Origin of the sequence: Flintibacter porci (assembly GCF_041925195.1) — a bacterium.
In the GTDB taxonomy this organism is placed as follows: domain Bacteria; phylum Bacillota; class Clostridia; order Oscillospirales; family Oscillospiraceae; genus Lawsonibacter; species Lawsonibacter porci.
This window is the reverse complement of sequence record NZ_JBHEVB010000010.1, coordinates 1-108,040: the sequence shown is the minus strand read 5'-3', so window position 1 is coordinate 108,040 and position 108,040 is coordinate 1. Positions and strand designations below refer to the sequence as shown.

General features: G+C 54.6%; 110 protein-coding genes, 2 tRNA genes, 2 pseudogenes and 1 riboswitch. Of the genes and pseudogenes, 54 read left to right on the top strand and 60 right to left on the bottom strand.

Features of this window, described 5'->3' with window-relative positions; translation table 11 throughout:
• Positions 1–152 precede the first annotated feature (152 nt).
• Positions 153–1,235 carry a putative glycoside hydrolase gene (locus ACEVJL_RS11980; RefSeq protein ID WP_325207749.1) on the bottom strand — a complete coding sequence of 361 codons (1,083 nt, stop codon included), beginning with the start codon at positions 1,233–1,235 and terminating at the stop codon, positions 153–155.
• A gap of 164 nt (positions 1,236–1,399) precedes the next feature.
• Positions 1,400–2,149, bottom strand: coding sequence for an elongation factor P 5-aminopentanone reductase (ymfI, locus tag ACEVJL_RS11975; protein ID WP_110441268.1), 750 nt, complete (start codon positions 2,147–2,149; stop codon positions 1,400–1,402).
• 224 nt (positions 2,150–2,373) lie between these two features.
• Between ymfI and ACEVJL_RS11970 the strand changes: the two genes are divergently transcribed.
• Positions 2,374–3,294, top strand: a complete 921-nt coding sequence (locus ACEVJL_RS11970) for a diacylglycerol/lipid kinase family protein (protein WP_235398427.1) — start codon at positions 2,374–2,376, stop codon at positions 3,292–3,294.
• A 101-nt stretch (positions 3,295–3,395) separates the two neighbouring features.
• The gene (locus ACEVJL_RS11965) at positions 3,396–4,232 is read left to right on the top strand and encodes a TrmH family RNA methyltransferase (protein ID WP_302668464.1); all 837 of its coding nucleotides are present in this window, start codon (positions 3,396–3,398) and stop codon (positions 4,230–4,232) included.
• 48 nt (positions 4,233–4,280) lie between these two features.
• Here ACEVJL_RS11965 and ACEVJL_RS11960 read toward each other — a convergent pair whose 3' ends face one another.
• The 9 genes from ACEVJL_RS11960 to ACEVJL_RS11920 all read right to left on the bottom strand — a co-directional run bounded on the left by ACEVJL_RS11960 (position 4,281) and on the right by ACEVJL_RS11920 (position 14,499).
• Entirely contained in the window at positions 4,281–5,102 is an 822-nt protein-coding gene (locus ACEVJL_RS11960) for a putative hydro-lyase (RefSeq protein WP_008979910.1), read from the bottom strand.
• A gap of 25 nt (positions 5,103–5,127) precedes the next feature.
• Positions 5,128–6,069 carry a 5-oxoprolinase subunit C family protein gene (locus ACEVJL_RS11955; RefSeq protein WP_374738002.1) on the bottom strand — a complete coding sequence of 314 codons (942 nt, stop codon included), beginning with the start codon at positions 6,067–6,069 and terminating at the stop codon, positions 5,128–5,130.
• Positions 6,066–6,803: a 5-oxoprolinase subunit PxpB gene (pxpB, locus tag ACEVJL_RS11950; protein ID WP_325207752.1), complete on the bottom strand. Its 738-nt coding sequence runs from the start codon at positions 6,801–6,803 to the stop codon at positions 6,066–6,068. Before pxpB ends, ACEVJL_RS11955 begins: the two co-directional genes overlap by 4 nt.
• Positions 6,804–6,864: 61 nt before the next feature.
• Positions 6,865–8,130 carry an NRAMP family divalent metal transporter gene (locus ACEVJL_RS11945; RefSeq protein ID WP_374738001.1) on the bottom strand — a complete coding sequence of 422 codons (1,266 nt, stop codon included), beginning with the start codon at positions 8,128–8,130 and terminating at the stop codon, positions 6,865–6,867.
• Between the two features lie 52 nt (positions 8,131–8,182).
• A complete protein-coding gene (locus ACEVJL_RS11940) occupies positions 8,183–8,950 on the bottom strand; it encodes a LamB/YcsF family protein (RefSeq protein ID WP_008979908.1) in 768 nt (255 codons plus the stop codon).
• 212 nt (positions 8,951–9,162) lie between these two features.
• On the bottom strand, positions 9,163–10,554 hold the full coding sequence (locus ACEVJL_RS11935; RefSeq protein WP_374738000.1) for a sigma-54-dependent transcriptional regulator: 1,392 nt from the start codon (positions 10,552–10,554) through the stop codon (positions 9,163–9,165).
• Entirely contained in the window at positions 10,551–12,209 is a 1,659-nt protein-coding gene (locus ACEVJL_RS11930) for a sensor histidine kinase (RefSeq protein ID WP_374737999.1), read from the bottom strand. The genes ACEVJL_RS11935 and ACEVJL_RS11930 overlap by 4 nt, the downstream gene beginning before the upstream one ends.
• Positions 12,206–13,663, bottom strand: a complete 1,458-nt coding sequence (locus ACEVJL_RS11925; protein ID WP_235398420.1) for a sodium:solute symporter family protein — start codon at positions 13,661–13,663, stop codon at positions 12,206–12,208. The genes ACEVJL_RS11930 and ACEVJL_RS11925 overlap by 4 nt, the downstream gene beginning before the upstream one ends.
• 92 nt (positions 13,664–13,755) lie before the next feature.
• Positions 13,756–14,499: a TMEM164 family acyltransferase gene (locus ACEVJL_RS11920; RefSeq protein WP_008979904.1), complete on the bottom strand. Its 744-nt coding sequence runs from the start codon at positions 14,497–14,499 to the stop codon at positions 13,756–13,758.
• 169 nt (positions 14,500–14,668) lie between these two features.
• On the opposite strand from ACEVJL_RS11920, the gene ACEVJL_RS11915 reads away from it, so the two are divergent.
• The 4 genes from ACEVJL_RS11915 to ACEVJL_RS11900 all read left to right on the top strand — a co-directional run bounded on the left by ACEVJL_RS11915 (position 14,669) and on the right by ACEVJL_RS11900 (position 19,203).
• Positions 14,669–15,343, top strand: coding sequence for a response regulator transcription factor (locus ACEVJL_RS11915; RefSeq protein ID WP_302668469.1), 675 nt, complete (start codon positions 14,669–14,671; stop codon positions 15,341–15,343).
• Positions 15,333–16,943: a HAMP domain-containing sensor histidine kinase gene (locus ACEVJL_RS11910; protein WP_374737998.1), complete on the top strand. Its 1,611-nt coding sequence runs from the start codon at positions 15,333–15,335 to the stop codon at positions 16,941–16,943. The genes ACEVJL_RS11915 and ACEVJL_RS11910 overlap by 11 nt, the downstream gene beginning before the upstream one ends.
• A 121-nt stretch (positions 16,944–17,064) precedes the next feature.
• On the top strand, positions 17,065–17,871 hold the full coding sequence (locus ACEVJL_RS11905; protein ID WP_374737997.1) for an ABC transporter ATP-binding protein: 807 nt from the start codon (positions 17,065–17,067) through the stop codon (positions 17,869–17,871).
• 3 nt (positions 17,872–17,874) lie between these two features.
• Positions 17,875–19,203 (top strand): ABC transporter permease, encoded by a 1,329-nt coding sequence (locus tag ACEVJL_RS11900; RefSeq protein WP_374737996.1) that lies wholly within the window; start codon positions 17,875–17,877, stop codon positions 19,201–19,203.
• 78 nt (positions 19,204–19,281) lie between these two features.
• Here ACEVJL_RS11900 and ACEVJL_RS11895 read toward each other — a convergent pair whose 3' ends face one another.
• Positions 19,282–19,485 (bottom strand): DUF378 domain-containing protein, encoded by a 204-nt coding sequence (locus ACEVJL_RS11895; protein WP_008979899.1) that lies wholly within the window; start codon positions 19,483–19,485, stop codon positions 19,282–19,284.
• A gap of 80 nt (positions 19,486–19,565) precedes the next feature.
• A complete protein-coding gene (gene cdd, locus ACEVJL_RS11890; protein WP_008979898.1) occupies positions 19,566–19,961 on the bottom strand; it encodes a cytidine deaminase in 396 nt (131 codons plus the stop codon).
• Between the two features lie 129 nt (positions 19,962–20,090).
• Positions 20,091–20,195: riboswitch (TPP riboswitch) on the top strand.
• Positions 20,196–20,255: 60 nt separating this feature from the next.
• On the opposite strand from cdd, the gene ACEVJL_RS11885 reads away from it, so the two are divergent.
• The 4 genes from ACEVJL_RS11885 (at position 20,256) to ACEVJL_RS11870 (ending at position 23,103) form a co-directional block, all read left to right on the top strand.
• Positions 20,256–20,918 (top strand): HAD family hydrolase, encoded by a 663-nt coding sequence (locus ACEVJL_RS11885; protein WP_374737995.1) that lies wholly within the window; start codon positions 20,256–20,258, stop codon positions 20,916–20,918.
• Between the two features lie 115 nt (positions 20,919–21,033).
• Positions 21,034–21,834, top strand: coding sequence for a bifunctional hydroxymethylpyrimidine kinase/phosphomethylpyrimidine kinase (thiD, locus tag ACEVJL_RS11880; protein ID WP_374737994.1), 801 nt, complete (start codon positions 21,034–21,036; stop codon positions 21,832–21,834).
• Complete coding sequence (locus tag ACEVJL_RS11875; RefSeq protein ID WP_374737993.1) at positions 21,827–22,435, top strand: energy-coupled thiamine transporter ThiT; 609 nt, start codon at positions 21,827–21,829, stop codon at positions 22,433–22,435. Before thiD ends, ACEVJL_RS11875 begins: the two co-directional genes overlap by 8 nt.
• Positions 22,432–23,103, top strand: coding sequence for a TenA family protein (locus ACEVJL_RS11870; RefSeq protein ID WP_374737992.1), 672 nt, complete (start codon positions 22,432–22,434; stop codon positions 23,101–23,103). Before ACEVJL_RS11875 ends, ACEVJL_RS11870 begins: the two co-directional genes overlap by 4 nt.
• Positions 23,104–23,154: 51 nt before the next feature.
• On the opposite strand, the gene ACEVJL_RS11865 is transcribed toward ACEVJL_RS11870, so the two are convergent.
• The gene (locus ACEVJL_RS11865) at positions 23,155–24,405 is read right to left on the bottom strand and encodes a hypothetical protein (protein ID WP_374737991.1); all 1,251 of its coding nucleotides are present in this window, start codon (positions 24,403–24,405) and stop codon (positions 23,155–23,157) included.
• An 11-nt stretch (positions 24,406–24,416) separates the two neighbouring features.
• Positions 24,417–25,265 carry a YwqG family protein gene (locus ACEVJL_RS11860; RefSeq protein ID WP_325207602.1) on the bottom strand — a complete coding sequence of 283 codons (849 nt, stop codon included), beginning with the start codon at positions 25,263–25,265 and terminating at the stop codon, positions 24,417–24,419.
• A 484-nt stretch (positions 25,266–25,749) separates the two neighbouring features.
• Here ACEVJL_RS11860 and ACEVJL_RS11855 point away from each other — a divergent pair, with 484 nt between their 5' ends.
• The 3 genes from ACEVJL_RS11855 to ACEVJL_RS11845 are packed head-to-tail and all read left to right on the top strand — an operon-like array spanning position 25,750 to position 29,826.
• Positions 25,750–26,244, top strand: a complete 495-nt coding sequence (locus tag ACEVJL_RS11855; protein ID WP_008979891.1) for an NADH-quinone oxidoreductase subunit NuoE family protein — start codon at positions 25,750–25,752, stop codon at positions 26,242–26,244.
• Complete coding sequence (locus ACEVJL_RS11850) at positions 26,231–28,126, top strand: NADH-ubiquinone oxidoreductase-F iron-sulfur binding region domain-containing protein (protein WP_374737990.1); 1,896 nt, start codon at positions 26,231–26,233, stop codon at positions 28,124–28,126. The genes ACEVJL_RS11855 and ACEVJL_RS11850 overlap by 14 nt, the downstream gene beginning before the upstream one ends.
• A 5-nt stretch (positions 28,127–28,131) precedes the next feature.
• Positions 28,132–29,826 (top strand): [FeFe] hydrogenase, group A, encoded by a 1,695-nt coding sequence (locus ACEVJL_RS11845; protein ID WP_008979889.1) that lies wholly within the window; start codon positions 28,132–28,134, stop codon positions 29,824–29,826.
• A gap of 59 nt (positions 29,827–29,885) precedes the next feature.
• Here ACEVJL_RS11845 and ACEVJL_RS11840 read toward each other — a convergent pair whose 3' ends face one another.
• From ACEVJL_RS11840 to ACEVJL_RS11830, 3 genes are all read right to left on the bottom strand, one after another.
• Positions 29,886–30,734: a sensor histidine kinase gene (locus tag ACEVJL_RS11840; protein ID WP_374737989.1), complete on the bottom strand. Its 849-nt coding sequence runs from the start codon at positions 30,732–30,734 to the stop codon at positions 29,886–29,888.
• A gap of 12 nt (positions 30,735–30,746) precedes the next feature.
• Entirely contained in the window at positions 30,747–31,424 is a 678-nt protein-coding gene (locus ACEVJL_RS11835) for a response regulator transcription factor (protein ID WP_374737988.1), read from the bottom strand.
• Positions 31,425–31,562: 138 nt separating this feature from the next.
• Positions 31,563–32,981, bottom strand: coding sequence for a sodium-dependent transporter (locus tag ACEVJL_RS11830; protein WP_008979886.1), 1,419 nt, complete (start codon positions 32,979–32,981; stop codon positions 31,563–31,565).
• Between the two features lie 278 nt (positions 32,982–33,259).
• On the opposite strand from ACEVJL_RS11830, the gene ACEVJL_RS11825 reads away from it, so the two are divergent.
• Positions 33,260–33,336, top strand: a tRNA-Arg gene (locus ACEVJL_RS11825).
• Positions 33,337–33,453: 117 nt separating this feature from the next.
• Here the strand turns inward: ACEVJL_RS11825 and rsfS are convergent.
• The 15 genes from rsfS to ACEVJL_RS16835 all read right to left on the bottom strand — a co-directional run bounded on the left by rsfS (position 33,454) and on the right by ACEVJL_RS16835 (position 45,680).
• Positions 33,454–33,813, bottom strand: a complete 360-nt coding sequence (gene rsfS, locus ACEVJL_RS11820; protein ID WP_020990045.1) for a ribosome silencing factor — start codon at positions 33,811–33,813, stop codon at positions 33,454–33,456.
• A 27-nt stretch (positions 33,814–33,840) separates the two neighbouring features.
• Entirely contained in the window at positions 33,841–35,460 is a 1,620-nt protein-coding gene (locus ACEVJL_RS11815; protein WP_374737987.1) for an LCP family protein, read from the bottom strand.
• A gap of 6 nt (positions 35,461–35,466) precedes the next feature.
• Positions 35,467–36,675 (bottom strand): nicotinate (nicotinamide) nucleotide adenylyltransferase, encoded by a 1,209-nt coding sequence (gene nadD / locus ACEVJL_RS11810; protein WP_020990044.1) that lies wholly within the window; start codon positions 36,673–36,675, stop codon positions 35,467–35,469.
• Between the two features lie 50 nt (positions 36,676–36,725).
• Positions 36,726–37,052, bottom strand: a complete 327-nt coding sequence (locus ACEVJL_RS11805; RefSeq protein ID WP_008982760.1) for a YhbY family RNA-binding protein — start codon at positions 37,050–37,052, stop codon at positions 36,726–36,728.
• A gap of 23 nt (positions 37,053–37,075) precedes the next feature.
• Positions 37,076–37,669 (bottom strand): XTP/dITP diphosphatase, encoded by a 594-nt coding sequence (locus ACEVJL_RS11800; protein ID WP_235398700.1) that lies wholly within the window; start codon positions 37,667–37,669, stop codon positions 37,076–37,078.
• Positions 37,666–37,959: a hypothetical protein gene (locus ACEVJL_RS11795; RefSeq protein WP_207706685.1), complete on the bottom strand. Its 294-nt coding sequence runs from the start codon at positions 37,957–37,959 to the stop codon at positions 37,666–37,668. Before ACEVJL_RS11795 ends, ACEVJL_RS11800 begins: the two co-directional genes overlap by 4 nt.
• A gap of 17 nt (positions 37,960–37,976) precedes the next feature.
• A complete protein-coding gene (gene rph / locus ACEVJL_RS11790; RefSeq protein ID WP_374737986.1) occupies positions 37,977–38,690 on the bottom strand; it encodes a ribonuclease PH in 714 nt (237 codons plus the stop codon).
• A gap of 158 nt (positions 38,691–38,848) precedes the next feature.
• Positions 38,849–39,718 carry a signal recognition particle-docking protein FtsY gene (gene ftsY, locus ACEVJL_RS11785; RefSeq protein ID WP_020990041.1) on the bottom strand — a complete coding sequence of 290 codons (870 nt, stop codon included), beginning with the start codon at positions 39,716–39,718 and terminating at the stop codon, positions 38,849–38,851.
• 1 nt (position 39,719) lies between these two features.
• Positions 39,720–39,968: a hypothetical protein gene (locus ACEVJL_RS11780; protein WP_235398699.1), complete on the bottom strand. Its 249-nt coding sequence runs from the start codon at positions 39,966–39,968 to the stop codon at positions 39,720–39,722.
• A gap of 12 nt (positions 39,969–39,980) precedes the next feature.
• Positions 39,981–40,205 carry a zinc ribbon domain-containing protein gene (locus tag ACEVJL_RS11775; protein WP_374737985.1) on the bottom strand — a complete coding sequence of 75 codons (225 nt, stop codon included), beginning with the start codon at positions 40,203–40,205 and terminating at the stop codon, positions 39,981–39,983.
• A gap of 605 nt (positions 40,206–40,810) precedes the next feature.
• A complete protein-coding gene (locus tag ACEVJL_RS11770; protein ID WP_001255868.1) occupies positions 40,811–41,677 on the bottom strand; it encodes an aminoglycoside 6-adenylyltransferase AadE in 867 nt (288 codons plus the stop codon).
• A 165-nt stretch (positions 41,678–41,842) separates the two neighbouring features.
• Positions 41,843–42,376, bottom strand: coding sequence for a GNAT family N-acetyltransferase (locus ACEVJL_RS11765; RefSeq protein ID WP_022616447.1), 534 nt, complete (start codon positions 42,374–42,376; stop codon positions 41,843–41,845).
• A 120-nt stretch (positions 42,377–42,496) separates the two neighbouring features.
• The gene (locus tag ACEVJL_RS11760; RefSeq protein ID WP_024739815.1) at positions 42,497–43,297 is read right to left on the bottom strand and encodes a helix-turn-helix domain-containing protein; all 801 of its coding nucleotides are present in this window, start codon (positions 43,295–43,297) and stop codon (positions 42,497–42,499) included.
• Between the two features lie 217 nt (positions 43,298–43,514).
• Entirely contained in the window at positions 43,515–44,954 is a 1,440-nt protein-coding gene (locus tag ACEVJL_RS11755) for a bifunctional aminoglycoside N-acetyltransferase AAC(6')-Ie/aminoglycoside O-phosphotransferase APH(2'')-Ia (protein WP_001028144.1), read from the bottom strand.
• The gene (locus tag ACEVJL_RS16835; protein ID WP_425475194.1) at positions 44,955–45,680 is read right to left on the bottom strand and encodes a GNAT family N-acetyltransferase; all 726 of its coding nucleotides are present in this window, start codon (positions 45,678–45,680) and stop codon (positions 44,955–44,957) included.
• 311 nt (positions 45,681–45,991) lie between these two features.
• Here ACEVJL_RS16835 and ACEVJL_RS11745 point away from each other — a divergent pair, with 311 nt between their 5' ends.
• From ACEVJL_RS11745 to ACEVJL_RS11725, 5 genes are all read left to right on the top strand, one after another.
• A complete protein-coding gene (locus tag ACEVJL_RS11745) occupies positions 45,992–46,405 on the top strand; it encodes a cysteine-rich VLP domain-containing protein (protein WP_002584985.1) in 414 nt (137 codons plus the stop codon).
• Between the two features lie 111 nt (positions 46,406–46,516).
• Complete coding sequence (locus ACEVJL_RS11740; RefSeq protein WP_002584984.1) at positions 46,517–46,912, top strand: replication initiator protein A; 396 nt, start codon at positions 46,517–46,519, stop codon at positions 46,910–46,912.
• A gap of 184 nt (positions 46,913–47,096) precedes the next feature.
• Positions 47,097–48,041, top strand: coding sequence for a MobV family relaxase (mobV, locus tag ACEVJL_RS11735; RefSeq protein WP_002584983.1), 945 nt, complete (start codon positions 47,097–47,099; stop codon positions 48,039–48,041).
• 72 nt (positions 48,042–48,113) lie between these two features.
• Positions 48,114–48,308, top strand: a complete 195-nt coding sequence (locus ACEVJL_RS11730) for a hypothetical protein (RefSeq protein ID WP_002334813.1) — start codon at positions 48,114–48,116, stop codon at positions 48,306–48,308.
• Positions 48,309–48,453: 145 nt separating this feature from the next.
• Positions 48,454–50,031: a recombinase family protein gene (locus tag ACEVJL_RS11725; protein WP_071599205.1), complete on the top strand. Its 1,578-nt coding sequence runs from the start codon at positions 48,454–48,456 to the stop codon at positions 50,029–50,031.
• Positions 50,032–50,146: 115 nt separating this feature from the next.
• Here ACEVJL_RS11725 and ACEVJL_RS11720 read toward each other — a convergent pair whose 3' ends face one another.
• From ACEVJL_RS11720 to ACEVJL_RS11665, 12 genes are all read right to left on the bottom strand, one after another.
• Positions 50,147–50,701, bottom strand: coding sequence for a hypothetical protein (locus ACEVJL_RS11720; RefSeq protein WP_325208177.1), 555 nt, complete (start codon positions 50,699–50,701; stop codon positions 50,147–50,149).
• A gap of 162 nt (positions 50,702–50,863) precedes the next feature.
• The gene (gene smc, locus ACEVJL_RS11715) at positions 50,864–54,445 is read right to left on the bottom strand and encodes a chromosome segregation protein SMC (RefSeq protein WP_374737973.1); all 3,582 of its coding nucleotides are present in this window, start codon (positions 54,443–54,445) and stop codon (positions 50,864–50,866) included.
• An 83-nt stretch (positions 54,446–54,528) separates the two neighbouring features.
• Positions 54,529–55,590 (bottom strand): transglutaminase domain-containing protein, encoded by a 1,062-nt coding sequence (locus ACEVJL_RS11710; protein WP_374737971.1) that lies wholly within the window; start codon positions 55,588–55,590, stop codon positions 54,529–54,531.
• A gap of 81 nt (positions 55,591–55,671) precedes the next feature.
• On the bottom strand, positions 55,672–56,841 hold the full coding sequence (locus tag ACEVJL_RS11705) for a sodium ion-translocating decarboxylase subunit beta (protein ID WP_374737969.1): 1,170 nt from the start codon (positions 56,839–56,841) through the stop codon (positions 55,672–55,674).
• 14 nt (positions 56,842–56,855) lie between these two features.
• Entirely contained in the window at positions 56,856–57,533 is a 678-nt protein-coding gene (locus tag ACEVJL_RS11700) for an OadG family transporter subunit (protein WP_110441286.1), read from the bottom strand.
• 15 nt (positions 57,534–57,548) lie between these two features.
• On the bottom strand, positions 57,549–57,977 hold the full coding sequence (locus ACEVJL_RS11695; RefSeq protein WP_374737967.1) for a biotin/lipoyl-containing protein: 429 nt from the start codon (positions 57,975–57,977) through the stop codon (positions 57,549–57,551).
• A gap of 179 nt (positions 57,978–58,156) precedes the next feature.
• Entirely contained in the window at positions 58,157–59,293 is a 1,137-nt protein-coding gene (gene hgdB / locus ACEVJL_RS11690; RefSeq protein ID WP_325208171.1) for a (R)-2-hydroxyglutaryl-CoA dehydratase subunit beta, read from the bottom strand.
• On the bottom strand, positions 59,290–60,753 hold the full coding sequence (gene hgdA / locus ACEVJL_RS11685) for a (R)-2-hydroxyglutaryl-CoA dehydratase subunit alpha (protein ID WP_008982774.1): 1,464 nt from the start codon (positions 60,751–60,753) through the stop codon (positions 59,290–59,292). The genes hgdB and hgdA overlap by 4 nt, the downstream gene beginning before the upstream one ends.
• Positions 60,754–60,808: 55 nt before the next feature.
• Positions 60,809–61,606, bottom strand: coding sequence for a (R)-2-hydroxyglutaryl-CoA dehydratase activase HgdC (gene hgdC / locus ACEVJL_RS11680; protein WP_151075426.1), 798 nt, complete (start codon positions 61,604–61,606; stop codon positions 60,809–60,811).
• Positions 61,607–61,714: 108 nt separating this feature from the next.
• The gene (locus ACEVJL_RS11675; RefSeq protein ID WP_374738003.1) at positions 61,715–63,451 is read right to left on the bottom strand and encodes an acyl-CoA carboxylase subunit beta; all 1,737 of its coding nucleotides are present in this window, start codon (positions 63,449–63,451) and stop codon (positions 61,715–61,717) included.
• A 190-nt stretch (positions 63,452–63,641) separates the two neighbouring features.
• Entirely contained in the window at positions 63,642–64,445 is an 804-nt protein-coding gene (gene gctB / locus ACEVJL_RS11670; RefSeq protein ID WP_008982777.1) for a glutaconate CoA-transferase subunit B, read from the bottom strand.
• Between the two features lie 21 nt (positions 64,446–64,466).
• A complete protein-coding gene (locus ACEVJL_RS11665; RefSeq protein WP_008982778.1) occupies positions 64,467–65,564 on the bottom strand; it encodes a CoA transferase subunit A in 1,098 nt (365 codons plus the stop codon).
• A gap of 263 nt (positions 65,565–65,827) precedes the next feature.
• Here ACEVJL_RS11665 and ACEVJL_RS11660 point away from each other — a divergent pair, with 263 nt between their 5' ends.
• The gene (locus tag ACEVJL_RS11660; RefSeq protein ID WP_151075424.1) at positions 65,828–66,679 is read left to right on the top strand and encodes a helix-turn-helix transcriptional regulator; all 852 of its coding nucleotides are present in this window, start codon (positions 65,828–65,830) and stop codon (positions 66,677–66,679) included.
• Between the two features lie 54 nt (positions 66,680–66,733).
• Here the strand turns inward: ACEVJL_RS11660 and ACEVJL_RS11655 are convergent, their stop codons facing one another.
• The 12 genes from ACEVJL_RS11655 to ACEVJL_RS11600 all read right to left on the bottom strand — a co-directional run bounded on the left by ACEVJL_RS11655 (position 66,734) and on the right by ACEVJL_RS11600 (position 80,394).
• Positions 66,734–67,612 carry a YitT family protein gene (locus tag ACEVJL_RS11655; protein WP_008982786.1) on the bottom strand — a complete coding sequence of 293 codons (879 nt, stop codon included), beginning with the start codon at positions 67,610–67,612 and terminating at the stop codon, positions 66,734–66,736.
• A gap of 13 nt (positions 67,613–67,625) precedes the next feature.
• On the bottom strand, positions 67,626–68,153 hold the full coding sequence (gene pgsA / locus ACEVJL_RS11650; protein ID WP_008982787.1) for a CDP-diacylglycerol--glycerol-3-phosphate 3-phosphatidyltransferase: 528 nt from the start codon (positions 68,151–68,153) through the stop codon (positions 67,626–67,628).
• A 31-nt stretch (positions 68,154–68,184) separates the two neighbouring features.
• On the bottom strand, positions 68,185–69,510 hold the full coding sequence (gene rimO / locus ACEVJL_RS11645) for a 30S ribosomal protein S12 methylthiotransferase RimO (RefSeq protein WP_325208169.1): 1,326 nt from the start codon (positions 69,508–69,510) through the stop codon (positions 68,185–68,187).
• Between the two features lie 26 nt (positions 69,511–69,536).
• A complete protein-coding gene (locus ACEVJL_RS11640) occupies positions 69,537–70,154 on the bottom strand; it encodes a regulatory protein RecX (protein WP_374737966.1) in 618 nt (205 codons plus the stop codon).
• A complete protein-coding gene (gene recA, locus ACEVJL_RS11635; protein ID WP_008982790.1) occupies positions 70,155–71,264 on the bottom strand; it encodes a recombinase RecA in 1,110 nt (369 codons plus the stop codon). It lies immediately after the preceding gene.
• A 68-nt stretch (positions 71,265–71,332) separates the two neighbouring features.
• Positions 71,333–72,223 carry a peptide chain release factor N(5)-glutamine methyltransferase gene (gene prmC, locus ACEVJL_RS11630; protein ID WP_374737965.1) on the bottom strand — a complete coding sequence of 297 codons (891 nt, stop codon included), beginning with the start codon at positions 72,221–72,223 and terminating at the stop codon, positions 71,333–71,335.
• Positions 72,224–72,717: 494 nt separating this feature from the next.
• Entirely contained in the window at positions 72,718–73,701 is a 984-nt protein-coding gene (locus ACEVJL_RS11625; RefSeq protein ID WP_235398327.1) for a DUF1385 domain-containing protein, read from the bottom strand.
• Between the two features lie 88 nt (positions 73,702–73,789).
• Positions 73,790–75,217: a sensor histidine kinase gene (locus tag ACEVJL_RS11620; protein ID WP_235398326.1), complete on the bottom strand. Its 1,428-nt coding sequence runs from the start codon at positions 75,215–75,217 to the stop codon at positions 73,790–73,792.
• Positions 75,218–75,428: 211 nt separating this feature from the next.
• Positions 75,429–76,118 (bottom strand): response regulator transcription factor, encoded by a 690-nt coding sequence (locus tag ACEVJL_RS11615; RefSeq protein ID WP_008982794.1) that lies wholly within the window; start codon positions 76,116–76,118, stop codon positions 75,429–75,431.
• Positions 76,119–76,144: 26 nt separating this feature from the next.
• Positions 76,145–77,590, bottom strand: a complete 1,446-nt coding sequence (locus tag ACEVJL_RS11610) for a hypothetical protein (RefSeq protein WP_151075420.1) — start codon at positions 77,588–77,590, stop codon at positions 76,145–76,147.
• 185 nt (positions 77,591–77,775) lie between these two features.
• A complete protein-coding gene (locus tag ACEVJL_RS11605) occupies positions 77,776–79,698 on the bottom strand; it encodes a sensor histidine kinase (protein WP_374737964.1) in 1,923 nt (640 codons plus the stop codon).
• Entirely contained in the window at positions 79,699–80,394 is a 696-nt protein-coding gene (locus ACEVJL_RS11600) for a response regulator transcription factor (RefSeq protein ID WP_020990034.1), read from the bottom strand.
• Positions 80,395–80,759: 365 nt separating this feature from the next.
• Between ACEVJL_RS11600 and ACEVJL_RS11595 the strand changes: the two genes are divergently transcribed.
• The 19 genes and pseudogenes from ACEVJL_RS11595 to ACEVJL_RS11505 all read left to right on the top strand — a co-directional run.
• A tRNA-Leu gene (locus tag ACEVJL_RS11595) sits at positions 80,760–80,844 on the top strand.
• A 344-nt stretch (positions 80,845–81,188) separates the two neighbouring features.
• Positions 81,189–81,863, top strand: coding sequence for a hypothetical protein (locus tag ACEVJL_RS11590; protein ID WP_374737962.1), 675 nt, complete (start codon positions 81,189–81,191; stop codon positions 81,861–81,863).
• A gap of 73 nt (positions 81,864–81,936) precedes the next feature.
• The gene (locus tag ACEVJL_RS11585; RefSeq protein ID WP_374737961.1) at positions 81,937–82,626 is read left to right on the top strand and encodes a hypothetical protein; all 690 of its coding nucleotides are present in this window, start codon (positions 81,937–81,939) and stop codon (positions 82,624–82,626) included.
• Between the two features lie 51 nt (positions 82,627–82,677).
• A complete protein-coding gene (locus ACEVJL_RS11580) occupies positions 82,678–83,826 on the top strand; it encodes an antirestriction protein ArdA (protein WP_374737960.1) in 1,149 nt (382 codons plus the stop codon).
• 160 nt (positions 83,827–83,986) lie between these two features.
• Positions 83,987–84,625, top strand: a complete 639-nt coding sequence (locus tag ACEVJL_RS11575) for a hypothetical protein (RefSeq protein WP_374737959.1) — start codon at positions 83,987–83,989, stop codon at positions 84,623–84,625.
• The gene (locus ACEVJL_RS11570; RefSeq protein WP_374737958.1) at positions 84,567–85,427 is read left to right on the top strand and encodes a hypothetical protein; all 861 of its coding nucleotides are present in this window, start codon (positions 84,567–84,569) and stop codon (positions 85,425–85,427) included. The genes ACEVJL_RS11575 and ACEVJL_RS11570 overlap by 59 nt, the downstream gene beginning before the upstream one ends.
• A complete protein-coding gene (locus ACEVJL_RS11565) occupies positions 85,427–86,461 on the top strand; it encodes a hypothetical protein (RefSeq protein ID WP_374737957.1) in 1,035 nt (344 codons plus the stop codon). Before ACEVJL_RS11570 ends, ACEVJL_RS11565 begins: the two co-directional genes overlap by 1 nt.
• Positions 86,462–86,617: 156 nt before the next feature.
• On the top strand, positions 86,618–86,962 hold the full coding sequence (locus ACEVJL_RS11560) for a hypothetical protein (RefSeq protein WP_374737956.1): 345 nt from the start codon (positions 86,618–86,620) through the stop codon (positions 86,960–86,962).
• Positions 86,959–87,945: a DNA adenine methylase gene (locus tag ACEVJL_RS11555; RefSeq protein WP_374737955.1), complete on the top strand. Its 987-nt coding sequence runs from the start codon at positions 86,959–86,961 to the stop codon at positions 87,943–87,945. The genes ACEVJL_RS11560 and ACEVJL_RS11555 overlap by 4 nt, the downstream gene beginning before the upstream one ends.
• Before the next feature lie 2 nt (positions 87,946–87,947).
• The gene (locus ACEVJL_RS11550; protein ID WP_374737954.1) at positions 87,948–88,391 is read left to right on the top strand and encodes a hypothetical protein; all 444 of its coding nucleotides are present in this window, start codon (positions 87,948–87,950) and stop codon (positions 88,389–88,391) included.
• Positions 88,384–89,109: a DUF3849 domain-containing protein gene (locus ACEVJL_RS11545; protein ID WP_374737953.1), complete on the top strand. Its 726-nt coding sequence runs from the start codon at positions 88,384–88,386 to the stop codon at positions 89,107–89,109. The genes ACEVJL_RS11550 and ACEVJL_RS11545 overlap by 8 nt, the downstream gene beginning before the upstream one ends.
• A gap of 19 nt (positions 89,110–89,128) precedes the next feature.
• The gene (locus ACEVJL_RS11540; RefSeq protein ID WP_374737952.1) at positions 89,129–89,497 is read left to right on the top strand and encodes a SpoVG family protein; all 369 of its coding nucleotides are present in this window, start codon (positions 89,129–89,131) and stop codon (positions 89,495–89,497) included.
• Positions 89,498–89,577: 80 nt separating this feature from the next.
• The gene (locus ACEVJL_RS11535; protein ID WP_374737951.1) at positions 89,578–90,084 is read left to right on the top strand and encodes a YodL domain-containing protein; all 507 of its coding nucleotides are present in this window, start codon (positions 89,578–89,580) and stop codon (positions 90,082–90,084) included.
• Positions 90,085–90,230: 146 nt separating this feature from the next.
• Positions 90,231–90,485 (top strand): DUF6133 family protein, encoded by a 255-nt coding sequence (locus tag ACEVJL_RS11530; RefSeq protein ID WP_374737950.1) that lies wholly within the window; start codon positions 90,231–90,233, stop codon positions 90,483–90,485.
• Positions 90,486–90,493: 8 nt separating this feature from the next.
• Positions 90,494–90,889: a prepilin peptidase gene (locus ACEVJL_RS11525; protein ID WP_374737949.1), complete on the top strand. Its 396-nt coding sequence runs from the start codon at positions 90,494–90,496 to the stop codon at positions 90,887–90,889.
• Positions 90,890–90,899: 10 nt separating this feature from the next.
• Positions 90,900–91,772 (top strand): Flp pilus assembly protein CpaB, encoded by an 873-nt coding sequence (gene cpaB / locus ACEVJL_RS11520; RefSeq protein ID WP_374737948.1) that lies wholly within the window; start codon positions 90,900–90,902, stop codon positions 91,770–91,772.
• Positions 91,769–92,575 (top strand): AAA family ATPase, encoded by an 807-nt coding sequence (locus ACEVJL_RS11515; protein ID WP_374737947.1) that lies wholly within the window; start codon positions 91,769–91,771, stop codon positions 92,573–92,575. Before cpaB ends, ACEVJL_RS11515 begins: the two co-directional genes overlap by 4 nt.
• Before the next feature lie 53 nt (positions 92,576–92,628).
• Positions 92,629–93,678 (top strand): annotated as a pseudogene (locus ACEVJL_RS11510) (ATPase, T2SS/T4P/T4SS family); the annotation flags it as partial.
• Positions 93,678–97,286: pseudogene (locus tag ACEVJL_RS11505) on the top strand (SNF2-related protein); the annotation flags it as partial. The pseudogenes ACEVJL_RS11510 and ACEVJL_RS11505, both read left to right, overlap by 1 nt.
• 71 nt (positions 97,287–97,357) lie before the next feature.
• On the opposite strand, the gene ACEVJL_RS11500 reads toward ACEVJL_RS11505, so the two are convergent.
• Positions 97,358–97,591 (bottom strand): hypothetical protein, encoded by a 234-nt coding sequence (locus ACEVJL_RS11500; RefSeq protein ID WP_083870444.1) that lies wholly within the window; start codon positions 97,589–97,591, stop codon positions 97,358–97,360.
• A 174-nt stretch (positions 97,592–97,765) separates the two neighbouring features.
• Here ACEVJL_RS11500 and ACEVJL_RS11495 point away from each other — a divergent pair, with 174 nt between their 5' ends.
• The 7 genes from ACEVJL_RS11495 (at position 97,766) to ACEVJL_RS11465 (ending at position 100,885) form a co-directional block, all read left to right on the top strand.
• Positions 97,766–98,572: a DUF3848 domain-containing protein gene (locus tag ACEVJL_RS11495; RefSeq protein ID WP_340041968.1), complete on the top strand. Its 807-nt coding sequence runs from the start codon at positions 97,766–97,768 to the stop codon at positions 98,570–98,572.
• On the top strand, positions 98,569–98,913 hold the full coding sequence (locus tag ACEVJL_RS11490) for a plasmid mobilization protein (protein ID WP_340041967.1): 345 nt from the start codon (positions 98,569–98,571) through the stop codon (positions 98,911–98,913). Before ACEVJL_RS11495 ends, ACEVJL_RS11490 begins: the two co-directional genes overlap by 4 nt.
• 162 nt (positions 98,914–99,075) lie before the next feature.
• Positions 99,076–99,387: a hypothetical protein gene (locus ACEVJL_RS11485; protein WP_044946414.1), complete on the top strand. Its 312-nt coding sequence runs from the start codon at positions 99,076–99,078 to the stop codon at positions 99,385–99,387.
• The gene (locus ACEVJL_RS11480; RefSeq protein ID WP_340041966.1) at positions 99,384–99,683 is read left to right on the top strand and encodes a CD1845 family protein; all 300 of its coding nucleotides are present in this window, start codon (positions 99,384–99,386) and stop codon (positions 99,681–99,683) included. The genes ACEVJL_RS11485 and ACEVJL_RS11480 overlap by 4 nt, the downstream gene beginning before the upstream one ends.
• Positions 99,684–99,913: 230 nt before the next feature.
• Positions 99,914–100,117: a hypothetical protein gene (locus ACEVJL_RS11475; RefSeq protein WP_340041978.1), complete on the top strand. Its 204-nt coding sequence runs from the start codon at positions 99,914–99,916 to the stop codon at positions 100,115–100,117.
• 138 nt (positions 100,118–100,255) lie between these two features.
• On the top strand, positions 100,256–100,438 hold the full coding sequence (locus ACEVJL_RS11470; protein ID WP_340041965.1) for a hypothetical protein: 183 nt from the start codon (positions 100,256–100,258) through the stop codon (positions 100,436–100,438).
• Positions 100,439–100,498: 60 nt separating this feature from the next.
• Entirely contained in the window at positions 100,499–100,885 is a 387-nt protein-coding gene (locus ACEVJL_RS11465; RefSeq protein WP_340041964.1) for a hypothetical protein, read from the top strand.
• A gap of 442 nt (positions 100,886–101,327) precedes the next feature.
• Here ACEVJL_RS11465 and ACEVJL_RS11460 read toward each other — a convergent pair whose 3' ends face one another.
• Positions 101,328–101,567 (bottom strand): helix-turn-helix domain-containing protein, encoded by a 240-nt coding sequence (locus ACEVJL_RS11460; RefSeq protein WP_125116840.1) that lies wholly within the window; start codon positions 101,565–101,567, stop codon positions 101,328–101,330.
• A 120-nt stretch (positions 101,568–101,687) separates the two neighbouring features.
• Here ACEVJL_RS11460 and ACEVJL_RS11455 point away from each other — a divergent pair, with 120 nt between their 5' ends.
• The 5 genes from ACEVJL_RS11455 (at position 101,688) to ACEVJL_RS11435 (ending at position 105,060) form a co-directional block, all read left to right on the top strand.
• On the top strand, positions 101,688–102,125 hold the full coding sequence (locus tag ACEVJL_RS11455) for a hypothetical protein (RefSeq protein ID WP_340041963.1): 438 nt from the start codon (positions 101,688–101,690) through the stop codon (positions 102,123–102,125).
• Between the two features lie 32 nt (positions 102,126–102,157).
• Entirely contained in the window at positions 102,158–103,567 is a 1,410-nt protein-coding gene (locus tag ACEVJL_RS11450) for a relaxase/mobilization nuclease domain-containing protein (RefSeq protein WP_374737945.1), read from the top strand.
• A gap of 156 nt (positions 103,568–103,723) precedes the next feature.
• Complete coding sequence (locus ACEVJL_RS11445) at positions 103,724–104,068, top strand: hypothetical protein (RefSeq protein ID WP_340041961.1); 345 nt, start codon at positions 103,724–103,726, stop codon at positions 104,066–104,068.
• A gap of 48 nt (positions 104,069–104,116) precedes the next feature.
• Positions 104,117–104,566 carry a hypothetical protein gene (locus tag ACEVJL_RS11440; protein WP_340041960.1) on the top strand — a complete coding sequence of 150 codons (450 nt, stop codon included), beginning with the start codon at positions 104,117–104,119 and terminating at the stop codon, positions 104,564–104,566.
• Positions 104,567–104,637: 71 nt separating this feature from the next.
• Positions 104,638–105,060 carry an HTH domain-containing protein gene (locus tag ACEVJL_RS11435; RefSeq protein WP_340041959.1) on the top strand — a complete coding sequence of 141 codons (423 nt, stop codon included), beginning with the start codon at positions 104,638–104,640 and terminating at the stop codon, positions 105,058–105,060.
• Positions 105,061–105,450: 390 nt separating this feature from the next.
• On the opposite strand, the gene ACEVJL_RS11430 is transcribed toward ACEVJL_RS11435, so the two are convergent.
• The gene (locus ACEVJL_RS11430; RefSeq protein WP_191540467.1) at positions 105,451–105,807 is read right to left on the bottom strand and encodes a helix-turn-helix transcriptional regulator; all 357 of its coding nucleotides are present in this window, start codon (positions 105,805–105,807) and stop codon (positions 105,451–105,453) included.
• 169 nt (positions 105,808–105,976) lie between these two features.
• Here ACEVJL_RS11430 and ACEVJL_RS11425 point away from each other — a divergent pair, with 169 nt between their 5' ends.
• From ACEVJL_RS11425 to ACEVJL_RS11415, 3 genes are read left to right on the top strand one after another with little or no spacing between them, the layout of a single operon-like run.
• A complete protein-coding gene (locus tag ACEVJL_RS11425) occupies positions 105,977–106,171 on the top strand; it encodes a DNA-binding protein (RefSeq protein ID WP_374737944.1) in 195 nt (64 codons plus the stop codon).
• Positions 106,168–106,875 (top strand): response regulator transcription factor, encoded by a 708-nt coding sequence (locus ACEVJL_RS11420; RefSeq protein WP_374737943.1) that lies wholly within the window; start codon positions 106,168–106,170, stop codon positions 106,873–106,875. The genes ACEVJL_RS11425 and ACEVJL_RS11420 overlap by 4 nt, the downstream gene beginning before the upstream one ends.
• Complete coding sequence (locus ACEVJL_RS11415; RefSeq protein ID WP_374737942.1) at positions 106,872–107,909, top strand: sensor histidine kinase; 1,038 nt, start codon at positions 106,872–106,874, stop codon at positions 107,907–107,909. The genes ACEVJL_RS11420 and ACEVJL_RS11415 overlap by 4 nt, the downstream gene beginning before the upstream one ends.
• Positions 107,910–108,040 lie beyond the last annotated feature (131 nt).

The window sequence follows — 108,040 nt, the reverse complement described above, 5'->3', positions numbered from 1 at the left end:
GCGCATCCAGTTAAAAACTGGAGTGGCACCGCTCATGCTGCGCCACTCCGCTTAAAACTTCAATATTTTCCTACCAAGGGGCTTTTTTGTGCTGTCCGTACAATCTGGGGCACTCCATAGAAATGGGCGGTTTTTATTTCGCATGTGACATTTTAGGACAGGAGCGCCTGGCTGACTGTACTGTCTTGGCCGAATTGTTCCACATACAGTACCAGCCGCTGCTGGGGCGTCTCGATGCCCGCCGCAGTCAGGGTGGACAGCACCGCCTGCTCCTCGCCGGCGATCCAGATACGCTGTCCATACTGGTTGATATTCTGGGCTGTCAGGCCGGAGCTGGTATCCTGGCCGCTGACCTGCTCCTGGCTGACTGCCAGAGACAGAGTCGTCCCGTAGGGCTCCAGAGCCTGAGCTGCCTTTGCCAGAAAATCATCCATCACCTGGGAGGCCGACTGGTCCCCATACTGGATATTGCTCAGCAGGCCGTCCGCCTGGGAGGGATAGCCGCAGTGATCCAGCACGATCTCGTCAAAGCCCATCTGGGCCAGTTCCGTCATCAGTCCAATGAGATAATCCTGAACCTGTTGGTTGGAGGGGTCAGCCCAGTGCATCTCATCTCCATCCTTCCAGCGGTATCCGCTGGTGGTCTGGAGGGTATAGGCCATCTGGCCTCCAATCGCCTCGTCCCGGAAGCAGGACATCCGTGCCACAGTGTACACATCGCCCTCATTCCAGCTTTTCAGCTTCTCATTGACCTGATCATCCTGGGCCTCGGACTGTACGGCAGAAGCCAGACTCTGCTGGCTCTTCCACCCCAACTGTCCCTGGTCGTTTTTCATGTCCACCACGACGCTGTCTCCGCCCTGCTGCTGAACCTGCTGGGCGGCGCTTCCATCCAGAATGGAGGCCAGAGAAACATTCACCGCGTTGGCAGAAGTTTTCTCCTGAGGCTCCTGTTCCTGGGGCTGAGAGGTATCTCCCTGGTCAGAGGAGTCGCTGCCGGGATCCTGATCGATCACATCAAGATCGCTTACATCAGGCTGCTTGGGCTCACTCTGGAAAAAGGGCAGGTCCACCCGAAGCCCATCATCGGTATAAGAGATATACTTCTGTCCCCACAGCAGGAACGCCACTGCCAGCACAACCAGGATTGCCAGCACAAGGGCGATCCATTTCAGCCAAAAGCTGGCCGATTTACGCCCGCGATAGGAATGATAATCAAATTGAGACCGCCGCACGGCACTGCCTCCTTCCACATTCTGTTGTCGGGACCAAGCCCGATGCTGTAATTACGATGTGAATATTATAGCAACCTTTTTATTCCATGACAACCGGACAATTCTCATGATTTTCTTAAGTTTTTTCGCTCTTTTTCCCCATTCTCCCAAAATGTCCTCTTTTTTCAAATCACCATTCCGCCATCCACTGCCAGCACCTGTCCGGTAATGAAGTCGGCTGCGGCACTGGCCAGGAAGAAGACTCCCTCCGCTACATCCTCCGGCCGGCCGATCCGCCCCAGCGGAGTCTCTTCTGCCAGAGCCTGCATATCCTGGGACGAGAGGTGGGCGTTCATATCGGTATCGATCACACCCGGCGCCACACAGTTGACCCGAATATGAGAGGGGCCAAGTTCCTTGGCCATGGCTCGGGTCAGGCCGATCACTCCTGCCTTGGCAGCGGAATATGCCGCCTCACAGGAGCCGCCGGTAAGGCCCCACATAGACGATATGGTAACAATGCTCCCCTTCTGACGGCGCACCATCCCGGGGATGGCCGCACGCATGGTATACACCACGCCGTCCAGATTGGTCCCTGCAGTCCAGCGCCACTGCTCATCGGTCAAGTCGGTCAGCAGAGCCTGGACTCCGGCCACCCCGGCGTTACAAACCAGTGCATCCAGAGCTCCAAACTCCCGCTGGGCCTCTTCCACCAGCGCAGCGGCCTGCTGCGACTGGGACACATCCCCCTGCAGCGCTGCGGCCCGGACACCCAGTTTCTCCAACTCCTCTACCAGCTCCAAGGCCTGCTGCCTGGAACGGCAGTAATTGACTCCTACATTCCAGCCCGCCTGAGCAAACCGCCGGGCGCAGGCCGCACCAATTCCCCGGGACGCTCCGGTGATCAGCACAGCCGGCCTTCTCTCCTGCTCCATACATCCAGCTCCTTTTCCTTTTCTGCCCACATTTTAATCATTTTACCCCTGCCATGCAACCCTTTTCTGCCGATTCCGCTCTTTCTCCCGCTGTATATATATTTCATAAAGATTTTACATTTCATCCTTGCTTTTTTCCGCCCGCCATCTATAATATTCTCTATTGAACTAAATTTTTTCGGGCTTTTTTCCCGTTTTATCTCTTTCTTCGAGGTATGTATCCTATGAATCACCTTCTGTTTCTCTATAATCCCACCTCCGGCAAGGGAGGCGCGGCAGGCCACCTGTCCCCCATCCTGGACACCCTCACCAAAGAGGGCTGGCTGGTCACCGCCTACCCCACCCAGCAGCCCGGAGATGCCACCCGTATCGTCCGGGAACTGGGCTCTCAGTTTGACCGGGTCGTCTGCTGCGGAGGCGACGGCACCCTGAGTGAAACGGCCGCCGGGCTGATGGCACTGGAGTCCCCGCCCGTTCTGGGCTATATTCCTGCCGGCTCCACCAATGACTGCGCCACCACCCTCCACATCCCTCGGGTCTATAAAAAGGCAGCCGCCCTGGCCGGCAGCGACATCCCGCCTCTGGCCTGGGACATCGGCACCTTGAACGAGCGCCCCTTTGTCTATGTCGCCGCCTTTGGCGCCTTTACTGAGGTGGCCTATGATACGCCCCAGGATCTGAAAAACACGTTCGGACATCTGGCCTATGTCATGGCAGGCATCGCCTCCATCCCCTCCATCGCCCCCTACCACATCAAGGTGGAGTATGACGGCAACACCCTGGAGGACGACTTCTTCTACGGCATGGTGTGCAACACCTATTCCGTGGGCGGCATGAAAAACCTGCCCACCGACCGGGTGGAACTGGACGACGGACTCTTCGAGGTCATTTTGGTGAAAAAGCCGGTGAACATTTTTGAAGTGGGTGCCGCTCTTCAGTCTCTGCTGGGGCAGGCTCCTGCCACCACCGGCAGCGCATTGATCTCCTTCCACGCCTCAGACCTGAAATTCACCTGCGATAAGCCCATCCCCTGGACCATCGACGGAGAATACGGAGGCAGCCAGGAGGTCAACGTGGTACGCAACCACCGCCAGGCCCTTCACATCATTCAGGGCCCTTCCCACGACAAAACGGTCAACGAATAAGGTTTTCTTCTCAAAGACGGCGGATATCCCGCCGTCTTTTTTTGCCTGCTCTGTGCCGTTGTGTTATAATAAGAACATCTTGAACCACTCAGGAGGCCCATATGGCTCATATCATAGAAATCAGCGACCTCTCCGCCCCGGAGCTGGCCCCCTATACCCAGCTCACTCACGCCCAGCTGCGCAGTCAGCGGGATCCCGAGAAGGGGATCTTCATCGCTGAGAGCGGCAAGGTCATCTCCTGTGCCCTCAAAGCAGGTTGCCAGCCTCTCTCCTGCTTGACGGAATCCAGACACCTCCCCGCATTGACACAGCTCCTCCCCCCTCCGTGGGACAACATCCCCATCTATACTGCCCCGCGGGATGTATTGGCCCGTCTGACCGGCTATGAGCTGACCCGGGGAATGTTATGCGCCATGCGCCGTCCTCCCCTTCCCAGCCCTGAAGAGATCTGCCGCAGTGCCCGACGGCTGGTGATATTGGAGAACATTACCGACTCCACCAACATCGGCGCTATCTTTCGCTCTGCCGCCGCTCTGGGGATGGACGGAGTCCTGGTTTCTTCCTCCTGCTGCGACCCTCTCTACCGCCGCTCGGTGCGGGTGAGCATGGGCACTGTCTTCCAGATCCCCTGGACCTGGCTGCATGGGGATACCTTTCAGTGGCCCCAGCCCGGGATCGCCACCCTGCGCTCCCTGGGCTTTTCCACCGCAGCCATGGCGCTGACGAACAACTCCATCTCCATTGAAGACCCGGTCCTGGCCGATGCGGAAAAGCTGGCCATTGTGCTGGGCTCGGAGGGAAACGGCCTGTGTGAGGAAACCATTGCCCACTGTGATTACACCGCCCGGATTCCTATGTACCACGGCGTGGATTCCCTCAATGTGGCCGCTGCCGGAGCGGTCATCTTCTGGCAGCTGCGTGCCAGAGAGAAAAGCTAAACGGACAACAAAAATGCCCGCGGCGTCTGCCGCGGGCATTTTCTGTGCTTACTTATTCTTCTGGGCTTCCAGATAGTCGTTGAGCTCGGTGTTCAGGATATCGGTGATAAACATATGGCCGGGGGCGTGGGTAATGACAATGGGGGGCTTGGCATTCTCCACCGCCGCCTGGGGCGTGACACCGCAGGGCCAGAACACAGGCACCTCGCCCTCCCGGATCTCCACAGGATCACCGTAGTCAGGCTTCATCACGTCCTTGACGCCCACCTTCTCCGGATCGCCGATCTGGACAGGAGCACCGTGGACGTTGGGCATCTTCACGGTGATGTCGTAGGCCTTCTGAGCCTGCTCCGGAGTCATGGGACGCATGGAGCACACCATGGGGCCTTCGAAGGGACCAGCCTTGACGGTCTGGATGTTGGTCTTGAACATGGGCACGTTGCAGCCCTGCTCAATGTGGCGCACGGGGATTCCGGCAGCCATCAGCGCCTCCTCAAAGGAGAAGGAACAGCCGATGAGGAAGCCCACATAGCCCTCCTTCCAATACTCAGAGGCATCGGTGATCTCCTTGGTAAACACACCGTTTTCATAGATGCGGTAGCGGGGGATATCGGAGCAGATGTTGCCTCCCTCGCCCATGGCGTGGGTCTCGGGAGTACCCTTGATGATCTCCAGTACCGGACAGGGGAAGGGGTTCTTCTTGGTAAACTCCTCAAAGTCGGCGGCGTACTCCGGAGGGAGGATCACCAGATTGGCCTGGGCATAGCCCCGGCACATACCGGCAGTGGGGAAGTCGATGACGCCCTGGCGGATCAGGCCGCGGACCTCAGCGGGGGACTTGTCGATATAGGGGGTAATATCAAAAGCCATGGGAACTCCTCCTTATTTACAGGTATCAGCCGTCCAGAGCGTGACGCAGGGTCTTCAGAGCGGCCCGCTGATTGAGCAGAGCATCCTGGGCCTGGCCGATGGATACCTTTTCAAATTTTACCTTGTCGCCTGCCTTCAGCTGGCCCAGCAGCCGGAAGTCGGCAGAGATGACATTGGCGATCTTAGTGTAGCCGCCGGTGGTCTGACGGTCGCCCAGCATGATGATGGGCTTGCCCTCAGAGGGAACCTGGATGGCACCAAAGGCGATGCCGTCGGAGATAATGTTGCCGTCGGTGACGTGCTGGATGACGGGGCCATCCAGACGGCAGCCCATGCGGTCAAACTCGTTGGTCACCGAGTAGGTCTCGCTCAGGAAAGTGTCCAGGCCCTGCTGGGTAAAGGCATCGTCCTGAGGACCCATCACCACCCGCAGGGTGTACACCGGGCGGGGGATAAACTCAGGGCTCATGCAGCGGATATTCAAGTTCTTGGGTGCACCGGGAGCCCGGAAGCCGATCACGTCGTCCTTCTGGAGCTTGCGGCCCTGATATCCGCCGATCTTGGCCTTCATGTAAGTAGAGCGGCTGCCCATTACCTCGGGGATATCCAATCCGCCGGTGAAGGCGATAAAGCAGCGGCAGCCCGTCTTAGGGGCCTGGAACCGCAGCACCTGACCAGCCTGAACGGTGACCGCCCGGTAGGTGGGCATGGGCTGACCGTCCAGGGTGGGCATCAGATCGCCGCCGGTGATGGCGATGGTCTCCGCCTGGTTAAAGAGGAGCTGGGGGCCCATCATGGTGCACTCCAGCACCGCCTCATCCTCGGGGTTACCCACCAGGATGTTGGCAATGGCGGCAGAGCGGGGATCCATGACGCCGGACACCGACACGCCAAACTGCTGATAACCCACACGGCCCATATCCTGTACCGTGGTCAGCAGACCGGGGTTCAATACGGTAATGCTCATTTCGCCCCCTCCTTTCTGGGATGACGCTTGCACACATAGGTGCCGACGGCTTCCTGGGCGGCGATCTTGTCAAACTCCGCCTTGGTAATGGAATAGAACTTGATATACTCGCCGGCCTTAGGCAGGATGGGCTCGGCCCGGTCGGGATCGTACATCCGCACCGGAGTCAGACCGATGAGCTGCCAGCCGCCCGGGGAGTCGATGGGATACACGCCGGTCTGAGAGCCGGCAATGCCCACGGAGCCGGCGGGGATCTTTACCCGGGGCTGCTTGAGGCGGGGAGTGGCAATGGACTCGTCCATGCCGCCCAGATAGGTAAAGCCGGGGGTGAAGCCCAGCATATAGATGAGGTACTCGGTGGAGGTGTGGATCTTGATGACCTCCTCCGGTGTCTTGCCTGCGTGCTCGGCCACAAAGTCCAAGTCAGGACCGGCCTCGCCGCCGTAGAGCACGGGGATCTCCAGCACGTCGCTGGGGGGAATCTGGATCTTGTCCAGCTGACCCAGCAGGCCCTTCATACGCTTCACCAGAGGCTCATAGCGGATAACGCTGGGATCATAGTGGACCATAAGAGAGCGGTAGGTAGGTACCGTCTCCACGATGCCGGGGATCTTGCTGTTCTCCAAGGCGATGTTGAAGGCACGGATCTTCGCGTTGATTTCAGTGCTGATCTCGTTGCCGAACTCCACCGACAGGGAGGTGTCCCCGGTAAGGAGGAATTTTACGTCTGCCATAGCAGGCTCCTTTCTGTGTGATTGGCACGCCCGCCTAAGCGGGCGTGCCAAGTGTCGTCAATCAAGCAAACAGCTTCAGGATGCCGGGGACAGCCTGGATGCCGGAGTACAGAGCGATGACCACCACGATGGCGCCCAGGACGGTCAGCCACATGGGGTGCTTGTACTCGGTACCCACGATGCGGGTCTTGTGACCGGCCAAGAGCATCACGCCCAGAGTCACAGGCAGGATCAGGCCGTTGAAGGCGCCGGCGATGATGAGCAGGGCAGCAGCGTTGCCCACGATGACCATCATCAGGGTGGAGAAGGCGATGAAGCCCACCACGAACTGACGCTCATACTTGGCAATGAAGGGGTGCAGGGTCTTCAGGAAGGACACGGAGGTGTAAGCCGCGCCCACCACGGAAGAGACACCCGCGGAGAACAGGCACAGACCGAACAGACGATAGCCCAGATTGCCGGCAGCCAGGCGGAAGGCCTCAGCAGCGGGGTTGCCGCCGCTGGCAGCGTCGGTGATGATCTTGGCATTCTCAGCCAGCCACTGGGTGCCGCTCATGCAGGTGCCCAGCACGGCCAGGAACAGCAGGATACGCACCGCGCCGGAGGTGCCGCAGCCCTGGAGCACGCTCTTACGCACATGGCCGATGTTCTCGGGGCCGGAGATGCCAGCGTCCAGAAGACGGTGCGCACCGGAGAAGGCGATGTAGCCGCCGCAGGAGCCGCCCAGCAGGGTAGTCAGAGCGGTGAACATATTGGTCTTCGGATCCAGCAGGTACTGGAAGTCCACCAGGCCCTTGCCGACCTCGCCCAGAGGGGGCTCGGAGATGATGGCAACCACCAGAACGGTAACCAGAATAACAGCAGCCAGAATGGTGGCCACCTTGTCCATGATGGTCTTGGCGTTCTTGTTGATGAAGATAATGATACCCAGGCAGCCGGCCACCACAGCGCCGACCTTCTGGTCCAGGCCGATCATGGCGTTGAAGCCTAGGGCCACGCCGCCCACGTTACCTACGTTAAAGGCCAGGCCGCCGATGGCAACCAGGATGGCGATAACGACGCCAAGACCAGGCAGCAGCTTGTTGGCTACGTCCTGAGCACGCATCTTGGAGACGGTAACTACGGACCAGATGTTCATCTGAGCGGTCATATCCATGATAATGGCCAGCACGATGACCAGAGCCAGGGCCGCGCCGTGCTGCGCGGTAAAGGTAGAGGTCTGAGTCAGGAAGCCGGGACCGATGGCCGAGGTAGCCATCAGGAAGGCGGCGCCGAACAGAACAGACCGGCTGGGTTTTGCGGCGGCAGTGTTGGGTTGATTACTCATAACATTGACCTCCTAAATCGTTTTGGGAGTCTCCTCTCCTATACAAAGCGGATCACACAATATCCGCAATGGGAGCGATGGTCACGCCCTCAGCTTCCAGCTTGGCGCGGATGTTCTTGACAAACTCTACTGCGGAGGGGTTGTCGCCGTGGACGCAGATGGAGTGGGCGTCGATGGAGACCTCCTCGCCGGTGATGGCGGTAACCTTGCCCTCGGTGACCATGCGGATGGTACGGGCAATGGCCTCGTCCTTGTCGTGGATCACAGCGCCGGGCTTGCTGCGGGGCACCAGGGAGCCGTCGGCCTGATAGGCACGGTCAGCAAAGACCTCGCTGGCCACCCGCAGACCAACCTGCTTGCCGGCCTCCAGCATCTTGCTGCCCGCCAGACCCAGCAGGATCACGTCCTTGTCCACGCTGTAAATGCCCTCAGCAATGGCCATGGCCAGATCCATGTCCTTGCCGGCCATGTTGTACAGGGAGCCGTGGGGCTTGCAGTGCTGCAGCTTCACGCCGTGGGCGGCGGTGAAAGCCATCAGAGCGCCCAGCTGATACTGGATGTAAGCCTTGACCTCCTTGGGGGAGCACACCATGTTCCGGCGGCCAAAGCCCATCAGGTCAGGATAGCCGGGATGCGCGCCTACCGCTACACCGGCAGCCTTGGCGGCGGCCACAGTCTTGTCCATCACCAGGGGGTCGCCGGCGTGATAGCCGCAGGCCACGTTGGCAGAGGACACATGCTGGATAACCTGCTCATCCAGACCGATGGTGTATGCGCCAAAGCTCTCGCCCAGGTCGCTGTTCAGATCTACCTTGTACATAAATAAACCTCCTTGAAGTTTCATTCCAGTTAATTATAATAATGCAAGCTGCGTGCCAACTTTGGTTCTTTTTTGCATTTTCCTTTAATGAGTAAAATTCTCCCGTTTTTTCTTTCCATTTTAAAACTTTTTCTTTGTATTTTTCTTCCTGTTCCCTCTAATTCGTTCTCAAAAAGCAGCGGGAGAGTGTGCGAATTTGCACACTCTCCCGTTCATTTCTGCACATTGTTCTCTTTCGCACTCTCATTGCCCTGCTCCAAACGGCGCTTGAGGGTAAAGCGGGTACATCCCAGCAGCTGAGCTGCACGGCTGCTGTTTCCGCCCGCCAGCTCCATGGCCCGGTCAATGTAGGTACGCTCAAAGGCGTCCACCTCTTTTTTCAGATCGATGCTGCCCTGCTTCAGATCCTTCATGGGGTAGCTCAAGCCGCTGTATCCCTTCCGTTCCTCCCGACGGGGCTCCAGACCGGTCTCTTCGCCGGTAAGAAGCTCTCCCCGGCTGAACAGCACGCACCGCTCCATCACGTTACGCAGCTCCCGCACATTGCCCTTCCAGTAGTACCCCTCCATCTCCTGCAAAAAGGCAGGGTCGATGTCCTTGAGGTGCTTGTTGAATTTCCGGTTGAAGTGCTCCAGGTAGAACCGGGCCAACACCGGAATATCCTCTCGCCGCTCCCGCAGAGGGGGAATACGGATCTGCATCACGTTCAGGCGGTAGAACAGGTCTTCCCGGAAGGTCCCCTTCTCCACTTCTTCCTCCAGATCCCGGTTGGTGGCGGCAATGATACGCACATTGACTTCGATATCCCGCAGGCCGCCTACCCGCTTAAAGCGCCGGTCCTCCAGGAAGGTAAGCAGCTTGGCCTGCATGGACAACGGCAATTCACCGATCTCATCCAGGAACACGGTACCTCCGTCGGCCAGCTCCATCAGGCCCTTCTTGGCCTTGTTGGCGCCGGTGAAGGCGCCTTTCTCATAGCCGAAGAGCTCTGACTCCAGCAAAGTCTCGGGGATAGCGCCGCAGTTTATTTTGACCAGCGGCGTATCCCGGCGGGGACTGCTGTCATGGATGGCATTGACCACCACGCCTTTGCCTGTTCCCGTCTCACCGCAGATGAGCAGATCCACGTTGTCATTCTGGGCCAGAATGTCCACATTGCGGCAGATCCGCTGGATGGCCTGGCTCTCCCCCACAATCTGCCGGGGACGCTGGCGCATCAGTTCCAGGCTGCGCCGCCGCTTGAGCTGATCCAGATTGCGACGGATGATCAGGTCCACCTCTTCCAGATCGAAGGGCTTTTGAATGTAGTGGCATGCCCCCCGCTTCATGGCCTCTACCGCCTGGGACACAGAGCCGTAAGCGGTGATCATGATGATCTGGATGTCCTCATCCACCTTTTTAAAATCCTCGATGTGGTCCAGTCCCAGTTCCTGGCCCAGACGGTTATCCAGCAGTACCACGTCAGGCCGGAACGTCTCCGCCAGCTCCGTCCCTTCCCGGATACTCTCTGCGGTACGTACATGGTAGCCCAGATCGGACAAGCCGCTCTCCAACGACATGCGGATCAGAAACTCGTCGTCTACCACTAATACCTTCGCCCTCATGCTTCTCCTCCTTTGCCGGGAAAGGCAATCCGTGCCCGGGTACCTTCCCCACGCCCGCTCTCCATGGAGAGCTGTCCTCCGTTTTCTCCCAAAAGCCGCCGCACAATAGACAGGCCAAGGCCGCCGGTCCCGGCCCCATGCAGCACCTGCTCCAATTTCTCCGGTCCCATACCTACGCCGGTATCGGTCACCGTCAGGCACACACCCTCCGGCTCCTTCTCTGCCCGGATCTCCAGCTGCCCGCCGTCCGGCATGGCCTTTACCGCGTTGTTAATCAGGTTGATCAGTACCTGGCGCAGTTCCCCCTCGTCTGCGTACAGCCACAGGCTGCCCTCCACCTGGGCGGTAAAGGCGATGCCCTTATTTTCCGCCACCTTAAAGTACAGAAGCTGCAGCTCATCAAACAGCGCATTGAGGCTTACCGTGGTCTTTTGGCTCTCCCGCCGCCGGGACAGGTTCAGAAGGTTCTCGATGAGCAGGTTGACCCGGTCTACCTCCCGCACCATGCCCTCACACAGCTTCTGATCCCGCTCCTGGGTCAGCTTGCGGCTGACCACCTGGATGCCTGCCCGAATACCCGCCAGAGGGTTGCGGATCTCATGGGCCACATCGGCGGCCAGCTTGCCGGTATAGGCCAGCTTTTCCTCCTCGCTGGAGCGCTCCTCCATTCTCTTTTTATAAGTAATGTCGTCGATGGTACACAGCACGCCCCACCGGGAGCCGTCCGGCTCCCGCAGCTGCCATACGCCGAATTCGTAATCCCGGCTTTTTCCCGTGGGCTCCGTCAGATGGGCAGGATCGGGCAACACGTCCTCCCGGCGCATGATCTGCCCCAGCAGCATCTCCAGGGTACGCCCCTGTTCGTCCCGCTCCTCCTGCCGTCCCAACATGGCCGAGGCACTGGCATTGACACAGAAGGCCTTTCCTTCCTGATCGTAAGCCACTACGCCAAAGGGCAGGTTTTCCACGATACTCTCATTCAGGGTTTTGACCCGAATCAGTTCTCCGGTATAGGTTCGGATGCTCTCCATCATCCGGGCAAAGGCCCGGGCCAGCTGGCCCACCTCGTCCGCCTTGCCCAGATACTCCTCCATATCCAGCTCTTCTTGTTCCGGACTCTCGCTGACGCTCTGGCAGACCTCACTGAGACGGCGGATGGGGTCAGAGATGTTGTGAGCAATGAGTACGCTGGCCTGGACAATGATCACTAGCATGGCTACCGCCGCCAGGATCATATATTTCTGCTCCTCGATGAACCGCTCCCGCAGGGCACTTTTATCCAGGCGGTATGAGATCTCCCAGCCCAGTTGGGGATCGATGGCCTGGGCCAGTACCTCCAGGTCCTCAGCATCCACACCGGGCTTTCCCAGCAGAAGTTCTCCCTGCTCATCATAGATAAACAGGCTGTCTCCCGTGTAGTGATTGCGGTACTTAGCCAGCAGCTTTTTCGGGTCCTGGCGGTAATCCTCCAGTTCCAAATCGGCCTGGATATACCCAATCAGGGTACTGGCGTTCTCCCGCTCGGCGGCTACCTTGACCCGGTATTCCGTAAAATACAAGATGGCACAAAAGCAGATCACGGTAGCCAGACTGATGCACACGAAGGGAATCAGGATCTTGTTTTCAATATCCATTCTGGGCCGCCGTATCTTCATCGTGCCCCCTCCTTTCTACGGTCCAGCAGCGAGACCACTGCCATGGCCGCCGTGGAGATGAACACCCCCGGCAAAGCGGGATGGATTCCGAGATGGCCGGCATAGTAGAGCGGATAGAGCACCAGAATCGCAGCCGCTCCTACCAAAATGCAGGCCCACACGCCCCGCTTGGTGACCCAGCGGCAAAGGAGGGTGCCATACATGGAGGGGAAGAGCAGAATACTCACCGCTCCCCACACATCTCCCCCGTAGGACAGGGTGAAATCCGGGGGATTGAGGGCCATCAGCATAGAGATGGTCCCGCCTCCAAAGACCGCCAAACGCCCCAGCGTAAGCACGCGCTGCTCTGAAATCGGTCTGGGCGCGGCAGTGCGCACCACATCATAAGAGAAAGAGGATGCGATGAGCAGCAGCTGAGAGTTGGCCGTAGACACACAGGCTCCGATAATGGCAAAGAGAAAAAATCCGCTCCAGCCGGTGTACAGCTCTTGGTTGAGCAGTCGGATGATCACCTCATCCGAGGACTTCACATAGGGCAGCGTAGGTACCAGAACCCGCATTCCCAGTCCGATATGCACTAAGGTAAAGTACAGTACCGCCAGCAAAATCAGCGCACCCAGCACCGTCCACCGGGCGGTTTTCTCATTTTTGGCGCACAGCATGCGGATGGTATACTGGGGGTTGGCCGCTACCCCAAGTCCCCAGCCCCAGAACATGGACAAACTGATCAGAGGGGTATAGCGGCTGTTGAACAGGGAGAGCAGCTCTCCCGTCTGGGTGGGATATTCCACCCCGGGATGTGCATAGCCGGAAATCTGCTTTGCCTGGCTGTATAGCTCACCCAGGCCTCCCACGCGGCTTACAATGGTAAAAAACAGAATAAACAGTCCAATGCTGAGCAGCGTAAGATTAAACGCATCCGTCCGCACCACCGAGCGGTATCCGCCGAAGGTGGTGTAGAGGATAAACAGATAGACCATCAGCACTGCGGCGGGATAGGGGATATCAAACAGGGCGGAGGCCACCATACCAAAGCCCTTATACTGAGTGACCAGGTAAAACACATAGACGGTAATAAAAATGATACCGTAGGCCATCTGCAGCTTGGGGGACTGGTAGCGCTTGCGGAAGATTTCCGGAATGGTGATGGCGTCCCAGGCATACAGGCGCCGGCTCACCGCCGCCAGCAGAAGTCCCCCTAAAAACCAGGGCACCACCGAATAAAACAGCACTGCCAAGCCGTCTTCATACACCCCGCCGGTCAGGCTGAGAATGGTGATGGCGGACAGCCAGGTCCCCGCAAAGGTACAGATACAAAGAGGAAGGCTTACCTTCCGGTCACAAGTAAAATAGCTGCCTACTGTCCGGTTGTCCCGCAGGCTGCTCTTTCCAATGAGCAGCAGGGCCACGGAGTAGACGCAGAAATAAATGAGGTAGAGTACAGTCTTGTTCACAGGGTTTCTCCCTTCCCTTGGCTTTCCAGACATTCTACCACATTTTTCGTCCCAATGGAATGAAAAAAGAGGCCGCTTCCGCGGCCTCTTCTTTATCTGCGCCAGGGTCCGGCCCAGGCCAGTCCCTTGCCTCTGATTTCAAATTTTCCCGTTTCATCGGTATAAAACCGGCGGTAGAACAGCGCCTGGATCACCAGCCACAGTCCGCCGTACAGTACGAACAGAAAGGCCCACCGGGGCATGATACGGCTTGCCGCCTCCAAGGGGGTGCCGATTCCTCCGGCTGTGTAGCAGTAGTCCCACCCAAACAGGCGGTTACATACCAGACTCACCCCTACCAGTACGCCCACCGGAACAAAACAGAGCACCCGGTCGCCGGGCTGGGGGCGGTACACGTCACCGGCCCACAGCAGCACTGCTGCCGCAATCATCAAAATGTGATAAATCAGGCTGCGTACCGGAACAAAGTGGAAAAACGGATAGTGGTTGAGGTATACATTGAATACCAGTCCCAGCACGCCTCCCATGACTCCCATGGTGCACACATTGGCCGCCGCCATCTGCCGCAGCTTCTCCCGCCGGGAGAAGACCGCCAGAGGCAACATCATCCAAAACAGGGAACACAGGTAAAGGGGCAGGGTGGTCGAGGGCTGGATATGACCAAACTGCCGCATTTCCCACACCCAGTACACCGGGTCAAACAGCAGCGCAAGCACTGCGCACACCTTCAGCCAGCCCTGTACCCGTTCTCTCCCAGCCCGGCGGGCCGCAGTAATCAGAAGGCAGACCAGCACGCCGGTCGATATCAGCACCAAAATATGAGGCAGGCGAAACATAACATCTGTCCTTTCTCTTTTTTTCTATCCTATCGCCTCCCCCTATAAATTCCCCCTGGATTTTCTTAAGATTTACTAAGAACGAGAAAATTTTTAAGCCCACGCTTTCCGCAGGCCTTTGAGTTTGTTATAATGGCCTTAAACATATATAAAAAGGAGGCCGTCCAAGATGAACCCTTTGATTCTGATCGCAGAGGACGACGCAGATATTCGAGGCCTGCTCAAGCTCTACCTGGAGGGCGAAGGTTTTCGAGTCCTGGAGGCAGACAACGGCGCACGGGCTCTGGATCTGGCCCGGGCACAGGCCCCGGATATGGCCATTCTGGATATCATGATGCCCCAGCTCAACGGCTTTGAGCTCACCCGCGCCCTGCGCAAGTTCAGCGATATTCCCATTCTCATCCTCTCCGCGAAAAGCCAGGACAACGACAAGATCCTGGGCCTGAATCTGGGGGCGGACGACTATATCACCAAGCCCTTTAACCCTGTGGAAATCGTGGCCCGGGTCAAGGCCCAGCTGCGCCGCGCCTTCCGCAGCGGGAGCGATATCCTCACCGTGCGGGAACTGACCCTGGATACCACCACCTTCCAGCTGACCAAAAACGGCAAGCAGATTCTCCTTACTCCCATGGAGTATAAGATTCTGGCCCTGCTCATGCGCTCTCCCGGCCGCATTTACACCAAGATCCAGCTCTATGAAGGGGCCATCGGAAACTGCTTTGAGGGCGATGACAATACTATGATGGTGCATATCTCCAAGCTGCGGGACAAAATCGAGGATGATCCCAAGAGTCCCCGCTACATCATCACCGTGAGAGGATTGGGGTATAAGCTTGAAAAATAACAAGCGTTCCGGAAGTCTGTTCCGGCTGCTGGCCAGAAGCTACCTGCTTTTCACTCTGACTCTGCTGATGATTGCCGGAGGGATTTTTTCTCTCTGGAATCATTACCTCAATTCCAGCTATGTGCCGTCGGACTGGATAGCTATGCTGAGCGACCCCGCCCTGACAGAGGGAAAGTACGACAGCTTGCGGCACTATCTGAGCAACAGCGGAGATTCCTTCGGCGTTTATGACAGCAACGGAAAACTGGTCTACGCCTCCACAGAAGATTTTGACTCCTCCTATACCCAGCAGGAGCTCTCCTGCATCCCCCAATACGGCAGCAATGTCCTGATCGACTCCTACGATCTGAGCCAACACAAGAGCAATGTTAGTTATTTACTTATCAAACACACCTTTCAAAGCGATACAGGTGAAGAATCTGTGGACCTGATGGCGCTGGATCAGAATTATCAGGTCCTCTTGGGCGGATTGCAGGACGGGAAAACCAGCTATACCCCCCGGGAATATCAACTGCTTACCGGTTCCCGATATCCTAACAGTTTTCTTCAGTGCACTTCCTTTGAAAACAGCCAGGGTCAGACTATGACCCTGCTTCTGCGGGAGGCTCTCTGGAATGAGACTGATTATCTCAGACACTACAACCAGTCCCGAGTCATTTGGCTTTTGTTCCTGCCTTTGTTCCTGGCCGATGCAGGACTGTTCATCTGGTGGCTGAGTCGGAAAATCGGCCGTCCTCTGCGCAAGCTCAACGACGCGGTGATCTCCCAGTCGGAGGGCCGCCTTGTACGGGTTGGCGAGTGCGGAGGTACTTTGGAAATCCGCCGCATTGGAGAGAGCTTTGACCGTTTCTCCGACCGACTGGCGGAGAGTGAGCGCCAGCGCCGGATTCTGGACGAGGGACGTCAGAAGCTGATTGCCGATATCTCCCACGACCTGAAAACCCCCATCACTGTCATTGCCGGCTACATCGACGCCATCTGCGATGGCAAGGTTCCGCCCGAGGAGCAGACCCGCTACTTGCGGGCCATCCAGAGCAAGGTGGAGGCTCTCACCGAGCTGGTCAACGCCTTCCATGAGTACAGCAAGGTAGAGCATCCGGAGTTCATCCTCCACCCTGAGCGCACTGACCTGTGCGAATTTTTGCGGGAATATCTGGCCGTGAAGTACGAGGAGATCGATCTGGCGGGGTTCTCTCTGGAGATTGCTATCCCAGAGCGTGCCATCTTCTGCCAGCTGGATCCCCTCCAGTTCCGCCGGGTACTGGACAACCTGCTCTCCAACGCTCTGCGGCATAACCGTCTGGGGACCGTGCTGTTCTTCGATGTGGATGTGGACAAATCCTTTGCCTTGGTACGGGTGGCGGACAACGGCTCGGGCATCCCTCCCGAGCGTATCCCGTATATCTTCGAACCCTTTGTTGTGGGCAGCGATGCCCGCTCCGGCACCGGAAGCGGCCTTGGACTGGCCATCACGCGGCGCATTATGGAAAAGCATGGAGGCACCATAAGCCTCACTCCCCATCCCGCACCCGGCCGCAGCAACGAATTTGTCCTACGCCTGCCTATTGACTCACAGCTTCCCCCTCAAGAGGAATCATGATTCAAAAAGAACAAACTTTCAGCCTTGGTTGAAAGTTTGTTCTTTTCTTTACGAATTTTAACGCCGGACAAATGGGTGCTAAAGCTTGCCGGAGTATCATCCATAACAGAAAGGAGGCCGAATGATGGATGGATCTAATCTGCGCAGCCAGCCTGTGATTGAAGTCAGAGACCTCTGGAAGGAATACCCCGCAGGAGACGAAACTGTGGTGGCTCTCCGGGATATCACCTTGAATATTCACCGGGGAGATATCTGCTGTATCTTCGGTCCCTCCGGCTCCGGAAAGAGCACCCTGCTCAATCAGCTCTCCGGGCTGGAAAAGCCCACCCGGGGCGAGGTATTGATCGGCGGCGTCCCCATCTCTCGTCTGAGCGAGACACAGCTTACGAATTTCCGTCAGCGGCATCTGGGATTTGTCTTTCAATCCTATAACCTTCTGCCCAACCTGACGGCCACAGAAAATGTAGCTCTCCCGCTGATGTTCCGTGGGGTACCTAAGCCTCAGCGGGAGCAGGCAGCCAGAGAGCTTCTTGCCCGAGTGGGCCTGAGCCATCGGCTTAACCACTTTCCCAGCCAGATGTCCGGCGGCCAGCAGCAGCGCGTGGGCATTGCCCGGGCCTTTATCTCCCGGCCTGACATCGTCTTTGCCGATGAGCCCACAGGAAACCTGGACTCAAAAGCCACCTTCCAGGTCATGGATATGATCTGTTCCTTCGCCCGGGATTTCCACCAGACTGTCATTCTGGTCTCCCACGACCCGGAGATGGCCTCTTACGCGCATCATATCGTTACCCTGCTGGACGGCGGGATTATTCGGGAGCAGCATATGGAAAAGGAGAGGGGATTGTATGAATCAAATACCATTTCAGATCCGGTTTTGTTTGTTGAGCCATTCCGCCGCCTGCATTACCGGAATGTGGGGAATTAACCGGTGAGACGGCAAGACCTGTTCCACCTGTGCGCCCAGAATCTGCTCCGCAAAAAAACACGCACCTTTCTTACCACCCTGGGCGTGCTGATCGGATGCTGCTCCATTGTCATCACCGTATCCCTGGGTGTGGGCATGAAAGAGACTCAGGAAAAAGCTCTGTCAGAACTGGGAGACTTAACTATCATCACCGTAAATCCCCCTCAAAACAGCCAAACAGGCGCACTGGACGATCATCTGCTCCAACAGCTGCGGGAGATCAGCGGAGTAAAAGCAGTCACGCCGAAATTTACTCTGGATATTGACTCCGTTACCCTGTCCGCCGGACCAGACCACCGCTATGTGGCCCAATGGACCAACATCGTAGCTATGGATGTCAGCGTCATGGAAACCATGGGCTACCGCTTTTTGGAAGGCTCCCCTGCCACAAAGCCCGGCGATGCTATCATCGGGCAGTACATGGCCTATAATTTGAAAGATACCTTACGCCCCGAGGGGGACGATATGGTCAACCGCTTTGACGGCGACTGGGATGGATTCGGCAATCAGATTTCTGTCCCCGCCCCCTACCTGGATCCCATCGGCCAGGAATTTACCTTGGAAGTGAAAACCCGTGCTGGGGTATTTTCTATGCCGCTGCATCCGGTGGGTGTGATAAAAGAAGACTACTCCAAGGGCAACGAGACCGTTGACGGCGTTATGATCTCCCTGGATGACCTGCGCCGCCTCCTGGGACAGGCCGACCATGATATTCCCATCTCCTATGACAGCATTTTAGTCAAGACCTCCAGCATCAGCCAGGTCTCGGGAGTAGAGGGTAAGATCAACGCTATGGGATATCCCACCGAATCCATGGAGAGCGTACGCAAGCCCTTAGAAAAAGAAGCCCAGCATAGACAGATGACACTGGGCAGCTTGGGTGCCATCTCGCTGTTTGTGGCCGCGCTGGGCATTATCAATACCATGATCATGTCTATCTCCGAGCGCACTCGGGAGATCGGAATCATGAAATCTCTGGGCTGCCCGGTCTCCGACATCCGGATCATGTTTTTGGCGGAAGCCGGTGCCATTGGCTTTATGGGTGGTATATCTGCCTGTGTCATCAGTGTTATTATCTCGGCGGCTATTAACTTCATATCCATGGGGCCCAGCTTAGACCATCTCATTCCTGCTCTGCTTGGCGGAGAGGATGTGGCAAGGATTTCGGTGATCCCACCGTGGCTTCTGCTCTTTGCCGTCCTTTTCTCTGTTCTCATCGGCTTGGGCGCAGGCTGCTATCCGGCCAACAAGGCGGTACGCATCTCCGTTTTAGAGGCCATCAAAAGCGAGTAGGCAGCCAAACAAAATTATACTCTCTATAAAAGACAGGAAGGCAGTCCGTTTCGGACTGCCTTCCTGTTTTTGTGAGAGTCAGTGGTTTTTATCTGTGTCCCGAAACAGCAGGGTAATACACCACAGCGCCGACAGGCCCACCACGGTGTAGATCACCCGGCTGATCAGTCCATCAGACCCACCGCCGACAAAGGCCACCAGATCAAACTGAAACAGTCCCACGCTGCCCCAGTTCAGCCCGCCGATAATCAGCAGGGCCAAAGCGATCTTGTCCATGATCACGTCAGATTACCTCCTCGGATTGGGTTCCGGGGATAGCATTTCCAGGCCAGAGAAAAACTATGCACGGACAACACGCAATTTCATTTTAACGATGCCGGTCCAAATCCCATGGGAAGTAGTTCCCACAAGCCTGCCTGCTGAAACTGGCCATGCTGATTGACCGCCAGCACCCGAAGTTTTGGCGCAAATTCATACAGCATCTGCCGGCAGGCGCCGCAGGGCCAGCAAAAATCCTCTCCGCTGCCCGCAATAGCCAGTGTGGTCCAGCCGGTGGTCCGTCCCTCACTTACCGCCTTCACCAGGGCGGTACGCTCCGCGCACAGAGTGGAACCGTAGGCCGCATTTTCCACATTGCAGCCGGTAAACACCGTTCCGTCCTCGCATAAGAGAGCCGCGCCCACTGCAAAATGAGAATAGGGTGCATAAGAAAATTTCCGCATCTCCAAGGCTCGCTGCACCAGTTCCTGATCGGTCATGTTCCTGCCTCCTTCTCCCGCGCTCGGGCGGGCGTCTGTTCTCTTCTAGCATACCCCAGCAGAAAAAAACTTGCAATCTTCTTTTCCCGTGCTATAATATTTTCCAGCGGACCGCCGACAGCGGTCCACTGCAATCAAAAAGGGAGCTCGCAAACGGGCTGAGAGGAAGCTGTGCGCTTCGACCTGTGACCTGATTTGGGTAATGCCAACGTAGGGAGATTATGGTATGCGTACGCCGCGGGATTGTCTCTCTCGAGAGATACCCGGGGTGATTTTGTTTTTGGAGGCACTTCTATGGCCCACTTTCTTCCCCAGGCAGCCATTTTTGATCTGGACGGCACCCTTACCGACTCCATGTACGTCTGGGACCACATTCCAGAGGAGTTGGTACGCCGGTTTGGCGGCCATCCCGCTCCCGATCTGTCCCACACGCTGCGCGCGATGAGTTCTCCTCAGGCCATCGACTACCTGATCCGCACCTACCATCTCCCCGCTTCCTCCCAGCAGCTCATGGAGGCCATGGAGGACTTGGCTGACCGGGAATACCGGGACCAAGTTCCTTTGAAGCAAGGCGTTCGCCCTCTTCTGGAGCGGCTTCACCAACTTGGCGTGCCCTGCGCCGTGGCTACCGCAAGCCAGGTCCATCAGGCCAGGCAGGCTCTGGAGCGGCTGGACGTCTGGCCCTTTTTCTCCTTTGTTCTGAGCGCAACTCAGTACGGTCCCAAGACCCGCCCGGACCTCTATCTGGAGGCCGCCAGGCAGCTGGGAGCCGCTCCGCAGCGAACCCTGGTCTTTGAAGATGCCCTTCACGCCGCCCAGACCGCCGTTCAGGCCGGCTTCCAGGTAGTTGGCGTGTATGACGCCTTTTCCTCCGAGGACCAGCCTGCGCTGAAGGAAATCTGCCGCTGGCATCTGAAACAGCTGGACGATCCGTCCTTTCTCGCCCAGCTGGGCTAAATCTGTTTCCCCCAGGTTCTTAGGAAGAACCGTTTATGTATGCGGCGAATTGGGGGCACCACCTTTCGTCGCACTATAAAACTTCAATGCGTCAAAACAGAAAGGAGTCTTAACTATGAAAACCGCATTGACGATCGCTGGAAGCGATTCCAGCGGAGGCGCCGGGATCCAAGCCGATATCAAGACCATGACGGCCAATGGCGTATATGCCATGAGCGCTGTCACCGCCCTGACGGCCCAGAACACCACCGGCGTTTACGGCATCCTGGAGTCCACCCCTGAGTTTCTTGCCAACCAGCTGGACTGTGTCTTCACGGACATCTTCCCTGACGCAGTCAAAACCGGAATGGTCTCCTCCACCGCCCTGATCCAGGTCATCGCGGACAAGCTCAAACAGTATGGGGCAAAAAACATTGTGGTAGACCCGGTGATGGTGGCCACCAGCGGCTCCCGCCTTATTTCCGAGGAGGCGGTGGAGGCCCTGAAGGAACAGCTGCTTACTCTGGCTACCCTTCTTACCCCCAACATCCCCGAGGCCCAGGTTCTCTCCGGCATGACCATTACCACCGCAGAGGATATGGAGCGGGCCGCCCAGGCCATCAGCGAGACCTACGGCTGCGCCGTACTGTGTAAGGGAGGCCATCAGATCCACGATGCAGATGACCTTCTCTGGCGGGATGGCCAGAGCACCTGGTTCCGTGGCCGCCGCATTGACAACCCCAATACCCACGGCACCGGCTGTACGCTCTCCAGTGCCATCGCCTCCAACCTGGCTAAGGGCTACGACCTGACCCAGGCTGTGGAGCGCTCCAAGGCCTACATCTCCGGCGCTCTGGCAGCCATGCTGGATCTGGGCGCAGGCAGCGGCCCCATGGACCACCTGTTTGCTCTGCGGGGGGAGTTCGTGGATGACTAACCTGATCGTTGCAGCCTTTACCCTCTGCTATTTTGCCGTTACCCTGTTTTTGTGCCGCGGGATCCGCCTGTCTGCCCGGGATATCTGTCTTGCCGGCCTGATGTCGGCGACCACCCTGGTGCTGCGCTGTTTCCTGATCACCCTGCCCAACGGGAGCCATATCAGTCTTGGCGCCATGCTGCCCATCCTTCTGCTCTCCCTTCTGGTCAACGCCAGGGTGGCCTTCTGCGCTGGATGGGTCACCGGCCTGCTGGCCATGCTTCTGCTGCCTGACTGGCAGCCGGTACACTGGGCCCAGCCTTTTGTGGAACAGCTTATCTGCTTCTCCGCTTTGGGCTATGCCAGTGTCTTTGGAACCGACCGGCGCTGGAAAATCATCCTGGGCACCACACTGGCGGTTGCCCTCAGCGTGACCAGTCATATTATGGCCGGTGCAGTTTTCTTTGCCCAGTACGCCTGGGACGGCTACGGCCCCTGGGCATACAGCATTGTGGCTAATCTGTCGGGCCACGGCACAGAGGGTCTGCTTACCATTATTCTTGTCTCCGTGCTGCCTGTGCGGCGGCTGGAGAAATCCATTAAGGCAGGTGTACCGCAATGACATTCACGCAGGAACTGATCGAGAAAAATTTGTCTGTGTGGCAGCAATGCCTGGACTCCCCCTTTCTTCAGCAGCTTGGAGCAGGAACCTTGGATGAAGCCTGTTTCAAGGGCTATATTGTGGATGACAGCCTCTACCTCCGGGAATATGCCAAAGTATTTGCCTGGGGCATGACCAAAGCCGAGGATTTGGAGGCCATCCGAACCTACTATTCCCTGCTCTCCTTTGTCAACGAAGGGGAGGGCGCTACCCGCCTGGTCTACCTCAAGCGCTACGGTTTGGATGACGCCTCCATCCAGCACCTGCCGCAGCGTCCGGAAAATCTGGCCTACACCGACTGTATGGTAAAGGCCGCCCGGGATGGCCAGGGTGCCCCGGAGTGCATGATGGCCTGTCTGCCCTGCATGGTCAGCTATCAGTGGATCTTCCAGCGGCTGCTGCAGCAGTATCCCAACGTCCGGCAGACCCCCTTCTGGCCTCTGGTTCGGGACTACACCAGTGATGCCTATGAGCAGGCCTGCCAAAGCTGGCTGGCATATACGGACCGGATCTGTCAGGATCTGGACGGGGAACGCAAGGTCCAGTGCAGTGAGATATTCCGGGAATGTTCCCTCCATGAACTGCACTTCTGGGAAATGAGCTTACAGCCCCGCACCGATCTTCCCTGATGTTCTTCTCTGTCTAAAAAACAAGCCCCTGCCGATGGCAGGGGCTTGTTTTTATTTCAAAATGCTCATCCGCTCCAGGCGGTCATAGATATCCTCCCGGTGTTCCGGGTGGAGATAGGTGATGGTAATAATAAACAGCGTATCTCCCGCCACCGCTTCACAGGACACGCGGTAGAGCAAATCGTCGTCTTTCTTCTTGGGGGGCATCTCCTTCCAACCCCAATGGGCTTGTCCGCCCTCCAGCTGCTTGGTGCGGACATCCTGCAGCTGGGCCATGTCCATTCCAAACTGTGCCGATCCCATCCTGCTGCGCAGCGCAGTGAAATGCCAAATGGGGCTCTCGCTCTCCTCATCCCGCCAGATCGCTCCAGCGCTGTCCATACCACCGTTGGACCACTCGTAGTGGTACAGACCGGGCAGGGGCACCACAAGCTTGTCGTAGGGCTGCAGAACCTCTCCTCTGCGGTAACCGATGGGATAAAGTTCCTCCATCTCAGGCACATCTTCCGGCATGTTGGGGGTACGATCGTCCAGAATGCAAAGTTCCCGGTAATCCGCCACCGGCTGGGGCAGAGACGGGTCCATGGCGGCAGAGCGCTCCAGGGTATCCAGAATATCGGCATTGATCTGCCGGTCCTGATAGCTGCGGTCGGAGGGTGCAAAGCAGCAGTCCTCCCAGAACTGTTTCAGCGCTCGGTTGCGCAGATACAGGGCATTCATCCCCGGCTGATCCCACAAAAACAGGTACTGCGCCAGCTCCTCCAGCGCCCCCTTCTCAAGCTTTTCCTTTAACCACGCCACTGGGAACCGTCCCAGAGGCGTTGCAATGGTGTCGGGCACCACCTCTGGCCGGTACTGGTCCACTTCCCAGAAAAGATATCCCATCTCTCCCGGCGCAGTCTTTTCCAGCACCTGGCTCACCTGCTCCTCCAGCCAGGGGAGAAACCACTCCCGGCGCAGAGCCCCAAAATCCCGGTCCTGCTGGTAGTCCGAGCGGTCCTGAACGTTCCACTCCTTGATTCCAAGGCCTCCCAGCTCCTCCAGCAGCTCCAGGGCCGCCTTATGAAAGCCGGGACCGACGGGGGTGGTGTTGCACCCACACCGCAGATTCCACTGGCCAAACAGTCCCTTCTCCTTGGTCCAGGCAAAATCCAGATAACCACGGGGACACATAACAATACGCATGCCCTCTTCCCACACGCCCAGGCGCAGGTTTCGCTGCTTGACCAGACGCTGGACCGATTTCACCAAAGTATCCTTGCTGCGGATCTTTCCCGTGCAGGTGATATCAATATTGCCCATGCTCGTCCTCCTCAGCAGCACTGCTGGATCAGCCAAACCCGGTCAAACCGGCGCTGGGCCAGATCCTCCCGGCGGATGTAGAAGTAGATTCGGCCGCAGTCGCCGAACATCAGCTCGAAGTCTCCGTTTTCCACGGTGTCAAGCTGGAAGAGCAGCTGCCACTCCCGGACGCTGGGAGTACGCAGGGCGCCGCGCTCCTCCATGGGAATATTCTCCCAGCTTCCTCCCAGATAGTATCCCCGGCTAATGAGTTCACATTGCAGGGTCATATTGTTCTGAATGATGTCCGGCCAGCCCAGCAGCTGGGAGCGGTTGGCCGGGTAGTCCATCCCCAGCTCCCGCCGGGCCTGGTCAAAGATACGGTAGTCGTTGGCGGTCCAGGGGTACTCCAGGGCAGGACAGGCATCCTGAAAATCCGGAGCATCTGCCGCCCCGGACAGCTCCGCCGCCAGTTCCGGCAGGCGGAACTCCTCCTCCAGCTCTGCCGGGAATTCCGCCCGAGCCAGGTTGCCCTTAAACCAGAATACCTGGGCACACCCCTGGTCCTTGGGATCATAACCCCAGCGCTGAGACCCCAGCTCATAGAAAAAGGAGAGGACACCCTCATGGGGCAGCAGTCCCTCCTTATCCAGAGCAGCCAGCTGAGCACAGTCAAACTGGGCCAAAAAGGCCAGAGGCCGCTCCTTCACCTGGTCATCCTCCCGGGTGTCGGTTTCAAATACCGGCCAGACGAAATCTGCCGGCACATCGGGCCGGCCGCCGAACTTACTTGCACCCACGGCAAGCTGCTCGCTGTGAGAAACAAACCGGGTATCGATCCGGCTGCGGTAGAGTTGAGGCAAGATGTTTTTCCAATCCATGGCGGTGTTCCTTTCCGGGGGCCTCCCCCCTGTCAAAACGCTTGATATCATCCTACCACAACTCCTGTACTTTGGTCAAATATTACAGCGTCATCTCACCTCACTCCTGATACCCGCCTCTCGCCTCTCCACCCTGTTTCCTTATTTTTACTTTCACTTTTCTCCGATTCTGCCCTTTTTTCCTCTTTCCTTGTCCCGTTTGGCCGGGACAAATTTTCTTGAAAGAAAGAAACTTTCAGACTTTTTCCCTCCCCTGCACCAGTCCTCTTTTTGACATATCATCTTGCCTTTCCAATTGAAACGGAGAGAGAAAAATGCCGTCAAATTTGCATTATTTCTTCAATATTGAATTTTTCCCTGCATTTTCCCATTCCAACTTTTCGTTATTATAACCAATAGATTTCCATTCTTTCATCCTTTATTATGTATAATATGTGGGGAAACTGCGCTTCTCAGCGCTTAACGGAAAGAAGAGGTGTAAACAATGTCCAACGGTATCTCATTGGCCCGCGTGGAGGAGATCATCAACTCCTACGGCTGCCAGCGCCACCAGTTGATCGCCATCATGCAGGACGTACAGGCCGAGTTTAAATATCTTAGCCCCCAGGTCCTGGAACTGATCGCACAGAAGCTGAACATCGGCGTGGCAAAGGTGTACAGCGTGGCCACATTCTACGAAAACTTCTCCCTGGAAGCCAAGGGAAAGTACATTATCAAGGTATGTGACGGCACCGCCTGTCACGTGCGGAAATCTCAGCCCATCTATAACGCCATCCGGGAGTATCTGGAGCTGGAGGATAAGCAGAAGACCTCTGCCGACGGACTGTTTACCCTGGAGACGGTGGCCTGCTTGGGCGCCTGCGGACTGGCTCCCGTAGTCACCGTCAACGATCAGGTCCACTCCAAAATGAGCCCCGAACTGGCCATCGACCTGTTGGAGTCCCTGCGAAAGGAGGAGGCCGCCCATGAACGCAGCTAAATTGACCCGTGACCAGTTGAAGGTCCGACAGATGAAGGCCAAGCGGGCACTGGAAGCACAGCGCCGCCAGGTTCTCATCTGCGCCGGTACCGGCTGTATTGCCGGCGGCTCTCTGAATATCTACGACAGACTGAAAGAGGAGTGCCAGCGCCGGGGACTGAACGTCCATGTGGGCCTTCTCCGGGAGGACGAAACCCCTGAGACCAAGTCCGACGACATCAACCTTAAGCGCAGCGGCTGCCACGGCTTCTGCGAGATGGGTCCCCTGCTCCAGATCGAGCCCGACGGCATTCTCTACACCCACGTACAGGTGGAGGACTGCGACGACATCATCGAGCAGACTCTGCTGCGGGGCAAGGTGATTCCCCGGCTGCTCTACCAGCTGGATGGAGTAACCTATGAGAAGCATGAGGACATCCCCTTCTATCATAAGCAGCACCGCATCGTGCTGGAAAACTGCGGCACCACCGACGCGGAGGATATTGACGAATATCTGGCCAAGGATGGCTACTCTGCCTTTGAAAAGGCTCTGTTTGAGATGACCGACGAGGCCATCTGCAAGGAAATTATGGATTCCGGCCTGCGTGGCCGAGGCGGCGGCGGCTTCCCCGCCGGCCGCAAATGGGAGAGCGTGCGTCAGCAGCCCAAGGGCAAGAAGTACGTGGTGTGCAACGGCGACGAGGGTGACCCTGGCGCCTTTATGGACCGCTCCATCATGGAGGGCAATCCCCACTCCATCATCGAGGGCATGCTCATCGCCGGTGTGGCGGCGGGCAGTGACGAGGGCTACATCTACGTCCGCGCCGAGTATCCCTTGGCCGTGTCCCGTCTGCGCAACGCCATCGCCCGGGCGGAGGAGCTGGGCCTGCTGGGCGACCATATTCTGGGCACTGACTTCTCCTTCCATCTTCATGTAAACCGGGGTGCAGGCGCCTTCGTCTGCGGCGAAGGCAGCGCCCTCACCGCCTCCATCGAGGGCAACCGCGGCATGCCCCGTGTAAAGCCTCCCCGTACCGTGGAGCATGGCCTGTGGGCTCAGCCTACGGTTCTCAACAACGTGGAGACCTTCTCCACCGTTCCTCTCATCATCCGCAACGGCTCCAAGTGGTACCGCTCCATCGGCACCGAGAAGAGCCCGGGCACCAAGGCCTTCGCCCTCACCGGCAACGTGGTGAACACCGGCCTCATCGAGGTCCCCATGGGCACCACCCTGCGGGAGGTCATCTTTGACATCGGCGGCGGCATCAAGGACGGTAAGAAGTTCAAGGCCGTCCAGATCGGCGGCCCCTCCGGCGGCTGTCTCACCGAGGAGCACCTGGATATGCCCATGGACTTCGACTCCCTGAAGAAAGTGGGCGCCATGATCGGCTCCGGCGGTCTGGTGGTTATGGACGAGGACACCTGTATGGTAGAGGTGGCCCGTTTCTTCATGAACTTCACCCAGAATGAATCCTGCGGCAAGTGCGTTCCCTGCCGTGAGGGTACCCGCCGCATGCTGGAGATTCTTACCCGCATTGTCAACAATGAGGGCTCTCTGGAGGACCTGGACCTGCTGGAGACTTTGGCCAACACCATTACCGAGACCTCTCTGTGCGGCCTGGGCCAGAGCGCCTGTAAGCCGGTCCAGAGCACCCTGAAGTACTTCCGGGATGAATACCTGGCCCACGTAGTGGATAAGCACTGCCCCCACTGCAACGGCCGTAAGAAGGAGCTGCAGATCGATCCCGAGCTGTGTAAGGGCTGCGGCAAGTGCATGAAGCAGTGTCCCATGGACGCCATCTCCGGCCAGATCCGGATGCCCCATGTCATTGACACAGAAAAATGTATCAAATGCGGCGCGTGCTGGGGCTGCTGTCCCTTCGGCGCCATTCGAGAGGAGTGAGCACTATGGCAAAGGGAATCATGTATATCGACGGCCAGCGGGTCCCCTTCGACGGGGAACCCAACGTGCTCTCCGTCATCCGCAAGGCAGGCATCGAAATGCCCACCTTCTGCTACTACTCCGACCTGTCTGTCTACGGCGCCTGCCGTATGTGCGTGGTAGAGGACGAACGGGGCAAGATCGAGACCTCTTGCTCCATGAAGCCTCGGGATGGCCTGTCCATCCGCACCAACACCGCCCGTCTGCTCAAGCACCGGCGGATGATTTTGGAACTGCTCCTCGCCTCCCACAACTGCAGCTGCACCACCTGTGAAAAGAGCGGCGACTGCCGCCTGCAGGAGCTGGCCATGCGCTTTGGCGTGCGCCGGGTGCGCTTCGGGGACAGCCGGGAGGAGTCTACTCTGGACGACAGCAGTCCCGCTGTGGTCCGTGACCCCAGCAAGTGCATTCTGTGCGGCGACTGCGTACGCATGTGTGAGGAGACCATCGGCATGGGCATCATCGACTTTGCCCGCCGTGGCTACAATATGCGGGTCTCCCCCGCCTTTGGCCGCAACCTCTCGGAGACCCACTGCATCAGCTGCGGCCAGTGTGCCGCTGTGTGTCCCACCGGCGCCATCACCATCTACAACCAGATCGGCAAGGCCTGGCGCGCCATCCACGACCCCCAAAAGCGGGTGGTGGTCCAGATCGCTCCCGCCGTCCGCGTGGCAGTAGGCGAGGCCTTCGGCCTGCCCGCGGGCCAGAACGTGCTGGACCAGCTGGTCACCGCGCTGAAATTCATGGGCGTGGATGAAGTATACGACACCACCTTCGGCGCCGACTTCACCACCATTGAGGAGTCGCAGGAGTTCCTGGCCCGTCTGGAAAAGGGCGGTCCCTTCCCCATGTTCACCTCCTGCTGCCCCGCTTGGGTCAAGTATCTGGAAAATGAGAATCCCAAATATCTGAAGAACATCTCCACCTGTAAATCTCCCATGGAGATGTTTGCTGCCATCATCCGGGAACACTATCAGAAGAAGGATGCGGAAGACGGTCGTTCCACCTTCCACATCGCGATCATGCCCTGCACCGCCAAGAAGATGGAGGCCGCCCGGCCCCAGTTCTACCACAACGGCAAGCCCGATGTGGATGTGGTGCTCACCACCCAGGAGATCATCAACATGATCAAGGAGTCGGGCATCCAGCTGCCCCAGATGGAGCTGGAGTCCCCCGATCTTCCCTTCGGTCTTGGCTCGGGCGCAGCCGTGATCTACGGCTCCTCCGGCGGCGTGGCTGAGTCTGTGGTGCGTTACTGCCTGCCTGACAAGAGCAAAAACACCCTGCGTGAATTGCAGTATTCCCCCCTGCGGGGCAATGAGGCTATCCGTGAGGCCACCGTACAGGTGGGTGAGCGGGAAATCAAGCTGGCTGTGGTTCACGGCCTCATCAACGCTCAGAAGCTGCTCAAGGAGATCGATGCGGGCACCGCCTATTACGACCTGGTAGAGGTCATGACCTGCCCCAGCGGCTGCGTAGGCGGCGCCGGACAGCCCTACGGCCTCAAGCAGAAAAAGCAGGACCGGGCCGCTGGCCTGTATGCTGCCGACCGGGCCGCTCCCTTCAAGCGTGCGGAGAAGAACCCGGTGGTTCTGGACTTCCTCAACAATTACACTCCCGAGCAGCGCCACGAACTGCTCCACACCAGTTATCAAGGCTGACCATTTCTTTTCCCAAAACAGCACACAGGCCGTCCATATTTCTATGGACGGCCTGTGTGTTATTTCTCCTCCTGCTGCCAGACCCGGGGAAGGGTCACGGTAAAGCAGGTTCCATTTTGAGCGTCACTTTTCACTTCGATCTGTCCCCGGTGGAACTGAACGATGGTATGGGCAATGGCCAATCCCAGGCCATACCCTCCCTCCTTCCGGCTGCGGGAGCCGTCGGCCCGGTAAAACCGCTGAAACAAGTGATCCAAGTGTTCCGGCGGAATCGGTTGTCCGGTATTGGTCACTGTCAGTACCGCCCGTTCCTGGCGGCGCTGCAGCTCCAGCCTCACCCGTCCGGCCTCTCCGGCATACTTGACTGCGTTGTCCAGCAAAATCATAACCAGCCGCTCCAGGCAGTCCAGATCGCCGTGGATGGACAGTCTGGGCTGGATCTCACTGTCCAGCTCTACTCCACTCTCAAAGGCCACCGATTCAAACCGCAGCACGCAGCCGGTGACCAAGTCGCTGAGGTTGCATATCTGCGTTTTGGCAGACTGCCTGGCGTCGTCATGCTTGGCCAGAAACAGCATATCCTCCACCAGCCCCTTCATCCGCTGGGCCTCTTCCTGAATGTAGCTGATCCACTTATGTTGGGATGCTACGGTCTCATCCGGATGCCCCTCTACGATCCCGGCGTTGGCCAAAATCACGGTCAGCGGTGTTTTTAACTCGTGGGAGGCGTCGGCTACAAACTGAGGTGGAATCCCATCCCGGCGCAGCATCAGCGTCATTACGGTCACACTCTCTCGCTCCAGCTGACTGGCTGTGGAGTATACCAGCGTGCCAAACACCGCCAGCAGCACCAGAGTCACCAGCAGCATGTTAATCAGGATAAATTTTATCCGCAGTCTGCGAAGCATCCTATAACCTCCTTATTCCCCCGGATGCTCCAGATAATAACCTACCTTCCGCACCGTGGAGATCGCTATTCTGCTGCCCAGATAGGCCAGTTTCTTGCGCAAAAAGGAGATGTAGACCTCTACATTATTATCTTCCGCCTCGGAATCCAGCCCCCAGATCTTGGCGATCAGAGTTTCCTTGCTCACCACAGCCCGGCTGTTTACCATGAGCAGACGCATCACTTCAAACTCTTTAAAACCCAGGCGGACCGAGCGCTCTCCCACTCGCAGCAGACGGCTGGAGCACTCCAGGCTCAGGTCGCCTACCTTCAGTACATCCCCCAGCACTTCTCCCTGCCGCCGGGTCAAAGCCCGTACGCGTGCCATCAGTTCCCCGCTGTCAAAGGGCTTGGTCATATAGTCGTCTGCACCGCAGTCCAGGCCGCCGATCTTGTCGCTGATATCGTCCCGGGCTGTAAGCATAAGGATGGGGGTGGAAATATGAGCAGAGCGCAGCCGGCGGGCCACCCCAAATCCGTCTACCTTGGGCAGCATCACATCCAGAATGATCAGATCATACTGGCCGGTCAGGCCATAATCAACGCCATCCGCTCCGTCGCCTACCATGTCCGCCTGATAGCGCTGGTCCTCCATAAGCTGCCGCAGCGTCTCAGCCAACCGCGTCTCGTCTTCCACAATTAAGATCCGCATACTGGGTCCCTCCTGTCCATTTTTCTCATCTTACCCCAGGAAGCTGAAACCTGTCTGAAAGAAATTGTACCACAAGAATCTGTCCAGCGCAAAAAGAATCCGGCGTCCAAATGAGATTGGACGCCGGAGCATGGATTGTTACATACCCAGCAGAGCCACCAGTTTGTCCCACAGCTTGAACTTATCGTTGTAGCCAAAGACAAAGATGACCAGCACAATGATGGGCAGGATATAGGTCACGTAGAAACGAACCGCCTTGGGGAACTTCAGACCAGAGCCGGTGTTGGCCTCAGCCAGGAAGTTATCCCAGCCCCAGCCGCACTTGGTAACGCAGAACAGCAGGTACACCAGAGAACCCAGGGGCAGCAGATTGTTGCTGACGATGAAGTCCTCCAGGTCCATCACACCGCTGCCCGCACCGAAAGGCTGGAAGCCGGAAAGCACATTGAAGCCCAGCAGGCAGGGCAGGGACAGGATGATAATGGCCACGGTGTTCACCAGCACCGCCTTCTTACGGCTCCAGCCCCACTTGTCAATGCAGAAGGAGAGGATATTCTCAAAGACTGCAATGACGGTGGACAGAGCAGCAAAGGACATGAAGACAAAGAACAAAGCACCCCAGACCTGACCCATGGGCATCTCATTAAAGACGTTGGGCAGGGTGATAAAGATGAGGTTAGGACCGGAGTCAGCCGCCACATCAAAGGCAAAGCAGGCGGGGAAGATGATCAGGCCCGCGGTAAAGGCCACAAAGGTATCCAGCACGCCCACCCGGAGGGCCTCGCCGCCCAGGGTATATTCCTTGCCGATGTAGCTGCCGAAGATGGCCAGAGCGCCAATGCCCAGGGACAGAGTAAAGAAGGCCTGACCCATGGCGGCATAGACCGCCTCGCCCAGGATGAAGTTGCCGTTGGCATCATAAGCCAGGTTGTGGAAGTTGGGCATGAGATAGAACTTCAGGCCCTCGCCGGCACCCTCCAGGGTAACAGAGCGGAATACCAGCACCACCATCACGGCCAGCAGACAAAGCATCATCACTTTGGTGACCTTCTCCACGCCGTTCTGCAGTCCGCGGGAACAGATCAGCATACACAGCACCACGACGATGACCATAAACAGAGCCATCAAGCCGGGCTGACCCATCAAGGCACTGAACTCATTGCTCACTCCGGCAGAATCCAGACCCACAAAGTCGCCCTTGAGCATTTTTACAAAGTAGAGCACCAGCCAACCGGCAATGGTGGTGTAGAACATCATCAGCAGATAGTTGCCGGCAATGCCGAACCAGCTGTAGATGTGCCACTTGGTTCCCTTGGGCTCCAGAGCGTTAAAAGACAGAGCAATGCTCTTCTGGCTGGCCCGGCCCACGGAAAACTCCATGACCATTACAGGAAGGCCCATGATCACCAGGAACAGCAGGTACACCAGCACAAAGGCGGCGCCGCCGTACTTACCAGTGATATAGGGAAAGCGCCACACATTTCCCAGACCAATGGCACAGCCTGCCGAAATCAGCAGGAAGCCCAGGCGGGAGGAAAAACTTTCTCGCTTTTGCACACACAAAACCTCCTTAAACAGTGTTTGAAACAGCCCTCTCAATCCGTTTCAAAACACAAGCTATTTTAGCAGTATCTTTTCCCCGGGTCAATCGTTTCCCCCCATTTTCCCGACTTTTCTACACTAAACTGCAAAACACCCCTTTCAAGGCCTGATTTTGTGTGGATTATTAGCCCCAAAAATTTTTTAAATTTTTTTCGAAAACCCCCTTGCCAAACTCTTTTTCTTGTGCTATACTAGCGTAGCTGTCAGGGACAGCGAACAAAAAACTTCAAAATGCGGCTGTAGCTCAGTTGGATAGAGTGTTTGGCTACGAACCAAAAGGTCGGGGGTTCGAATCCCTTCAGCCGTACCAAAACGAAGGACATGTTAATGTCCTTCGTTTTGTTTTATCTTCTATTTTCTTTTCAAAAAACAACGCACAGGACATCCTTACGGAAGCCTGTGCGTTGTTTTTTATTTTTTCTTAGCCTTACTCCTGCTTCAGGGCCTGCTCCAGATCGATCTCTTCCGCATCGCCCCACAGACGCTCCAGATCATAGAACTTGCGGGCCTCATCGGTAAAGACGTGGACCACTACCGCAGAAAAATCCATCAGCAGCCAGGTGCCGCCCCGGTGTCCCTCAATGTGATGGGCACGCTCGCCGTGGGCCTCCATGGCCTCTTCACAGGCGTCCGACATGGCCTTTACCTGAGTATTCGAGGTAGCAGTGCAGATCACAAAGTAATCCGCCAGAGTAGTCAGGCCCTCCGTTTTCAGGACCTTAATCTCTTCACCCTTCTTGCTGTCCAAAGTTTTGGCCAATAAAATGGCGCTCTCATAAGAAGTCACAGGCAATTCTCCTTTTCTTGATATTTATTACGCCGCCAGATCTCCACCGGCGGGATTGGTCTGGGGTACTTCAGGCTGAACAGGGTCCGGAGTACTATTTTCCCCGCCGCCCTGGGAACTGTCCCCGCCATTGCCGGAACCGCCCTGAGAGCTGTCTCCGCCGCTGCTGGAGCCGCCCTGGGAGCTGTTCCCACCATTGCCGGAACCACCCTGAGAGGCATCTCCGCCGCTGCCGGAGCCACCCTGGGAGCTATCTCCACCACTGCCGGAGCTACCCTGGGAGCTGTCTCCGCCGCTGCTGGAACCGCCCTGAGAGCTTTCTCCACCGCTGCCGGAACCACCCTGGGAGCTATTTTCACCACTGTTGGAACCGCCGGAAGATCCGCTGTTTCCAGAGGAACCGGAGTTTCCGGAAGAACCAGAATTTCCGGAGCTGCCGGAAGAAGATCCACCTCTGGAGGAATTCAGACTGGTATCCAGCAGTGTTCCGCTGGTCACACTGTAACTGCCGTCGCTGTTACGAACCAGTACCTGCAGATCGCTGGACTGGATGTCGCTGAGATAGGGATTGAAGCCATTATTGAGAATCTCAAGCAGCTCGTCCACATCGGGCAGAATCATCGATACGCCGGGGTAGTCAGCGCTCACCCAAGGCATGCTGACAAAGTTTACATCCTGTTCCGCATCCATACCACTCGCCAGCTGTGCAAAGGCCAGAATATTACCCAGGGAGAGATCGGTGGTGACGTTCTCCATAAAGACCTCAGCCAAGGCGGGGGCCTTCAGCAGGGTAGCAGGCTTGAGGCACTCCGCCGCCACAGCCTCCAGGAAGGCCTGCTGGGTCTCGATACGGCCCAGATCCCCGTTGGGATACTGCACAGAGTAGTCGTTATTGTGACGCCAGCGGATCAGGCCCATGGCCTGATCGCCATCCAGCTTCTGATAGCCTTCCTTCAGGTGGATATGCAGGTCCTGTCCGGGGGTAGGATCGTCATAATCCATGTCAAAGGGTACATCAAAGTACACGCCGCCCAAGGCGTCCACCATCTGGCCCACAGCCTCCCACTGGACCATCACATAGAAGTCCGGGGTGATACCGGTAAGCTTTCCTACCTCTTTTTTCAGGGCAGTGATACCTTTTTCCACCTGGGTATCGGGATCAGAGCCCTTATTGTAGTTATACACCGCATTGAGCCGGTGTCCGCTGCCCTTTCGATCCACATTGATCATGGTATCGCGGGGCAGGCTCATGCCGTTGATGGTCTTATTCACCGTATCAAAGGTGATGAGCATCATGGTGTCGGTATTGCCGCCGCCGGCGGTATCCTGACCCACCAGCAGGAAGGTGTATACCCCTTCCTTTCGGCCGCTCTTGGCCACATCGGGCAGCTCCGCTCCGTCATAGGCAGAGCTGTCCCCGTTTCCGCCATCCGGCATCACCGGGATATCCGGCAGCTTCATCCAGGACTTGAGGCCCACAGCCACTGCTATGACAACGATCGCAACCACCGCCAGCACCTGAAGCAGTCGGTACCGGATCTTCTGTCCGCGGTTCAGCCCAGCCACCCAGGCCTTATGCCGCGCCCACCAACCGTCCCTTCTGGAGGAACGTCTTCTTCTTGCTGTACTTTCTCTCTTTCCGCTCATACGTTTTTAATCTCCTAGTGTTACTCCCTGCCGACGCAGCCAGTCCCGCGCCTGTTGGGTGTTGGTATGGATAGGAACGCCCCGCTGCTGCATTTCCTCGATGGTGGATTCCACCCCCAGCAGCATAGCCTGGTCCAAATCGGTATAGGCCAGCTTCCGCAGCCGCTCCACTCCTTCAAAATCCCGGTTTGGCTCTATGTAATCGGCCATATACAGGATCTTGTCCAGCAAAGACATGTCCGCCTTTCCGGTGGTGTGCCAAAAGATGGCCTGGTACACCTCCTCAGGTTCTCCAAAAACATACTTGGCAATACATGCCCCTGTTTTGGAGTGGAGGAGCTTGACCGCCTTCTGCTCCAGACTGTCCAGCTCTACGCCGTACTTGCGGCACAGCTCCAACTGAGGTTCCAGTTCCAGATACTTGGTGCAGTCGTGGAGGATCGCTGCATGGCGGGCCAGCTCCGGGTCAGCTCCCCAGAATTTGGCCAGGCGCACAGCCTCCTCTTCCACCCCCATCACATGGGGCACCCGCTTGGCGCGGATCATGGAGTAGGAACAGGCACGCAGCTGAGGCAGCGTGAGCTCCTTGAGTACCACAGAGGTGTCATAGAGCCGATGCATCAGAATATACCCATATACGGCAGGCAGGAGGTATTCGCTTCCCTTCTCCCGGCTGAGCAGTTCCCGCAGCTGGGTGGACGAGATATCCACCAGTCCCGGCAGCGTAATGGTGACCACCTTGGCCCCCAAATGCTTGGACAGGTACTCCCGCTGAGGTGCAAACACGGCCTCGCCATCCTGCTCGGTACGGCCAAAGGCGCAGATCCCCGCCAAACGGGTGATCGTGCCCGGGTCATGCCAGTGATGGAGGGTCAGAAACATATCGGTCCCCATAAGCAGCCACAGCTCCGCATCGGGATACTGCTTGTGGATGGCCTCCAGAGTATCAGAGGTGTAACTTTTCCCCTCCCGGTCCATCTCCAGGGATGAGACTTCCACCCGGCCGGGCAGGTTCATGGAATCTGCCATGATCTCCACCATAGCCAGACGATGTTCCTTGCTGGGACTGTCGGCAGGCAATACCTTATGTGGGGGAATCGCCGCCGGCATCAAAAGCAGCTTGTCCAGCTTCAGTGCGTCCATTGCCGTGCGGGCCGCCGCCAGATGCCCCAGATGTGGGGGATTAAAGGTTCCTCCGTAAATACCGATCTTCACTGTGAGACGCCACCTTTCTCCACCATTTTCAGGGATGAACCTCTATTCTGTTATACGCCGCGTTTTTTCTTGTCCTCCACCAGGACGATCTTATCCTTTTTGTCCTTGCGATGACTTGGACGATACAGCACAAATTTTGTTCCGATCACCTGGACCACTTCGCTCCGGGTCAGGGGAGCCAGAGCCTCCGCCGCCTCCCGGGCAGACATGAGGGAGTTTTCCAGCACCCGGCCCTTAATGATCTCCCGGGCCTCCAGGGCGTCGTTTGCCTGCTTGACCAGATTATCCCCGATTCCGTCTTTCCCCACAATGAGGATGGTATCGATGCTGTTGGCCAGTCCACGCAGTTGGGCGCGCTGTTTGCTTGACAATTCCATAGACGTTTGATTCCTCTCTAAAGTTACTTTTTTTTCAAATATTCTTCCAGCTTTTTCTGGAAGTCCTCCAGGGCTTTGCCCCGGTGGGAGATTGCGTTCTTCTCCTCAGCGGTAAGCTGGGCAAAGGTCTTCTTCAGACCAGGCACAAAGAACACCGGGTCATAGCCAAAGCCGCCCTCTCCCATAGGCGCAAAGGCAATGGTTCCGGGACACTCGCCCCGGGCGGTCAACACATCCCCATTGGGGAAGCAACAGGTGATAACCGAGACGAACTTGGCAGTTCTGGGCGTCTGTCCCCGCATATTCTCCAGCAGCAGGCGGTAACGCCCGGTATCGTCCAGGCCCTCTCCGCCGTAGCGGGCGGAGTACACGCCCGGCGCGCCGTTCAGCGCGTCCACACACAGCCCTGAATCGTCGGCAATGGCGGGCATACCAGAGGCCTCCATCACTGCCTTTGCCTTGAGCATGGAGTTCTCTTCAAAGGTGGTTCCGGTCTCCTCTACCTCGACGTCCACCCCAGCGTCCGCCTCAGAGCAGACTTCAATCCCCAGCTGGGAGAGAATCTCGTTCATCTCTTTGAGCTTTTTCTGATTTTTACTGGCAAGTACCAGTTTCATGATACCAGCGTCCTTTCTTTCTCTGCCAGGCGGTCCAGCTTCATGTTCCGGCAGGTAAGCACGATATCGGTACTCACCATGACCAGATCCAGGATATACACCGCCACCACATAAGTCACGTCGTTGGCAATAAACTTTCCCGCCAGGCCAAACAGATAGCCGATCACCACCAGGATTTCAAACTGCAGGCTCTTTCCCTTGGCGGTGCGGGAACGCAGGGATTTATAAATGTTGAAGGGCCAGGATACGCCAAAGCAGACCAGCATGATGGTCTCAAACAAATGTGCCATCCTTCTCCCCTCCGTGTTTAGCCCAGTGCTTTCTTCTGGGCGGCCTGGAGCTTCTGAATGCCCTTGGCACACAGCTCCACCAGCTTCTGCTGCTCCTCCAGGGTGAAGGGGCGGCCCTCGCCGGTACCCTGGATCTCAATGAGGCGGCCCTGGTCGTCCATGACACAGTTGAGGTCCACCATGGCGCTGGAGTCCTCCTCATAGCACAGGTCCAGCATGGGCACATCGTCTACCACGCCGGCAGACACAGCAGCCACATAGCCGCTGATGGGGTACTCGCTGAGCTGGCCCTTCTCCATCATCTTCTGGAAGGCCAGCATCATGGCTACAAAACCGCCGGTGATAGAGGCGGTACGGGTGCCGCCGTCTCCCTGGAGCACGTCGCAGTCAATGGTAATATTCCAGGGGCCCAGCTTCTTGCGGTCCACCACAGAGCGCAGAGAGCGCCCAATGAGCCGCTGGATCTCAGCGGAACGGCCGTTCAGCTTCAGCTTGGAGATATCCCGGCGGGAGCGCTCCCGGTTGGCCCGGGGCAGCATGGAGTACTCAGCAGTGACCCAGCCCTCTCCCTCGGGGACATGGCGGGGCGGCTTATCCTCCACACTGGCGGTGCACAGCACGTGGGTATTGCCGCAGCGAATGAGGCAAGAACCCTCGGCAAACTTGTTGATATTGGGAATGATCTCGATGGGACGCAGCTCATCATTTTTTCTTCCATCAATACGAGACATTAGTCAGACTTCCTCTCAGTTTTCTTGATTCTACCATAAACGGCGACAGAAATGTTACCTGGATATGAATACGCCTTTTAATTTTTCCTTAAGACCTGCAGATGCTGTGGAATCAGCCAGAACAGCAAAACGCTCAGTCCCAATTTCTAATTTCCAACTCAAATCAGCGCCTGGGCAAACTCGGCGGCGTCAAAGGGCTTGAGGTCGTCGATGCCCTCGCCTACGCCGGCATACTTCACGGGTACGCCCAGCTCCTTGGCGATGGCGATGGCAATGCCGCCCTTGGCGGTGCCGTCCAGCTTGGTGAGGACGATGCCGGTGATACCAGCGGCCTCCTTAAACTGCTTGGCCTGGATGAGGCCGTTCTGGCCGGTGGTAGCGTCCAGCACCAGCAGAGTCTCCCGGGCACAGTCGGGCAGTTCCCGGTCAATGACGCGGGAGATCTTGTTGAGCTCGTTCATCAGGTTCTGCTTGTTGTGCAGCCGGCCGGCAGTGTCGATGAGCACCACATCGGCCCTTCTGGCCTTGGCGGCAGAGGCGGCGTCAAAGACCACGGCGGCGGGGTCGGCCCCCTCGTGCTGCTTGATGATCTCCACACCGGAGCGCTCGGCCCAGATGGTCAGCTGCTCGGCGGCGGCGGCACGGAAGGTGTCGGCGGCACACAGCAGAACCTTTTTCCGCTCATTTTTGAGCTGATGGCCGATCTTGCCGATGGTGGTGGTCTTACCCACGCCGTTGACTCCGATAAACAGTACCACGGCGGGCTTGGTGGACAGATTCAGGGTGGGCTCACCCACGGTCATGGCATCGGTGATCACCCGGCACATGCACTCCCGGGCCTCTTCCACGGTCTTGATGTGCTCCTCCCGCACCCGGCCCCGCAGCTCCTCCACCAGTTCCAGGGTGGTATCCATACCGGTATCCGCCAGGATGAGGGACTCCTCCAGCTCATCATAGAAGTCGTCGGTGAGCTCAGAACCAAAGTTGGCAAAAATATTGATCTTCTTCAGTTTATCAAAAAATCCCATATCAAAGTATCCTTTTCTTCTTTTCGTTCCAGGGGATTTTAGCCCCACAGAGTTTACAGTAGTCTCCTGGGTATCTTCCTAAATGCATGCCGCACGAAGGGCAGCGCATCCATATCGGCTGCAGGATGCCCGCTCCAAAAAACAGCACCAGCCCTAATACCTTTCCCCACATTTCCGGATACAGGAGCAGAAGGAGCAAACCGACCAGCAGGAAAAGCAGGAGCATCCATTGTTTTTGCCGCAGTGTCATGTCGAGCTCTCCTTAAAGCCTGGTGTTCTTCGCCCCACAGTATGGACACTTGGGGGTATCCATATCGTAGCTATGGCCGCAATAAGGACAGGAGACCTTAGCAATACTTCCAGCCTCTTCCTCCGGCTCCTGATTCCAGTCTGCCCGGAAAAACTCCAGCTTACCGCAGTTCGGGCAACCTAGAATATCTACATCCAGAGCTCCGGCCAGCCGATTACCCCAGTCTCCGGAAAACACCCCGGGGATTCACTTAGATAAAGATACCACACCATTCCCACGCTGACTTTTGCTCAACCGATACAGCCGGAGGGCTGGATAACAAGAAAAGGCGGTATGCGCCCCGTAGAGGGGTAGCGTACCGCCTTTTCTTGTGGGGGTTTCCAAAGGGGGCAACGCCCCCATTTGGCACACGACTTTGCGAAGCAAAGTGTAGTGTGTTATACGCTCTGTCGGCGTTGCCGTGAAAATGCCGTTGCCGCCGGGGAGGGGCGGCAGGAAAACAGGACTGTGCTTGTGTGGCGTGGAGCCGCAAGCGCAGGTCTGTTTTCATCAGCAGACAGGGCGTATATGAAAGCCCCCGTCCCTCGTCCTACGCTCCGACTTGTGGACAAAGTGTCCCGAAGTTGTGGCTACACTCCCGGAAAAGTAACAGGACAGCGGGTAACCGTCAAGGCTGAAATGAACGGGTTTACACCCGGCCTTGACCGCCACCCGCCGTCCCACTGAATGGGTGGACAAGGCGGCCAATCCCTCAAAGTGCTTGTCCGCGCTCTTTCTGATTTTGAGGTATTCAGTTTTTCAAAATTGAATAATCAAAATAAATTTTTTCGATTGAAAAAATTTTATTTGTTATCATCTTCAATGCCATATTTTTTCTTTTGCCGAATCACATAATTACTGATTTTTTCATCATATAGTGGATACTGGTAATCCAACTGGCATGCCACTTCTGACGAAACCTCCCGGAACAATGCCATACATTGTTCAAAGGATTCCCACATATGGGGATAGGAATCCATATTATAAGTGGACATAAGTCGTTCCCACAATTCCTCTGGGACATATTGCTTCATAAATTTATAGTTTTTTCCCAAACTGAAATGAAATCCCTGTTTGATACCAATCAGCCAGGAAATCATGCGAAGCAATTCTTTTCGTACTATATCATTCATATGGTCAATAGCAAAAAGAATTTCTTTGCGGCATAAGCCCTTTACTACATATGTTGTAGTATTCCAAAATTCATTACAGCAATCGTCAAACATTCTTTGAGTAGGCTTCTGCAAGTGGTAGTCTATATCCGTTGGTATTGGCGGCTTTACGATACGGTTGTCTTTATCCAACAGTAACTTTACCAGTTTATCCCATGTAAAATACTCGTCTATCAGTTCCAGCGGCAGCAAAGTTAAATCTATCTTAACATCATCAGTAAACAGCATTAAATATGAAAATCCCTTTTCTACAGCTGGAAATAATTCCATATCTTCCGGCTTTTGCAGAATCAACCTTTCACCAAATATATCTAGCCATTTATCATCACTTGTGAAGCTGTCCATATCCGTAACAAAAAAAGTAATATCAAAATCCTGAAAATCATCAGGCGGAATATTTGTATTTGTTCTAGATCCTTCCAAAGTAACCATGCGAATGCGTTTGTCTGTTTTTGCAAAATTCAAAACAATATCATAAACTTCCTTTTCTGATCTCATTTTTATCTCCTCCAATTATTGAAATAGGTGTGAAGCCATTTTAGGGCTTTCCCGCCTTGATTGCTCATCAGCAAAGGCGGGCGGGGCTGTCAACGGCGGCGCGTATGCGCCGTTCATCTTGACCGTTGACTGGCTCGGCTGGCTTTGCTATCCTCCGATAAATTACTATCTGGATTTCATTTCTTTTTCAAATCTAAAGAAATAATTGTTCTCTTTTGGTATGTTGCCTGCGCTTTCACTTATTTGGTGTGGGTCTTTGTGCTTAGGATTAAAAAATTCTACAATCTTGAAACCACAACGATTTACATAAAAATGAATGTTCCGCTTATCGTAATATGGGGTATGCGTCTCCCAAATTCTTGTTTCAGGATGTAGTTCTTCAATCGCTTTCCATATCTTAAATCCATTTCCAGCATTTTGTGCGCTTGATTTCACATATAAAAGATGAAGTGAGTTGTAGCCGGTCTTATCATCTATTACAATGACTGCTCCGCCGATTCTTTCTCCGCCAATTTCTGCGATATATGCTTCAGCGCCTTTTGCGTTAAAAGATTCTTCTATATCTTCCGTGGGAAGAACTTGCTTTTCAAATTCTCCAAACTCTGACACATAAGAAATTTGAAAAGCCTCTTGTATTTCACTTACAAATGTGTTTTTTTCTTCAACGGTAATGATTGGTCTTAATTTTATTGTGTTCATACTTCCTTGCTCTCCTTAAATTTTATAGTCTGGTTCATCAAAGAAGTATGTCTTTATTCTCTCCCACCCCAATCAAATAGTTTCATAGTTCACCACTCCAAATCTCGATTTTCCGTTCTCCTACTTTCTTCCCCGCTGGGGCTTTGGATTTTTCAGCAAGTCAGACTTTTGTGCAATTCTTTTTAGCCATTTCTTTTCTTCCTCGAACAGCTTCTTGTAATTCAGTTTGAGCCGCTTGCAGATAAACATCATAGCCGCCTGCTCCGGGTCGCTGTCCTCTCTGGTGGTTTCCTCTGCGGTCTGCAAGAAATCTTCCAGTGGGTTGTCCTCTGGGACACTGAAAAAATCGTCCTTATGGGCTTCCCGCAGGTCGAGGGCTATCTTGTTTATGTCCTGCTGTATCACATAGCGGCAAAAGCTGTCGTCGTCAATATGGGCGGCGATAAGCTGTCGCAGCTGCGGGTCAGTCAAGCCGGGATTGTGTTGTTTCATAATTGTTGCACTCACAGCGTCCACAATGGCGTTTGCGCTCTGCACCTGTTTTCCTGCCACGCCGTTCACATAGATTTCAAGGTCGGCCATGAGCCGGGGAAAATCCGGGTGGGTCGCCAGTTCACACAAAAGAGAATTGTCCACCAGCCCGCTTTTTAATAGTTCAATCATGTCATCACTCAAATGCAGGTCTGCAAGATCGGCGTTTGGGTGATTTCTTGTTTGAGAACGGCCCAGCAGATAATCAACGGTCACTTCGTAAAACTTTGCCAACTCAATAAGGGCATAATGGCTGATGTCCTTGAGATTGTCCCCCTCATAACTGCCTAAAGCAGACTTGGAGAGGTGGGTCTGCTCCGCAAGCTGTTCCAGCGTCAGCCCACGCTCTACACGCAGGTCTTTCAATCGTTCTTGTATGGATAGTTCCATGCTCTCCTCCTCATCCGCTTAAGCGGCCGATATTTATTTTGTGAGAGTAATAAGTTCATCAACTGATTGGAAGCCGTTTTTCTTATAAAATTTTTCGGCCGGAAAACCTCGTTCAGTATTCAAAATGATTGCGTTCATTTTTTCCTTTATTATTTTTCATTTTTTTAAACTATTTAATACTAATGTCTTTTATAATAGCTTTTCATATATTATATAATCAATCTTTATAAGTCCTTTTATAAATTTCTTTTCTACCATTTTCGATAAATTCCTGTTTAATATTTTTAATTCCATAAACAATAGTTTCAATAGGATAATATTCTTCAACTATATCTTGATATTCTTTTGCTTTCTCAATATCTATATTTCCATACATTCTTAATATATCTTCTCCAAAATTTGTTCCTATTTCTTCTTCACTATCTTCAAGTAAGTATATAAAATCACAATATTCATCTATAATTCCAGAATCTCCAAAATCAATTATTCCAGTTAATCTATTATTGCCATCTAACAATAGATGATTACAACTAAAATCATTATGGCATAAACACTTTTTACCCTCAAAAACTGTTGTTGCATTTAGTCTTTCCATAAAACTTTCTATATAATCTTTTTCTATATCAGTTAAATCATTATAAATAGTTTCACGCAACAATATATACTCTTCTAATACATTTTGTTTATTATCAATAGTACATTCACTAATATCTGTATAATCTAAACCGTGCATTTGTCTTAAAAAACTGGCAATATCTCGTTTTAACAAATTTTGTTCTTCTTCTGACATAGTAGAATAAATTTCTGGTGTTAAAAAAGTTCCTTTAATTTCTTTATAACCTAGTATAGATAATTCATCACTAATATACGAATATTCAATATTAGGAATTTTTACATTAGTTTCTAAATTTGTATTTAAAAAATTATATATTGCTTTTTCTTTTGCATAACCTTTTTTCTTATTAGTACTAAATTTTGTTTTAAAAATGTATTCATTATTAACTAAATATGCCACACTATCATAACCACTACCGATTATTTCAATACTATCTACTTTGAAATTATCAAAGTAATGCTCAATTAAATATTTCATTGCCTTAACATTTGTGGCATTATCATCATATCTATATTCCATTAAATAACAATCTTCTTTTTTGCCCTCGTGTAATTCATGTTCTGGCAAATCTTCAATAATTCTAAAACCAGATTTTTGGTATGCCCTTATTGCTCTTGGATTATTTTTATGAGGGTCTAAAATAACTGCATTAGCATTTCTTTCTTTTTTCAAAAATTCAAAAATCAATTTAATATATCTTGTACCAATTCCTTTACTCCAATAATTTGGCTCTCCTATAAATTGATCCATACCATAGACTATCTCATCAGTTTTTGGATAATGATAATCAGTATATAACTCATCATACATTTTATATATTTGTCCATATCCAATAGGAACATTGTTATATTCAATAATTACTCTAAAAACTTCATCTTCCCAAGGCTCTGTATAATGTTTTTTTAATGATTCTAATGTATATTTTTTATCTCTACCACCATAAAATTCTAATACTCTTTCATCAGTTAACCATTTTAACATCAAAGGAAAATCATCATCTATTAAAGTTCTTATACATATTTCATTTTCAACTATATTCATTTATTTATCACCTTTTTCATAATCATATACATATACTATTTCATCTTTATAATCATTTTTACCACCTAATTTTTCATATACATGGCAAGCTCTAGGATTACCTTTATCAGTTATTAAAAACATTTCAGAACAACCAATCTCTTTAGAATATTCCTTAATAAAAGATAATAATTTTGAACCATAACCTTTGTCTTGATAGTTAGGTAACATTCCTATTGAGTGTAAATAAAACATTGTTTTTCCATCAGGTCTTAAAAGTGTATAGCAATATGCAAATCCTATAATTTTATTATTTTCTTTAGCTATAAACCCAAATGAACTGGTATCATTAAGAAATCCTTTTAAATTATCAATATCAAAAACCATATTATCATCAATTAAAACTTCTTCCATAATTTTTTCTGTCTGTATCTCATTTTCAATCAATTTCAAAAAATAACTTCCAATCCCTTTCCCTTGCAAGTCAGTCTTTACACAAAACTGGTCGATATAATATTCCATTCCGTTAATCCATGGTTTCTTCATTCCCACGCTGATAGCAATCATACAGTTTTGGTCTTTTAAGCCATACCCTACAAAGTAGTTATTGTTTATGTAGTTTTGAAAATAACTTATCACCTGCCCTTTGGAATTGTATGTATCATTCCAGGGGGCTTTTGTGAACACATCAATAAATAAATCTGCACATTCCTCAATGTGCTCCTTTGACAGTCTAATTATGTTCAAAAATTCTCCTCCCTCATATTTTCTTCCATTATACCACAATTCCGAGAGCGTGGAAATAGGGAGTTTTCCGGGCGGATTTCCTACCTCTTGGATATACGGGACGGGCGGTTATTTAGGTGTAGACTTAGGATAGTTCATCGATGGACAGCACCTTGAAAACAGAATGACCGTCCGAAAAGGAATACCCCGGCTGGGGAAGCACCGCAAGGAACCGGACTTCGGGACAAAATGTCCCGAAGCTGCGGGGAGCGTGCCAAAGCTGGAAATCCTTTCGGGGAAAACGGCAACGGAAAGCAAAATGGAGGGAACGCATGAGAAATAACCCCTATAAAGACTTGCCGCCGCTGGAACGCAGGCCGGACGGTTCCCTTTACCGCATGACACCGGCACAGAGGAAACAGGCGGCCAGCCTGATACGCCGGGAGTGCTGTTGCTGTGAGGACGGCAACTGCATTGTCCTTGACGATGGGGACACCTGCACCTGCCCGCAGACGGTTTCTTTCTCGGTCTGCTGTAAGTGGTTCCGCTGGGCGGTCTTGCCGCTGGACGGGACGCTGGAAGCGGAGATTTTCCGGGATAAGGACTTGAAACGCTGTGTGGTCTGCGGCGGTGTGTTCGTCCCCAAATCCAACCGGGCAAAATACTGCCCCGGCTGTGCCGCCAGAGTTCACAGGCGGCAGAAAACAGAAAGTGAACGGAAAAGGAGGTCTGCTGTGGACAGTTAGGAGCGAAAAAAGCCTTGATTTATCAGGCTTTGCAAGCCCCAAACCGGGGCAGGTGGTATAAAGTATCGCCCGCCCCGGAAAACGGGCTTCTAACCGTCCACAAAACGCACTATGACAAATACCATCTATATCCATCAGCCGGAAAAGGCGTTCAGCTTCACCCGGCTCCCGAATTTCCTCTTTGAAGCCCCCACATTCAAGCCCCTGTCCAACGAGGCAAAGGTTCTGTACGCCTTTATCCTGCGCCGGACAGAGTTGTCCCGCAAGAATGGGTGGGCGGATGACTGCGGACGGATTTTCCTGTATTACCCCATCTGCGAGGTGGTTGACCTGCTCCACTGTGGGCGGCAGAAAGCGGTGAACACCCTGCGGGAACTGCAATACGCCGGACTGGTGGAAATCCAGAAGCAGGGCTGTGGAAAACCCAACCGCATTTTCCCAAAATCCTATGAAGCGGTTCCAAACACTGACTTCAAGAAATCCCGTTCTGGTACGCCGGAGGACTGAAAACCGTACCCATGAAGTACGGAAACCGCCCCTCTTGAAGTACGAAAACCGGACGGTATATAGAAATACAAAGATTAAAATGATTTATTTATATCCATTCCATTCCTATCGTATCAGAGATAATTCCGGCGGGATTTTCCCTGTGGAAAACCCCGGATAGGAAAGGAATGGGGAAAGGAGCAGAATGGCACAACACGCAATTTTGCGGTTTGAGAAGCACAAGGGCAACCCGGCAAGGCCGCTGGAAGCCCATCACGAAAGACAGAAAGAACAATACGCCAGCAACCCCGACATTGACACAAGCCGGAGTAAATACAACTTCCATATCGTCAAGCCGGAGGGACGCTATTACCACTTCATTCAGAGCCGTATCGAGCAGGCTGGATGCCGGACGAGGAAAGACAGCACACGGTTTGTCGATACGCTGATAACCGCCAGCCCGGAGTTCTTCAAGGGGAAATCCCCAAAAGAGATACAGGCGTTCTTCCAAAGGGCGGCAGATTTCCTCATTGGCCGGGTAGGACGGGAAAATATCGTGTCGGCGGTGGTACACATGGACGAGAAAACGCCCCACCTGCATTTGACCTTTGTTCCGCTGACAAAGGACAACCGCCTGTGCGCTAAGGAGATTATCGGCAACCGGGCAAACCTGACGAAGTGGCAGGACGATTTTCACGCCTATATGGTGGAGAAATATCCCGACTTGGAGCGTGGGGAAAGTGCCAGCAAGACAGGCCGGAAGCATATCCCCACCCGGATTTTCAAACAGGCGGTTTCCCTCTCCCGGCAGGCAAGAGCCATTGAAGCCGCCCTTGACGGCATTAACCCGCTGAACGCCGGAAAGAAAAAAGAGGAAGCCCTCTCCATGCTGAAAAAGTGGTTCCCGCAGATGGAGAACTTCTCCGGGCAACTGAAAAAGTACAAGGTCACAATCAATGACCTGTTGGCGGAGAATGAGAAGCTGGAAGCAAGGGCAAAGGCCAGCGAAAAAGGAAAGATGAAAGATACGATGGAACGGGCAAAGCTGAAAAGCGAACTGGACAATTTACAGCGGCTGGTTGACCGTATCCCGCCGGATATACTGGCGGAACTGAAACGGCAGCAGCGGCACACGGTAAAGGAAAGGTGATAGATATAAGCAGAAATTTTCGCCGCCTTTGTGCGGCATTGTACCTTGAAAACTGAATATGGAGGACACTGGATGGCAAAAAGCGAAAGCGATATTTTCACACCCCGGACAGGGCAGGTCATACAAGCAGAGAACGGCACGCAGTATTTTGTATGTGGGAACAACCGTATAAAAATCTCCGAACACTTCGCCGCAGGCGGGAAGCCCCTCGGTGATCTGATTGTAGATGTGGTGCGGCATACCGCAGAAAAAGCCGCTTCAACCTGATAGCCCATCATTGATAACACGCCCACGCTTATGATATAATTGCCATAGAGCAAAAGTATTGTAAGCGTGGGTTGTTTCTTTAGAAGGAGGATTTTTAACGGTGAAACAACCTTACAATACTACGATTTACAACACGGCGCTTTATATGAGATTGAGCCGGGACGATGAAAACTATGGTGACAGCGTAAGCATTGAAACACAGCGGACAATCCTGCAACAGTACGCAAAGGAACAGGGGCTTCATGTAGTCGGTGAGTATGTGGACGATGGCTGGTCGGGGACGAACTTTGAACGGCCGGATTTTCAGCGCATGATGGACGATATGGAAGCCGGAAAAGTAAACTGCATTGTCACGAAAGACCTGTCCCGTTTCGGGCGGGAACATGTGATGATGGACTACTATCTGGAATTTCTGTTCCCGGAGAAACGGGTTCGCTACATCGCCGTTGCGGAGAATGAGGACACAGAGAAAGGGCTTTCCGATTTTGTCCCGTTCAAAAACCTGTTCAATGAATGGTTTGCGAAAGATACAAGCCGCAAGGTAAAGGCCGCTTTCAAAGCAAAGTTTGCCACAGGACAGCGTATCGGCGCCTATGCTCCCATCGGGTACAGGAAACACCCGGAAATCAAAAACAAGCTGATAATCGACGAGGAAACCCGCTGGATAGTGGAGAAGATTTTTGACCTTGCTATTCATGGCAGAGGGGCGGCCAGTATCACAAGAATACTGATTGCGGAAAAGGTTCCCACACCGGGATTTATCAACTTCCAGCGTGACGGGACTTTTGCAAACATCTATGCGGGTGCGCCGGAGGAAAAAAGCTACGCATGGACGATAGCCCAGGTCAAGAGCATTATGAAAGACGAAACCTATATCGGCCATACCATTCATTACCGGGAAACGAACATTTCCTTTAAGAACAAGCGGAGGGTACGCAAGCCCCAAAGTGAATGGGTGCGGGTGGAGAACACGCAGGAGCCGATTATCAGCGAGCAGGTTTTCCGGCAGGTACAGGAGCAGATAGCAAACCGCCGCAGGAAGTGCAAGGATGGTACAACGCAGATTTTTTCCGGATTGGTAAAATGTGCGGATTGCGGCTGGTCGCTGTCCTATGGGGAGAACAGGCAGAACAGCAAGCCTTACGGCCATTATCATTGTAGCAAGTACGGGCAGGGCACACGCCAATGCTCCATGCACTATATCCGTTATGATGTGCTTTATGCCTATGTCCTCTCCCGTCTGCAATACTGGTCGGGGCTGGTACAGCATGATGAAGAACGGCTCTTGAAGCAGCTGTTAAATGCCACTGATAAGGGACAGGCTGCCGCAAGAAAGAAGCAGGCCGCAGAACTGAAAAAGGCAGAGAAGCGAAAAGCCGAAGTCGATACTTTGTTTGCCCGGATGTATGAGGACTGGGCGGCGGGGCGTATCACGGAATACAACTTCTCTATGCTGTCCGGGAAGTACCAAAGCGAACAGGCTGAACTGGACGAAAAGATTGAACAGCTTCAATCCGCTATCGCCACTGAAAGCCAGAACGCCGTAGACGCAGAAAAATGGATTGCCTTGATGAAAGAGTGCGTCAATCCAACAGAACTGACCGCCGAACTTTTGAATATGCTGATTGAAAAAATCGTTGTCCATGAAGCGGTCAAAGGTGAGGACGGAAGCCGGGAACAGGAGGTAGAAATCTTCTACCGCTTTATCGGCAAAATTGATTGAATGATACCAATATCTTTAACTATGTGATACCGGCCTTGCCCAGTTGGATAAATTCTCGCCTGATCAGCTGCATTTTTTCCCCACAGCGCAGACAGCTGAGGTCCTCCCGCATGACTCAATCCTCCCCGCTCCAGTAGAGTTCACCGCCGATGGCAATACACTTTTGTACCTCCAGCTCCCGGCCATCCAATACGACCCGAACGTTCTCTCCGTTCCAGGAGGAACGAAAGTCCTGGAAAATCAGCAGCTGGCCAGATTCCGCATCCTCACTGTCCTCGGAGGTGCGGATGCGCAGTACCAGCGCAGCGCTGCCGTCTTCCTGTTTTTCTTCCGTCACAGTAATATCGTCTGCATCCAGCATCCGGTCCTGCATAGGCAGGAAGAGCACATACTCCCCCGCCTCCTGCCGCTCCAGCCAGTAGGCTTGGTCACCCCGGTCCGCTTTCTCCAGCCACTGGGTCACCTCTTCGTTTTTGTCATCCTTGGTCAGCAGCATCCACTGGCTGTCGCCGCCGCTTTCCGTACTCAAAGGCTGCCGGATCACGTCCGGTTGGTTCTGCCCAATGGCCAGGTCCAGTGCCGCAAAGGCGATTTTCACGCCGATGAAAAGCACCACGACCAGTGCGATCATTCCAATGATGCTCCATTTTCCTTTTTTCTGCTCTTTCACGTGTTCCTCCTAGCGGATGTCCCGTTCCTTCGTCCTCACAAGCTGCGAATTCCTCGCTTTGCCCTTCCGGGCAAAGCTCGCTCTCTCCGCTGCTCGTCCTCTCCCCGCCCGACCCGCTGCGCTGGGCTCAGGCGGGGCCCCACGCATTCGCAGGGTCCGTGCCTATCGGATATTCAGTTCCTTCTCTACATCATTCAGGTTGATGGTCAGCATTCGGCTGATACCCTGCTCCTGCATGGTGACACCGTAGAGCACATCGGCTTCTTCCATTGTGCCGCGGCGGTGGGTGATCACGATAAACTGGGTGTGATCGGTCATGGCACGCATGTAGTGGGCAAAGCGCACCACGTTGTTGTCGTCCAGGGCCGCCTCGATCTCGTCCATCACAACGAACGGAGTGGGCCGCACCTTCAAAATAGCAAAGTATAGGGCAATGGCAACAAAGGCTTTCTCGCCGCCGGACAGTAGAGAGATGATCTTCAGCGCCTTACCGGGGGGCTGCACCTTGATCTCGATGCCGCAGTTGAGGATATCGTTGGGGTCTTCCAGCTCCAGCGTGGCTTTTCCGCCTCCAAAGAGCTCTGCAAAGGTCTCGCCGAAGGAGCGGTTGATACTGTCAAACTCCTGGGCAAAAATGGTCTTCATCTCCCCGGTGATCTGAGCGATCACATCCTCCAGTTCCTTCTTGGCCTTCTCCACATCGTCCCGCTGGTCAGTGAGGTAGGTATACCGCTCATTGACTCGCTCAAATTCCTCAATGGCTCCCACATTTACATTGCCCAGAGCGGAGATGCTCTTTTTCAGCTCTCCAATGCGGCGGCTGGCCTTAGGCACCGAATCGATTTCCACCCGCTGCAGCTTGGCCGCCTCGTGGGACAGTTCATAGGTTTCCCACAGCTTGTCCAAAATCTGCTTCTCGTCCATAGACGAGGCCATCTTTTTCTGCTCCAGACGGGAGACTTCCCCGCCGATGGTCAGCAGTTCCTTGTTCTTCTCCTGGCCTTCCCGAGTGGCTTTCACACGCTCACCCTCCAGCTCCATCTTTTCCTGATTGAGCTGGGCGATGGCCTGGTTCTGCTCCTCGTTCTCCAGGCGAAGCTGCTGCAGCCGAGTCTCCTTCTCCCCGATCTCCTGGGCAAAGGCCTCATTTTTCTCCTCATAGTCACCAATGAGAGCCCGGCTCTGGTCCTGGTCTCCGGCCAGATCCCGGCGCAGAGCCTCCAGTTCCTCCAAGGTATGCTTCCCGGTTTCCCGTTCTGCCTCCAGGGCGGCCAGACTGGCGTTGAGAGCTGCCAGCTCCTGAGTAATTTTCAGCGAGCGCTCCTGAAGATCATTCTGGCCCTGGGCCTTGCCCTCCGCTTCACTTTTCAGGGCGGCAGCGGCGCCCTCCAGTTCATGGATCCGGTCCCGGGCGCTTTGGGTGTCGGTCTCGATCTCCGCAGAGCGCTTCTTCAGCTGTTCCAGTTCTTCCTTCTGGCCGCTCTGCTGCCGCTCCAGGTCGCTGACGATGCTGCGGCACAAAGCCTGCTCGCCCTGGGCCTTCAGGATAGCGTCCTCCCATTCACGCAGCTGGGCCTGAGCGGTCTCCATCTCATAGGCGGCGGCTGCCGCTTCCCGGTTCGCCTCCTCCAGCTCCCGGGCTGCCTGGGCCAAGCTATCCTCCAACCCCTGGCGCTGCGCGGTGAGCCGCTCCAGCTCGTTGGCCCGGCTGAGAATACCGGCGCTGCGGCTGGCGCTGCCGCCGGTCATAGAGCCGCCGGGGTTCAAAACCTGCCCGTCCAGGGTGACGATGCGGAAGCGGTATCCGTACTTCCGTGCCACAGCGATGGCGGCATCCAAATGCTCCATCACGACGACCCGTCCCAGCAGGTTGGAAAAGACATTGCGGTATTGGGGCGCAAACTCCACCAGCTGATCGGCAATGCCCACGAAACCGGGCTCCCGGCTGAGGCTTCCCGCTTCCCGCAGATCTGAGGGTCGGATGGAGCTCAGAGGCAGGATGGTGGCCCGGCCGCCGTCCCGCCGCTTTAAGTACTGGATGACCGCCTTACCGTCTTCCTCCCGCTCCACCACCAGGTTCTGCATAGCTCCGCCCAGGGCGGTCTCAATGGCTACGGTGTACTGGTCGGGTACGTGGATGAGCCCGGCCACCGGTCCGTGGATATTGCGCAGCGTGCCCCGCTGGGCCTCGCCCAGCACCAGCTTAATGGCCTTGGAATAGCCCTCGTGCATTTTCTCCATTTCAGAGAGCATCTTGATCCGGGAGGCGAGGGCATTCTCCTCCATCTGCAATTTTACATGGCGGTCCTTGGCCCGCTCCGCTTTCTTCTTTCGGCTGTCCAGGCGCAGAGCATAGCCGGAGATCACATTTTTCACTCCGTCCCGCTCTTCCCGGGCATCCCGCTCCTTGCGGTCGGCAGCGGCGGCGTCAGTCCGGGCGGCTTCCAACCGCTGTTCCAGACTGCGCAGCTCCTGGCGCACCGCTTCATCCCGGTCCAACACCTCCTGGGCCGCGGCAGCCAATGCGGACAACAGGGTCTTTGCCTGGTTGGCATCGGCGGTCTTCAGTGCCTCCCGGCCCCGCAGTTCCTCCAGCTCCTTGGCCAAAGTACCTGCAGACAGCAGAGCTTGCTGCGCCTGCCGGTTTTTCTCTTCCACACTGCGCCGGGTTTCCTCCAGCTGGGCCTGGACCTCCTCCAGCCGGGCGCGCCGGTCCGCGATCTGGCTGTCCAGGCTGTCCTGACGCCCCTCACGCTGCTCCAACTCCTCCCGGATGCGGGCGGTACTCTCTAAATTATGCTGGATATTGCTTTTCAGTACGGCAATCGCCGACTCCAGTTCCCGGATGGTGGCATCTCGGCCCTGAATGGCAAAGCGCAGCTCATCCGCCTGGACCTCCTTGTCCCGCATCTGCATGGACAGCTGCTCCGCCCGGCCAAAGCTGGCCTCAACCGCCCGCTCCGCCGCCTCCTTCTGGCGCACCGCCTCTTTATAGTCGGTCTCCAGCTTGATGGTGCTAACCCGGATGCGCTCCAGGGTATCCAGCCACACGGAGATCTCCAGGCCCCGCAGCTCATCCCGGAAAATCAGATATTTCTTTGCTGTCTCGCTCTGAGCCCGCAGGGGTTCCACCTGCAGTTCCAGCTCGGAGATCTTGTCGTTGATCCGCACCAGATTTTCATCGGTGCGCTCCAGCTTCCGCTCTGCCTCTTCCTTGCGGTGGCGGAAGCGGGAGATACCTGCCGCCTCCTCAAAGATTTCCCGGCGGTCGGCAGACTTCACCGAGAGGATCTCATCGATGCGGCCCTGGCCAATGATGGAGTAACCCTCCCGGCCAAGGCCAGTGTCCATGAACAGCTCGTTGACATCCTTCAGGCGCACCGAGCGGCGGTTGATATAGTACTCGCTCTCTCCGGAACGGTAGTAGCGGCGGGTGACCATTACCTCGCTCTCATCCATATCGAAGATATGATTGGTGTTGTCCAGGACCAGAGAGACCTCGGCGTAGCCGGTCTGCTTGCGCTTGGCTGTACCGCCGAAGATCACGTCTTCCATCTTGCCGCCTCGGAGCACGCGGGTGGACTGCTCTCCCATAACCCAGCGGATGGCGTCGGAAATATTGGATTTTCCCGATCCGTTGGGTCCGACAATGGCGGTAATGTCCGACCCAAAGGTCAGCACCGTCTTATCTGGGAACGACTTGAAGCCCTGGATCTCCAATGCCTTTAAGTACAATGCTTCCACCTCGTTTTGCCCATGCAGGTCGCTTTCGCTAGTCAGATAGAAAGGGCATAAAAATAGATTATAATTATATCAAAAAAGTCGTGTTATTGCAATGTGTCCCCGGCAGTTTCCTCCTGGGGCAGAGGTGCCTCCAGCTCCTCTCCTTCGTTGGCCTGCTGGGCATCCAGCATATGCGCAGGGCATTCCGGCGTATAGGCCACCTGGAGCACTGCCTGAGGCCAGTTGAGCCGCACTCTGGGGTGCATATCCCGGCTCGCTCCTGCCCGCTCCAGGCATTGAAGGATATCCTTCAACACTGCCCGGGTAAGATAACCGCCTCTCCAGTGGAATACCAGCTCCTTCTTCTTCCGGGCAGCCTGTTCCCCCCGGCGCTCCACCTCTTCCAGCTTGGTAAAGGAGATTTTTTTCATCCGGTAATAGAATCCGTCGCCCTCTGAACAAGCAGGAGCCGGTGTGATGAGCGGCTCGTGGTCCCGGAAGATCCGCCGATCCTCCAGATTAAAGTAGTCGTAGCGGATAAGTTCCGGAGTACCTACAGAGTTATCAAAGGTGGCATCCAGATGATAGTACCGCCCGCCGATACGAACCACATTCCAGGCATGGCGGTATTTGATTCCCTTCTCCGGTGCATTCTCCGAAATAACCACAATACACCAAAGTCCCAGTTGATCGCAAAGGGCCTTCACTGATTTCGCAATGCCCTCGCATACTCCCACTCCCTGTCCCAGAGGTCCAATGATTTCATGGGAGTAAGGCTTTTTCAATTTATCGTAGCGCACCTGAGTACAGATGAAATCGTGGATATACCGTTCCTTCTCCCACTCGGTAAATGCCTGGGCAGGCCGGGCAAGTCGCTCCACCCGGGCGCGCAGCGCCTTCTGGTGTTCCCGGATGCGCCCCTTGTCAAAGAGATACTCGGGACAGAACTCTACCCGCAAGGCGTCCGGATGGACCCGACACGAAAAGTTGGTGATGTAGAAAATCTCCGGACAATCCAGGCGCAGATAAAACAGCACCTCACTTAGCTGTTCCATCTCCAGCCGAGGTACCGGGAAGGCTGGGCTCAGACTTTCTACCCCCCGTTTGATTGCATGGTAGGCCTCCTGCATAGGCTTGCTCAGGCGCTGATAGTAGTAGGGCTCCATAACATCTCCCTTTCAAACTGTAAGCGAAAAAATCCGCGGCGCAAGACTGCGCCGCGGATTTTACCGCTGAACGAATTGAGATTAGCCGCCAAACACCTTGATCATGAAGCCGGCAGCCACAGCGGAGCCGATAACACCGGCCACGTTGGGGCCCATGGCGTGCATGAGCAGGAAGTTGGAGGGGTTCTCCTTCTGGCCCACGGTCTGAGAGACACGGGCGGCCATGGGAACAGCAGACACACCGGCGGAGCCGATGAGGGGGTTGACCTTACCCTTGGTCAGGATGTACATCAGATCGCCCAGCAGCACACCGCCAGAGGTGGACAGCAGGAAGGCCAGCAGGCCCAGCACGATGATGGACACGGTCTGGAAGGTCAGGAACTTGTCATACACAGCCTTGCAGCCCACGGACAGGCCCAGAGGAATGGTGACAATGTTCATCAGGGCGTTCTGAGCGGTGTCAGACAGACGCTCACACACGCCACACTCACGGAACAGGTTGCCCAGCATCAGCATACCAATCAGAGGAGCGGTATCGGGCACCAGCAGGATCACGAAGATGGTCACGGCCACGGGGAAGATGATCTTCTCAGTCTTGGAGACGGTGCGCAGCTGGGTCATCTTGACCTTACGCATCTCCTTGGTGGTGAGCAGCTTCATGATGGGAGGCTGGATCATGGGGATCAGAGCCATGTAGGAGTACGCCGCAATGGCGATAGCAGGCAACAGATCCGCAGCCAGCTTAGAAGATGTCAGAATAGCAGTGGGGCCGTCAGCGCCGCCGATAACGCCGATAGCGGCAGCCTGAGCAGGCATAAAGGAAATCAGACCGCCGGTGACGGGGCCCAGAACCAGGGCCAGCAGGAAGGCGGTGAAAATGCCCAGCTGAGCGGCAGCGCCCAGCAGCAGGGACATGGGGTTAGCCAGCAGGGGACCAAAGTCAGTCATCGCACCGATGCCCATGAAGATGATGGACGGATAGATGGCGTAGTTGACGCCCTGATAGAGCACCCACATGAAACCAACGCTGCTGCCGGAGGGCTCATTGAGCAGACCGGTCAGAGGCAGGTTGGCCAGCAACATACCAAACGCGATAGGAACCAGCAGCAGGGGCTCAAACTTCTTGCCAATGCCCATGTACAGCAGCAGACAGGCAATGGCGATCATGATGACCTGGCGCCAGTCATTAGGCAGAGCGGCGAAGCCGGAGCCTCCAAAAATTGCACTTAAAACTTCTCCAAAGAAACCCATACTTCACCCTCCTTTCAACCGATCGTGACCAGCAGGTCATCGGTGTTGACTGCGGTGCCCACCACAGCGGACACAGACTTGACGGTGCCGTCCACGGGAGCGGAGACCTCGATCTCCATCTTCATGGCCTCCAGCACCACCAGCACGTCACCGGCCTTTACAGCCTGACCAACCTGGCACTCCACCTTGAAGATGTTGCCGGGCATGGGGCTGTTGACAGCGGTCTCACCAGCAGCCACAGGGGCAGCAGCGGGAGCCGCAGCAGGAGCGGGAGCGGGCGCAGCCGCGGGAGCAGGAGCAGCAGCAGGGGCAGGGGCGGCGGCAGGAGCCGCAGCCACGGGAGCCGCAGCAGGAGCCGCGGTGACATTGGTAATACGGAAGGAGTTGGGGCTCATGCCAGACTCCTCGGCAATGGCAGCCATCATCACAGCCACCATCTCACCCTCATCCACCGCGGGAGCAGCGGGAGCTGCCGGCTTGGGAGCAGGAGCGGGAGCGGCCTTCTTGGCAGGAGCGGCAGGAGCCGCCTTGCCCTCAATGGAGCTGACGATCTTGGAGATGATAATGATGACCAGAGCCAGAATGGCCAGCATCATGAACACCACCACGATACCACAGACAGCGACCATCAGAGCCTCGGGCACGCTCAGCGGGGTAAACGGGTCCAGAATTGCTTTGTTAATATCAGGCATAGATCAGACCCCCCATTAACCCAGGGTGACCAGCAGATCGTCGGTGTTGACAGCAGTGCCAACCACAGCAGAAACAGCCTTAACAGTGCCGTCCACGGGAGCGGAGACCTCGATCTCCATCTTCATGGCCTCCAGCACCACCAGCACGTCGCCAGCCTTCACAGCCTGGCCAACCTTGCACTCCACCTTGAAGATGTTGCCGGGCATGGGGCTGTTGACGGCAGTCTCACCGGCAGCCACAGCGGCGGGGGCAGCAGCAGGAGCGGGAGCAGCGGCGGGGGCGGGAACAGCAGCGGGCGCGGGGGCAGCGGCAGGGGCAGGAGCAGCAACGGGGGCGGCCACAGGGGCAGCCATGACAGGAGCAGCGGCCGCGGGAGCGGCGGCGCCGGTCTTCTCCACCGTTACACTGTAAACCTTGCCGTTCACGGTAACATTGTAGTTCATAGTTTGTTTTCCCCTTTTCTAAATGGAATGGGTTGGCTTTCCAGCCAATTTTGCAGTCTGGAAAGTCAAACGGTCGGTCCTTCGCCCGCCCGCAGAACGGGCGAAGGACCGAAATTACAACCATTGTAACATTTTTGCAGGATTTCTGTCAAGAAATTCCCGGTACTTTAACGGAAAACTTACAGCACGTCGGCGAAAGCCTGGATGGCGGTGCTGGCCTGGCCGAAGTCCCGCATCTGCTGGTCCACGCCCAGCTTGATGTGGGGGATACCGGCGTCGTCCAGAGCCTTCTTCAGGTAGGGATACTCCATCTCCTCGGGGTCGCAGAACTGCTGCATGAACAGCACCAGACCCTGAGCGCCGGACTCCTTCACCATCTGCACCACATAGTCGGCGCGGCGGTTCTTGTTGGAGCACTCATCGTACAGGAGCACGTCATAATCCTGATCAGCGAACTGCTGAGCCAGAGCCATCATGGGATCGCCCTCTTCGCTGGCGTCCACACGGAAGGCACGGGTCTCCTGGGCCACGTCGTCGGCGGCGATAGCAATGTTGTTGTCGTCGAAGATCTGCAGCAGCTTGGGGTTGTCGCAGATGATGCCGGAGGTAACAACCTTGCGGCCCTTCCAGTTGGAGGCGGGCAGCTTGGAGAGCTCCTCATTCAGCTCTTCCAGCTTCTGAGCGTGGACGGCGGGCTCCATGAACCAAGCGGAGCGGAGCACAGCGGAACGCTCCACAGCGGAGATCGCCTCGGGGTGCTGACCGGCCAGCTTGACGAACTCACGGCGGGCCTTGCGGCTGCGGTTCATAACCTTGATGGCATCACGGAGAGCCTCGTCGGTGATGGTGTTGCCGGAGATCTTCTCCAGCTCGCTCTTTACGTGCATGTACTGGTCCACGGTGAACTGCAGGCCGAAAGCGGGCTTACGGTTCTGGGGGTGAGCCAGGAAGATGCAGGGCAGCTTGCCCTCCATGGCCACGCGGAAGTTCTGGCTCATGGGACGCAGGGTGTCGCAGATGGTGGGGGTGATGATGCCGTCCAGCTGATCCAGGGTGCCGTCCAGCAGCATCTCCAGAGCCAGCTGAGCGATGGTGCAGTAGAAGGTAGCGCAGTACTCCTTGGCCTGGGCGATGGTCTTCTTGTTGCTGCCCCAGATACCCATGGGCACCATACCAGCGGCCACGACCAGCTCCACGGGAGCAAAGTAGGGCAGCACGCCGATGACCTTCTTACCCTCCTGCTTATAGGCGGAGATTACCTGATAGGGGTGTTCAGAACATTCCTTAAACTCGTTCAGCAAAACTTCGGTGCTCATTTCGCCTCAGCCTCCTTCTTCGCTTGATTGGCCTCCATGGCCTCTACCAGGCCCTGGACACGGGTCTCATACTGGGCCTCGTTAAAGTTCCGGGGATCGGCCTGGTCGCCGTCGAAGCCGGCGCAGGGAACACCCAAATCCTTGGTAAAGCGGCGCTGCATCTCGGCCATGTAGCCAGACCAAGGCTTGCAGGAACGGTTGTAGTGGACCAGCACGCCGTCCACCTTGTTGTCCCGGCAGATGCCCTCACGCCACTCAACGCCCTGCTCGATACACACGGAGTTGGGGGCCTTGTAGTAAGCACGGGCCATCTCATCCATGTTGTTGTACACGAAGCCGAAAGCGGGGGCGTACACGACGGCAGTCACGTTAACGCCGTTGGCCTTCAGAGGCTTGAACAGGTTAGGCAGCTTGGGCCAGCAGGGAATACCCTCGAACATGACGCGGAACTTCTCGGGGAAGGGAGTGGTGCTCTTGCCTTCCTTGACAGCCTCGGCCAGGTCCTTCTCCAGCAGCTCGAAAGCCTCAGCAGCAGCCACCTTGCCGCGGGCAGTAACCACGTCAGCCATGTGGTTGAACAGATCGAAGCCGCTGTAGGGGGCGGGCTTGTACTGCAGGTAGTCACACACGCGCAGCCAGGCCTTAGCGGTGCGGTTGGCGTTCTCACAGGCGTGCTCGAACTTCTTCTCGTCGAACTTCTTGCCGGTGATCTGCTCCAGCTGATGGATGGCAGCGTCGAACTGAGCACGGACATAAGCCACGTTGGTGTCGTGGACGTCCACAGTGTTGTTGTAGGGGATGTCGATCATGATCAGGGGGATGTTGCACATACGGGCGATGTTCTCATACCACTTGGTCATGCAGTTACAGATGTTGTTGCAGCACAGCACGAAGTCGGGCTGGGGCATACGCATCTGACGATAAGGCTTGATGGCCTCACGGCGGAAGTTCTTGTAGGCGATCTCCTTCTCGGTGGTCTCGGGCAGAGCCTCGATCTCATAGATGTCATCCAGCACGGTGTAGGGCTGCATGGTCTTGGGATCCTTCTTGGGCTTGCCGGTCTCGGGGTCGATGACCACGTTGCCGTTCTCGTCCTTCAGAGGCTTGCCGCTCTTGGGATCGATGATATACTCCAGGGTCTCGGGGTCAAACTTCCGGGACGCACGCTTGCCGGCAGCATAAGCCAGGCTGATACGGGCATAACCGCAGATGTCGTTGTCGTAGCCCAGCTCCTCGGCAGCCTTACACATGATCTCACCGTCACGGTTGGCGGCGATACCAGCGGCCTGGTTCTCGGGGTACATCACGTTCAGATCAAAGGCCTCAGCCAGCTCGCAGGGGAACTTGGAGCTGGACCAACCAACCAACTTGCCCTCGGCATGGGCCTTGCGGGCATCAGCATACACATCCTCGACGACCTTGCGCAGGGCCTTGACGCCGGGGCTCACTTCTTTAGCCATTGTTGTGTCCTCCTCACTTAAAAATCGTCCATATTATTGTTTGTCGGCAAAAGGATCAGTCCTTTTGCTCCTTCAGGTACCGCTGATAAGCAAACAGCGCCGCCCCCAGAGCACCATTGTACTGGGTCAGGGGGGAGGTGTGGATTTCGTGTCCCAGTTCCTCCTCCAGGGCCTTGACCACCCCGGAGTTCTGAGCCACACCACCGGTCATGACCACCTTCTCCCGCACGCCCACACGGTGTGCCAGGCCAGCCACACGGGCGGCCACGGAGTGGTGGATGCCATTGATGATGTCACACTTGTCGGTGTCCATCGCCAGCTGGCTGATGACCTCACTTTCCGCAAATACGGTACAGGTGGAGCTGATGGCCACATCCTTGGTGGATTTGGCCGCCAGATCACCCAGCTCCTCTACCTTTACCTCCAGCACCCGGGCCATGACGTCCAGGAACCGGCCGGTGCCGGCAGCGCACTTGTCGTTCATGACAAAGTTGGTCATCACGCCGTTTTCCACCTGCAGGACCTTGACGTCCTGGCCGCCGATGTCGATGACGGTGTGCACGTCGGGGAACAAGAAGCTTGCTCCCTTGGCGTGACAGCTCAGCTCGCTCATCTGGTGGTCGGCGATCCCCTCCAGAGAATTACGGCCATACCCGGTAGCCAGCACATAGGCCATCTGATCCCGGGTCATACCCGCGCTCTCCAGCACCTCAGCAATTGCCCGCTGAGGGCCGCTGGTTCCGGCGCCGACCGAAATCAGGGACTTGCTGACGATCTCTTTGCCATCGCGCAGCATCACGCACTTGGAGGCAGTAGAACCAATATCGATACCAAGAGTGTAAATGTTATCCATCAAACTCGCTCCGTCAAAAATATGGTTTCCCCACTATACGGGGATTGGATATGGTGCCGGGACCCCATTTGGGGTCCCGGCGCATACGCCGGTCACGTTGGGCCGGTCTTACTTCTTGAAGGTCTCGAAGTCCCGGATGGTGCGGGGCAGCAGCATCTGATGGAAGGGGCAGATGCTCTCGGGGTTCTGGTAGCAGGAATCGGTGAAAGCCACGATGTAGTTACGCATCATGGGCATATCCACGATCTCGTCCACCAGGCCGGCCTTGGCACAGTAGAAGGGCTTGGACTTCTCGTTGTAGTCGTTGATCAGGGCATTCATCTTGTCGATGGTGGGCTGCAGATCCTTGCCAGCCTTCTGATCCTTGGCCAGACGGCCAGTGTACATGGCGTTGGCAGCGGTCTCGCCGTTCATGACGTTGATCTCGGTGGCAGCGGTGCCCAGAGAGAAGGCGTTGTTGTCGTTGCCCTGAGGACCACCCAGCACGTAGTGGGCGGCGGCGGTGCCGCGGCGCAGAGTAATCTCCATCATGGGCAGCTTGCTGCTCTGGATGGAGTAGATCAGGCTCTGGCCCAGACCCAGCAGCTCAGCCTTCTCAGCGTCGTTGCCGACGTCGATACCGGTGGTATCCTGGATCCAGATCATGGGCAGACGGTCACGGGCACACAGGGTGACGAACTCGTTCATCTTGATCAGGCCCTGGCGGTACAGCTTGCCGCCCACGCCCATGGCGCCCTGCTTATACTCGGGGTAGTTGGGGAACACGCCCTGCTGGTTGGCAACCACGCCCACCAGAAGGCCGTCCACCTTAGCCAGGCCGGTGATCATCTCGGGACCATAGCCCTTCTTATACTCCATGAACTGGCTGCCGTCGAACAGACGGGCGATGACAGAGTACATGTCGTAGGGACGCTTCTTGTTGTTGAGCACCAGGTCATACAGCTCTACGTCGGAAGCAGCGGGAGACTGGGGAGTGTCCACGCGGAAGAACTCCAGATCGTAGGAGGGCAGCATGTCCAGATACTTCTTGATGCCGGCGATCACGCCGTCCTCACCGGAGTAAACCTCACGGAAGAAGCCGGTCTCGCCGTAGTGGATGGCCACGGTTCCGGGAGGATCCGCGCGCAGGCCCTTGGTGGCCTCGATCTGAGCCAGAGCGGCCTCCATGTCCACGAAGCCCTTGGGGTTCATGCCGCCCACGATGCCGGCGCCGCCCACGGCCATGTTGGCCTTCTCATGGGCGATCAGGATGGTGGGGCTGATGGAGTGATAGCCGCCGCCGGCGGGGTTGGTACCGTAGATGCCGACGATGACGGGAATGCCCATCTGGTTGAGCTCAGAGTTACGATAGAAGGGGGTGCCGCCGCCGCGACGGTTGGGGTACACCTTCTCCTGCTGGTCCAGCTCAACGCCGGCGCAGTTCAGCAGGTACACCAGGGGGATACGCAGACGCTTGGCAGTGTCGCTGCCGCGCAGCAGGTTATCAGCCTGGCCGGGAACCCAGGTACCGGCGTGCTTCTTGTTATCGGAAGCGATAACCACGCACCACTTGCCGTTGACGCGGCCCAGACCCTTGATGATAGAGGTAGAACCGTTCTTGTTGTCCTCGGGGTTATACAGGCTGTTCAGGGGGCACCAGGTGCCGGGATCCACCAGCATGGAGACACGCTGCATGGCGGTCATCTGGCCCTTGGCGTTCATATCCTCGTCCTTCTTACCAGCAGCCAGGGCAGCCACGATCTTAGCGTGGATGTCCTCCTCGACGGCCTTCAGCTCAGCCACGTTCTCGGGGTTGGGACGGACGGCCTTGCCCACGGTGGGCATATTCTGGAAATAACGAGGCATGGAATAGTTACCCAATGTAAACTCCTCCTTTAAATATTTGGTCGTTGATGTCACACATACAGATGGCTGCCGCACCTTAAAACAGGCATACAGGCACTGGCTCAAGCCAAATACCCACTAAGATCAATCCGATCAGCAGCAAAACGATCCAGAGGATCCCACCTTTGTGTTTCATCCGCGTCTTACTCTCTTACTCCTTGGGGACCTTGATGAAGGCCTGGCCGGGGTCGATCTCCTCGCGGATCAGCTTGATGATGTCGGGGCTGGGACCCTCCATCAGCTCAGCGCGGGACACGTCGATCTCGAAACCGGTGTTCTCCTGAACCATCTCGGGGCTGGAGAACGGATAGTAGTAAGCCAGGTACATCCGCTTGGTCTCCTCGTCGAACTTCATGATGCCCAGGTCGGTAACAACCATCTGGGGACCACGGTTGCCGGGCAGGCCAGCGCGCTCACGGCCGCCAGGGCCGTCCATCCAGCCGCAGGAGGTGATGTAGTCGATCTTCTCCATGAAGCGGCGCTTCTGGTGCTGCATCATAATGATGGTGTTGCAGTAGGTGGCAATGCCGTTGGCGCCGCCGGAACCGGTGAAACGGGTCTGGGGCTTGACATAGTCGCCCTTGCCGTAGATGCAGGTGGAGTTCACGTTGCCGTAGGGATCGATCTGGGCGCCGCCGATGAAGGCCACCAGACGGTCGGCATCGTGCAGCCACTCATTGGCCTCAAAGCCGATGAAGCGGATGTTGGGCCACTGCACAGCACAGTGAGCCATGAAGCGGTTGTCACCCACGGAGCGGGGCACTTCCACGGGGGAGCAGTCCATCAGGCCGCTCTCTACGATGGGATGACAGGAGGGGCAGACAGCCCGCTTGGCCAGGGAGGCGCCGATCAGAGGAAGGCCGGTGCCCACGATGACGATCTGATTCTCCTTAATGTTCTTAGCAATGGCGTAAGCCTGCATCTCCTGCTTAGTGTACTTAGTATAATCAGACATGACAATATACCTCCCTACTTCTTAGTGTCTGGTGGAATAACCCAGGTGGGGCTCGTTCTTCAGGCGCAGCAGACGGGAACCGCCCACCTTGTCCAGCAGCTCGTCGTTATCCTTGACGCTGTAGACCCACTTATCCAGATAGTCCTTGAAGGTCTCGGGGATGGCCACGCCGGCCTCAGCATCCTCAGCAGCCTTCTTAGCCTTGGCAGCAGCCTCGGCCAGCTTGGCGTCGTCGGGCTTGGCAGCGGCAGCCTTCTCAGCCTTGGCAGCGGCCTTAGCCAGCTGAGCCTTGGCATCCTCGGCGTCCTGATACTTGGAGGCCTTGTCGTACTCCTTCAGAGCGTGGGAGTCGTTGTCGTAGTAGTTGTAGCACTGAGAGGGCCAAGCGCCGTAGGGGCAGTGGACAACAGCGTCCACGCACTGACCGAAGATGCGGGTCAGGGTAGGATCGCGGCGGATGTACTCGTCGCTGACCAGATCCTCGCAGGTGACGATGACCTTACGGGCGGCAACAGCGATGTCCACATCGTGGAACTCGTCGCCCTCGATGATGCAGGTGCCATCGGGAGAAGCCTTCTGCACGTGGATGATAGCGGTGTCCAGCTTTGGCACGGGAACAGCAACAACCTTCTCACCGGGGTTGAAGGGGTTCTCCACCTCAACGCACTTCAGGTCGTCCACCTTGTCCAGGGTCTTGCGCTGCTCCTCGCTGATGCCCCAGTACTTCATCAGACCGGAACCCTGCATCAGACGCACGGGCAGGAAGGGCAGGCCCAGAGAAGCGGCATGCAACTGAAGCATCAGCACGTCCTGAGAGTAGTCCTCGTAGGTCAGCTGGCCCTTCTCGATGGCAGCACGGAAGCGGCGGGAAACGTTGGTGTAGCCGGAGTTAGCGGTATAGCAGTTGATGTAAGCCTTGACACGGCCCTCACCGATCAGCATATCCCAGTCGCCGCCGGCAGGACCGGCCCAGACGGTGAAGTCCTTCTGGCCCTGACGCAGGATCTCGGCCACCGCGGCATAGGGCTTACGGTTGGTGGTAAAGCCGCCGAAGGAGATGCAATCTCCGCTCTCGACGAATTTCGCAACCGCGTCGTGCAAGGTGTAGACTTTGTTCATAATGAAAACCCCCATTACACAATTTTTTGATGTACGGTTTTTATTCCCTGACTTCGTGTGATTTCCAAAATTACACGCTTTGGTTCATCTTGTGCTAGTCTATCACAAGATGTGCAAAAGGTCTTTGGAGAACTTGGCGAAAAGTTTGCATATATTCGCTTCCCGTGCTATAATGCTATCATAACACAACCAACAAAAACGGGCAAGTCTCTGCCCTTTGTTTTTGCTTGAATTGTACAGTTCTTCCAGCGGGAGGCCCTTATATGACCAATGTTGACTTCCATCTTCAGCTCAACCACAATGAAACCTGGAGCATGAGCCGGCTCCATTTCCATGACTACTATGAACTTTTTCTGCCCCTCACCAGCCCGGGCAATATTTTTGTCAGCGACCAGGTCTATCCCCTGCGCCGCGGCACTTTATATTTAATTGGTGAAAATACCCTCCACCGCACCATTGCCACCGGCTTTCATGCCCGCTATGTGCTTCACGTCAGCCGCAAGACTCTCTCCGACCTGTCTACCCCCCAGACCGACTTTATGCAGCTGACCCGGGACAGCTTTCTTCGCGCTGCCATGACCAGCGAGCAGATGATTGAGATCATCGAGCTCTTCCAGGCTCTGGAGCGCAACAAAAACGACGGCAGCTTCGGCAGCGATATCCACCAGACCATTGCACTTTTGAATCTGCTGCTGCGGGCCGCCCCGATTCTCACCTCTGCCACCGCCGGCGACGCAGTGCGCAACAAGGATTTCCTCCGGGTCGCTCCTATTCTGGACTATATCCGCAATAATCTCTCCGAGCCTTTGACCCTGGACCAGATCGCCAACCAGTTCTATATCAGCAAGCACTATCTGTGCCGCATCTTCAAATCGGCCACCGGCTTCTCCGTAATGGAGTACATTATCTACAGCCGGGTTCTGCGGGCCCGTCAGCTTCTTAAGGAAGGTGTAAGCGTCCAGCAGGCCGGCGAGATGTCCGGCTTCTCCGACAACTCCCACTTTATCCGCACCTTTGGTCATCTCACCGGCACCTCCCCCGGACGCTATGCCCGAGAGTATCAGACCAGCGACCAGGTTCTGCTGCGGGAAAACGGGAAGTCCGGGAAAGGCTGATTTTCACACTGCGCATAAAAAATGGAGCGGCATATGCCGCTCCATTTTTTGTATTTAATCTCTGGGCCTGCGGTAGAAGTTTCCCGCCAGGCGCTCGGTACGCAAGACATTGATAAATGCCTTGGGATCCGCCTGATGGACCATACGGGTCATTTTCCGAACCTCACCCACATAGACCACTGTGTAAATCAGAACACAGCGCTCGCCGTTGTAAAGTCCCACACCCTCAACCAAGGTTGCAGTATGGTGCAATTCCTGAATCTGGGCACACACGCCGCCAGCGCTTTCCCGTCCGGTGACAATGAGCACCGTAACCTGTGTGCTGTCCGGGTCCATAACTCGTACGACCTGGGTCGAGGCAAACTGGAAAATAATCGAGTACAAGGCCGATTCCCAGCCGAACAGGGCGCCTGCGATCAGCAGCATCACCACATTGCCCGCCAGGATGTAGTTCCAGGTACTCACGTTCCACCGCTCCATCAAGGGAATAGCAATGAAGTCGGTGCCGCCGCTGGTGATGCGGACATAGAGGCAAATACCAATGGACACACCGTTAATGAGTCCACCGAACACCGCCACCAGCAAAGGATCCTCCGTAATGGGGAAAGAGGGTACCAAGTCAGTAAAAATACTGGTAAGTACGATGACAAAGCAGGACCAAAGGGTGAAGCGCTTGCCCACGTACTTCAGGCAGAAGAGGGCAGGCAAAGCATTGATGGCGATGTTAATGGGGCCAAAGGGAAGCTCTACTCCCGCAAACTCCCAGGCACATCGCATAATCAGGCGGGTCAGTCCGGTAAAGCCTCCCGGGAACAGATCTCCCGCCTGAACGAAGCTGTTGAGGTTTACTGCTACGATCAGCGCAGAAATGGTGGAGATAATCAGCCGTGCAACCACCGATTCTGCCAGATCCCGCTTTTTTATCTGGTTCACGCTGACACCTCGTTCACTTTACCTCAGACAGAACGTCCAAATTCTTCATAAAATATTCTACGCCCGACCAAATGGTGGTCAGTACGATCACCGCTACACAGATCGCGCTGAGCTCCACAAACCGGGGCAGCAGCAGCATCAGGCAGATGCAGACCATGGTGGAAGCGGTCTTTACCTTGCCGGACCATCCAGCAGCAATGACCCGTCCCTTGTCAGCGGCCACCATCCGCAGGCCGGACACGGCAAACTCCCGCACGATGACAATGAGCAGCGCCCAGCCCGGCATGTGGCCAATCTCTACAAACCACAGCATGGCGGCCGTCACCAGACATTTATCCGCCAGGGGATCCATAAACTTGCCGAAGTCGGTAGTCTGGTTGTAGTGCCGGGCGATGTATCCGTCCAGCGTGTCAGTGAGACTGGCTACGATAAAAATGGCCAGCGCCCAGTAGTTGGCCCCCGGCACATGCAGGTAAAGCACCAGCAAAAACAGGGGGATCATAACCACCCGAGCCAGGGTCAGCTTATTTGCGGTATTCATGAGAATATTCAGCTCCTCTTACTCTTCTTCCTTACTCTTCAATCTCACCGGTCAGATCGCCGTCGGACACACCGGTGATGCGCACATGGACAAACTCGCCGGCCGGCACCAGTCCTGCAGCGGTAAAGTACACGTGGCCGTCGATCTCCACCGAGTCGGCATAGGTCCGGCCCACGAAGCATCCCGCCTGGCTGTCAAAGCCCTCGCAGAGCACTTCCATCACAGTTCCCAGGCGCTCCTCGTTGTACTCATCCATAATCCGGGACTGGAGATCCACTACCAGCTCTACCCGGCGGGCCGCCACATCGGGGTCCACCTGGTTTTCCATCTTCTCAGCCAGGGTACCCTCCTCCGGGGAGAACTGGAATACACCGGCCCGCTGAAGCTTCTGTTCTTTGAGGAACTCGCATAGCTCCTCAAATTCCGCCTCGCCCTCGCCGGGCAGACCACAGATCAAAGAGGTGCGGATCACCACATCGGGGATGGCTTTGCGCAGACGGGCAAACAGCTCTTCCAGCTCTGCCTTTGTGTTACGGCGGCGCATCGCCTTCAAGATCCCGTCATTGCAGTGCTGGATGGGGATGTCCAGATAGTGGACGATCTTCTTCTCGCTGGCAATGACCTCCACCAGTTCGTCGGTGATGGCCTCGGGATAGAGGTAGTGCAGGCGGATCCAATGGAAGGGCAGCTTACACAGCTCCTTCAAAAGGCCTGCCAGTGTGGTGCCATCCCCCAGGTCGCTGCCGTAGCGGGTAATGTCCTGAGCAATGACGATAAGCTCCTTCACCCCGGAATCAGCCAGAGACTTGGCCTCCTCCAGCAGATGGTCCATGGTGCGGCTGCGGTAGCGGCCACGAAGTTTGGGGATGATGCAGAAGGCACAGCCGTTGCTGCATCCCTCGGCAATTTTCAAATAGGCGGTATAGGGAGGCGTGGTGACCATCCGCTCCCCGTCGTCATAGGCCCGGTCGATCCGCTCAAAGTGCTCCGGCCGCTCCCCGGCCATCAGCTCCTCCACGGCGGTAACCACATCGGTGTAGCTGCCGGTTCCCAGCATACCGTCCACCTCAGGCAGTTCCTTACGAATGTCATCGGGGTAGCGCTGGGTCAGGCATCCGGCCACCAGCAGCTTCTTCAGCTTGCCGTCCTGCTTGAGCTGGGCCAGCTCCAAGATATTTTCAATGGCCTCGCTCTTGGCCGACTCAATAAACCCGCAGGTATTCAGCACCGCCACGTCAGCCCCCTCAGGCTCTCCGGTGACGATGTGACCTGCCTTGCGGCACAGGGCCATCATCTGCTCGGTATTCACCAAGTTCTTCGCACAGCCCAGGGAGACAAAGGCAATCTTATAAGGCATCATATCGCTCCTAATCTCATAGTTTTTCAATCCAGATCGTCCCGGCTGTACCGGTCCAGGACCGGCCGGATCTCCTGCCATTGGTAGCCCCGGCGCAGCAGCGCGTCGGAAACCCGCTTGAGTTCCCGGCGATCTACTTCTTTCCCGGCAAGCTTCTTGGCCACGAAGGCCTCAATGGCGTTTGTAGGATCCTGAGCCTCTTCCAGGGCCTGCTCCCACATCTCCCGGGGCACTCCCCGGCGGTAGAGCTCGTCCTGGAGTTTCCGCACACCATAACCCTTTCCAGAGTAGTGGCGCACCACGGTACAGGCGTACCGCTGATCGTCCAACAGGCCCAGTTCCTCCAGCCGGTCACAGATCTGGGCAGTTTCCTCCTCACTGGCCTCCCAGCTCTCCAGCTTGCGCTCCATCTCCCGGCGGGAGATGGGCTTGGAGGCCGCCAGATTGAGGGCTTTTTCTTTCAGCCCACTCTTCCGGGTAGCCTGGGTGATGGCCCGGAGTTCTTCCTCGGTCAGTTCCTTCCCGCTGTACAAAGAGAAGTTCAGCACCTCATTTTCGCCCACACGGAGCAGGGTTCCGTCCTCCAGCTGGGCCAGCCATCGGCCCTGAACACGCTGGGAGGGCTTGAGCTGTACGATCTTCACTTAGTCCTCGCCGTCCTGGAAGTCGTCGGCGGAAATATCCACCGCACGTCCCGCAGCCCGGGCAGCCGCCTGGCCCTGCTTGGACAGGAGCTTGAAGGAGTTGGCACGGATCTTGGCCTCCAGCTCGTCGGCCAGATCGGGGTTATCCCGCAGGAACTGCTTGGCAGCATCCCGGCCCTGACCCAGGCGCAGTTCGCCCATGGCAAACCAGGAGCCGCTCTTCTGCACCAGGTCCAGCTTCACACCCAGGTCGATCAGCTCACCCACCTTGGAGATGCCTTCGCCGTACATGATATCAAACTCCGCCTCCCGGAAGGGGGGAGCTACCTTATTCTTCACGATCTTGGCTCGGGTGCGGTTACCGATGATTTCGGAGCCGCTCTTCAGAGCCTCGATGCGCCGCACGTCGATACGCACGGAGGAGTAGAACTTCAGCGCCCGGCCGCCGGTGGTGACCTCGGGGTTGCCGTAAACCACGCCCACCTTTTCACGCAGCTGGTTAATGAAGATCACGATACAGTTGGTCTTGGCGATAGAGCCGGCCAGCTTACGCAGAGCCTGGCTCATCAGCCGGGCCAGCAGACCCACGTGGCTGTCGCCCATGTCGCCCTCGATCTCCGCCCGGGGAGTCAGGGCTGCCACCGAGTCCACGACCACCACGTCGATAGCGCCCGAGCGCACCAGAGCTTCACAGATCTCCAGACCCTGCTCGCCGGTGTCAGGCTGGGCAATCAGCATGGAGTCGATATCCACGCCCAAGGCCCGGGCATAGGTGGGATCCAGGGCATGCTCGGCGTCGATAAAGGCCACCTCGCCGCCCCGCTTCTGGGCTTCGGCCACTACATGGAGGGCCAGGGTGGTCTTACCGGAGGATTCCGGTCCATAGATCTCAATGATACGGCCCCGGGGCATACCTCCGATGCCCAGAGCCAGGTCCAAGGAGAGAGAGCCGGTGGGGATGGACTCCACCATCACGTCCACATTCTCTCCCAGACGCATAATGGAGCCCTTGCCGTAGGCCCGCTCGATCTGGGCCATGGCGGTCTCCAACGCTTTCTTCTTATCCGAGGCGGGAGCGGCGCTCTCCACCACAGGCTTTTTGGTTGCCATATCTGATTACTCCTTTTCTTCCGTCGGCGGCCGGGCCGCCCAGCTCTCCCGCGCCGGCGGGCACGGGTTTATCCGTTGATAGTTCCCTCCACAACACGCCAGATTCCCTGGGTGTCAGCGGTGGTCTGGATCTGTTCAAATCCGTTCTGGGCCAGAATATTTTCCACATCCGGAGCCTGTCCGATTCCTACCTCAAAAATGAGAGAGCCGCCCAGACGGATGGCGTTTTTCCATTTAGCAGCAATAAAGCGGTAAAAATCCAGACCGTCTGCGCCGCCGTCCAGAGCCATGTGAGGTTCGTAGTCCTTTACGCTGTGGTCCAGTCCTTCAATGTCTCCGGTGGGGATGTAGGGAGGATTGCTCACAATTACGTCAAAATCCCACAGAGAGGAGGCGGGGGGCTCCATGGCGTTCACCGACAGGCAGGTCACCCGGGCGTTAAGCTCATTGCGGCGCACATTCTGCTTGCACACCCGCAGAGCACCCTCGGACAGCTCGCCCAGCACCACCCGGCAGTCGGGGGCGTTGGCGGCGATGGCCAATCCCACACAGCCGCTTCCAGCGCACAGATCCAGCACCCGGGCTCCCTCTCCCGCCGCTCTGGCCCGCAGGATGCCCCGCTCGGCCAGCACTTCGGTATCGATGCGGGGAATGAGCACGTCGTTGGAGATATTCAGGGGCAGTCCGTAAAACTCCCACTCGCCCACGATATAGGCCACCGGCTCTCCTGCCAGGCGGCGCTGCACCAGCTCTTCCACCCGGCGCTCCATCTCGCCCGAAACATACAGGGGCATGTCCCGGTAAAACTGCTCCCGGCTCTTATCCGCTGCATAGCAAATAAGCTCCCGGGCCTCCAGCTGTCCTGCCTCGATCCCTGCCTTACGCAGGCGCGCCCGAGTATCCAGGAATAAATTGTTATAGGTGGTAGCCATTGCCTCACCTTCCGTCTTGTTTTCCATACTGAGAGGAATATCTCCTCGGTTTTCTCTGGTTTGCAATTGAAATTTGGGGTTAGGACAGGCTGCGCGCTTCGGGATCACGCTGCGCTTTGGGTCCATGGCCGGGTCGCTTTCGCTGCGTCTCGGGCACAAACCAGCCCCGCATAGCGGGCCTTGGGTTCTCACCCTCGCTGCGCTCCAAGCTCCCCTATGGACCTAAGCTCCGCGCTTCGCGCTGTCACGCTGCGGGCTGGGCGCATGGCCGGAACGACAACTCCTCCGACTCCGGGCAGACCCGTTTCAGCCTTTGGCTGTCCCTGGGCTCTGCCCATCCGCTCCGGAGTCTGTCGCTCCTATGCGCCTGCCCTCCGCGCTTCGTATTCACGCTGCGGCGGCTGCGCAACGCGCGGCTTCCCTCCGTCTCGGACTTGGAACAGGGCCGCTTCGCGTCCCTTCGGTTCCTCGTCCTCGCTCCGGTCCATCCGCGCTGCTCCGCACGCCTTAAGCGCTTCTTCTTACCACGCGTCCTCGCCCTTATTCTCCGGCAGCACCAATTCCAGAGCCTTGATGCCCACCTCGATCATAGAGTCGTCCGGTTCAAAGGTGGTAAAATTCTGGAGCCACAGGCCGGGAGCCACCAAAATACGGGTCACAAGCCCATCGTGGCGTCCCGCCCAGCGGTTAAACTCATAGCTGATGCCCACAATAACAGGCAGCATGGCCAAATGAGCCAAAAACCGCCAAACCACATGGTGAACCGGCCAAATGGCAAAGACCACCGTGGAGACCAGGATAGAGATGGCAATCACCATAAACAAAAAGCTGGTACCGCAGCGGGGATGGTGTCGGGGCTGTTTGCGCACATTTTCCACCGTCAACGGCAGTCCCGCCTCATAGCAGAAAATGGTCTTATGCTCCGCTCCGTGGTATTGAAATACCCGGCGAATATCCTTCATATGGGAACACATGGCCAAATAGCCCACAAAAATCACAATTTTCAGTACGCTCTCCGCTACATTGCGCACCAGCATGGAGTCCGTGACCAACGTCACAGCGCTACCCAACAGGGTGGGCAGCAGGAAAAACAGGCCGATAGACATGCAGATGCCCAGCACTACTGCCACCATTACAATGACAGATGCAGCCTTTTCACTACCCAGCGTCTTTTCCAGCCAAAGCTCAAACTTGGAGGGCTCCTCGGGCTCTTCCTCCTCTTCCGGGAAAAACTCGGCGGAATACATCAGCGCCTTTACGCCCTCCACCATAGAGGCCACAAAGGTCACCACCCCCCGCACAAGAGGCAGGCCCAGCAGGGGATATTTATCCTTGATCAGCTTCAGCTCACTCTCCCGAATGGCCAGCTGACCGTCGGGCTGACGCACCACGATGGCCTGCTTCTTTGGCCCGCGCATCATGATGCCTTCGATCAGCGCCTGACCGCCGCACATGGTCTTGAAACCGCCCTTCGGGCAGGCGCAGTTTTTTTGCTCTGTTGACATGAATCTTGTTTCTCCTTTTTTCCAGGGACAGGCAGACCCACAGGTATTCTATCAAGTTCCCATGGGAATTGCAACCGGAAATTCGAACTTATGTTTCAATTGGCAGACGGAGCGTCACCAGGCAGCCTCCGCCCTCGGCATTTCCAATGTCCAGAGTTCCCTCATGGCGGGTAACGATCTCTTCACATACGGCCAGACCGATACCGGAACCTCTGGCCTTGGAACTTCCTTTATAGAACTTGTACTTTACGTGAGGCAGCTCCTCCTCCGGGATGCCGGGACCGTAGTCCCGAATACGGATGACTGCAAACTCCTCTTCCTGGGCAATGGACACATCGATGCGTTTGCCCGAGCCGCCGTGCTTGCCTGCATTGTCCAGCAAGTTGCAGAATACCTGGCGCAGCCGCTCCGGGTCGCCGCTGATGGGTACCGCCTCCTCCGGGCAATCCTGATAGGTAAGCTCGATACCCTCCCGGCGGAAGAACTCCCGGTAGGTATACACCGCGTCCTCCAGCTCCGCCTTCAGGTCTAGAGGCTCCACCGACAAGGTGAACCGTCCATCCGACATCCGGGAGAACTCCAGCAGCTCCTCCACCATGTTGGTCAGCCGCCGCGCCTCAGAGACGATAATATCCATACCCTTGCGCACATCCTTGGGGTCTCGCAGTTCGCCGCTCTGGATGGTCTCTGCCCATCCGGTGATGGCGGTCAGAGGGGTGCGCAGTTCGTGGGAGACAGAGGAGATAAACTCCGACTGGGTCTTTTCGGACTGTTTGATTTTCAGGGACATATCGTTGATGGTGTCGGTCAGTTCGCCGATCTCATCATCAAACTTTTTCTCAATCTGTACGCCGTAGCTGCCGTCGGCAATGAGCCGCGCCGTCTCGGTAATGCTGGCCAACGGCTCTACAATGGAGCGCACAAAGTAGAGGTTGGAGAAATACACCAGAGCAAGGATCACCGCCCCCAGCAGGCATGCCAAGGCGACGGACAGGAAAAATTGCCAGTCAATGGCCACCAGAGAGGTTACATACCGCACGATGGCCACGGTCTGCCCATGGTAGACCACCGGAGCAGAAGCAGCTACAATCCGCTCCCCGGTGTGGGGGTCGGTTCCCATCCACGCCTTGGACTCCTGGTTGACCAGTACGCTCTGGATATCGGGTGTGCCCGGCGTGGTACCGGCCGCCAAGTCATTACTGGAATACTGTACCGCTCCGGTCACATCCAGAAATTGCAGTTCCAGTTTGGTCTTGTTCTCAAATTCCTGCACCGCGCTTTGGGCGTTGCCCCAAAACTGGCTGCGGGTATAGGAGGCAAATCCCCGTGCCCGGTCCTCTGCCTGGCGCTGCAGATCATTGATCGTTGTGGTGTAATAATAGCTCCACATGGCTGCGGCAAAGGTGCCCAACGCCATGGCCAGCACCAGCAGCACCACGCCTACACTGTTGATGAGCCAGCGCCGCCGGATACCCCGGATCTTCACTTTATCGGTTACAACGACCTTCTTGGCCATTTGAGCACCTCCCCTCTTAAGTCTCGGGTTTCCGCAAGGTTTTATGGTTTTTCATGATTTTGTGTCCGCGCTTTGGGATCACGCTGTGGCGGCTGCGCAACGCGCGGCTTCCCTCCGTCTCGGGCTTGGAACAGATCCGCTTCGCGTCCCTTCGGTTCCGCGCCCTCGCTCCGGTCCATCCGCGCTGCTCCGCACGCCTCCGCGCTTCTCTTTAACTCCCCCACTTATATCCATAGCCCCACACAGTGTTCACATAGGTGGGCTTGGTGGGATTGTCTTCGATCTTGATGCGCAGGCGGCGGATGTTCACATCTACAATTTTCAGCTCGCCAAAATAGTCCTTGCCCCATACGGCATCCAGGATCTCCTCGCGGGACAGTGCTTTCCCGGGGTTTTCCATAAACAACTTGACGATTCCGTACTCCACCTGAGTCAGCTTCACCCGCTGGCCGTTCTTTTCCAAGGTACGGTTGCGGGTATTGAGCAGGAAAGGAGGCTGGCTGATCTCGTCAGGCGAGGTCTCCTCTTCTTCCCCACCGGTACGGCGGAACAGGGCATCCACTCGGGCGGTGAGTTCCGCGGGAGAGAAGGGTTTTGTCACATAGTCGTCCGCTCCGGTCATCAGGCCGGTGACCTTGTCCATCTCCTGGGTACGGGCGGTAAGCATAATGATGCCGATCTTATTGTCCATGGCACGAATACGGCGGCAGACCTCAAACCCATCAATACCAGGCAGCATAATATCCAGCAGAGCCACCTTGATCCCCGGGTTTTCTTTCAGCGCCACCAGGGCGTCCTCTCCGGTAGCGGCCTCAATGGTTTGATACCCCGCCCGCTTCAGGTTGATCACCACGAAACTGCGAATGTTCTCTTCATCTTCCAATACAAGAACTTTTCTCACGGTTTTCCTTCCTTTCGCAGCACAGTTCAGTCTGACCATCCGCTCTGGATCAGCTTGAAGGCCGAAACCAGTTCAGTCTCGTCCATCCCGCAGTCCCAGGAGGAATTATAGAACGATGCGGCATACACCGCGTTCTCCTCCTCCCGCAGGATAAAGCGGTTAGAGGTATTGGCCCGGTTGGTCTGACTGGTAAATTTGTAGATTACCAGGAAGGGACTGGGATCTCCGCTCCCCTCCAGGTGGTAGAAGATCACCGCCCGCTGGCCGCTGATCGCGTCATAGCGGGAGATGGTAATACAGTCCTTCCAGGTGTCCGGAATGATCAAATACCATCCGTCGGTTACATTGTGGTACGTAGTGCAAACTTCAATGCGCTGGCCGCTGCTGTCATACTGATACCAGTCAATCAGCCAGTAGTCCGATGCGGTACTGTCTTCCTGTCCCGGCAGCGGGCTGGGCTGAGGCAGCTCCAGCACTCCGTCTCCGTTCACATCCGAGGGCTCCAGATCCACATAGCGGCTGAGAGTCTCCCGGCTGATCCCGGTCTCCGGAGCCAGGCTGATATTGGTGAGCTTTCCCTGCTGATAGGCGATCACATCCACGACATGACTGCCGTCAGACAGCTCCGAAGAGACATACAGCGCCCGGACCGGCGGATCGCCATTGATGAAGTTCTCTTCCACTCCGCCCCGGCCTACGCTCACCACACCGGTTGACAATGGAGCGGTGCTCAGTTTTTTGAAGGCACTGTCCTTCCAGCCGTACACATCCACACCGCTGTTGGTCAGGGAGGGATCGATGCGCACAATCGCAACCTCTGTACGGGAATCCTGGTCAATATCGGTTAAGATATAGTCTCCATAGGCGGTAGTCATCCACTCCGAGCCCCGCAGATCATCGTTCTGCACGGATGCAGCGCCGTTTTTACTGGAATTGGCCATTTGCAGCCGGCTGCGGCTCATGGGCGCTTCCACAGAATATACACCCAACAAATATGCGCCGGTACTCATCTGCCAGCTGACCACAACTTCTTTGTAGCCGCTGCCGTCCAGATCTGCATAGTCCACCCGATAGATGGCGGAGCCATCTCCCTCCAGCATGGCGCTGACAGTGTAGATGTCATCTTCACCTTTGGTAAAGAAGAAAATCTTCTGAGGCTTCTCTGCGCCAGGCACACGGAAAAAGGTAACTGCGGTCTCCCGCTGTCCGTCTCCGTCCATATCCTGAAGCTGGATGAGGGCGGTGTTGTCACCGGAGAGGACCGACGTATCCTCCACTTCGGTCACACCATACTCCTGGGCCAGCTTCCCCTTGACTTCCCGAATCTTCTGGGTCAGATTTTCATAGTCCGCAGAGCGCTCCGGACTCTGGTAAAGCTCCTCGGGAGAGCGGAAAAAGCAGCCTGACAGTACCAGCGTCAGCGCCATGAGCATGGCAGCCAGCACCCCTGCTGAAATCCATCTGTTCTTCATGGCACCCGCTCCTTTCCTTCTTCTGCCTTTCGGCTCTAGTTCCATAAAAGTCCTGTTTATCATCATACCATAAAAAGAAAGAAAAGAATATGGATTTTTCGAAAAATTCCAGCTCTTTTTCCGGCATTATCACGAAACAAGCGCGCAGCAGCATTCGTATGCTGCCGCGCGCCCGGCGTAAAATATCAGGATGCTTGGGGCATGGTGACCAGTGCTTTAAACAGGTCTCCATCCACCACCAGTTCAAAGGTTCCTCCCTGCAGTTCGGTCAGGCTGCGGGCAATGGACAGTCCCAGCCCGGATCCTTCCGTGGTACGGGAGGTATCCCCCCGGACAAAGCGTTCCATCAGACGCTCTGCCGGAATGTTCAGTGCCTCTCGGGACACATTTTTGATGGCCAGCGTAACGCTGCCCTTACCCCGGATGAGTTCAATGTAGATTCTCGTCCCCTCCAGAGCGTATTTTGCACAGTTGCCCAGCAGGTTATCGATCACCCGCCACAGGTGCCGCCCATCGGCGTAGACATAGCTCTCTCCCTCCGGTTCAGTGCACACTACGGTCAGTCTGCGCTCTTCCAGCTTCTCTTCATACTCTCCCAGCGCCTGGCTGAGCAGCTGGCTCATCCCGATCCGCTCCCGGTTCACCGACAGCGCACCGGTGGACGCCTTGGACGCCTCCACCAAATCCTCCGTCAGTTTCTTGAGCCGCTGAGACTTCCGGTCCAGAACCTCAATATACTCCTGGGCCTTGGGATCGGTCTGCTGGGTAGATTTCAGGAGATTGACATAGTTGATAATCGAAGTCAGAGGCGTTTTCAGGTCGTGGGATACGTTGGTAATGAGCTCTGCCTTGAAGCGCTCGCTCTTCATTTTCTCATCTACGGCGGTGTTCAAGCCGCTGGAAATGTTATTGAGTGCTTCAGCGTGCTCTCTCAATTCCCCGGGAAGGCGGGTCGTATCGATTTTGTGGTTTACGTTTCCGGAGGCAATGACCTCGGTTCCCTTCCGGATCCGGCGGAAACCCGCAGACCACCAGCATACTGCAATCAAAGCCACAACATTCACGCACATACCGGGTAGCGGACGATAGTAGGACAGCGGCTCCCAGTAGTCCGCAAAGAAGATCACACCCAGATATCCAAGAAAGGCCAACACACTTTTCCATGTGACAGGCAGATTTTTCACAAAATATGCCAGGCTGGACCGCACCCAGACGATCAGCCGGAGAATCAGCGTGGTATGGACCAAATTATGAGTTTTGCAGCGCACCGTAATGGTCCGCACCACCAGGGCACCGATACCAGCGCAGCCAACGATAACTACTCCAGCCAAGGGGATACTTTTCCGAACCGCAGCATCCCCGTACTCCCACCAATACAGCAGAGAGTCAAGCTGTTCCACAAGCATATAGCCGCCAAAGATTACGCCCCCTACCAGCAGAAGGAGATAAAACTCCAGCGGAATCCGCTCCTGCCAGGTACCTGCGCATTCCTCCTGCTCCGGTTTGTGGCCTGAACCCCACAGGGCAAACAAAAACAGCCCTGCCGCCGCAGTTCCCAGTGCAATGGTCAGCCCCATATAGAAGTTGAAATTGGTATAATCTATGGCAAAATCTGCATATACTTCATAAAGTTCATCGTGTATTTCCATCTTCTCCATCGGTATAACCCCATAGAGCAAGATTCCAGAGTATTCTTCCCAAGTTACGGTATCGACTTCCTGAACCTGTTGTTCCAAGGTTCCTGCAGACTCATCCAAATTGGTATAAATAACTTGGCTTCCGTCTTTCGTAAGAAATTGGTATCGGAAATTGGTATTGCTCCGGTTCAGTTCTTCCTCTTTCTGCTTTACCTCGCTGCGGTAAATCTGTTCCGTCTCAAAATCCAAAGCACCTGTCAGTGCATTCTGGGAATCCACATAGACTTTTACCCGTCCTATGTAGTCATCCAGCACTCGGGAAAATCTTCCCGTATCCTGCGGTATACTGTCGTTGACACAGGACAGGCCCAGAATGGTCTTCTGTCCGAACACAGCACAGCCCCATACCGCCACCAGGAACAACACCCAGGCCGCCAGACGGATCAGCAGGTTCTCCTGCAGTTTCCGCACTTAAATACCTCCCTTATCCATCTTATAGCCCAGGCCCCAAACCACCTTCAGGTACCGAGGCTCGGCAGGATTGATCTCAATCTTCTCCCGCAGGTGCCGGATGTGTACAGCCACTGTGTTCTCCGAGCCGTAAGCAGGGTCATTCCACACCTGCTCATAGATCTGCGCCGAGGAAAATACCTGGCCCGGGTGAGTCATCAGCAGCTTCAGGATGTTATACTCAATGGGGGTGAGGGATACCGGCTCCCCATCCACGGTTACCAGCTTGGCGCCGTCATCCATAGAGATAGGCCCTACACTCAAAAGACCAGGCGCCTTCTCAGCTCCGCCCAGAGCAGTATACCGCCGCAGCTGGCTCTTTACCCGGGCGATCACTTCCAGGGGATTGAAGGGCTTGGTGATATAGTCATCTGCACCGATATTCAGGCCCAGAATCTTGTCGTTATCCTCGCTTTTCGCCGTCAGCAGAATGATGGGAACATTGCTTCCCTCCCGCAGCTTGGCAGTGGCGCGAATGCCATCCAGCTCGGGCATCATAATGTCCATGAGAATCAGGTGAATATCGTTCTGCTCCACCGCCCGCAGAGCTTCATTGCCGTTATACGCCTTGACTGTCTTATATCCTTCGCTGCTCAGATAGATATCCAGGGCGGAAACGATATCTTTGTCATCATCACAGATCAAAATGGTGTGCATGCTGTCCTTCTCCTTTACAAAATGTTCTCTCATTGGTAGCATAGCACAGTCCTTTTAAGATGCAAGGCTTAAAATCTTAAGAACCGCTAAATTTTCTTCCAATCCTCCAGTTCCAATCCCTATGGTTATTTTTCTCTTGCAAATCAGGGTAAATTCGTGTATAATACATGTTGCCTTTGCCGGTGTGATGGAATTGGTAGACGTAGTGGACTCAAAATCTTGTTCGTCCATTCACAGGCGTTTTTGTAGGACCCTTGGTATTACAGCATATTTTCAACTGAATAACAGCATTTGGTTTTAATCTCCCTCCCGCATATCCCTCCAAAATCAGAGATATGCGGGACACAGGGAATTAAAATATAAATGCCGGTGTGGCGGAATTGGCAGACGCACCGCACTCAAAATGCGGCGGAGCAATCCGTGCCGGTTCGAGTCCGGCCACCGGCACCATAAAAGCAAAACAGTATAGATGCCGTAGGCCAGAAGCCTACGGCATCAACTGTTTCCGGGCTTTTTGAGCTCGAAAATTCACCGATGATTCCATAGATGCCAACCACTGTTTCCCCCTAACTGGTGGGACTCGAACCCCCCTCTGCTCAGAGGTTGGCAAAATCAAAACCATGTGGCGCCCTTTTTGAATCAGTATTTTTCAAAAAGGGCGCTATTTTTCTGCCAGTAGAATACACAAAGTTTTGGGCGTCAATTTGTTGGTCGTGATAGGCCAATTGATTGGTGCCCTTTTTCATTTTCAAACAATTTCAAAAAGGGCGCTAAGATTCAGGAGGTAAAACAAGATGGATAGAGAACAATTTTTCCGAGAACTTTGCACGGTACTTGGCCGAGAAGGCTTCACCACACAGCCGGAGCAGGAGGACCTCCTCCCGGTGGAATGGGATAGCCGCCCTCTCTGCCGAATCACAGAGGGCGGAGGTGTTCGCTACTGGCAAGAGGATGTGGCCACTTCGGAACGGGAGCAGGCCTGTGAGCGGGCCACCAATCTGGCCTGCATGGTGCAGGAGTACATGACCTTGATGGAACAGGCTCCCCCGCTGAAGGCTCAGGGGCTGTCGGGAGATTTCAGGGTGCTGGCTGATTTCAACGGAACGGTTCTGGCCGGACATCCGACCCAATATGGTGTCCACTTTGTTACCTGGGACTGGAACTTTGACCGCACAGGTCTTAACTACGGACGCTACTTTCAGGAAAACTATTCGGGCGCCAAGCAGGACTTCGCCACCCGGTCCGGTCTCATCTCGAAACAGCAGGTATTCAATGAGGCACAGCTTACTGAAATTTACCGCTGCTGTGCTGATACCCTGGACGCCGGATTCGATTTGACCTATGACCAGGAACAATGCATCAAAGGCGTTCAGGAACAGATCCTGAGCGGAATGCCCAATATCCTGGATCACATCAATGAGCAGGAGCAACACTCTACGGATTCTCAAAGCCAGGAACTGACAATATAATACACCGAGCGCTGGAGTTTTAGAAGCAAGACTCCGGCGCTTTTTTTATTTCACCGAAAGGAGATCACTACCCATGACGCGCCACTTTATGAGAGATACCCCCTTGCACCAGATGGAGCAGATGATGATGACCCCGCCTCATTTTAAGCCCAGAGGCTACGGCCTGCGCCGCTCTGGATTCCGGTATCAGGCCAAGGATGTGGACTGTGAATACTGCATGAATTACTCTTGCAGGAACCTCTGCCCTCTGGACCAGTGCATTTGTCTGGAGGAACGGATTGAAACCGGGGCTCTCAGCCTTGAGGACCTGCTCCGAGACTGTCTCCACGGCAATCTGAAAATGCGGCTTTGGAGGCGGTTGGCACAGGAGATATACCCATATCCTCTGCAATTATTCCGTACTGACGAACACCGCAGACGCTGGATGCACTGGCGAACACGCTACCGTCGATTGTCGCAACGCAACCAGGCAGCGTTGTTTCTCCTGACAGCCTACGATGATATCTGGCGCAGGGTGATCTGGAAAGTCGAAGATGATGGCTTCGATTTTGACTCCGTCCGGCTCGCCGGCATCCAGACGGAGCTTTACAGCGTTTATCAGGCAGCAAAGGCAATTTCCATTGGCAGCCAAAACATTACCATTGCTGATCTCGCATCCCGTGAACTGGTCACAGATGAGGCGTTCCAACTGATTATCTGCGCTCTGCTTCTGGCCAGGTATGGTGATGCGATTTCAAATTTAGAAAGAAAGGGTGATTCCTAAAGCATGATGGAAGCAGTTTTAAGCAATTCGGACCATCCGGAGTTCGGAGAAGTGACCATTCCGCTTCCCATCCCCAGGGAACAATACGACCACTGCATAGAGTTGGTGAATGCACTTGAAATTGGAAGTGTTGTTGCTCCCGACTGCCATGTCAATGAGATCTGCAAAGGGTGGCCGGTATTTTATCGTCTGGAGGGGATGCAGGTCAATCTGGACGAGCTGGATTATCTGGCTAAGCGGCTGGAGAGCTTCGATGTCGGTGAGTACGCACAATTCCAGGCCATGGCCGAAAAGCTGGATCTCACCAGTATGAAGGATCTGATTAACCTGACCTTCTGCTGCCAGCAGGCAACGGTTATTACGGATTTTTCTGACTTGGCAGCCATTGGCCGCAGCCACTATCTGAACACCCACGGTGGATGTGCCAGCACCGAGGAGTTGGAACATCTGGATGGTGAGGAAACGGCAATTCTTATGATTGAAGGCAGCGAAGGTACCGTCACACGCTACGGCGTGGTTTATGACAACGGTATGCAGCTCTCGCAACTCTACGATGGAAAGCATCTCCCCGGCTACCACTATGAAGCGGATATGATCATGGTGGGATTGGTTTCCCGGCAGGAACCGGAGAATACCAAAAATGTCACCTGGATATACCTCCCCGCATCCAAAGGACAGATCGAGCGCGCCATACAGCGCAGCGGCATTGTCGATCCCAAGGATATGTGTTTCCGCATGGGTGACAGCATGTTCCCGGAGGAAGTGGATGTGGCACTGGACTTTCGCTGTGAAGACATCTATGAACTTAACTATCTGGCGCAGGCTGTGGGTAAACTCTCCCATGATGACTGCATCAAACTGGGTGCTGCTGTGAGCATAGCCGGACCGGAGTGTGCCAGTCAGATCCGTCATCTGGCCGAGAATCTGGTTCTCTTTGAGTTTGCCCCCGGCGCTCACACCCCTGCCGAATACGGAAAATACATGATCCAAGAATCCGGCCATTTTGAGTACGACCCCAACCTGGACGAGTTCTATGACTACGAGAGATACGGCCTGCAGCACATGGATCAGGAGTCTGGTATGTTCACCAACCGCGGCTATATCGCCTACCAGGGTACACTGAGTCTGGAGGAATTGATGATGGAAGATCCGATAGAAGCACACGAAACGGAATACGGATTGCAGATGGGAGGAATGTAAATGAAAAAGAAAATCGTAATTACGCTGGCATCTCTGGCAGCAATGGGAGCGGCTGTTGCGGGCTATCTCCATTTTTCCGGCAAAACGCCTTTTGGCCATAGCTATTTCCGCTGAGTAGTGATATGTTGTGTAGCTATACCAGCACGAAGGGAGTGAGAAAATGAGCAACAAAACGATTGCCGAGTTTTTGGAGCATCATAAACAGTTCAGCCATTTCAGGCCCGCTTCTCATGAGGAGGCGGGTCTCTTTTATTCGGAGCCGGATCAGGCGCTGGATGAGGCGCTGGGTACGGTGGGACATCTCCGCATGGACTTTGGCTCTGGCGGGAAAGAATTTTTTCATACCTGGTGGCCTCATAACGAAGACCAATTCAACACCGGGGAATTTAAGGACGACCTTCAGGAAGTTGTGGATGCCCTTCGTGCGGATGGCCCGCTGAAGGATCTGTCCGCAATGAGAACCTACTGTCATCAGAATGGTGGATCAATTACGCAGGATGGCCGGAGTTATGGTTACATCGCAGAAACGAAGCATTACCGTTACTGCCTGCGCTGCACCCCGTTTCCCGGCGACCACCAAGGGTATCTCTACTGTTACGACCTGCGTCAGCAGCAGATGGCCCATCAGAACAAACCGATTGGCCGAGTGACATTCGCCAGCGGTGAACAGATGGAATTTACGGACGCCGCAACATTCCTGCAGTCCATTCGGGATGAGCTCCCCTATCAGCGTTGCCACAATGATCGACCTGGCCTACAGCACAGACTGCTGCCATGTGGTCAACGCCACAACGGATGAGCAGCTGGGCAGATTCTACGCCGAGAATGATTTCATCCCCACCCTTGAAAAAGTCCCCGACTCCATCTTTGAGTATCTGGACTTTGAAATGCTCGGCAGAAAAGCTCGATTTGAGGAAGGCGGTGTCTTTGCAAGCAACGGATATGTCACACAGCATACCGAACTGAAGCAGGTATATGAGACGCTGGATCTCATGCCTTCGGCTCCCTCCTATGCCATCCGCCTACTGGCCGGAAGCTCGCCCATGGACTCCGATGGCCTGCCGGAAAAGCAAGTATATCTGAACCTCCCCGCAGCACAGGAGGCGTTGGATCATGTGCTGGCGATGTGTGAAGCGCCCTCCTGGCGTGAGATGGTCTTCTGGGCAGAAGATGGCGCTGTCCCGGATTTTCTGGAGAGTACGGACTGTGACGATATCCAGGAGCTTAACGAACTGGCAAAGCACCTCAAATGCCGGGAAAACAGCGGAGAGCTTTCCAAACTGAAGGCGGTAATCCTTGCAACGGACTGCCACGATGTCGAAACCGCCATTCAGATTTCCGAGAACCTGGATAACTACCTGTTCGAGCCTGACCAGAGGAATCCCGAGGAGGTTGCATCCGAGGAGCTTCGGTTCATTGTGGACGAGCAGTCCCTCTCGATTCTGAAGAAGCATGTCAGTCTCTACAACTATGGCCTGGATGTCATGGCCACCAACCATGCTGTGCTGACTCCCTATGGACTGGTACAGCGCAGAGATGGCAACGAGCTGCTCCAAGCCCAGGAACACCCGTCTGAGCGCAACGGAATGGAGATGATGTAGTGAACGCTCAACAGTCTGACCTCTTCGATTTGCTGGATGGCCTCGAAATGACCAAATCCCAGCACGACTGGCTGGAGCGGCGATTCGGAAACATGACAGTCAAAGAAAACCTGCTGTTTCGGGGCGCCATGCAGATCGAGCGCCCCCAGATTACTGCCGATGTGATGCTGATTGCCAATCAGCTGGATCACTACGACCTGTTCTACGGTGCTGGGGACGATGCCCGGCTGGGCAAATTCGTCATGGAGCAGATCCAGCGCCCCTCCTCCCAGATCCGAGCATTCCTTGACCCGGAGAAAGTGGGGGCAACTTACCGTCAGAAAGGTGGGAACACCTTCTGCGACGGACACTTCATCAAGGTCATCTCTCTGATCGATCCGTTCCTGGACGGCGACCCGACGCTGAATCCCGACAAAGGTGACTACGGTATCCGGGTCAAGCTGGCAAGCCGCTCCAACACGGAAGGCGTGTGGGTTGGATTTCCGGATACCGGCGAGTATATGGATACCGCACACCCGGATGAACTTCTCCTGGCGCTGGACGCACTGGAGGCGGAGTCTTTGACCGAGTGTATCGCCGTGGATGTGGACTGCTGCCTCCCGCAACTGGAGGACATTCTCTCCCAATATAGCTCTGCGGCGGAGCTTGTCCGTCATGCCATCGACTTTGGCTATGCCTGGGGGGAACAGGGGCAAGGCGAACCCCGGTGGCTGGATAAATGGCAGGCTGTTATGGAGCTGGAGGACTGTCACCGTCTGGATTACGCTCTGGATCTGGCGCAGAACCTCCATTGCTACAACTTCATGCCGCGGGACATGGAACTGGCTGAATACGGCAAAACGCTGGCGAAACAGGACGGCGTCTACCCCAAGGATGAACTGCTCGCCTCCTGCTTTGATGCGGAGGGTTATGCCGAACAGAGGATGCGGTTCATGGGTCTGTCCGCCGCTGAGCACGGTTTCGTATCCTGGAATGGTACTGAGCTGGTCTTTGAGTACAGTCAGCCGGATGTGGAGCCTACCATGACCATGTGAGAAACCTACGCACAGACCAGACTTCGCCGGAACGGAGGTGATAATACAAGTAAAATCAAATATCTTGAAAGCTGCAGGGGCCGTTACCCGAATCGGGACAAACGGCCCCTGATTTCTTTGCGCTCTTTTCGGGTAACACCCCGGAAAGGAGCCCGCATGACCACGACAACGGATAACCCAATTGCTGAGTACCTGAAAACCTATCACAAGGGAGCGCAAAGCGTCATATCCAGCCGGGAGCTGGAGGCGGCTTTTCAGATCCGCGGGCCTGACCTGCGCCGGTTGATCAACAGCCTGCGCGGGGAGGGCATTCCCATCTGCAGTTCTGATTCCGGCTATTTTTACGCCGGCACTGAGGAAGAACTGCAGAGAACCATCCGGCAGCTCCGGAGCCGGATCAAGAAGATCGCCCATGCGGAGCGAGGTCTCTCCAAGGCATTGGAGCAATTCACTGACAGCGGGCAGATGTCGCTGCCATTGGATGGCGGTGATGCCGATTGAAAAGCTTCATCCCCTGGGTGGGGGGTAAAAGCAAGCTGCTGTGGCTGATCCGCAAGCTGTCTCCCTCGCGGTATTCCCGGTTTATTGATGTGTTCGGCGGCAGCGGAACGGTGACCCTGAGCCGTCCCATCCAGCCGGGATGTATGGAGGTTTACAACGACTTCAACAGTGACCTGACCAACCTGTTCTGTTGTGTCAAGAACAGAACCATGGCACTGCTTCAGGAGCTGGGCTTTCTGCCGCTGAACACCCGTGACGATTTCAATGTGCTGTATAAGTTCTTCTCCAAAGAGGAATTCACCGATGACTATCTGAAAGAGGAACTGGAGCTGACAGAGCGGTATCTGGAGCTTCCGGACGCCGAGACCATCCAGAGAATGATGCTGGAACGAGCGCCTCGCGGTGATGTGCGGCGCGCCGCCGACTTTTTCAAGCTGATCCGATACAGCTTCAGCGGCGGCGCCAAGTCCTTTGCAGGAAAATCCTGCGACATCCGCCGTTTTTTCTACCTGATTTGGGAGTGCTCCCGCAGGCTGGCGAATGTCGTCATCGAAAACAAGGACTGCGTGGAGATCGTACACCAGTACGACCGCCCAGACGCATTTCTTTATTTCGATCCGCCCTACTACGATGCCGAGGACTGTTACGCGGCGGTGTTTCCAAAGGCAGATCATCAGCGTCTCCACGATGCCCTTCTGGAGTGCAAGGGATATGTCATGGTGTCCTACAATTACTGCCCCTTCATTGTGGAGCTGTATAAGGAATTCTACATCTTCTACACGACACGCCCCAACAGTATGTCCCAGACGGCCGGAAGCGAATATGAGGAGATCGTCATCACCAACTACGACCCCCGGCGCCACAATTCCGCAAGGCATTGGCAGCTCAATCTTTTCAACCTGTCTGCCGCGGATGAGGAGGAAGGAAACTACACCCTGATCCATGAACCAACAACAGAACTCAGACAGAAAATGGAGGAATGAACATGACTTTTATCAAGTACACCAATGACGGCAAGGCCGTCATCCAGCCCGCAGCCCTGATCTTAAGCGGCCTGGACAGAGAGGATGCGCTGGAGATGCATACCCTGGAAAACGCCATTGTTTTGTTCAAACAGGAGATGGAACCTTCAGAGAAAGTTGCCGCCGTGACAACCCTGCTGCGGCTGACCCACAGCCTGTCGGCGGATCTGCTGGCCGACTGGGAGGATCAGGAGGAGGACGAGGATATGTGCGACGGCTGTCATGGCTGTGATGAAGACACGCTCCCCATCCCCGCCGAGGCCTTTGCGGATGCCGGTATTCTGTACGACAACCTCCGTGTAGTCAGCGTGGACGGCGCTGTTCTGGTGGTATCCGATGACCGCAAGACCGCATGGAGCGATGCGCTGACCAAGGCGATCCTTGAAAGCGAGAAAGCCGATGACTAAGGATCACGCCTATCTCTACCTTGGTTCCATCTCCGAGGCCAAGCGGCAAAACGAGGTGGCCCTCTGGCGGGCAAGCCACCTGGAGAACATTGCCTGCAAGCAGGCCATCGAGGAGGCCATTCGCAGGGATTTTGATGGTATGCACCTGGACCGTGACTGCGCCAGAAGTGTCATCGACAAGTTCGGATTCAAGCGTGTAGGGTGGGTACTGTCCGCCACACTTCAGCAGAAGCACTATGATGGGCGGTTCAGCCCGCAAAACAAAACATGGGCTGCATCCACCTTTATCCCTCCCAGCGACCGCAACTATGAATTTGCGGTAGAAAGCCACCCTGCCGTGTTGGACGGCTTCGTCAAAGCATTCCGTGAAGCGCAGGCGGAGCTGAAGCTGTTTGACCGATCCCAATGCGATGATATGACTACCCAAGACCTGGAAGGCAAGGTGCTGGTCATGAGTCCCTTCACGCTGAAGGAGTCCTACTGGGCGCCGGAAAATCAGCTCTGGCTGGCAACCGGCGGCTTTGGCTGTGTCCCCACCGCTGCAGGCAGAGCGGTATATGCCACCTGCCTTGGTGATGGAGAGCAAGTACGATGGAACCGCAGCGACTTCATTGGCATTCTCCGGGAGGAGCATCTGCCCGACTGGGCCAGGGAGCGTTTGGAACAGCTCCAGCAGGAGTCTCCCAGCACTCCTGAAATGAACCAACCATCTATGTAAAGAAAGGAGATCAGTTACCATGGCAACGACGAAGAAAAAGCAGCAGGAGACCTCTACGCCCCAAGTGGAAGCGCGGATCGACCGTCTGGTGGATGGAGACTTCAAAACCAAGGCTTTCGCCAGCGCCACGATCGGCGGCGCATTTGCCATCCACGGAATCCGGGTGATCGAATCCGACAAGGGGCGGTTCATCTCCATGCCCCAGGAGTCCTACAAAAAGAATGGGGAAACCAAGTACAGCGACACCTTCCATGCCATCACCGCCGACGCTCGCACCGCTTTGGTGGATGCGGTCAACAGCGCTTACGAGCAGAAGCTCCAGGAGCAACAGGAACAGCAGGAACAGCGGAGCGAGATGCCCGAACAGGCCATGAGCCAGCAGATGTAACGGATATGGCCGGAAGGAGGTGATGAATCCTGATTCGTTTCACAGTCGATAACCGAAACCGTCTGATCTTCTATGACAATATGGTGGGCTATGTAAAAGACAGCACCGCTGTTGTGGATGAGATGTTCCAGACCGATGAGCTGTCCCGTTATCTGGCCAGAATGAACCTGACTCCCCAATGGGAGGAGGGCGTGTTTGACCGCTTGACTGCCGGCGAGGTACCCGGTGAGGAACTGGGTCAGCCGCAGAAAGGCTGCCGTATCTGGCAGCTCCGAAAAGATGTAGATGTCACCATGCGTTTCATCGGATATGAGGATCTGGTCAAAAAGTTCGGAGAACCGGATGCCGGCAACTACACGCAGGTATTCGAGGGGGATCTGGGCACCAATGATCTGGAGCGGATCTATGCCATCTGCAGGGATAATCCCCCTCCTGAATATCAGGGGTACCGAATGGCGCTGTCCGATGTAGTGGAGCTGTATGACGCTTCCGGCAGCGAATTCTATTACTGCGACCGGATCGGGTTCCGCCCCATCCGGTTTGACCACAGCCAGGAGCAGACAGAATGTATCGAAATGACCATGTAGGCCGGACGATGGGTAATCGTCCGGCCTTTGCTTTGCCCCACCGAGGCCGAGGCCCTCCCGGGATAAGATATCTATGACCGAATCTGCGTCATCAAATCATCCACGAATATCCAAAATTCAATTACTTATAAGGAGGAATTTATTTTATGAAGAAGCTGTTCAAGAACATCGCCAACACTGCCAAGACTACCGCCGCCAACTGCAAGACTGCCATCGCCGCCTTCCACAGCCGGGCCACCAGCAACAACGCCGGTGAAGGCTATATCGATACCGCCGTCAAGGTGCTGATCGCCGTTGTCCTGGGCGCCCTGGTGCTGGCTGGCCTGTATGCTGTGCTCAACGACACCGTAATGCCCACCGTCACCCAGCGCATTCAGGAGATGTTCGACTACGCAGGCTGATGAACTGGGTGCAGGCACTGGTCTTTTGCGGCGGGCTTGTCTATGCCGCTGTGGATGACCTGAGATCCAGAACAGTCCATGATATCGTCTGCATCATAATCGCACTGGCGGGGCTGAACACCATCAGCCCCGCCTCCCTTTTGGGGGCGCTACTGGCGATGGCCCCGTTCTACCTCTGTGCAGGTCTCGGCCTGATGGGCGGAGGCGATTGGCGGCTGGCGGCCGCTGCAGGCTTTGTCCTGGGATTTGAGCGGGTAATGGCTGGCTTATGTTTGATGGCCGCTGCGCTTCTTTGCACTTCCTTTGCCATGCGGATAATCCCGGCACTGCGGAAGCGCACGGCAGCAAAACAGCCGCTGGTTCCGTATATTGCAGTGGCTTTTATCCCCGCATATTTTTTGTAAGGAGGCTTTTATGAAAATTTTTCGCAACCGCACCGTGGCCGGTGTGCTGTGTATCCTTCTGGCGCTTCTCATCTGCTTTGGAGTAACGCCCCTGTTCAGCCGCAGCGCCAGTGAGAAGGCTGAGATCGTCCGAGTTGCCGCCGACATCAAGGAGGGTGACGAGATCACCGCCGAGATGGTACAGACCGTGGAGGTTGGCGCCTATAACCTGCCGTCCGGCATCATGACAGAGAAAGACGAGGTCATTGGTAAATACGCTACCGCGGACCTGAAGGTGGGCGACTACATTTTGGACAGCAAGCTCTCCTATGAGCCCGCCGCTGAGAATTCCTATCTGTACAATCTGGATGGCAGCAAACAGGCCATCTCTGTCACCATCAAGAGTTTCGCCACAGGTCTGTCCGGCAAGCTGGAGAGCGGCGACATCGTCTCCGTCCTTGTGGCCGACTACAAGGGTATGGGCGAAACCGTGATCCCGCCCGAGCTGCAGTATTTTGAAGTCATCTCCGTTACCGCTTCCTCCGGTTACGATGCCAACACCGGCGAGGCGGTTGAGGATGAAAAGGAGCTTCCCTCTACCGTTACTCTCCTGGTGACTACTGAGCAGGCCAAGGTTCTGGCTGGACTGGAACAGGAAAGTGAACTGCACCTGGCTCTGGTCTACCGCGGCGCCCCTGAGAATGCCAATGAGTTTATCGCAGCGCAGGACGCTCTGATCGAGGAACTGTACACCGAACCGGAGGCTGAGACAGCGGAGGGCTCCGAGAATACGGAAAGCACTGAACCCGTGGGAAGTGAGGGCGCTGAGAATGCGGAGAGTGCTGAAACTGTAGAAAGTGAGGGTGCCGAGAATGCCGCAGAGAGCGAGGCGGCTGGAGAATGAATTTCATCAAAGGAAGCCTGTTTCATCGAAACACTGATCCAGAGGAAATGGAACCTGTTGTGGAGTCTGGCGGCGGCATTCTCGCCGTCTGGGGAAGCCCTGGATGCGGCAAAACCGTGACTGCAGTGAAGATCGCAAAGAATCTGGCCTCCCAGAAGAAAAATGTAGTGCTTCTGCTCTGCGACATGACTGCCCCTATGATGCCCTGCATCTGCCCGCCCTCAGAGCTGGAGTGCGACAAATCCCTGGGCAGTATCTTTGCGGCCCAGCGCATTTCCGTGAACCTTATCAAGCACCACCTGACCACCCACAAGAAAATCTCCTATCTGACCATGTTGGGTCTCCGTAAAGGCGAAAATGAGTACACCTATGCAGCCTGCACCAAACAACAGGCCGAGGAACTCATCCGCAGTCTGCGTGAAATCGCTCCCTATGTGGTCATTGATTGCTCCAGCTACATTGCAAACGATATTCTCTCTGCAGTGGCGCTTATGGAGGCCGACAGCGTCCTCCGGCTGGCCAACTGTGACCTGAAGTCCATCGGCTACCTGTCCAGCCAGCTCCCGCTCCTCCGGGAACTGCACTGGGATGAGGACAAGCAGTATAAGGCTGCATCCAATGTCAAACCCCTCCAGGCCGCTGACCGCATCGGTCAGGTTCTGGGCAGCGTCGCCTTCCAGCTTCCCTATTCTCAGGAATTGGAGGAGCAGTATCTGGAAGGTGTGCTTCTGAACGACCTCGCCATGAAGGACAGCAAGGCCTTTCGCCGAGAGATCGAGAAAATCTGCAAGGAGGTATTTTGATGCTTGGCGACAGAAGAAGCAACTCGCTATTCGCCCCCACTGCGGCCACCTCCATGCCGGAGCCAGGGTCGGAACAGGCCGAGGTGCATGATATCGCCTTTGAGGAAGATACCGGCCGGTCCATCTTTGCGGAAAACAATGTGGCGCCCAAGGCAAGCGATATCTTCTTTGCCCCCTTGGACAAGGGGATGCCCTTCGCAGAGGTGCTCAGCCAGGTGCAATCCTACCTCTCCGGTACCTATGCCACCCTGATTACTGACAGCGGCGACGAGGCAAAGGAACAGATGAAGCGCCGCATTGCCCGGTACCTGCAGGACAACCGAATGGCTGTGGACGGCATGACTCAGGGTGAGCTGGTGGACGCTCTGTACACGGAAATGGCCGAGTATGGTTTCCTCACCAAGTACATCTTTGCAGACGGCATCGAGGAGATCGACATCAATTCCTGGCGCGACATTGAAATCCAGTATTCCGATGGCCGCACCGTCAAGTTGGAGGAACACTTTGACTCCCCGGACCATGCAGCCAATGTCATCCGCCGTATGCTGCAGAACTCCGGCAAGGTGCTGGACAACGCCAGTCCCATCATCACCTCCCGTCTGGCCAAAAACATCCGTGTTTCGGTCATCAAGACCCCGGTGCTGGACGAGGACGCAGGTGTTGCGGCCTCCATCCGAATCGTCAATCCCAAGAATCTGACCAAGGAGGACTTTGTTGGCAGCGGAACCGCAACGGAGGAAATGCTGGACTTTCTGTCCGCCTGTCTGCGCTACGGCGTCTCCATCTGTGTGGCTGGCGCCACCAGCTCCGGCAAAACCACCGTGGCGGGCTGGCTTCTGTCCACCATCCCTGACCGCAAGCGGATCTTCACCATCGAGGACGGTTCCCGTGAGCTTCAGCTTATCCGGGAACAGAACGGCAGGGTGGTCAACTCCGTCGTCCACACCCAGACCCGTGACAGCGAGAACGAGCGTCAGCGCATCGACCAGATCGCACTGCTGGACATCGCCCTTCGTTTCAATCCCGACATCATCGCTGTGGGTGAGATGCGCGGCCCGGAGGCCAATGCGGCCCAGGAAGCCGCCCGTGTCGGTGTGGCTGTAAACAGGCCGAACTGAACCGGCTCTATGACAGCTTCTCTGCAAAATATGGCCTTATCAATGACCGGGCGAACCGGCTGGCCTTTGCTGATGATTCCAGCTACTATCTGCTCTGCGCGCTGGAAGTCATTGACGAGGACGGCAAGCTGGAGCGCAAGGCGGATATGTTCACTAAGCGCACCATCAAGCCCCACAAGGCGGTGGACACTGTGGATACCGCAAGTGAAGCTCTGGCCGTATCAATTTCCGAAAAAGCCTGTGTCGATATGGCGTATATGTCGGAGCTGACCGGCAAGACTGGCGATGAGCTGGCCGCCGAGCTGCAAGGCGTGATCTTCCGTGTACCTGGGCAGTTGGAGAAAGACGGCACTCCCCATTATGTGACCGCCGACGAGTATCTGTCCGGCAATGTGCGGCGCAAGCTGCGTCAGGCACAGCGGGCCGCACAGCAGGACCCTTCCTTTGCAGTCAATGTGGAGGCCCTTACCGCTGCCCAGCCCAAAGACCTGGATGCGTCGGAGATTGAGGTGCGCCTGGGCGCTACCTGGATCGACAAAGAGTACATCCAGCAGTTTATGTATGAGACCTTCGACACGCCGTTTTATCTTCAGCGCAATATCGAGGTCAACTATTCTTCTTTCACCGCTGAGTGGCAGATCACCGGTAAAAGCTCTGTAAGCCAGAACAATGTGGCAGCCTATACCACCTACGGAACCAGCCGTGCCAACGCCTACAAGATTCTGGAGGATTCTTTGAACCTGCGGGATGTCCGTATCTACGACACCGTGGAGGATGCGGACGGCAAGGAACGGCGTGTCCTGAACGCCAAAGAAACCACGCTGGCAGCACAAAAGCAGCAAGCCATCCGGGACGCTTTCAAAGACTGGATTTGGAAAGACCCGGACCGCCGCCAAGCTCTGGTCCGCCAGTACAATGAGGAAATGAACTCCACCCGTCCCCGTGAATACGACGGCGGACACATTACTTTCGGCGGCATGAACCCGGCCATCACCTTGCGGGAACACCAGAAAAACGCTATCGCTCATGTGCTGTACGGCGGCAATACGCTGCTGGCGCACGAGGTAGGCGCTGGTAAAACCTTTGAAATGGTGGCTGCCGCCATGGAGAGTAAGCGCCTGGGCTTGTGTCAGAAATCCCTCTTTGTTGTGCCGAACCATCTGACCGAACAATGGGCGTCGGAGTTTCTGCGGCTCTATCCCTCCGCCAACATTCTTGTCACCACCAAAAAGGACTTTGAGACCCACAACCGCAAGAAGTTCTGCGCCCGCATTGCCACCGGCGACTATGATGCCATCATCATGGGTCACAGCCAGTTCGAGAAAATCCCCATCAGCCGGGAGCGCCAGGAGAGGCTCCTTCAGGAGCAGATCGACGAGATCACCGAGGGCATTGCCGAGGTGAAGTACAGCGGCGGTGAAAGGTTTACCGTCAAGCAGCTGGAACGCACCAAGAAATCTCTGGAGGCCAGACTGGAAAAGCTTCAAGCCGAAGGCCGCAAGGACGATGTGGTGACTTTTGAGCAGCTGGGCGTGGATCGGCTGTTTGTGGACGAGGCGCACAACTACAAGAACCTGTTTCTTTACACCAAGATGCGGAATGTGGCCGGTCTCTCCACCAGCGATGCCCAAAAGTCCAGCGATATGTTTGCGAAGTGTCGCTATATGGATGAACTGACCGGAAACCGTGGTGTGATTTTCGCCACCGGCACCCCCGTATCGAACAGCATGACCGAACTTTACACCATGCAGCGGTATCTCCAGTATGACCGCTTGCAAGAGCTGAACATGACCCACTTCGACTGCTGGGCCAGCCGCTTCGGAGAAACCGTCACGGCGCTGGAGCTGGCACCGGAAGGCACCGGCTACCGGGCAAGAACGAGATTCAGCAAGTTTTTCAACCTCCCGGAGCTGATGAACCTGTTCAAAGAGGTGGCGGACATCAAGACCGCCGATCAGCTGAACTTGCCCACCCCGGAGGTGGAATACCACAACATCGTGGCCCAGCCTACTGAACACCAAAAAGAGATGGTGCAGGTTCTCTCCGAGCGTGCCTCCAGAGTACACAGCGGCAGCGTTGACCCCTCAGAGGACAATATGCTCAAGATTACCGGCGATGGCCGCAAGCTGGGTCTGGACCAGCGTATCATCAATCAGCTGCTGCCGGATGAACCCGGAACCAAGGTCAATCAGTGTGTGGGTAATATCATGCAGATCTGGCGGGACGGCGAGGCTGACAAGCTGACCCAGCTGGTATTCTGCGACATTTCCACACCCCAGGCAGCTCCCTCCAAAAAGGCAGCCAAACAGCTGGACAATCCCACACTTCATGCGCTGGAACAGGCTGTGCCGTTGGATGAGCCGGAGCCTGCCTTTACCATCTATGAGGACATCCGGCAAAAGCTCATCGCCCAGGGAATGCCTGCCGAGCAGATTGCTTTTATCCACGAAGCCAAGACCGAGGTGCAGAAGAAAGAACTGTTTTCCAAGGTACGCACCGGGCAGGTGCGTGTTCTGCTGGGCAGCACCTCCAAAATGGGCGCTGGCACCAATGTGCAGGACCGCCTTGTGGCCCTCCATGACCTGGATTGTCCGTGGCGTCCGGGAGACCTTGCCCAGCGCAAGGGCCGTATTGAGCGCCAGGGCAACCAGAACCCTCTTGTCCATGTGTACCGTTATGTCACCGAGGGAACTTTTGACGCTTATCTCTGGCAGACGGTTGAAAACAAGCAAAAATTCATCAGCCAGATTATGACCTCTAAATCGCCGGTCCGCTCCTGCGATGATGTGGACGAAACGGCGCTGTCCTTTGCCGAGATCAAGGCCCTGTGCGCCGGAGACCCCCGTATCAAGGAGCGCATGGATTTGGATGTGGAGGTTGCGCGTCTGAAGCTGATGAAAGCCGACCACCAGAGCAAGCAGTACCGCCTGGAGGATCAGTTGCTCAAATACTTCCCCCAGGAAATCGAAACCAACAAGGGCTTTATCAAAGGCTTTGAAGCGGACCTGGAGACCTTGGCCGCCCATCCTCACCCGGATGATGGCTTTGCGGGGATGGAGATCCGGGGCGATGTGCTGACTGACAAAGAAAACGCCGGTGCAGCCCTGCTGGACGCCTGTAAGGAGGTCAAAGGCTCCGAACCGGTGCAGATCGGCAGTTACCGGGGCTTTACTATGTCAGTGGAGTTTTCCGCTTGGAAACAGGAATATACGCTCCTGTTGAAAGGCCAGATGACCCACCGGGCAAGCCTCGGCACAGACCCGCGCGGAAACCTCACCCGTATCGACAATGCACTGGCTCAGATGCCTCAGCGTTTGGAAGCCGTAAAAAACCAGCTGGACAACCTTTACCAACAGCAGGCCGCAGCCAAAGAGGAAATCGGAAAGCCGTTTCCCTTTGAGGATGATCTGCGAGTCAAGTCCGCCCGTCTGGTGGAACTGGACACGCTGCTGAACATTGACGGCAAGGGCCACGCCCAGCCGGAAACTGTGGTTGCCAAGAGCGCACGGCCTTCGGTGCTGGACAGCTTGAAGCGCCCGGTGCCACCCCGTAGTTCTGAAAAGAAACCGAAACAACATGAGGAGGTGCGATAAACAAAAAGGACGAGCAAGCCGTTTGACTTGCCCGTCCTTTGTACTTTCCAATCTGAGGGTAGGTAATAGGTTTAATTATTCTTATCAAATACTCCCCATACTGCAATCGCCAATCCGATAATCGCAACAATGATAGAAACGGTAAATGGCATAACCAAATCCATTCCTAAAAGGCAACCGTACCATCCGTCAACACCATTGTAAGAGTACGGATTTAACGGAGATAATACTGTCGCAACAATAATAGAAATTGTGCTAATAGCACCGATTGCCATAACTGCTATACCTAAAATAAGTTTTTTCACTTTTCTTCCCCTCTCCAATACTGGTTTTGTCAATTTCATTATACTCAAGAATTATGAATAATTCAACCACAGAAAGCGAGGTATCAACCATGTACCACCCCCAAGAACAGATAGACCGGGCGAACCAAACCGTCCCTGCTTCTCTCTCATATAACGAAAAGGAGGTGTGATAATATGAATACCAACGATCTGAATACGGCCCTCTATGAGAAGATGGCCGCTGAGCAGGACAAATACCGGGACTGGCTGAAAAGCCAGCCCCCGGCAGAAGTCCTGAACCACGCCTGCGAGTACACCATCCGGGAGGATATTTTGATGTGCATGGAGGAATTGGAACTGACAGACGCGCAGGCTCAGGCACTTTTAGATTCCCCCTCACCCCTGGCAGATATATTCCATTACTTTGGAAAGTCGGAAACCGGATACATGGATGTGATCCGGGACAGCATCGAGAACCGAGCGGATGATGTGTGCAAGGTTTTGGTAGAACAGCGGTCCATCCCTCTCTATCTCCATTCTGCCACCTATGCGTCCCAGCATGGGGAGATGGCACAATATAACTGCTCTTATCAGGCAAACCTCGACTGTAAAGAGGTCATTGAACACGCCATCAGCACCCACTATGCGGATAACAGGCTGGATGCGGAGGCTGCGGTCAAAGATGTGCTGGAAAAGTTCGGGGCGGAACGAGTACAGTTCATCCTTGCCAACACCATCCAGCATAAGGACAGCGATGGCCGTGTTTCCCGTGACAACAAAGCCTGGGCAAAGACCATTCCTATGCCGGAGGACAGCGGCACTTCGCGCCACTGTGCTTATCTGGTTGTGGATGGAGTCAATCCTGGACTGACCGATCTGTTTACACGGCAGGCGCGTAAAATGTTCCAGGAGCCGGAGAAAGGCTCCGTCTTGCAAAAGCTCAAACAGGAGCCGCCCGCCCACAAGCCTGCTTTGCCGAAGAAACAGGAGGTGGAACGGTGAGTGCCCCCAACCGTAAGCGGGATGTCCAGGTGAATTTCCGGGTCTCCCCGGAGGAGCTGGCGCTGATCGAGCAGAAGATGTCCCAAGTTGGGACGAAGAACCGGGAAGCCTATCTACGAAAGATGGCGCTGGACGGTTATGTGGTGCAGCTGGATTTGCCGGAGCTGAAGGAGTTGGTGTCCCTGCTGCGCCGGAGCAGCAACAATCTGAACCAGCTTACCCGCCGAGTACATGAGACCGGGCGTGTCTACGACGCTGACCTGGAGGATATAGCCCAGCGGCAGGAGCAGCTATGGGAGGGCGTGAAGGAAATCCTGACCCAGCTCTCCAATCTATCGTGAGGGGTATATATCCCATCTGCGGAGGAAGGAACGGCGTTCTTTTCGCCGCGCCTTCCTCCGCTTTTTCTTTTTGTCCGCATCCTTGCCTTTTTCTGGTGCTTGCCGGATAATAAAGGCAGATAGCAAAGTGTTCTCACATCTCACAAAGGAGTTGAGATACCGATGTTGACCTTTGAAAAGGTTTTAGAGATTTTCGAGGACTATCTGGCACAGGATATGGAGCTGGAAGTCTACAAGAGCCGATATGGATATGTCTGCGTGTCCTTCAACGGTTCACCCCCGGACCCGCCCTATTGCGAGGGTGATGTGTGTCGGACCCCGGAGGAACTGTTTGACCATCTGCTGGTCGAGTATGAATCTTTTGCCTCCATTCAGCTGACAAAGGGACGCCGGGAAGAAAACGAGGCCGACGAGGAACAGGTCCGCCGTCTGTGCCAGAAGTATTTGGATCGTCGAGAGGAGGCCATGAAATGACCGCATTGAAACTGATTTTGAAGATTGTGATTGCGCCGGTGATCCTGCTGCTCACCCTGGCCATCTGGATTTGTGTGGGGATGGTCTATGTATCCGGCTTGGTGCTGGGGCTGCTCAGTACGGTAATCGCCCTGCTGGGCGTGGCCGTCCTGGTGACATACTCCCCGCAGAACGGCCTTATCCTGTTGGTGATCGCGTTTCTCATAAGCCCCTTTGGGCTGCCGAAGCTGGCCTTTTGGCTGCTGGGCAAGGTGCAGGATTTGAAGTTTGCAATACAGGATTTGGTTTATGGATAAAAGTTGCCCTCTCCCATTAACGGAGAGGGCAACTTTTAGTGTAACGCAATTTTAGCTTTCCCTGTTGGGATAGTGAAAGTGGTTGCTGGAATCATAGCTGTTATCGTTGTACTCTATATTTTGTTGGTCGCTATTGGATCTTGGACAATATCCAATGTTACGGCTTCTCCCAAGGTGAACGATAGCGAAGGAAGCGTCATTGTCAATGAACCCTATAATGGGCTTGCAGATTGACCAGTGAATTTACAATTCATTCCCTCCATGTAGGCGGCGGCTGGCAACAGCCGCCGTTTATCGGACAGAAAGGAGCGACCAGCCATGACGAAACCAAGAGAGAAAACCTGCGAGGAGTGACCGACGCAGATCCGGAAACGGGCTGCATGGAGTTTGATATTGAGAAAGGCCGCTTCTCTTTCCGTCTGACCGCCCCATAAAGCGAGGAAGACCAGAAAGCTGCATAACGGAGCAAAACGCTGCCGACAGGCTGAAACAATGTAGATTTGTTCATAGTCTTGTGATAAAATTAAATATAATCAAGCAGATAAAACCGGTAATTGATGGGAGTGGCACATATGAAAAACAAATTAAGAGATGTTGCTATTGCTATCGCTATATTGGCTTTTTTATGTATCGTATTTTGGAAAATAGGCTGGATTTCCTCTTGGAAAGGAGTTCTGTTTTTATATTCTTTATTGGCAATTAGGATTATAATAAGCATAATTGCGGATGTAGTAAAAACGAAATTCGGCAAATGAATTTTCTGCTGGAGGATATAACAGGACGGACAACCAGACGGTAGAAAGGAGATTGATAAAATGAAAAAAATTGCAGCAATGTTGTGCTTGCTTATTTGTTTAGCCACAATGGTATCATGTGGTTCTTCAAAAGATGATGTTTTGCATTTAGGAATAGATGCGGTAATCACTGAAATTGATGACACAACCAAAACCATAACTGTGAAAGGCAGTGATAAGAAAGGATTTTTGCAGCAAGAGTGTCTTATTGACTGTTCGGAAACTCCAATGATTTTCTGCAATTATGAAACACATGAATTAAAAGACATATCCTTTGATGATTTGCAGGTTGGTGATGAAATCATTTTATCTATTCAGAGTTCAGAAATAGAGAATTTTCAAAAGGATAGTGATACGGCAAAACTAAAGGTTGAACAGTTACAATTAGGTACACAAAGAATGGAATAAACTACAATAAACTGGAAAGGAAAATAGGTTATACTTAAAGACAAGTTTGCAGTTTTGTCTGTTATTTCACTTTTGCTTTATGCAATTATGCGTTTTTGTGAAGAAACTATCGAAACATATTGCCATGTGCGTTTGATTGCAGCACAGGTCAATTATACAAGTACGGATTGGCAAATTAACGGAGAACCTATACAACAACTATTGTTGATTTTAGCCGCTGTATGTCTGATTATCGCTATAATCAATACCATTCAAAATCGTAGAAAGCAGAAGTAAATATTAGCAAAGAGCAGCTATTTTCAATCATGGAAATGGCTGCTCTTTGCTTTTGCCTATGGGCAGAAAGGAGCGACCACCCATGACGAAACCGAGGGAGAAAACCCGTGAGGAAGTGACCGCCGAGATCAGATAATAAGACCTCCGGCGAAGCTCGTCGGAGGTCTTATGGTTCCAGATTATCTTCTTTGAAAAGTGGCGATGCAAAAAAGGTATCTATCCCAATTTCCAACCCCTGGCACATCTCGTGAATGATCCGCAACTTTACGGAATCGTAAGAACAGTTGATGATATTACCTATGGTGGACTTGGGAACGCCGCTTTTCATATACAGCTGATACTGCGTCATATTTCTTTCATCCAGTAATTCAGAAAGGCGTTTGCTCACCGCCTCATTTAGTTTCATTCAATACACCGCCCCTGTAACTGTACTATATTTAGTATATGGGCAGTTCTGCTAAAATTAGTCCCTGTACCTGTACTAATGAGGATATTTGCGGTATGATGGTAATAGGGGTGCCATCGTATGAATGTAACATTTTGTGGTCATTCGCAAATCACAAAAGAAGATAAGATTGCGAGTTGGCTTCGTACAGTAACACAAAATCTAATTGAGCAAGGAGCAACAACTTTATTTCTCGGAGGATATGGAGAGTTTGATAGTTTAGCGGCATCCATTTTGCGAGAACAAAAGAAAAAGTATCCACAGATTGAGTTGGTTCTTGTCTTAGCTTATCTCAACACCGGGAGGAACACTTCTGGCTATGACAGCACTGTGTATCCGCCGCTGGAAACCGTGCCACGCCGTTTTGCGATTTCTCATAGAAACCGCTGGATGGTAGAAGTCAGCGATGTGGTAGTAGCGTATGTTCTCCATGATTGGGGCGGAGCTGCCACGACGCTGCGGTGCGCTAAGCAGAAAAAGAAGCAGATTATTTCATATCGTGACGAGATGGGCAGCTGAGGCTGCCCATTTTTTGAAAGGAGGGAAACTTCATGGCAACCACACGCATTATGCCGCTACACATCGGCAAGGGCCGAACCGAGAGCCGTGCTATCAGCGAGATCATCGACTATGTGGCCAACCCGCAAAAGACCGACCACGGTAGGCTCATCACCGGCTATGAGTGTGATAGCCGTGTGGCCGACGCCGAGTTTATGCTGGCCAAGCGCCAGTATATCGCTGTCACCGGACGGGTCCGGGGCGCAGATGATGTAATCGCCTACCATGTACGCCAGTCCTTCTGTCCTGGGGAGATCACCCCGGAGGAAGCGAACCGGCTAGGCGTAGAGTTTGCCAAGCGGTTCACCAAGGGCAAACACGCCTTTATCGTCTGTACCCACATTGACAAGGCCCATGTCCATAATCATATCATTTGGAGTTCGGTCAACCTGGACTGTGACCGGAAGTTCCGTAATTTTTGGGGCAGCACAAAAGCTGTCCGGCATCTGAGCGACACCATCTGCATTGAGAACGGACTGTCCATTGTCGAAAACCCAAGACCCCACGGCAAAAGTTACGACCAATGGCTGGGCGATCAGGCGAAGCCCTCCCATCGGGAGTTGCTCCGTGCTGCTATTGATAACGCCCTGGCACAAAAGCCTGCTGACCTGGACGAGCTGTTGAAGCTGCTCCGGGAATCCGGCTGCGAAGTATCCAAGCGCGGCAAATCCTACCGTTTGAAGCTCCCCGGCTGGGGCAAAGTGTCCCGCCTGGACAGTTTGGGCGACGGCTACACCCTGGAGGACCTGCTGGCTGTCCTCGCCGGACAAAAGGAGCATACGCCCCGTCGGAAGCCGGTCAAGCAAGCAGATCCGCCGAAGGTCAATCTGCTGGTTGACATCCAGGCAAAGCTCCAGGCCGGAAAAGGTGCCGGATATGCGAGATGGGCCAAGGTCTTTAATCTGAAACAGATGGCACAGACCGTAAACTATCTCACGGAGCATAACCTGTTGGAGTATGCGGTTCTGGAGGAAAAGGCTGCGGCAGCTACGGCCCACCATAATGAGCTATCTGCCAAAATTAAAGTAGCGGAAAAGCGTATGGCAGAGATCGCCGTGCTGCGAACACATATCATCAACTATGCCAAAACTCGTGACACCTATGTGGCCTACCGGAAGGCCGGTTACTCCAAGAAATTCCGAGAGGAACATGAGGAGGAAATCCTGCTCCATCAGGCTGCTAAAAATGCCTTTGATGATATGGGGGTCAAGAAGCTCCCCAAAGTTAAGGAGCTGCAAGCTGAGTACGCCCGGCTCCTGGAGGAAAAGAAAAAGACCTATGCCGAGTACAGGCACTCCCGTGAGGAAATGCGGGAGCTACTGGCGGCGAAGGCTAATGTGGATCGACTTTTGGAGATGGATAAAGAAAGACAGAAAGAGAAAAACAAGGAGCGTGACCGATAAAAGTGTTTTTGTTTGAAGCAATACATCTGCGAAAGCTGATTAACATAGAATTGTTCATATGTATGTGGTACAATATATGTGAATTTTATGTTCTGTAAGCTGACAAACTAAGAAGTATGCCTATGGTATCAACTCCGAATTTGAGAGGTGAAAAAAATGAAACACGGCGAATACAATATTGTATGTGATGACTATAATAAATGGCGAAAAATTATGAATGAGGAATTGTCCTCTGCAACTATTTTTGAAATCCATTGTTGGAACGAGGAACAAGAATGCATCAACCTTGCATTACAGTTCGGTATCCAAAAAGATTTTAAGTGGAATGGTGGAACGATCATTGAAGGAAAAGTTAATCAGCCTTTTAAGGATTGGCTTATGAGTTTACCTAAACCATCTGATACAGAAATCTATAACAAGATGACCCCATTTTTTTCCATATTCTTAAACAACGGCTTTAGTTCAGAACATTATGGGACGGAACTAACAAAACATAATTAGCGGGATATGTTACTTTTTTACTTATAAACAGAAAAGGGGATGTTTGTAATGAGTGTTTGTGTTTTTATTGCAGCAAATTGCCCTTTACCGGAAGTTAAACCTACGGAGGATTATCCACTGCACATCAATATAGATACTAATGTAGTCTATGATGGTGGCGAAGATGATAATTTCTTTCTGCTTCCGTTTGATGATGTGAACATATACAGTGAAAAGAAATTTGGGGTATATCTTGAACTCCCTCTATACACCGATGGACGAGCAAGGCAAATAATCGACTATATAAAGTCCGCTCTCCGTCAAACGGAAAGTGTAGAACTTTGGAAAGTTTGGCTGTTGGGATATTGGGAATACGACGATAGGCCGTACATTCGCAAAAAAATCGTTAGTATTAAAGATTTAACTGTTGCCGACATCAAGGAAATAAACGATGCAGAAAATTGGAACAATAAAGACCCCAATCACCCATCATTCTACTGTTTAGAGATTGTTCAGTGAAACTTGCTGCTATTTTGGCATAAAAGAAAATAGTGGATGACGAATGTTTTCTTTGATTTTAGGGGTATGGTATGACCGTAATAGAAAATATATCCGAGAAAGTAAAAACATTACTCGAAAAGTATGAGTTTAATGTAAACACCCTTGCAAAATATTTGGGGTTATCTGTGGCACAGATCAATGATATTGCCAACGGAAATTTGCAATGTGTTGTAGGGAAACACACGATAATAGATAAGATCATGTTTCTCTATGTTATTACTTGTGAAGAATCCGATTTGAAAGCAAGTGCCTTTTTGGAAGTGCTTATGTCCTACCATCACCTATCTAAAGCTACGATTGCAAAAATGGCAAAAGTTAAAGTTGGCGATATTGAAAAAATGATGGAAGGCTTGGCCGATGAAGTCGATACAGAAACAAAATATAAAATTACAACTACTGTTATGTCATTGAGGTTTTTCCTAAAGGATTGTGAACCACCTATTGAAGAATAAATAGTTTCGTCAAGCAAAGCGCCGGGCGCGGGGGCAGCGTGCCTCTGCGTCCGGCGTTGTTTATGTTTATGATTGAAATTATGTCTATACAAATTACAACATGGAAAAGAGAAAAATAGCGTACTTATGGCTCAATATGTGCTTACACAACAAGATTTAGGGATTGATACTGCTTAGAATAAAAGCCCTGCCCTGAACTGTCCTGGGTAGGGCTAATAGCGTCCATCGGACGCGCAGCCGCAGAATGAAATTCTGCGTTCATGGGGGCTTGGGGGAATACCCTCAACAAGCAGCGCCGGAAGCCGAATGGCTATCCAGGGGCATTGCTTGCCTCTTTCCCGCAGGAATAAAATAAGCCAGTGACGAAACCTTCAGATTTCGCTCACTGGCCTACTTTGTTTCAAGTTTCTTGGAAAGTTCCTTTAGTTCCTCGGTAAATCCCCGCGTATGTTGTAACAAGGTTTCTCGCATCTCCGGCGGACACTTCATATACAGCAGCTTCATCTCATTCTGTCCTGCTTCGTCCGGCGAGAGGTCTGAGAAAATAAGTGAGTCCAGTGAAAGATGGACCACCTTTGCCAATGCTTTCAAAATCACATAGGAAGGATTTCTCTTGGCCTTCTCAATATCGGCAATCTGTTTGGTAGAAACATGGGCTTCATCAGCCAGCTGTTCCTGCGTCAGATTTTTTTCTTTTCTTGCTGCGCGGAGTGCCTCCCCCAAAGCAGTCAAATCATCAATCGGCATTATCGTTCACCCCAATAATATTGTATCGTTCCGGTTTGATTTGAGGAATAACCTTATCGTTCCGGTTTACAGGTAGGATTATACCGATTTTCTCCCTTGAGGCATGGTCGCAGACTTGTATTCTTCGAGCACTAGAAATATAATAGAATAGATTGCTGGAGGTGTGAAGATGGATTACATGATGCTCAAAGAGGCGAGTGAAAAATGGAAAATTTCAGTTCGACAGGTAAATTACTATTGTACCGATGGCCGCATTCCCGGTGCTGTAAAAATGGGAACTGTCTGGCTGATACCCAAAGATTCTCAAAAACCAGCTGACAAAAGATATAAAAGCACTCGCAGTAAGGAGGGTGAAGGCAAATGAAGCACATTTTCTTTGTAGAAGACGATCTAAGTTTAATCAACGGATTGTCATTCGCAATCCAAAAACAGGGATATGCGTTGACGATTGCTCGTACAATCGCAGAGGCGGAACAGCTATGGGCAAACGGTAATTATGACTTGGCGGTTTTGGATGTAACTTTGCCGGATGGTTCCGGCTTCGATCTTTGCCAAAAAATCCGGGCATCTTCTAAAGTCCCGATTATGTTTTTGACTGCTGCCGACGAGGAAACAAATATTATTATGGGCCTTGATATTGGCGGTGATGACTATATTACTAAACCGTTCAAGCTGGCCGTTTTTCTTTCGAGGGTCAATGCCCTTCTCCGTCGCAGCGAAAACTATAATCAGGCACAAGATAACAACACTGCCTTGAAATCGAATGGTATAGAGGTTCAGCTTCTCAAACAGGAAGTAACTAAAGACGGTGTCACAATTAGCTTGACTGCCAGCGAATATAAGCTGCTGTGTCTGTTCATGGAAAATCCTAATATCGTCCTTTCACCTGAACAGATTTTGAGCAAGCTGTGGGATTGCGATGAAAAATACATTGATAACAACACCCTGACTGTATATATCCGGCGGCTTCGCACGAAAATCGAAGATAATCCTGCCGATCCTCAAAAAATAGTGACGGTTCGCCGCATGGGATACAAGTGGAACGAAACAGATAGGGGCGTGTTATGAAAATACTGGTCAATCGAAAAATCAACCGCCTTTTTCTGTGTCTATTACTGATAATGGCAGTTTTCACCGCAACTGCAATCATCTTTATTGCTCTGAAATTGGAGAATACAGTCTTTTATGTGTCAGTAGCCGCCGTGTTGATGATACTGCTTGTTCTTATCGCCCTGTACTTGTATTTTCGAGAACAGAGCAAAATTATGAATGGAGCCATAGAGCAAATTCGGGAATACATTGCAGGAAACCGAAATGCGCGTATCGAGTGTGATGATGAAGGCGACTTATACCGGCTGTTCCATGAGGTCAATTCCCTGGTTGCGATTTTGAACGCCCATGCCGAGAACGAAGGCCGCGACAAAACCTTTATGAAGAATACCATCTCCGATATTTCCCATCAGTTAAAGACGCCTCTTGCTGCACTTAATATTTACAATGGTTTGATTCAACAGGAAGTGAGCGATAACCCGGAGCTGAGGAAATTTGCCTCACTCTCTGAGCAGGAATTGGATCGGATTGAAAATCTTGTGCAAAATCTTTTGAAAATCACCAAGCTGGATGCAGGGACGATCACTTTGGAAAAATCCATCCAATATGTTGCAGATATGATGGAATATGTTAAAAAGCATTTTTCCTATCAAGCACAGCAACAGGAAAAAGCTCTCATACTCTCTGGCGATGACGAAATCACCCTTTTCTGTGACCAAACCTGGTTAATAGAGGCAGTCAGCAATTTGGTGAAGAATGCCATCGACCATACAAAGGCAGGCGCAACAATCTCCATTTCATGGAGAGCTTTTGCGTCTGTCATTCAAATCATTGTAAGCGATAACGGCAGCGGCATTCACCCGGAAGATCTGCCCCACATTTTCAAACGGTTTTACCGCAGCCGATTTTCAAAGGATACGCAAGGGATCGGGTTGGGCCTGCCACTGGCAAAGGCGATTATAGAAGCACACAATGGAACGATTGAGGTGGATAGCACACTTGGGGTTGGAACAACCTTTACGATCAACTTTTTGATTCCTACAAAATTGTAGGGTTCCTGTCATAATGCTCATGTACGGTAAAGTATCACAAGAAAATTATGTCGAATTGACAGCCGCCTCCGCTATACCGAATAAGGAAATAAAGAGTCCTCAAATTTTGCGCTACTAAATGAAGACGAGCG

Bases quoted from the DNA above. Each gene is read 5' to 3' on its own strand.
- ymfI (WP_110441268.1), bottom strand. From the start codon at position 2,149: ATGGAGCAGGAGAGAAGGCCGGCTGTGCTGATCACCGGAGCGTCCCGG.
- ACEVJL_RS11970 (WP_235398427.1), top strand. From the start codon at position 2,374: ATGAATCACCTTCTGTTTCTCTATAATCCCACCTCCGGCAAGGGAGGC.
- ACEVJL_RS11965 (WP_302668464.1), top strand. From the start codon at position 3,396: ATGGCTCATATCATAGAAATCAGCGACCTCTCCGCCCCGGAGCTGGCC.
- ACEVJL_RS11960 (WP_008979910.1), bottom strand. From the start codon at position 5,102: ATGGCTTTTGATATTACCCCCTATATCGACAAGTCCCCCGCTGAGGTC.
- ACEVJL_RS11955 (WP_374738002.1), bottom strand. From the start codon at position 6,069: ATGAGCATTACCGTATTGAACCCCGGTCTGCTGACCACGGTACAGGAT.
- pxpB (WP_325207752.1), bottom strand. From the start codon at position 6,803: ATGGCAGACGTAAAATTCCTCCTTACCGGGGACACCTCCCTGTCGGTG.
- ACEVJL_RS11945 (WP_374738001.1), bottom strand. From the start codon at position 8,130: ATGAGTAATCAACCCAACACTGCCGCCGCAAAACCCAGCCGGTCTGTT.
- ACEVJL_RS11940 (WP_008979908.1), bottom strand. From the start codon at position 8,950: ATGTACAAGGTAGATCTGAACAGCGACCTGGGCGAGAGCTTTGGCGCA.
- ACEVJL_RS11935 (WP_374738000.1), bottom strand. From the start codon at position 10,554: ATGAGGGCGAAGGTATTAGTGGTAGACGACGAGTTTCTGATCCGCATG.
- ACEVJL_RS11930 (WP_374737999.1), bottom strand. From the start codon at position 12,209: ATGAAGATACGGCGGCCCAGAATGGATATTGAAAACAAGATCCTGATT.
- ACEVJL_RS11920 (WP_008979904.1), bottom strand. From the start codon at position 14,499: ATGTTTCGCCTGCCTCATATTTTGGTGCTGATATCGACCGGCGTGCTG.
- ACEVJL_RS11915 (WP_302668469.1), top strand. From the start codon at position 14,669: ATGAACCCTTTGATTCTGATCGCAGAGGACGACGCAGATATTCGAGGC.
- ACEVJL_RS11905 (WP_374737997.1), top strand. From the start codon at position 17,065: ATGATGGATGGATCTAATCTGCGCAGCCAGCCTGTGATTGAAGTCAGA.
- cdd (WP_008979898.1), bottom strand. From the start codon at position 19,961: ATGACCGATCAGGAACTGGTGCAGCGAGCCTTGGAGATGCGGAAATTT.
- ACEVJL_RS11885 (WP_374737995.1), top strand. From the start codon at position 20,256: ATGGCCCACTTTCTTCCCCAGGCAGCCATTTTTGATCTGGACGGCACC.
- thiD (WP_374737994.1), top strand. From the start codon at position 21,034: ATGAAAACCGCATTGACGATCGCTGGAAGCGATTCCAGCGGAGGCGCC.
- ACEVJL_RS11875 (WP_374737993.1), top strand. From the start codon at position 21,827: ATGACTAACCTGATCGTTGCAGCCTTTACCCTCTGCTATTTTGCCGTT.
- ACEVJL_RS11870 (WP_374737992.1), top strand. From the start codon at position 22,432: ATGACATTCACGCAGGAACTGATCGAGAAAAATTTGTCTGTGTGGCAG.
- ACEVJL_RS11865 (WP_374737991.1), bottom strand. From the start codon at position 24,405: ATGGGCAATATTGATATCACCTGCACGGGAAAGATCCGCAGCAAGGAT.
- ACEVJL_RS11860 (WP_325207602.1), bottom strand. From the start codon at position 25,265: ATGGATTGGAAAAACATCTTGCCTCAACTCTACCGCAGCCGGATCGAT.
- ACEVJL_RS11855 (WP_008979891.1), top strand. From the start codon at position 25,750: ATGTCCAACGGTATCTCATTGGCCCGCGTGGAGGAGATCATCAACTCC.
- ACEVJL_RS11850 (WP_374737990.1), top strand. From the start codon at position 26,231: ATGAACGCAGCTAAATTGACCCGTGACCAGTTGAAGGTCCGACAGATG.
- ACEVJL_RS11845 (WP_008979889.1), top strand. From the start codon at position 28,132: ATGGCAAAGGGAATCATGTATATCGACGGCCAGCGGGTCCCCTTCGAC.
- ACEVJL_RS11840 (WP_374737989.1), bottom strand. From the start codon at position 30,734: ATGCTTCGCAGACTGCGGATAAAATTTATCCTGATTAACATGCTGCTG.
- ACEVJL_RS11835 (WP_374737988.1), bottom strand. From the start codon at position 31,424: ATGCGGATCTTAATTGTGGAAGACGAGACGCGGTTGGCTGAGACGCTG.
- ACEVJL_RS11815 (WP_374737987.1), bottom strand. From the start codon at position 35,460: ATGAGCGGAAAGAGAGAAAGTACAGCAAGAAGAAGACGTTCCTCCAGA.
- ACEVJL_RS11805 (WP_008982760.1), bottom strand. From the start codon at position 37,052: ATGGAATTGTCAAGCAAACAGCGCGCCCAACTGCGTGGACTGGCCAAC.
- ACEVJL_RS11800 (WP_235398700.1), bottom strand. From the start codon at position 37,669: ATGAAACTGGTACTTGCCAGTAAAAATCAGAAAAAGCTCAAAGAGATG.
- ACEVJL_RS11795 (WP_207706685.1), bottom strand. From the start codon at position 37,959: ATGGCACATTTGTTTGAGACCATCATGCTGGTCTGCTTTGGCGTATCC.
- rph (WP_374737986.1), bottom strand. From the start codon at position 38,690: ATGTCTCGTATTGATGGAAGAAAAAATGATGAGCTGCGTCCCATCGAG.
- ftsY (WP_020990041.1), bottom strand. From the start codon at position 39,718: ATGGGATTTTTTGATAAACTGAAGAAGATCAATATTTTTGCCAACTTT.
- ACEVJL_RS11780 (WP_235398699.1), bottom strand. From the start codon at position 39,968: ATGACACTGCGGCAAAAACAATGGATGCTCCTGCTTTTCCTGCTGGTC.
- ACEVJL_RS11770 (WP_001255868.1), bottom strand. From the start codon at position 41,677: ATGAGATCAGAAAAGGAAGTTTATGATATTGTTTTGAATTTTGCAAAA.
- ACEVJL_RS11765 (WP_022616447.1), bottom strand. From the start codon at position 42,376: ATGAACACAATAAAATTAAGACCAATCATTACCGTTGAAGAAAAAAAC.
- ACEVJL_RS11760 (WP_024739815.1), bottom strand. From the start codon at position 43,297: ATGGAACTATCCATACAAGAACGATTGAAAGACCTGCGTGTAGAGCGT.
- ACEVJL_RS11755 (WP_001028144.1), bottom strand. From the start codon at position 44,954: ATGAATATAGTTGAAAATGAAATATGTATAAGAACTTTAATAGATGAT.
- ACEVJL_RS11745 (WP_002584985.1), top strand. From the start codon at position 45,992: ATGAGAAATAACCCCTATAAAGACTTGCCGCCGCTGGAACGCAGGCCG.
- ACEVJL_RS11740 (WP_002584984.1), top strand. From the start codon at position 46,517: ATGACAAATACCATCTATATCCATCAGCCGGAAAAGGCGTTCAGCTTC.
- mobV (WP_002584983.1), top strand. From the start codon at position 47,097: ATGGCACAACACGCAATTTTGCGGTTTGAGAAGCACAAGGGCAACCCG.
- ACEVJL_RS11730 (WP_002334813.1), top strand. From the start codon at position 48,114: ATGGCAAAAAGCGAAAGCGATATTTTCACACCCCGGACAGGGCAGGTC.
- ACEVJL_RS11725 (WP_071599205.1), top strand. From the start codon at position 48,454: ATGAGATTGAGCCGGGACGATGAAAACTATGGTGACAGCGTAAGCATT.
- ACEVJL_RS11710 (WP_374737971.1), bottom strand. From the start codon at position 55,590: ATGGAGCCCTACTACTATCAGCGCCTGAGCAAGCCTATGCAGGAGGCC.
- ACEVJL_RS11705 (WP_374737969.1), bottom strand. From the start codon at position 56,841: ATGGGTTTCTTTGGAGAAGTTTTAAGTGCAATTTTTGGAGGCTCCGGC.
- ACEVJL_RS11700 (WP_110441286.1), bottom strand. From the start codon at position 57,533: ATGCCTGATATTAACAAAGCAATTCTGGACCCGTTTACCCCGCTGAGC.
- ACEVJL_RS11695 (WP_374737967.1), bottom strand. From the start codon at position 57,977: ATGAACTACAATGTTACCGTGAACGGCAAGGTTTACAGTGTAACGGTG.
- hgdB (WP_325208171.1), bottom strand. From the start codon at position 59,293: ATGAGCACCGAAGTTTTGCTGAACGAGTTTAAGGAATGTTCTGAACAC.
- hgdA (WP_008982774.1), bottom strand. From the start codon at position 60,753: ATGGCTAAAGAAGTGAGCCCCGGCGTCAAGGCCCTGCGCAAGGTCGTC.
- hgdC (WP_151075426.1), bottom strand. From the start codon at position 61,606: ATGGATAACATTTACACTCTTGGTATCGATATTGGTTCTACTGCCTCC.
- ACEVJL_RS11675 (WP_374738003.1), bottom strand. From the start codon at position 63,451: ATGCCTCGTTATTTCCAGAATATGCCCACCGTGGGCAAGGCCGTCCGT.
- gctB (WP_008982777.1), bottom strand. From the start codon at position 64,445: ATGTCTGATTATACTAAGTACACTAAGCAGGAGATGCAGGCTTACGCC.
- ACEVJL_RS11665 (WP_008982778.1), bottom strand. From the start codon at position 65,564: ATGAACAAAGTCTACACCTTGCACGACGCGGTTGCGAAATTCGTCGAG.
- ACEVJL_RS11660 (WP_151075424.1), top strand. From the start codon at position 65,828: ATGACCAATGTTGACTTCCATCTTCAGCTCAACCACAATGAAACCTGG.
- pgsA (WP_008982787.1), bottom strand. From the start codon at position 68,153: ATGAATACCGCAAATAAGCTGACCCTGGCTCGGGTGGTTATGATCCCC.
- rimO (WP_325208169.1), bottom strand. From the start codon at position 69,510: ATGCCTTATAAGATTGCCTTTGTCTCCCTGGGCTGTGCGAAGAACTTG.
- recA (WP_008982790.1), bottom strand. From the start codon at position 71,264: ATGGCAACCAAAAAGCCTGTGGTGGAGAGCGCCGCTCCCGCCTCGGAT.
- prmC (WP_374737965.1), bottom strand. From the start codon at position 72,223: ATGGAAAACAAGACGGAAGGTGAGGCAATGGCTACCACCTATAACAAT.
- ACEVJL_RS11625 (WP_235398327.1), bottom strand. From the start codon at position 73,701: ATGTCAACAGAGCAAAAAAACTGCGCCTGCCCGAAGGGCGGTTTCAAG.
- ACEVJL_RS11620 (WP_235398326.1), bottom strand. From the start codon at position 75,217: ATGGCCAAGAAGGTCGTTGTAACCGATAAAGTGAAGATCCGGGGTATC.
- ACEVJL_RS11610 (WP_151075420.1), bottom strand. From the start codon at position 77,590: ATGAAGAACAGATGGATTTCAGCAGGGGTGCTGGCTGCCATGCTCATG.
- ACEVJL_RS11600 (WP_020990034.1), bottom strand. From the start codon at position 80,394: ATGCACACCATTTTGATCTGTGATGATGACAAAGATATCGTTTCCGCC.
- ACEVJL_RS11590 (WP_374737962.1), top strand. From the start codon at position 81,189: ATGGATAGAGAACAATTTTTCCGAGAACTTTGCACGGTACTTGGCCGA.
- ACEVJL_RS11585 (WP_374737961.1), top strand. From the start codon at position 81,937: ATGACGCGCCACTTTATGAGAGATACCCCCTTGCACCAGATGGAGCAG.
- ACEVJL_RS11575 (WP_374737959.1), top strand. From the start codon at position 83,987: ATGAGCAACAAAACGATTGCCGAGTTTTTGGAGCATCATAAACAGTTC.
- ACEVJL_RS11570 (WP_374737958.1), top strand. From the start codon at position 84,567: ATGATCGACCTGGCCTACAGCACAGACTGCTGCCATGTGGTCAACGCC.
- ACEVJL_RS11560 (WP_374737956.1), top strand. From the start codon at position 86,618: ATGACCACGACAACGGATAACCCAATTGCTGAGTACCTGAAAACCTAT.
- ACEVJL_RS11550 (WP_374737954.1), top strand. From the start codon at position 87,948: ATGACTTTTATCAAGTACACCAATGACGGCAAGGCCGTCATCCAGCCC.
- ACEVJL_RS11545 (WP_374737953.1), top strand. From the start codon at position 88,384: ATGACTAAGGATCACGCCTATCTCTACCTTGGTTCCATCTCCGAGGCC.
- ACEVJL_RS11540 (WP_374737952.1), top strand. From the start codon at position 89,129: ATGGCAACGACGAAGAAAAAGCAGCAGGAGACCTCTACGCCCCAAGTG.
- ACEVJL_RS11535 (WP_374737951.1), top strand. From the start codon at position 89,578: ATGGTGGGCTATGTAAAAGACAGCACCGCTGTTGTGGATGAGATGTTC.
- ACEVJL_RS11530 (WP_374737950.1), top strand. From the start codon at position 90,231: ATGAAGAAGCTGTTCAAGAACATCGCCAACACTGCCAAGACTACCGCC.
- cpaB (WP_374737948.1), top strand. From the start codon at position 90,900: ATGAAAATTTTTCGCAACCGCACCGTGGCCGGTGTGCTGTGTATCCTT.
- ACEVJL_RS11515 (WP_374737947.1), top strand. From the start codon at position 91,769: ATGAATTTCATCAAAGGAAGCCTGTTTCATCGAAACACTGATCCAGAG.
- ACEVJL_RS11495 (WP_340041968.1), top strand. From the start codon at position 97,766: ATGAATACCAACGATCTGAATACGGCCCTCTATGAGAAGATGGCCGCT.
- ACEVJL_RS11485 (WP_044946414.1), top strand. From the start codon at position 99,076: ATGTTGACCTTTGAAAAGGTTTTAGAGATTTTCGAGGACTATCTGGCA.
- ACEVJL_RS11480 (WP_340041966.1), top strand. From the start codon at position 99,384: ATGACCGCATTGAAACTGATTTTGAAGATTGTGATTGCGCCGGTGATC.
- ACEVJL_RS11470 (WP_340041965.1), top strand. From the start codon at position 100,256: ATGAAAAACAAATTAAGAGATGTTGCTATTGCTATCGCTATATTGGCT.
- ACEVJL_RS11465 (WP_340041964.1), top strand. From the start codon at position 100,499: ATGAAAAAAATTGCAGCAATGTTGTGCTTGCTTATTTGTTTAGCCACA.
- ACEVJL_RS11460 (WP_125116840.1), bottom strand. From the start codon at position 101,567: ATGAAACTAAATGAGGCGGTGAGCAAACGCCTTTCTGAATTACTGGAT.
- ACEVJL_RS11455 (WP_340041963.1), top strand. From the start codon at position 101,688: ATGAATGTAACATTTTGTGGTCATTCGCAAATCACAAAAGAAGATAAG.
- ACEVJL_RS11450 (WP_374737945.1), top strand. From the start codon at position 102,158: ATGGCAACCACACGCATTATGCCGCTACACATCGGCAAGGGCCGAACC.
- ACEVJL_RS11445 (WP_340041961.1), top strand. From the start codon at position 103,724: ATGAAACACGGCGAATACAATATTGTATGTGATGACTATAATAAATGG.
- ACEVJL_RS11440 (WP_340041960.1), top strand. From the start codon at position 104,117: ATGAGTGTTTGTGTTTTTATTGCAGCAAATTGCCCTTTACCGGAAGTT.
- ACEVJL_RS11435 (WP_340041959.1), top strand. From the start codon at position 104,638: ATGACCGTAATAGAAAATATATCCGAGAAAGTAAAAACATTACTCGAA.
- ACEVJL_RS11430 (WP_191540467.1), bottom strand. From the start codon at position 105,807: ATGCCGATTGATGATTTGACTGCTTTGGGGGAGGCACTCCGCGCAGCA.
- ACEVJL_RS11425 (WP_374737944.1), top strand. From the start codon at position 105,977: ATGGATTACATGATGCTCAAAGAGGCGAGTGAAAAATGGAAAATTTCA.
- ACEVJL_RS11420 (WP_374737943.1), top strand. From the start codon at position 106,168: ATGAAGCACATTTTCTTTGTAGAAGACGATCTAAGTTTAATCAACGGA.
- ACEVJL_RS11415 (WP_374737942.1), top strand. From the start codon at position 106,872: ATGAAAATACTGGTCAATCGAAAAATCAACCGCCTTTTTCTGTGTCTA.